General features: G+C 68.4%; 101 protein-coding genes, 1 tRNA gene, 1 other RNA gene and 3 pseudogenes (1 of these 106 running past the window's edge). 54 read left to right on the top strand and 52 right to left on the bottom strand.

Annotated features, from left to right (window positions below; genetic code table 11):
• The 6 genes from JDV09_RS10295 to JDV09_RS10270 all read right to left on the bottom strand — a co-directional run.
• On the bottom strand, positions 1-317 hold the 5' portion of the coding sequence (locus JDV09_RS10295; protein WP_221369015.1) for a DUF4126 domain-containing protein. The gene continues 277 nt to the left of window position 1, outside the view; 317 of the gene's 594 nt are visible here — the first part of the coding sequence; its start codon is at positions 315-317; its stop codon lies off the left edge, out of view.
• Between the two features lie 37 nt (positions 318-354).
• Positions 355-1,032, bottom strand: a complete 678-nt coding sequence (locus JDV09_RS10290) for a methyltransferase family protein (protein ID WP_221369014.1) — start codon at positions 1,030-1,032, stop codon at positions 355-357.
• 10 nt (positions 1,033-1,042) lie between these two features.
• Positions 1,043-2,677 (bottom strand): ABC transporter permease, encoded by a 1,635-nt coding sequence (locus tag JDV09_RS10285; protein WP_372452888.1) that lies wholly within the window; start codon positions 2,675-2,677, stop codon positions 1,043-1,045.
• Entirely contained in the window at positions 2,674-3,579 is a 906-nt protein-coding gene (locus tag JDV09_RS10280; RefSeq protein ID WP_221369013.1) for an ABC transporter ATP-binding protein, read from the bottom strand. Before JDV09_RS10280 ends, JDV09_RS10285 begins: the two co-directional genes overlap by 4 nt.
• The gene (locus tag JDV09_RS10275; protein WP_221369012.1) at positions 3,572-4,234 is read right to left on the bottom strand and encodes a TetR/AcrR family transcriptional regulator; all 663 of its coding nucleotides are present in this window, start codon (positions 4,232-4,234) and stop codon (positions 3,572-3,574) included. Before JDV09_RS10275 ends, JDV09_RS10280 begins: the two co-directional genes overlap by 8 nt.
• 66 nt (positions 4,235-4,300) lie before the next feature.
• On the bottom strand, positions 4,301-4,981 hold the full coding sequence (locus JDV09_RS10270; protein WP_221369011.1) for an O-methyltransferase: 681 nt from the start codon (positions 4,979-4,981) through the stop codon (positions 4,301-4,303).
• Between the two features lie 176 nt (positions 4,982-5,157).
• On the opposite strand from JDV09_RS10270, the gene sigE reads away from it, so the two are divergent.
• From sigE to tatB, 4 genes are all read left to right on the top strand, one after another.
• A complete protein-coding gene (gene sigE, locus JDV09_RS10265; protein WP_221369010.1) occupies positions 5,158-5,949 on the top strand; it encodes an RNA polymerase sigma factor SigE in 792 nt (263 codons plus the stop codon).
• 87 nt (positions 5,950-6,036) lie between these two features.
• On the top strand, positions 6,037-6,432 hold the full coding sequence (rseA, locus tag JDV09_RS10260) for an anti-sigma E factor RseA (RefSeq protein WP_221369009.1): 396 nt from the start codon (positions 6,037-6,039) through the stop codon (positions 6,430-6,432).
• A gap of 122 nt (positions 6,433-6,554) precedes the next feature.
• On the top strand, positions 6,555-8,042 hold the full coding sequence (htrA, locus tag JDV09_RS10255; protein WP_308124079.1) for a serine protease HtrA: 1,488 nt from the start codon (positions 6,555-6,557) through the stop codon (positions 8,040-8,042).
• Between the two features lie 2 nt (positions 8,043-8,044).
• Positions 8,045-8,464, top strand: coding sequence for a Sec-independent protein translocase protein TatB (gene tatB / locus JDV09_RS10250; protein WP_221369007.1), 420 nt, complete (start codon positions 8,045-8,047; stop codon positions 8,462-8,464).
• Between the two features lie 75 nt (positions 8,465-8,539).
• Here the strand turns inward: tatB and JDV09_RS10245 are convergent, their stop codons facing one another.
• The 4 genes from JDV09_RS10245 to JDV09_RS10230 form a co-directional block, all read right to left on the bottom strand.
• A complete protein-coding gene (locus JDV09_RS10245; RefSeq protein WP_221369006.1) occupies positions 8,540-9,667 on the bottom strand; it encodes an Mrp/NBP35 family ATP-binding protein in 1,128 nt (375 codons plus the stop codon).
• Between the two features lie 54 nt (positions 9,668-9,721).
• Entirely contained in the window at positions 9,722-11,065 is a 1,344-nt protein-coding gene (locus JDV09_RS10240) for a lytic transglycosylase domain-containing protein (RefSeq protein WP_221369005.1), read from the bottom strand.
• A gap of 150 nt (positions 11,066-11,215) precedes the next feature.
• The gene (locus JDV09_RS10235) at positions 11,216-11,755 is read right to left on the bottom strand and encodes a DUF1003 domain-containing protein (protein WP_221369004.1); all 540 of its coding nucleotides are present in this window, start codon (positions 11,753-11,755) and stop codon (positions 11,216-11,218) included.
• Positions 11,752-13,047 carry a magnesium transporter MgtE N-terminal domain-containing protein gene (locus JDV09_RS10230; RefSeq protein ID WP_221369003.1) on the bottom strand — a complete coding sequence of 432 codons (1,296 nt, stop codon included), beginning with the start codon at positions 13,045-13,047 and terminating at the stop codon, positions 11,752-11,754. Before JDV09_RS10230 ends, JDV09_RS10235 begins: the two co-directional genes overlap by 4 nt.
• Before the next feature lie 26 nt (positions 13,048-13,073).
• Between JDV09_RS10230 and JDV09_RS10225 the strand changes: the two genes are divergently transcribed.
• A complete protein-coding gene (locus JDV09_RS10225) occupies positions 13,074-14,030 on the top strand; it encodes an HpcH/HpaI aldolase/citrate lyase family protein (RefSeq protein WP_221369002.1) in 957 nt (318 codons plus the stop codon).
• 47 nt (positions 14,031-14,077) lie between these two features.
• Here the strand turns inward: JDV09_RS10225 and JDV09_RS10220 are convergent, their stop codons facing one another.
• A complete protein-coding gene (locus JDV09_RS10220; protein WP_221369001.1) occupies positions 14,078-14,764 on the bottom strand; it encodes a DUF4190 domain-containing protein in 687 nt (228 codons plus the stop codon).
• Positions 14,765-14,910: 146 nt separating this feature from the next.
• Between JDV09_RS10220 and JDV09_RS10215 the strand changes: the two genes are divergently transcribed.
• On the top strand, positions 14,911-15,435 hold the full coding sequence (locus JDV09_RS10215) for a general stress protein (protein WP_221369000.1): 525 nt from the start codon (positions 14,911-14,913) through the stop codon (positions 15,433-15,435).
• Positions 15,436-15,639: 204 nt separating this feature from the next.
• A complete protein-coding gene (locus JDV09_RS10210; RefSeq protein WP_221368999.1) occupies positions 15,640-16,221 on the top strand; it encodes a suppressor of fused domain protein in 582 nt (193 codons plus the stop codon).
• A 104-nt stretch (positions 16,222-16,325) separates the two neighbouring features.
• On the opposite strand, the gene corA is transcribed toward JDV09_RS10210, so the two are convergent.
• Positions 16,326-17,435 (bottom strand): magnesium/cobalt transporter CorA, encoded by a 1,110-nt coding sequence (corA, locus tag JDV09_RS10205; protein ID WP_221368998.1) that lies wholly within the window; start codon positions 17,433-17,435, stop codon positions 16,326-16,328.
• 158 nt (positions 17,436-17,593) lie between these two features.
• Between corA and JDV09_RS10200 the strand changes: the two genes are divergently transcribed.
• Positions 17,594-18,793: an NAD(P)-dependent malic enzyme gene (locus tag JDV09_RS10200; RefSeq protein WP_372452890.1), complete on the top strand. Its 1,200-nt coding sequence runs from the start codon at positions 17,594-17,596 to the stop codon at positions 18,791-18,793.
• Between the two features lie 35 nt (positions 18,794-18,828).
• A complete protein-coding gene (locus tag JDV09_RS10195) occupies positions 18,829-19,656 on the top strand; it encodes a glycine betaine ABC transporter substrate-binding protein (RefSeq protein WP_255605118.1) in 828 nt (275 codons plus the stop codon).
• Positions 19,657-19,768: 112 nt separating this feature from the next.
• On the opposite strand, the gene JDV09_RS10190 is transcribed toward JDV09_RS10195, so the two are convergent.
• Positions 19,769-20,599, bottom strand: a complete 831-nt coding sequence (locus tag JDV09_RS10190; RefSeq protein ID WP_221368996.1) for an SDR family NAD(P)-dependent oxidoreductase — start codon at positions 20,597-20,599, stop codon at positions 19,769-19,771.
• Between the two features lie 137 nt (positions 20,600-20,736).
• On the opposite strand from JDV09_RS10190, the gene JDV09_RS10185 reads away from it, so the two are divergent.
• The gene (locus tag JDV09_RS10185; protein ID WP_221368995.1) at positions 20,737-21,081 is read left to right on the top strand and encodes a DUF732 domain-containing protein; all 345 of its coding nucleotides are present in this window, start codon (positions 20,737-20,739) and stop codon (positions 21,079-21,081) included.
• Positions 21,082-21,242: 161 nt separating this feature from the next.
• Here the strand turns inward: JDV09_RS10185 and JDV09_RS10180 are convergent, their stop codons facing one another.
• Both JDV09_RS10180 and JDV09_RS10175 read right to left on the bottom strand, forming a co-directional pair.
• Entirely contained in the window at positions 21,243-24,950 is a 3,708-nt protein-coding gene (locus JDV09_RS10180; RefSeq protein ID WP_372452889.1) for a multifunctional oxoglutarate decarboxylase/oxoglutarate dehydrogenase thiamine pyrophosphate-binding subunit/dihydrolipoyllysine-residue succinyltransferase subunit, read from the bottom strand.
• 255 nt (positions 24,951-25,205) lie between these two features.
• A complete protein-coding gene (locus tag JDV09_RS10175) occupies positions 25,206-25,949 on the bottom strand; it encodes a hypothetical protein (protein WP_221368993.1) in 744 nt (247 codons plus the stop codon).
• A gap of 183 nt (positions 25,950-26,132) precedes the next feature.
• Between JDV09_RS10175 and JDV09_RS10170 the strand changes: the two genes are divergently transcribed.
• On the top strand, positions 26,133-27,365 hold the full coding sequence (locus tag JDV09_RS10170; protein WP_255605113.1) for a multidrug effflux MFS transporter: 1,233 nt from the start codon (positions 26,133-26,135) through the stop codon (positions 27,363-27,365).
• Between the two features lie 116 nt (positions 27,366-27,481).
• Entirely contained in the window at positions 27,482-29,326 is a 1,845-nt protein-coding gene (locus tag JDV09_RS10165; RefSeq protein ID WP_308124073.1) for an MFS transporter, read from the top strand.
• 7 nt (positions 29,327-29,333) lie between these two features.
• Here the strand turns inward: JDV09_RS10165 and JDV09_RS10160 are convergent, their stop codons facing one another.
• The 3 genes from JDV09_RS10160 to JDV09_RS10150 are packed head-to-tail and all read right to left on the bottom strand — an operon-like array spanning position 29,334 to position 34,760.
• The gene (locus JDV09_RS10160; protein ID WP_221368992.1) at positions 29,334-30,701 is read right to left on the bottom strand and encodes an FAD-binding oxidoreductase; all 1,368 of its coding nucleotides are present in this window, start codon (positions 30,699-30,701) and stop codon (positions 29,334-29,336) included.
• Positions 30,698-34,132 (bottom strand): TM0106 family RecB-like putative nuclease, encoded by a 3,435-nt coding sequence (locus JDV09_RS10155; protein ID WP_221368991.1) that lies wholly within the window; start codon positions 34,130-34,132, stop codon positions 30,698-30,700. The genes JDV09_RS10160 and JDV09_RS10155 overlap by 4 nt, the downstream gene beginning before the upstream one ends.
• A gap of 49 nt (positions 34,133-34,181) precedes the next feature.
• Positions 34,182-34,760, bottom strand: coding sequence for an LppP/LprE family lipoprotein (locus tag JDV09_RS10150; RefSeq protein ID WP_221368990.1), 579 nt, complete (start codon positions 34,758-34,760; stop codon positions 34,182-34,184).
• An 86-nt stretch (positions 34,761-34,846) separates the two neighbouring features.
• Between JDV09_RS10150 and JDV09_RS10145 the strand changes: the two genes are divergently transcribed.
• Together JDV09_RS10145 and JDV09_RS10140 are read left to right on the top strand one after the other, a co-directional pair.
• The gene (locus tag JDV09_RS10145; protein ID WP_221368989.1) at positions 34,847-36,538 is read left to right on the top strand and encodes a DEAD/DEAH box helicase; all 1,692 of its coding nucleotides are present in this window, start codon (positions 34,847-34,849) and stop codon (positions 36,536-36,538) included.
• The gene (locus JDV09_RS10140; RefSeq protein WP_308124072.1) at positions 36,535-37,698 is read left to right on the top strand and encodes an acyltransferase family protein; all 1,164 of its coding nucleotides are present in this window, start codon (positions 36,535-36,537) and stop codon (positions 37,696-37,698) included. Before JDV09_RS10145 ends, JDV09_RS10140 begins: the two co-directional genes overlap by 4 nt.
• 131 nt (positions 37,699-37,829) lie before the next feature.
• Here the strand turns inward: JDV09_RS10140 and JDV09_RS10135 are convergent, their stop codons facing one another.
• From JDV09_RS10135 to JDV09_RS10120, 4 genes are all read right to left on the bottom strand, one after another.
• The gene (locus tag JDV09_RS10135) at positions 37,830-38,417 is read right to left on the bottom strand and encodes a TetR/AcrR family transcriptional regulator (protein WP_221368988.1); all 588 of its coding nucleotides are present in this window, start codon (positions 38,415-38,417) and stop codon (positions 37,830-37,832) included.
• Positions 38,417-39,670 (bottom strand): cytochrome P450, encoded by a 1,254-nt coding sequence (locus JDV09_RS10130; RefSeq protein WP_221368987.1) that lies wholly within the window; start codon positions 39,668-39,670, stop codon positions 38,417-38,419. The genes JDV09_RS10135 and JDV09_RS10130 overlap by 1 nt, the downstream gene beginning before the upstream one ends.
• Before the next feature lie 119 nt (positions 39,671-39,789).
• Positions 39,790-40,473 carry a histidine phosphatase family protein gene (locus tag JDV09_RS10125; protein WP_221368986.1) on the bottom strand — a complete coding sequence of 228 codons (684 nt, stop codon included), beginning with the start codon at positions 40,471-40,473 and terminating at the stop codon, positions 39,790-39,792.
• A gap of 2 nt (positions 40,474-40,475) precedes the next feature.
• Positions 40,476-41,849, bottom strand: coding sequence for an FAD-binding oxidoreductase (locus JDV09_RS10120; RefSeq protein ID WP_304619766.1), 1,374 nt, complete (start codon positions 41,847-41,849; stop codon positions 40,476-40,478).
• A gap of 71 nt (positions 41,850-41,920) precedes the next feature.
• On the opposite strand from JDV09_RS10120, the gene JDV09_RS10115 reads away from it, so the two are divergent.
• On the top strand, positions 41,921-42,250 hold the full coding sequence (locus JDV09_RS10115; RefSeq protein WP_221368984.1) for a hypothetical protein: 330 nt from the start codon (positions 41,921-41,923) through the stop codon (positions 42,248-42,250).
• A 1-nt stretch (position 42,251) separates the two neighbouring features.
• Here the strand turns inward: JDV09_RS10115 and tap are convergent, their stop codons facing one another.
• Together tap and JDV09_RS10105 are read right to left on the bottom strand one after the other, a co-directional pair.
• Entirely contained in the window at positions 42,252-43,511 is a 1,260-nt protein-coding gene (gene tap / locus JDV09_RS10110) for a multidrug efflux MFS transporter Tap (RefSeq protein ID WP_221368983.1), read from the bottom strand.
• Positions 43,512-43,642: 131 nt separating this feature from the next.
• Positions 43,643-44,323 (bottom strand): sensor domain-containing protein, encoded by a 681-nt coding sequence (locus tag JDV09_RS10105; RefSeq protein WP_221368982.1) that lies wholly within the window; start codon positions 44,321-44,323, stop codon positions 43,643-43,645.
• A 125-nt stretch (positions 44,324-44,448) separates the two neighbouring features.
• Here JDV09_RS10105 and JDV09_RS10100 point away from each other — a divergent pair, with 125 nt between their 5' ends.
• Positions 44,449-45,312 carry a uracil-DNA glycosylase gene (locus JDV09_RS10100; protein ID WP_221368981.1) on the top strand — a complete coding sequence of 288 codons (864 nt, stop codon included), beginning with the start codon at positions 44,449-44,451 and terminating at the stop codon, positions 45,310-45,312.
• 79 nt (positions 45,313-45,391) lie between these two features.
• Complete coding sequence (locus tag JDV09_RS10095; RefSeq protein WP_221368980.1) at positions 45,392-46,450, top strand: LLM class flavin-dependent oxidoreductase; 1,059 nt, start codon at positions 45,392-45,394, stop codon at positions 46,448-46,450.
• Here JDV09_RS10095 and JDV09_RS10090 read toward each other — a convergent pair.
• From JDV09_RS10090 to JDV09_RS10080, 3 genes are read right to left on the bottom strand one after another with little or no spacing between them, the layout of a single operon-like run.
• Complete coding sequence (locus JDV09_RS10090) at positions 46,447-46,905, bottom strand: nitroreductase family deazaflavin-dependent oxidoreductase (RefSeq protein WP_221368979.1); 459 nt, start codon at positions 46,903-46,905, stop codon at positions 46,447-46,449. The genes JDV09_RS10095 and JDV09_RS10090 overlap by 4 nt on opposite strands.
• A gap of 3 nt (positions 46,906-46,908) precedes the next feature.
• The gene (locus JDV09_RS10085; protein ID WP_221368978.1) at positions 46,909-47,346 is read right to left on the bottom strand and encodes an HIT family protein; all 438 of its coding nucleotides are present in this window, start codon (positions 47,344-47,346) and stop codon (positions 46,909-46,911) included.
• 19 nt (positions 47,347-47,365) lie between these two features.
• The gene (locus JDV09_RS10080; protein ID WP_221368977.1) at positions 47,366-47,872 is read right to left on the bottom strand and encodes a DNA-deoxyinosine glycosylase; all 507 of its coding nucleotides are present in this window, start codon (positions 47,870-47,872) and stop codon (positions 47,366-47,368) included.
• 44 nt (positions 47,873-47,916) lie between these two features.
• On the opposite strand from JDV09_RS10080, the gene JDV09_RS10075 reads away from it, so the two are divergent.
• Positions 47,917-49,044, top strand: coding sequence for an adenylate/guanylate cyclase domain-containing protein (locus JDV09_RS10075; protein ID WP_221368976.1), 1,128 nt, complete (start codon positions 47,917-47,919; stop codon positions 49,042-49,044).
• A 93-nt stretch (positions 49,045-49,137) separates the two neighbouring features.
• Here JDV09_RS10075 and JDV09_RS10070 read toward each other — a convergent pair whose 3' ends face one another.
• Genes JDV09_RS10070 through JDV09_RS26710 form a run of 4 tightly spaced genes read right to left on the bottom strand, consistent with a single transcriptional unit; the run spans position 49,138 to position 51,488 of the window.
• Positions 49,138-49,527 carry a nitroreductase/quinone reductase family protein gene (locus tag JDV09_RS10070; protein ID WP_221368975.1) on the bottom strand — a complete coding sequence of 130 codons (390 nt, stop codon included), beginning with the start codon at positions 49,525-49,527 and terminating at the stop codon, positions 49,138-49,140.
• Between the two features lie 47 nt (positions 49,528-49,574).
• Entirely contained in the window at positions 49,575-50,753 is a 1,179-nt protein-coding gene (locus JDV09_RS10065; protein WP_221368974.1) for an acyl-CoA dehydrogenase family protein, read from the bottom strand.
• Between the two features lie 39 nt (positions 50,754-50,792).
• Positions 50,793-51,356 carry a TetR/AcrR family transcriptional regulator gene (locus JDV09_RS10060; RefSeq protein WP_221368973.1) on the bottom strand — a complete coding sequence of 188 codons (564 nt, stop codon included), beginning with the start codon at positions 51,354-51,356 and terminating at the stop codon, positions 50,793-50,795.
• A 9-nt stretch (positions 51,357-51,365) separates the two neighbouring features.
• On the bottom strand, positions 51,366-51,488 hold the full coding sequence (locus tag JDV09_RS26710; RefSeq protein WP_255605111.1) for a hypothetical protein: 123 nt from the start codon (positions 51,486-51,488) through the stop codon (positions 51,366-51,368).
• Between the two features lie 231 nt (positions 51,489-51,719).
• Between JDV09_RS26710 and JDV09_RS10055 the strand changes: the two genes are divergently transcribed.
• Together JDV09_RS10055 and JDV09_RS10050 are read left to right on the top strand one after the other, a co-directional pair.
• Positions 51,720-52,694 (top strand): esterase family protein, encoded by a 975-nt coding sequence (locus tag JDV09_RS10055; protein ID WP_221368972.1) that lies wholly within the window; start codon positions 51,720-51,722, stop codon positions 52,692-52,694.
• 113 nt (positions 52,695-52,807) lie between these two features.
• Complete coding sequence (locus tag JDV09_RS10050) at positions 52,808-55,999, top strand: ATP-binding protein (protein ID WP_221368971.1); 3,192 nt, start codon at positions 52,808-52,810, stop codon at positions 55,997-55,999.
• A gap of 40 nt (positions 56,000-56,039) precedes the next feature.
• Here the strand turns inward: JDV09_RS10050 and JDV09_RS10045 are convergent, their stop codons facing one another.
• The 3 genes from JDV09_RS10045 to hisN all read right to left on the bottom strand — a co-directional run bounded on the left by JDV09_RS10045 (position 56,040) and on the right by hisN (position 59,584).
• The gene (locus tag JDV09_RS10045) at positions 56,040-57,257 is read right to left on the bottom strand and encodes an acyl-CoA dehydrogenase family protein (protein WP_221368970.1); all 1,218 of its coding nucleotides are present in this window, start codon (positions 57,255-57,257) and stop codon (positions 56,040-56,042) included.
• Positions 57,258-57,278: 21 nt separating this feature from the next.
• Positions 57,279-58,664, bottom strand: coding sequence for an acyl-CoA dehydrogenase family protein (locus JDV09_RS10040; RefSeq protein ID WP_221368969.1), 1,386 nt, complete (start codon positions 58,662-58,664; stop codon positions 57,279-57,281).
• 128 nt (positions 58,665-58,792) lie between these two features.
• Entirely contained in the window at positions 58,793-59,584 is a 792-nt protein-coding gene (gene hisN, locus JDV09_RS10035; RefSeq protein ID WP_221368968.1) for a histidinol-phosphatase, read from the bottom strand.
• A gap of 23 nt (positions 59,585-59,607) precedes the next feature.
• Here hisN and JDV09_RS10030 point away from each other — a divergent pair, with 23 nt between their 5' ends.
• Positions 59,608-59,961, top strand: a complete 354-nt coding sequence (locus JDV09_RS10030) for a hypothetical protein (protein ID WP_221368967.1) — start codon at positions 59,608-59,610, stop codon at positions 59,959-59,961.
• A 212-nt stretch (positions 59,962-60,173) separates the two neighbouring features.
• On the opposite strand, the gene JDV09_RS10025 is transcribed toward JDV09_RS10030, so the two are convergent.
• Positions 60,174-61,553, bottom strand: a complete 1,380-nt coding sequence (locus JDV09_RS10025; protein WP_221368966.1) for an FAD-dependent oxidoreductase — start codon at positions 61,551-61,553, stop codon at positions 60,174-60,176.
• Positions 61,554-61,753: 200 nt separating this feature from the next.
• Between JDV09_RS10025 and prfB the strand changes: the two genes are divergently transcribed.
• From prfB to JDV09_RS09925, 20 genes and pseudogenes are all read left to right on the top strand, one after another.
• A complete protein-coding gene (prfB, locus tag JDV09_RS10020) occupies positions 61,754-62,869 on the top strand; it encodes a peptide chain release factor 2 (RefSeq protein WP_221368965.1) in 1,116 nt (371 codons plus the stop codon).
• Positions 62,859-63,818: a mechanosensitive ion channel family protein gene (locus JDV09_RS10015; RefSeq protein WP_221368964.1), complete on the top strand. Its 960-nt coding sequence runs from the start codon at positions 62,859-62,861 to the stop codon at positions 63,816-63,818. Before prfB ends, JDV09_RS10015 begins: the two co-directional genes overlap by 11 nt.
• Positions 63,815-64,336, top strand: coding sequence for an Rv3103c family proline-rich protein (locus JDV09_RS10010; protein WP_372452885.1), 522 nt, complete (start codon positions 63,815-63,817; stop codon positions 64,334-64,336). The genes JDV09_RS10015 and JDV09_RS10010 overlap by 4 nt, the downstream gene beginning before the upstream one ends.
• 44 nt (positions 64,337-64,380) lie before the next feature.
• On the top strand, positions 64,381-65,070 hold the full coding sequence (gene ftsE, locus JDV09_RS10005) for a cell division ATP-binding protein FtsE (RefSeq protein ID WP_221369043.1): 690 nt from the start codon (positions 64,381-64,383) through the stop codon (positions 65,068-65,070).
• Positions 65,071-65,964 (top strand): permease-like cell division protein FtsX, encoded by an 894-nt coding sequence (gene ftsX, locus JDV09_RS10000; protein ID WP_221368963.1) that lies wholly within the window; start codon positions 65,071-65,073, stop codon positions 65,962-65,964.
• Positions 65,965-65,966: 2 nt separating this feature from the next.
• Positions 65,967-66,470 (top strand): SsrA-binding protein SmpB, encoded by a 504-nt coding sequence (gene smpB, locus JDV09_RS09995; protein WP_221368962.1) that lies wholly within the window; start codon positions 65,967-65,969, stop codon positions 66,468-66,470.
• Positions 66,467-67,312: an EamA family transporter gene (locus JDV09_RS09990; protein ID WP_221369042.1), complete on the top strand. Its 846-nt coding sequence runs from the start codon at positions 66,467-66,469 to the stop codon at positions 67,310-67,312. The genes smpB and JDV09_RS09990 overlap by 4 nt, the downstream gene beginning before the upstream one ends.
• Positions 67,313-67,420: 108 nt before the next feature.
• A complete protein-coding gene (locus tag JDV09_RS09985; RefSeq protein ID WP_221368961.1) occupies positions 67,421-67,702 on the top strand; it encodes a hypothetical protein in 282 nt (93 codons plus the stop codon).
• Positions 67,703-67,766: 64 nt separating this feature from the next.
• Positions 67,767-68,618 (top strand): maleylpyruvate isomerase family mycothiol-dependent enzyme, encoded by an 852-nt coding sequence (locus tag JDV09_RS09980; RefSeq protein ID WP_308124071.1) that lies wholly within the window; start codon positions 67,767-67,769, stop codon positions 68,616-68,618.
• A 230-nt stretch (positions 68,619-68,848) separates the two neighbouring features.
• Positions 68,849-69,215, top strand: a transfer-messenger RNA (tmRNA) gene (ssrA, locus tag JDV09_RS09975).
• A 92-nt stretch (positions 69,216-69,307) separates the two neighbouring features.
• Positions 69,308-69,676 (top strand): annotated as a pseudogene (locus JDV09_RS09970) (fasciclin domain-containing protein); the annotation flags it as partial.
• Positions 69,677-69,902: 226 nt separating this feature from the next.
• Positions 69,903-71,663, top strand: coding sequence for a thiamine pyrophosphate-binding protein (locus tag JDV09_RS09965; protein WP_221368959.1), 1,761 nt, complete (start codon positions 69,903-69,905; stop codon positions 71,661-71,663).
• Positions 71,664-71,684: 21 nt separating this feature from the next.
• Positions 71,685-72,383 (top strand): SRPBCC family protein, encoded by a 699-nt coding sequence (locus JDV09_RS09960; RefSeq protein WP_372452884.1) that lies wholly within the window; start codon positions 71,685-71,687, stop codon positions 72,381-72,383.
• Between the two features lie 8 nt (positions 72,384-72,391).
• The gene (locus tag JDV09_RS09955; RefSeq protein ID WP_221368957.1) at positions 72,392-73,399 is read left to right on the top strand and encodes a 3-oxoacyl-ACP synthase III family protein; all 1,008 of its coding nucleotides are present in this window, start codon (positions 72,392-72,394) and stop codon (positions 73,397-73,399) included.
• Positions 73,396-74,451: a pyridoxal phosphate-dependent aminotransferase gene (locus tag JDV09_RS09950; protein WP_221368956.1), complete on the top strand. Its 1,056-nt coding sequence runs from the start codon at positions 73,396-73,398 to the stop codon at positions 74,449-74,451. The genes JDV09_RS09955 and JDV09_RS09950 overlap by 4 nt, the downstream gene beginning before the upstream one ends.
• Positions 74,448-75,785, top strand: coding sequence for a cytochrome P450 (locus JDV09_RS09945; protein ID WP_221368955.1), 1,338 nt, complete (start codon positions 74,448-74,450; stop codon positions 75,783-75,785). Before JDV09_RS09950 ends, JDV09_RS09945 begins: the two co-directional genes overlap by 4 nt.
• 4 nt (positions 75,786-75,789) lie before the next feature.
• Complete coding sequence (locus JDV09_RS09940) at positions 75,790-76,560, top strand: O-methyltransferase (RefSeq protein ID WP_221368954.1); 771 nt, start codon at positions 75,790-75,792, stop codon at positions 76,558-76,560.
• A gap of 15 nt (positions 76,561-76,575) precedes the next feature.
• Positions 76,576-78,729 carry an MMPL family transporter gene (locus tag JDV09_RS09935; RefSeq protein ID WP_221369041.1) on the top strand — a complete coding sequence of 718 codons (2,154 nt, stop codon included), beginning with the start codon at positions 76,576-76,578 and terminating at the stop codon, positions 78,727-78,729.
• A 105-nt stretch (positions 78,730-78,834) separates the two neighbouring features.
• Positions 78,835-79,740, top strand: coding sequence for a nitroreductase (locus JDV09_RS09930; protein ID WP_308124070.1), 906 nt, complete (start codon positions 78,835-78,837; stop codon positions 79,738-79,740).
• 403 nt (positions 79,741-80,143) lie between these two features.
• The gene (locus JDV09_RS09925; protein WP_221369039.1) at positions 80,144-80,863 is read left to right on the top strand and encodes a DUF4189 domain-containing protein; all 720 of its coding nucleotides are present in this window, start codon (positions 80,144-80,146) and stop codon (positions 80,861-80,863) included.
• Positions 80,864-81,462: 599 nt separating this feature from the next.
• Here JDV09_RS09925 and JDV09_RS09920 read toward each other — a convergent pair.
• The 5 genes from JDV09_RS09920 to JDV09_RS09905 all read right to left on the bottom strand — a co-directional run bounded on the left by JDV09_RS09920 (position 81,463) and on the right by JDV09_RS09905 (position 86,136).
• Positions 81,463-81,756, bottom strand: coding sequence for a hypothetical protein (locus tag JDV09_RS09920; protein WP_221368953.1), 294 nt, complete (start codon positions 81,754-81,756; stop codon positions 81,463-81,465).
• Positions 81,757-81,970: 214 nt separating this feature from the next.
• On the bottom strand, positions 81,971-82,267 hold the full coding sequence (locus JDV09_RS27625) for a CDGP domain-containing protein (protein WP_308124069.1): 297 nt from the start codon (positions 82,265-82,267) through the stop codon (positions 81,971-81,973).
• 159 nt (positions 82,268-82,426) lie between these two features.
• Positions 82,427-84,124 (bottom strand): thiamine pyrophosphate-dependent enzyme, encoded by a 1,698-nt coding sequence (locus tag JDV09_RS09915; RefSeq protein ID WP_221368952.1) that lies wholly within the window; start codon positions 84,122-84,124, stop codon positions 82,427-82,429.
• Between the two features lie 167 nt (positions 84,125-84,291).
• Positions 84,292-84,555, bottom strand: coding sequence for a hypothetical protein (locus tag JDV09_RS09910; RefSeq protein WP_221368951.1), 264 nt, complete (start codon positions 84,553-84,555; stop codon positions 84,292-84,294).
• 165 nt (positions 84,556-84,720) lie between these two features.
• Positions 84,721-86,136: a lyase family protein gene (locus JDV09_RS09905; protein WP_255605110.1), complete on the bottom strand. Its 1,416-nt coding sequence runs from the start codon at positions 86,134-86,136 to the stop codon at positions 84,721-84,723.
• A 196-nt stretch (positions 86,137-86,332) separates the two neighbouring features.
• On the opposite strand from JDV09_RS09905, the gene JDV09_RS09900 reads away from it, so the two are divergent.
• The gene (locus JDV09_RS09900) at positions 86,333-87,130 is read left to right on the top strand and encodes a class I SAM-dependent methyltransferase (RefSeq protein ID WP_372452883.1); all 798 of its coding nucleotides are present in this window, start codon (positions 86,333-86,335) and stop codon (positions 87,128-87,130) included.
• A gap of 104 nt (positions 87,131-87,234) precedes the next feature.
• Here JDV09_RS09900 and JDV09_RS09895 read toward each other — a convergent pair whose 3' ends face one another.
• A complete protein-coding gene (locus JDV09_RS09895) occupies positions 87,235-87,912 on the bottom strand; it encodes a TetR/AcrR family transcriptional regulator (RefSeq protein ID WP_221368950.1) in 678 nt (225 codons plus the stop codon).
• Between the two features lie 369 nt (positions 87,913-88,281).
• On the opposite strand from JDV09_RS09895, the gene JDV09_RS09890 reads away from it, so the two are divergent.
• The 3 genes from JDV09_RS09890 to JDV09_RS09880 all read left to right on the top strand — a co-directional run bounded on the left by JDV09_RS09890 (position 88,282) and on the right by JDV09_RS09880 (position 91,983).
• On the top strand, positions 88,282-89,295 hold the full coding sequence (locus JDV09_RS09890) for a medium chain dehydrogenase/reductase family protein (protein ID WP_221368949.1): 1,014 nt from the start codon (positions 88,282-88,284) through the stop codon (positions 89,293-89,295).
• A gap of 18 nt (positions 89,296-89,313) precedes the next feature.
• A complete protein-coding gene (locus tag JDV09_RS09885; protein WP_221368948.1) occupies positions 89,314-91,143 on the top strand; it encodes a glycoside hydrolase family 15 protein in 1,830 nt (609 codons plus the stop codon).
• Between the two features lie 279 nt (positions 91,144-91,422).
• On the top strand, positions 91,423-91,983 hold the full coding sequence (locus JDV09_RS09880) for an OsmC family protein (protein WP_221368947.1): 561 nt from the start codon (positions 91,423-91,425) through the stop codon (positions 91,981-91,983).
• Between the two features lie 184 nt (positions 91,984-92,167).
• On the opposite strand, the gene JDV09_RS09875 is transcribed toward JDV09_RS09880, so the two are convergent.
• From JDV09_RS09875 to JDV09_RS27160, 7 genes and pseudogenes are all read right to left on the bottom strand, one after another.
• Complete coding sequence (locus JDV09_RS09875) at positions 92,168-94,561, bottom strand: arylsulfatase (protein ID WP_372452882.1); 2,394 nt, start codon at positions 94,559-94,561, stop codon at positions 92,168-92,170.
• 195 nt (positions 94,562-94,756) lie between these two features.
• Positions 94,757-95,368, bottom strand: a pseudogene (locus JDV09_RS26705) (DUF1460 domain-containing protein); the annotation flags it as partial.
• Positions 95,369-95,497: 129 nt separating this feature from the next.
• Positions 95,498-96,400: pseudogene (locus JDV09_RS26700) on the bottom strand (lytic transglycosylase domain-containing protein); the annotation flags it as partial.
• 35 nt (positions 96,401-96,435) lie between these two features.
• On the bottom strand, positions 96,436-97,590 hold the full coding sequence (locus JDV09_RS09865) for an LLM class flavin-dependent oxidoreductase (RefSeq protein WP_221368944.1): 1,155 nt from the start codon (positions 97,588-97,590) through the stop codon (positions 96,436-96,438).
• Positions 97,591-97,615: 25 nt separating this feature from the next.
• The gene (locus JDV09_RS09860) at positions 97,616-99,136 is read right to left on the bottom strand and encodes an arylsulfatase (protein WP_221368943.1); all 1,521 of its coding nucleotides are present in this window, start codon (positions 99,134-99,136) and stop codon (positions 97,616-97,618) included.
• Positions 99,137-99,227: 91 nt separating this feature from the next.
• A complete protein-coding gene (locus JDV09_RS09855; protein WP_221368942.1) occupies positions 99,228-100,064 on the bottom strand; it encodes a class I SAM-dependent methyltransferase in 837 nt (278 codons plus the stop codon).
• Between the two features lie 116 nt (positions 100,065-100,180).
• A complete protein-coding gene (locus tag JDV09_RS27160; RefSeq protein WP_221368941.1) occupies positions 100,181-102,802 on the bottom strand; it encodes a helix-turn-helix transcriptional regulator in 2,622 nt (873 codons plus the stop codon).
• 323 nt (positions 102,803-103,125) lie between these two features.
• Here JDV09_RS27160 and JDV09_RS09845 point away from each other — a divergent pair, with 323 nt between their 5' ends.
• The 3 genes from JDV09_RS09845 (at position 103,126) to JDV09_RS09835 (ending at position 107,484) form a co-directional block, all read left to right on the top strand.
• Entirely contained in the window at positions 103,126-105,981 is a 2,856-nt protein-coding gene (locus tag JDV09_RS09845) for an MMPL/RND family transporter (protein WP_308124068.1), read from the top strand.
• A 75-nt stretch (positions 105,982-106,056) separates the two neighbouring features.
• A complete protein-coding gene (locus JDV09_RS09840) occupies positions 106,057-107,001 on the top strand; it encodes a DUF808 domain-containing protein (protein ID WP_221368939.1) in 945 nt (314 codons plus the stop codon).
• Between the two features lie 57 nt (positions 107,002-107,058).
• Positions 107,059-107,484 (top strand): hypothetical protein, encoded by a 426-nt coding sequence (locus JDV09_RS09835; RefSeq protein ID WP_372452881.1) that lies wholly within the window; start codon positions 107,059-107,061, stop codon positions 107,482-107,484.
• Positions 107,485-107,535: 51 nt separating this feature from the next.
• On the opposite strand, the gene JDV09_RS09830 is transcribed toward JDV09_RS09835, so the two are convergent.
• Genes JDV09_RS09830 through crcB (JDV09_RS09820) form a run of 3 tightly spaced genes read right to left on the bottom strand, consistent with a single transcriptional unit; the run spans position 107,536 to position 109,393 of the window.
• Entirely contained in the window at positions 107,536-108,582 is a 1,047-nt protein-coding gene (locus JDV09_RS09830) for a putative PII-like signaling protein (RefSeq protein ID WP_308124067.1), read from the bottom strand.
• Between the two features lie 50 nt (positions 108,583-108,632).
• Positions 108,633-109,001: a fluoride efflux transporter CrcB gene (gene crcB / locus JDV09_RS09825; RefSeq protein WP_221368938.1), complete on the bottom strand. Its 369-nt coding sequence runs from the start codon at positions 108,999-109,001 to the stop codon at positions 108,633-108,635.
• Positions 108,998-109,393, bottom strand: a complete 396-nt coding sequence (crcB, locus tag JDV09_RS09820; protein ID WP_221368937.1) for a fluoride efflux transporter CrcB — start codon at positions 109,391-109,393, stop codon at positions 108,998-109,000. The genes crcB (JDV09_RS09825) and crcB (JDV09_RS09820) overlap by 4 nt, the downstream gene beginning before the upstream one ends.
• Before the next feature lie 71 nt (positions 109,394-109,464).
• Between crcB (JDV09_RS09820) and pgm the strand changes: the two genes are divergently transcribed.
• From pgm to JDV09_RS09795, 5 genes are all read left to right on the top strand, one after another.
• The gene (pgm, locus tag JDV09_RS09815) at positions 109,465-111,132 is read left to right on the top strand and encodes a phosphoglucomutase (alpha-D-glucose-1,6-bisphosphate-dependent) (protein WP_221368936.1); all 1,668 of its coding nucleotides are present in this window, start codon (positions 109,465-109,467) and stop codon (positions 111,130-111,132) included.
• A 47-nt stretch (positions 111,133-111,179) separates the two neighbouring features.
• The gene (locus JDV09_RS09810; RefSeq protein ID WP_221368935.1) at positions 111,180-112,451 is read left to right on the top strand and encodes an MFS transporter; all 1,272 of its coding nucleotides are present in this window, start codon (positions 111,180-111,182) and stop codon (positions 112,449-112,451) included.
• 56 nt (positions 112,452-112,507) lie between these two features.
• Positions 112,508-112,580 (top strand) — tRNA-Ala (locus JDV09_RS09805).
• A gap of 269 nt (positions 112,581-112,849) precedes the next feature.
• On the top strand, positions 112,850-114,112 hold the full coding sequence (locus JDV09_RS09800) for an ATP-binding protein (RefSeq protein ID WP_221368934.1): 1,263 nt from the start codon (positions 112,850-112,852) through the stop codon (positions 114,110-114,112).
• 230 nt (positions 114,113-114,342) lie between these two features.
• Positions 114,343-114,603: a hypothetical protein gene (locus JDV09_RS09795; RefSeq protein ID WP_221368933.1), complete on the top strand. Its 261-nt coding sequence runs from the start codon at positions 114,343-114,345 to the stop codon at positions 114,601-114,603.
• Between the two features lie 114 nt (positions 114,604-114,717).
• On the opposite strand, the gene JDV09_RS09790 is transcribed toward JDV09_RS09795, so the two are convergent.
• Positions 114,718-114,915 (bottom strand): hypothetical protein, encoded by a 198-nt coding sequence (locus JDV09_RS09790; RefSeq protein ID WP_221368932.1) that lies wholly within the window; start codon positions 114,913-114,915, stop codon positions 114,718-114,720.
• 40 nt (positions 114,916-114,955) lie between these two features.
• Between JDV09_RS09790 and JDV09_RS09785 the strand changes: the two genes are divergently transcribed.
• Positions 114,956-115,237 carry a transposase gene (locus JDV09_RS09785; protein ID WP_221368931.1) on the top strand — a complete coding sequence of 94 codons (282 nt, stop codon included), beginning with the start codon at positions 114,956-114,958 and terminating at the stop codon, positions 115,235-115,237.
• The last annotated feature ends 106 nt before the right edge of the window (positions 115,238-115,343 follow it).

The raw sequence follows: 115,343 nt of genomic DNA, 5'->3' as shown, positions 1-115,343 counted from the left end.
GCGAAGGCACCCGGATCGGTGACCGCCGCCGTCTGCGCCGCGGTGCCGGAACCGAACACGATGCCGCCGGCGGTCGGGCGGACGAACGTCTGAATGGTGTCGTTGATGCTGTCGAGCGCGGGAATCTTGTCGGCGACGACCTCCACCACCAGCAGCGCCGCGACGATCGCCATCACCCAGCCGTTCTCCAGCCAAGCCCAGCCCGGCGGCAGGGTCACCAGATCGGTGAACCGGGCCAGCAGACCGAGGGCGAGCAGCGGGATATAGGCGTTGAGCCCGGCCGCCGTCGCCAGGCCGAGGCCCGTGAGCAGTTCCATCCCACCAGTATGCGGCGTTTGCGCCGCCGGCCGACCCTCACCACACCCCGGGTATGACGCGGTAGCGCACCCGATGCATGTACTCGCGGTACCCGGGCAGACCGGCGAGCATCGCCTTCTCCTCGTCGAGGATGCGCACCGCCAGTACCGGCGGGAACGTCAGCGCCACCACCAGCAGGCCCCACAACGAGCCGAGGGCCGGCGGGATGCCGACGGTGAGCACCAGCGATGCGGCGTACATGGGGTGGCGCACCACCCCGTACATGCCGGTCGACACCAGTGGTTGGTCGTCTTCGACGGTGATGCTGGCCCCCGCGTAGTTGTTCTGCACCACCACCAGCTGAGCCACCACCAGGCCGGTCCCGACCAGCATGTCGCCGGCCAACACCAGCCACACCGGCACCGCCGACCAGCCGAACCGCCAGTCCAGCGCGCTGATCACCAGCACCGCCAGGGTGGACGCGGCGGCCGCGCAGATGACGACCCGCTGCGCGGGGCGGGTTTCGGCGGTGGGGCCGACATTGAGCCTGCGCTGCAGCGCAGCGGGGCTGCGCACCGCGAGATACCCCGAGGGCACCAGTGTGCACACCACGAACACCGCGATGAACAGCCAACCCTGCCGGTAGTGCAGGGTGCCGGCAGGCAGGAACAGCGCGGCACCGAGCACCAGCAGGCCGATCGTCGCCGATGCGGCCATCTGCAGCCCGATCTTCACCGCGACCTCCTCAGGCCGCGTCGCGGCGCCGGTACAGCCACCCGGCCAGCAGGGCCAACGTGACCGCCACCGCCACCATCACGGCCATCGACCCGACGGGGACGTCGGTGGGCGCCGTGGTGCGCCCGACCGGGGACAGGTCGATCAGCCAGCGCGGCAGCCGCAGCAGGGCGCCGAGGTAGAGCGCCGTGATGACGAAGGTGACGGCCAGCCAGGCGATCCAGGTCTGTCGCACCGCGACGGCCAGCGCTGCGATACCGGCCAGCACCGCCAGCGCAGGCAGGTACGCCAGGGCGGCCAGCGTCAGCCGCGGCACGGTCGGCGGCTGCCCGAGGGTGACCCCGGCGCCCAGCCCGTTGCCCAGCCCGGCGAAGAACATCAGCACCGCCGCCCCGAGGACCGCGGCCGCCACCGCGGACAGCAGCCACCGCCACCGCGACACCGCACCGGCCAGCACCGCCTCGCCGAGCCCGGACTCCTCGTCGGCGTACACCCGCAGCACCGCCGACGTGACGAATGCGCACGCCGCGGCCGCGAGGAACTGCGTCATCGTGGTGAAGATGCCGTCGTTGCCCTGCGCCGAGAGCAGCCGGGCGATCAGCTCGTTGTCCGCGGCGGCGTCGCGCAGCGACGTGGTCATCGATCCGAATGCCAGACCCGACAGGAACAGGCCGGCCGACCAGCCGATCATGGATCCGCGCTGGAGCACCAGGTGCAGGTGCAGCACCCCCCGCACGGGGTGCGCGCCGGGCCGCTCGCCGGTCGACGCGATCGTGCCGTCGTCGTACTGCCTGCGCACCTCGAGCAGCCCGGCCAGCGCGATCAACGCGAGGGTCAGCAGGATCAGCAGGGCCAGCGGCCACCAACGCAGATCGACGAACGATCGCATCTGCTGGGCCCACGCGATGGGGGAGAACCAGCTCAGGATGCTGCCCGAGTTGTCGACCACATCGCCCACACCGCGAACCAGCGCGGCCAGCCCGAGCGCGGCCATCGCCGCACCGGTGGCCGCCCGCGCAACCCGCCACAGCTGTGCGGTCACCGCCGCGACCGCGCCGAACACCCCGGCCACCGCGGTCACGCCGAGGCACATCGCCGCGGTGTCGCGCACCGCGAACCCGCTCGCCGCCATCGCGATCGTCATCGCGACGGCGAGCGTGGTGTTGGCGATCCCGACCACGGTCAGGGCCGCGGTGGTACGGGCGTACCGGCCGACCGGAGCGGCCAGCACCAGTTCGGCGGCGCCGCCCTCCTCTTCGGCGCGGGTGTGGCGAATCACCGTGAGAATGGCGAGGATCGACGCGGCGACGATCAGCGTCAGCATCAGCTCGTTGGCCATCATCGCGCCGAGGTCGGTTTCGTCGCCGCCGAACATTGGGCCGCCGAGCATGATGCCCGCCGGAGTCCTGAGAAGGTCGACGCGGGCCTGGCGCTGCGCCTCGCCCGGGTAGGCGAGCCTGATCGCGTTGGGCGCATACACCATCGTCAGGGTCAGCGCCGCGACCCAGATCGACAACCGCACCCGGTCTCGGCGCAGCGCCAGGCGTACCAGGTCGGCGGTCCCGGTGAACGGCGATCCCGACGGTGCGGCCGCATGCCGCCCGCCCCGGGACGGGATGGTGGCCGCGGTGGCGGTGGCGTTCACCGGCCGGCCCCCTCATACTCGCTGAGGAACATGTCCTCCAGCGACGCCGGAGCCACCGTCAGCTCGTCGATGCCCAGGGCGGTCAGGTCGGACATCGCGCGATCCAGATCGTCGCGGTAGACCGAGAAGTGCACCCGCCCGTCTTCGGCCCGCAGATCGTGGACGTAGGGAGTGTGCGCCAGGTGCCCGCCGTCGCCGCGCACCCGCGCCGACACGGTGGTCGCCATCAGGTGGCGCATCTGCCGAAGCGTCCCGGATCGCACCGATCGGCCCGACCGGATGATCGTCACGCTGTCGCAGAGCTTTTCCACCTCGGCGAGGATGTGGCTGGACAGCAGCACGGCCGCACCCTGGCCGGCGACTTCGCGGACGCATTGCTGGAACCGCCTTTCCATCAACGGATCCAGGCCCGACGTCGGTTCGTCGAGGACGAACAGTTCGCTTCGGGTGCTGAACGCCGCGACGATGGCCACCTTCTGCCGGTTGCCCTTGGAGTAGGTGCGGGCTTTCTTGTACGGGTCGAGTTCGAAGCGCTCGATCAGCTCGTCGCGGCGTGCGGTGTCGAGGGCCTCGTCGCCGCGCAGCCGCGCCAGGAAGTCCATCGCCTGCATGCCGGTCAGGTTGGGCCAGAGCGTGACGTCGCCCGGCACGTAGGCGATCCGGCGGTGCAGGCGCACCGCGTCGCGCCAGGGATCACCGCCGAGCAGGCGGACGGTGCCGCTGTCGGCGCGCAGCAGTCCGAGCAACACCCGGATAGCGGTCGACTTGCCCGCGCCGTTGGGGCCGAGGAAGCCGGCGACCTCGCCTGCGGCGACGGTGAGGTCGAGCCCGTCGAGCGCCCTGGTGTGGCCGAAGGACTTCGACAGCCCGCGGATCTCGACGGCGGTGCCGTTGTCAGTCATCGTCAACCCTCTCTGCGGATGTGAAGGGAACTCCCTGCCTGCGCTTCTCGAGGAACGCGTCGTACATCGTCGAGTCGGCCATCAGGCCGTTGGTGTAGAGCTCCAGGGCGGGCAGCACCATCTCCTCGCCGTAGTCGTGCAGGACCGCGCGCAGGTTCGTCGGGTCGTCGTGCATCTGCAGGTACAGCAGGAAACCGCCGCCGCCCGCCATCGCCAGGAACCGGGCCCGGGCCCGTGGGTCGATGCTCGGTTTGATGGTGCCGGCCCGCACGCCGGCCTCGATGTACTGCTGGGTGTTGTCGATCATGGTGCGCCACAGCGTCTTCGCCAGCTCCCCACCGGTCTGCAGGCTGCGCACCAGGTAGGCCATCATCGGCGCGTAGTCCTCGATCTCGGCCATCTGCGCGAACCAGGTCGCGGTGTCCGAAGTCTGGATCGCCTCGGTCTTGGAGGCCAGGATGGTGGCGGCGATGTGTTCGTCGCACGCCTTGCGCAGGCCCTCCTTGGAGCCGAAATGGTGGATGACGAGTCCCGGGCTGACACCCGCCGCGGTCGCGATCGCGCGCACGCCCACCGCAAACCCGTCCCGGCCGAACAGGTCGATGGCCGCATCCCGGATCCGCGCCGCGGCGGTCAGATCCTGTGCTGAACGCATGTTCAATACACTAAACGGTGGTTTAGTCAGCGGTCAAGCACGTCCCGCGGAGATGGAGCCGGACAGCTAGTCGCGTGCGGCGGCGAGCAACCCGTCGCCGAGCGGGATCAGCACCGGGGTCAGTCGCTCGTCCTCGGCGATCAACCGCGCCGCCTCGCGTACCGCGCTCACCTCGGTGTCGTTGGCCGACGCGTCACCGGCCCGGCCGCCGAGTGCGGCCCGGTGCACGATGATGGCGCCGCCCGGGCGGAGCAGGCGCACCCCCTCGACGACGAACTGCGGCTGGTCGGCCGGGTCGGCGTCGATGAACACCAGGTCGTAGGACTCGTCGGCCAGTCGGGTGAGCACCTCCTGGGCGCGGCCGCTGATCAGCCGGGTGCGGCCCGGGCCCACGCCGGCCTCGGTGAACGCCTGCTTGGCGATGCGCTGGTGCTCGGGCTCCACGTCGATCGTCGTCAGCACGCCGTCCTCGCGCATACCCGAAAGCAGCCACAACCCGCTGACCCCGGCTCCGGTGCCCACCTCGACGACCGCGCGGGCGTTGGTCAGCTTGGCCAGAACGCACAGCAGCGCCCCGACCGCGGGCGTCACCGCGCCTGCGCCGATGTCGACCGCGCGCTCCCTGGCCGCGGCCACGATCGCGTCCTCGGAGATGGAATGTTCGGCGTGGGCGACGATCGCCTCGGCCTGACTCGCCCGCGGTGCCGGTTCGCGGGAGCCGGTCTCCGGCTCGTCGGTGCTGGCCATGCCCGCAGCGTAGAGCGAACCGGTCACCCCCGGGGTGCGACACGCCCGGCCCGAGCAGCGAGAATGGGGTCTTCGGGGCGAAGTTTCCGCTGGTGGGAAAAGGGGTAGAAATCTTTCTCAGGAAATGTTCAGTTTGCTCATATGCCCACCACACCACCACGGGAGACGGTGTTCGCATGACAGATGGCGCATCTGGCGATGGTCGGCGCTTCGGGAACACACCGGCACCTCGGCGTGTTGTCGATATCGAGCGGCCGGCCGATGAGCGCTGCCGTCACGACCTGGAGGATCCGACGACCACTGTGCCAGCCTCTCCCGTCTCTGCGCCTGTCTCGATGGCCCACCTCGAGCAGTACACCGATGCCGAATGGGTTGAGCCGGCCGATGAGCTGACCGGGACGGCCGTGTTCGACGCGACCGGCGACAAGACCACGATGCCCAGCTGGGACGAGCTGGTCCGTCAGCACGCCGACCGGGTCTACCGGCTCGCCTACCGCCTGTCCGGCAACCAGCACGACGCGGAGGACCTGACCCAGGAGACCTTCATCAGGGTGTTCCGCTCGGTGCAGAACTACCAGCCCGGCACCTTCGAGGGGTGGTTGCACCGCATCACCACCAACCTGTTCCTGGACATGGTCCGCCGCCGCGGCCGGATCCGCATGGAGGCGCTGCCCGAGGACTACGACCGGGTGCCCGCCGACGAGCCGAACCCCGAGCAGATCTACCACGACTCCCGGTTGGGGCCCGACCTGCAGGCCGCGCTCGACTCGCTGCCGCCGGAGTTCCGCGCCGCGGTCGTGCTGTGCGACATCGAGGGACTGTCCTACGAGGAGATCGGAGCCACGCTCGGCGTCAAACTCGGCACCGTGCGCAGCCGTATCCACCGTGGCCGGCAGGCGCTGCGTGATCACCTGGCACGGCACCCCGGCGGTGCGACCGGTCCGCGCGACATGGCCGCATCGGCCTGACCGTCTTGCGCCGGCGCACAGCCAGCCGCGCTACATTCGGAGAAGGCCACCGGTGTGACCTGACAGGGAGTCGAGAGGAGCTGGGCGATGTTCGAACCCGGGCACGCGTTCCGGCGCGCCTTCTCCTGGCTCCCATCGCAATTCGCCTCGCAGAGTGACGGCCCCGTCGGGCCTCGGCAGTTCGGGTCGACCGAGCACCTCTCCACCGAGGCGATCGCCGCGTTCGTCGACGGCGAGTTGCGCATGAGCGCCCACCTGCGGGCCGCCCATCATCTGTCGCTGTGCCAGGAGTGCGCGGTCGAGGTCGACGCCCAGCGTCAGGCCCGCGCGGCGTTGCGGGATTCCTGTCCGGTTGACATGCCGAGTTCTCTGCTTGGCCTGTTGTCGCAGATCCCGAACCGCGCGCCGGCCGATCCGCCAGATCCCGCCGCGACGGCGCAGTTAGCTGAAGAGGTCGAGCGCGTCCGCCGTAAGCGCCGGTAAGGTAGAGGTTTGAGCCGATCCTCCGGTGTGGGCCGGCGCTCGTCGGCGTCGCGCTGTGGGGTGTCGACGGGTTCGACGGGGTTCGACGGATGCCGAGTGATATCGAGAAGGGCGATGAACGGGTGACCAATCTGGACCAGTCCGGTCGGGAGCGGCTGGAGCCGCGCCCCGTGTCGCGTCCACCGGTTGATCCGGCGGCCCAGCGAACGTTCGGCAGGCCCTCCGGTGTGGACGGCTCCTTCCTGGGCGCCGACCAGCACCGCGACCAGGGCCGGTACGCGCCCAAGGACCTGGCGCCGGACCCGGTACTCGCCGAGGCGTTCGGTAGGCCCGCTGCGAGCGGTGACTCCCTGCAACGCCACCCCGCCGATGCCGGCGCGCTGGATCCGGACTCCGATGACGCGTTCGGTGACGCCGATGACCCATGGCGCAATCCGGGTGCGCCGGTCGGGCTGGGGACTCCGGCGCTCGCGCCGACGGCCGCCGCACCGTCGACCGCTCCGACCGGGAAGCTCGGCGTGCGCGACGTGCTCTTCGGCGGCAAGGTCTCCTACGTCGCGCTGGCGGTGCTGGCCATCGTCGCGCTGGTGATCGGGGTGGCCGGTGGCTGGGTCGGCCGTAAGACCGCCGAGGTCGTCGAGGCGTTCACCACGTCGAAGGTGACGCTGCAGACCAGCGACGTCCCCGCAGAGGACGGCGGGCAGTTCGCCAACGTCGCGTCCGCGGTGGCCGACTCGGTGGTGACCATCGAGGCCACCAGTGACACCGAGGGTTCGCAAGGGTCTGGCGTCGTCGTCGACGGCCGCGGCTACATCGTCACCAACAACCACGTGATCTCCGAGGCCGCCACCAACCCGAGCAAGTTCAAGATCGCGGTGGTGTTCAACGACGGCACCGATGTTCCGGCGAACCTGGTCGGTCGCGACCCGAAGACCGATCTCGCGGTGCTCAAGGTCGACAACGTCGACAATCTCGTCGTCGCCCGGCTCGGCGATTCGGAGAAGCTCCAGGTCGGCGAGTACGTGATCGCCGCCGGCGCGCCGTTGGGGCTGCGCAGCACGGTCACCCACGGCATCATCAGCGCCCTGCACCGGCCGGTGCCGCTGTCCGGGGACGGCTCCGACACCGACACCGTCATCGACGGCGTGCAGACCGACGCGTCGATCAACCACGGCAACTCCGGCGGCCCGCTGATCAACATGAACGCCGAAGTCATCGGGATCAACACCGCAGGCAAGTCGCTTTCCGACAGCGCCAGCGGTCTGGGGTTCGCGATCCCGGTCAACGAGGTCAAGCGCGTCGTGGAGAAGCTGATCGAGCAGGGCAAGATCGCCCACCCGACGTTAGGGCTGACGGCACGCTCGGTGAGCAACGATCTCGCCCAGGGCGCCCAGATCGCCAACGTGACGGCCGGCGGTCCCGCCGAGCGGGCCGGCATCCTGGAGAACGATGTCGTCATCAAGGTGGGCGACCGTACCGTCGCCGACGCCGACGAGTTCGTCGTCGCCGTGCGCCAGCTCGAGATCGGTCAGCCGGCCCCCATCGAGGTTGTCCGCGACGGCCGCACGGTCACCCTCACGGTGACCCCTGGTGCCGACAACAGCACGTAGCGATGTTCTCCAACGTCGGCTGGGGCGAGATGCTCGTCCTCGTGATCGCGGGTCTGGTCATCCTCGGGCCGGAGCGGCTGCCCGGTGCCATCCGGTGGACGGCGGGTGCGCTGCGGCAGGCCCGTGACTACGTCACCGGCGCGACGGCACAGCTGCGTGAGGATCTCGGCCCCGACTTCGACGACCTCCGCGAACCGCTCTCGGAGCTGCAGAAGCTGCGCGGCATGACCCCGCGCGCCGCGCTGACCAAGCATCTGCTCGACGGAGACGACTCCATCTTCACCGGCAGGTTCGATGCGGCGGACAAGCCGGTGTCGCCGGACGCGCCAAAGCCCGTCACGGCCGCGGATGCATCGAAGCCGGTGGCGCCAGCGCCGCCGGCGGAACCCGGCGCCACGAAGTTCGATACCGACGCCACCTGACCTTTCGCCGAAATCGCATTCCAGCAGCGAAAGACCGAGTGCGGGCCCGCCGGAATGCCATTTCGGCGGACAACGTCAGCGGCCGGCGGGGTCCAGCCCGAGCGACATGCCTGCCAGCCCACGCTTGCGGCTCGACAGCGCATCGGCGACCTTCTGCAGTTCCTTGCCGGCCGGCGAGTCCGGCGCGCTGAGCACCACCGGAGTTCCGGTGTCGCCCGCACCGACCAGCCCCGGATCGAGCGGAACCTGACCCAGCAGCGGCACCTCCGCGCCGACGGAGCGCGACAGGCTCTCGGCGACCTGGCGGCCACCGCCCTCGCCGAACATCTTGATCAGCGGCCCGTCGACCATGTTCTCCACCACGCCGGCGATGCGCTGGCGGGTCTGCAGCGCGATCGCCCCGGCCCGCTCGGCAACCTCGGCGGCCGCCAGCTGCGGGGTCGTCACCACCAGGATCTCCGCGCCCGGGATCAGCTGCGACACCGAGATCGCGATGTCCCCGGTGCCGGGCGGCAGGTCGAGCAGCAGCACGTCCAGATCACCCCAGTACACGTCGGCCAGGAACTGCTGCAACGCCCGGTGCAGCATCGGTCCGCGCCACACCACCGGGGTGTTGCCCTGGGTGAACATCGCGATCGAGATGACCCGGACGTCGTGGGCGATGGGCGGCAGGATCATCGAGTCGACCTGGGTGGGGCGATCGGTCGTGCCCATCATCCGGGGAACCGAGTGCCCGTAGATGTCGGCGTCGAGCAGCCCGACGGACAGTCCGCGCGCGGCCATCGCGGCGGCCAGGTTCACCGTGACGCTGGACTTGCCGACCCCGCCCTTGCCCGAGGCGACGGCGTACACCCGGGTCAGCGATCCGGGCTGGGCGAACGGGATGACCGGTTCGCGGGAATCGCCACGCAGCTGTTTGCGCAGTTCGGCGCGCTGCTCGTCGTCCATCACGTCGAGGCTCACCCGCACCGCGCCGGTGCCGGGCACGTCGCTGACGACCCGGCTCACCCGTTCGGAGATCTCGGTCTTCTTCGGGCAGGCGGCGGTGGTGAGGTAGACCTCGACGTGCACGGAGCCGTCGTGCCCTACGGTGACGTTCTTGACCATGCCGAGCTCGGTGATCGGACGCCGCAACTCGGGGTCGATCACCTTGGCCAACGCGGCGCGGACGGCCGATTCCAGGTCAGTCGCAGTGGGAGACATCGTCTGCGAGTCTATGCCGCCGACCGACCCAGGCCCGAATGCGGGCCGGTGACCTCAGCCGACCGGGCCCGGCGCAGGCCCGGGAGCGGGTGGCAGCCCGATGACCGGCGGTGCCACCGGGTCGGCAAGGAACGCCGGCCCGGGCGGCGGCGCAGCGGGAAGTAACGGCCCGGGCGGCGGCGCAGCGGGCAGTAGCGGCCCGGCCGCCGGGGCCGCGGGCAGACCCGGGAGGACCGGCCCCGGTGCCACGGCGGGCGGAGCGGCCGGCGGGAGATTGTCCTTGATGCAGAACACCGCGCAGTCGGGCCGCTGCTGTGGTGGCGGCTGCATCCACGGCGGCAGCCACGCCGGCGGCGGGGCCGGCTCGGGCGCCGCCAGAGGGGCGGGCGCGGGGCCGGGCAGCGGGCCCAGCGACTGGCCCGGCGCGAAGCCGGGGACGTTCGTGTTGAGCAGGCCGGCGACGTCGGTGCGCCCCATGGCCGGCAGCAGCGACAACGGATCATTGGCGGGCAGGCCGGTCGCGTTCAGCGGTAGACCCGGCCCGATTCCGCCGGGCTGGTTGAGGTGGGCGTTCGCGGCGGTGCCGCCGCCGCTGGCGAGCACCGGGACCGGCCCGGTGATCGGCGGCAGGTCGACGGGGACCACCCCGGTGGCGTAGGAGGCGGCCCAGCTGAGCACGTTGCGCGCGTAGGCCACCGAGTTGTTGTAGCGCAGGATGGCGGCCATCACGTCGGGCTGGTTGCGCAGGTTCAGCCCGCCGCTGCACAGGTAACGGGCCGCGGCCAGCGATGCGTCGAACAGGTTCTGGACGTCGGCCTTGCCGTCGCCGTCGCCGTCGGAGGCGTAGCGCGACCAGGTGCCGGGCAGGAACTGCATCGGGCCCAGCGCCCTGGCGTAGACCACCCGGTCGGCGGTGCGACTCTGCACGATCACCTCGTTGCCGGGCAGCGTGCCGTCCAGGGCGGGGCCGTAGATCGGCCGGACCGCGGTGCCGCGTGCGTCGGTCGCGCCGCCGTTGGCGTGCATCGATTCGACGCGCCCGATACCGGCCAGCAGGTTCCAGCTCACCCCGCAGCCGGGATAGGCGGTGGCCATCATGCTCTCGGCGTTGCGGTAGGCAGCCAGCGCCATCGACGGAATCCGCAGCGTTCCCGGAGCGTTGACGACCGCCGCCGGGGGCGGCCCGGAGATCGGGGAGCCGACGATGTGCAGCGCGGGCGGCGTCTTGGCGACCGCGACCACCGCCACGCCGGACGGGCCGTCGACCTCGGGTTCGACGGCGGCCAGCGGCAGCACCGCGGCGTCCTGGCCCGCGGCAAGGGTCGACGGGGCCGAGGCGCCGACGGCGCCGGCCAGCAGCAGCGGCGTGAGGACAGCGGCGACGCCGACGACCGGCATGCGGACGACCTGTCCCGCTCGACTCCGCGCTGCTCGGAGGGCCGAGCGTCCTCCCTTGTGCACTCAACCGTCCTCGGTGTCGGATCGCCTGTGAACCAAGTCACCATACCCATTGGGGCACGAGTGTGTAACGGCAATCGCACAGCCGTGTCAGCCGGACTTCTTGGTGCGCTTCTCGGCGGCGTCCGATTTGCCCGGTTCGTCGGGTCCGGTGGGCGGGTGCAAGTCGGTGATCAGGTCGCGGATCTCCTCGAGTTCGCGGCGGAGATAGTCGCGGGTGGCGACCTCGCCGACGGCCAGGCGCAGCGCCGCCAGCTCGCGCGCGAGGTATTCGGTGTCGGCCTTGGTCTGGGTGGCGCGTCGCCGGTCTTCCTCCAGCGCCACCCGGTCCCGGTTCTCCTGCCGGTTCTGGGCGAGCAGGATCAGCGGGGCGGCGTAGGCGGCCTGGGTGGAGAACGCGAGGTTCAACAGGATGAACGGGTAGGGATCCCATTGCCAGGCGAACGCGCCGAAGTTCAGCAGGATCCACAGGATCACGACGATGGTCTGGATCGCGAGGTAGCGGCCGGTGCCCAGGAAGCGCGCGATGCGTTCGCTGAACCGTCCGACGGCCTCGACGTCCAGCCGCGGGGCGATCGAGCGCGACACCCGTGGCGTGTCCAGCCGCTGACGGGCCGAGGACTCGCTCATGAGGCGCCTTCGGCAGTCACGATCACCGGTTCGGCCTCGCGTTCACGCCAGTCGTCGGGAAGCAGATGGTCGAGCACGTCATCGACCGACACAGCGCCGAGGAGGTGGTTTTCGTCGTCCACCACTGGTCCGCACACCAGGTTGTACGCCGCGAAGTAGCGGGTCAGTGCGCCCAGCGAATCCTCCGGCCGCAGACTCGGCAGGTCGCTGTCGAGGATCCCGCTGACCAGGGCGGCGGGCGGTTCACGCAACAGGCGCTGCAGATGCACGCAGCCCAGGTAGCGACCGGTGGGGGTTGCGGTCGGCGGGCGCACCACGAACACCAGCGTCGCCACCGCCGGAGTGAGATCCGGATCACGCACGCGCGCAAGGGCTTCCGCCACCGTGGTGTCCGGCGCTAGCACGATGGGCTCGGATGTCATCAGGCCGCCCGCGGTATTCGGCGAGTGGCTCAGCAGTCGCCGGACGTCCTCGGAATCCTCGGGATCCATCCGGCGCAGGAACTGTTCGGCATCCGCGGGCGTCATCGTTCCCAGCAGGTCGGCGGCGTCGTCGGGATCCATCGCCTCGAGCACGTCGGCCGCGCGCTCGGCCTTGAGCTGCTGCAGCACCGCGAGCTGTTCGTCCTCCGGCAGTTCCTGCAGCACGTCGGCGAGCCGCTCGTCGTCGAGTGCCTTGACCACCTCGTAGCGCCGTTTGGGGGGCAGCTCGCGGATCGCGTCGGCGACCTCGATGGGTCGCTGGCCCTGGAACTGCTCGAGCAGTTGGGCGACCCCCTGGTCGGGCATTGCCAGGCCCGACGGGGTGAGACCCTGCACGTGCTGCCAGTCGACGGTGTGGACGTTGCTGCGACGGCCCAGCCTGCGTTGCGGCCGCACCGCGACCTTGGTGACCATCCAGTCGCGGGTGCGGCTCTGTTCGATACCGAGATCGACGACGATCACGTCGATGCCGGCCAGTTGCGGCAGATCGGGGTCGTCGACGCGCACGCGGGTCTCGATCACCTGCCCGAGAACGAGGACCTCGCCGGGCCGCTGCGAGAAGCGGCGCAGTGACACGTTGCCGGTGGACAGCGTCACCGCTCCCGGCTCGATCGCGGTGACCCGCAGGATCGGGACGAAAATCCTTCTACGGGTGAGCAACTCGACGACCAGGCCGAGCACCCGGGGTTGTTGCCGCACGATCGTGATGCCGATGACGACGTCGCGCACACGACCGATCGACTCGCCGTCGGGGCCGAGCACCACCATTCCCGCGAGTCGGGCCGCGTAGACCCTGTTGACCGACGACATGGTTGTCAAGGGTAGAGAGTGTTGTTGTGGAAAACCGGTATCGACCCCGCCGCACGTGCCTGTCCGTGCCGGGCAGCAGCCCCAAGATGATCCAGAAGGCCAAGAGCCTGCCTGCCGACCAGGTATTCCTCGACCTGGAGGACGCCGTGGCCGCGGACGCGAAACCCGAGGCGCGGCTGCGGGTCGCCGGTGCGCTGACCGAGCCGGGGTGGGCCGGTCAGCTGCGCGGTGTGCGGGTCAACGACTGGACCACCCCCTGGACACACGCCGACGTCATCGAGGTGGTCGGCCGGGCCGGCGCGGTGCTGGACATCGTGGTGTTGCCCAAGGTCACCGACGTCTCGCACGTGCATGCCCTGGATCTGCTGCTGGGTCAACTGGAGGCAGCCCACGGGCTGCCGGTCGGCAGGATCGGGATCGAGGCGCAGATCGAGGACGCCAGCGGCCTGACCAATGTCGACGCGATCGCCGCGGCACCGCGGGTCCAGGCGCTGGTGCTCGGTCCCGCCGACCTGATGGCGAGCCTGAACATGCGCACCCTGGAGGTCGGTGAACAACCGCTGGGTTACCACGAGGGCGACGCGTATCACCATGTGCTGATGCGCATCCTGGTCGCCGCCCGGGCCAACGGCATCGCCGCGATCGACGGGCCGTACCTGAAGGTGCGCGACGTGGACGCCTTCCGCCGGGTTGCCGGGCGTTCGGCCGCACTCGGGTACGACGGCAAATGGGTACTGCACCCGGATCAGATCGCGGCGGGAAACGAGATCTTCAGCCCGCGCCAGGAGTCCTACGATCACGCCGAGCTGATCCTGGAGGCCTACGAGTGGCACACCTCGCGGGCGGGCGGGGCCAGGGGGGCGGTGATGCTCGGTGACGAGATGATCGACGAGGCCAGCCGCAAGATGGCGCTCGTGATCGCGGGCAAGGGCCGCGCGGCGGGCATGCAGCGCACCGGTGAGCGATTCCATCCGCCGGTCTGACCGGTGCGACGGGGTGCTGCCCGCCGGTCATGGCGTGCTATCGCTCGTCAGAAGCTGATGGCGTTGAACATCCACACCAGGTTGATCAGCAGGCTCACCCCACCGACGACGATGCCCGCCACCGCCAGACCGTGGCCACCCTGGCGGGTCTGCTTGATCTGGTTGAGCGCGATGATGCCGAGCACGATCCCGACGATCGACCCGAGCCCGCAGCACACGCCGACGATCGATGCCACCAGCGAGGCGATGGCCAGCTGGTTGGTCCCGGGCTGTGGCGGAGTGCCGTAGCCGTATTCGGTGCCGGGGTAGCCGCCCGCGGTGTACGGCGGTGGCGGGGGATAGGACGGTTCCCCGGGGCCGGGGTACGGCGGCGGCGCTCCCGCGTCGGGATAGGTCGGCGGGTACCCGGGGGGCGGCGGCGGGTAGCCCGGTGGGGGGAAGTCTCCCGAGGGGGGCACGTATCCCGCAGGCGGCGGGTAGTCCGATGCAGGCAAGTCTCCGGACGGGGGCGCGTACCCCGACGGCGGATAGGCCGGCGGGGGCTGGTATCCCGGCGGTGGTGGTGGCTGGCTGTAGGCCGGAATCGTCTCGTCCGACGACGGTGTTGGCGGTGTCGGCGACCCCTGGGAATCCTCGATCGGGGGCGGCTCGTATGCACCCGAGGAGGGCTCGGACCCACCGGCGGTGGAATCGGAAGACTCGATTCGGCCTGCGTCGTCGTCCGGATTTGTCATGCTGATCAACCTAGCCTAAGTGCAGGAAACCCGAGGTGGGCGCGAGCGGGGCACCATTGGCGTGTCTGCGGCGTTGACCCTGTGGACGAGAACGAATACATGCAGACGCGCACGTGGTCGCCACGTCATCGAAGGAGTTCAGACCCATGACCAGCCCGTTCCAGCCCGGACAGAAACCCGGTGTGGCACCTGGCGCAGCAGCGTCGGGGCGCGGCCGTGCGGCAGGCCTGCCCACGCCGCCCAAGGGGTGGCCGATCGGCTCTTATCCCACCTATGCCGAGGCGCAACGCGCCGTCGACTATCTGTCGGATCAGCAGTTCCCGGTCCAGCAGGTGACGATCGTCGGTGTCGATCTGATGCAGGTCGAACGGGTCACCGGACGGTTGACCTGGCCCAAGGTCCTCGGTGGCGGGGTGCTGACCGGCGCCTGGCTGGGCCTGTTCATCGGCCTGATCCTGGGCTTCTTCGGCAATCCATGGAGCGCGTTGATCACCGGCCTGATCGCCGGTGTGTTCTTCGGCTTGATCACCTCGGCGGTCCCCTACGCGATGGCGCGCGGCACAAGAGATTTCAGCTCGACCATGCAGTTGGTGGCCGGGCGCTACGACGTGCTGTGCGACCCCCAGGGCGCCGAGCAGGGCCGGGATCTGCTGGCGCGCTTGACGATCTGATTTCCGGCGGCTGGGGGCACCTCCCGTCCGCGAGCGAGCGTGTCTGAACGCGCCACGCCGGTCGCAGTCGCGCTTACGCGCACCCTCACGGCCGGCGAACGCGCGCTGCTGCGCGGATGTGCGGATGTTGCGCAGGTCGTCGCCGGGCATCTACGGTGTGGCCTCGATGGGTGAGATCGTTCTGGACCGGGTGACCGGCGACCGGTGAGCGACGACGTTCTGGATCGGGTTCGGGCACATCTGCGCGAGCACTTCGCGGTGGAGCCCGACGAGGCCGCCATAACGTTCCTCGGCGCCGAGCGCATCGGCATCATGCGGTTCTTCGTATCGGAAGATGTTGCTGCGCAATATATTTCGGTGGGCTGTTCACGGCATCCGATAGTCGATCCGGCCGAGTTGCTCTCCGATCCGGTGCGCGGTCCGCGCGCCGAGGTCGTCGTCGCGCTGCGCGGCCCGCCGCCGAAGGGGCTGGCGCGGTCGATCGCGGTGGTCGCCGCGGCGCCCACGGTCGAGGGGTTGGTGCTGGAACCGGGTGCGCTGGTCGACCTCGAGACGCCGTTGTGGCAGGGGGCGCCGTTCACCGCGTTCCTGCTGGGCGACAGCGATATCGGCGACGTGGTGTTGCCCGAACCGATGTCGCCGGTGGTGCTGCTCTCGGCGGTGCCGATCACCGCGACGGAGGCGGCCTGGGTGCGGCTGAAGGGGGCGGACGCGATGCGCGAGGCGTGGCTGCAGGACGGGGTGGACACCACCGACCCACGGCGGCGGGCCGCCGATCCGGCGTGAGCGGCGGGCCGCCAATCCGGCGTGAGCGGCGGGCCGCCAGTCCGACCCACGGCGGCGGGCCGCCAATCCGGCGTGAGCGGCGGGCCGCCAATCCGGCGTGAGCCCTACAGCCAGTGGTTGCGCCGGAACGTGCGGTACAGCAGGAAGCACACGGCTGCCATCACGGTGAGCACCGCCGGGTAACCGAAGGTCCAGTGCAGTTCGGGCATGTTGTCGAAGTTCATGCCGTAGATGCCGGCCATCGCGGTGGGTACCGCCGCGATCGCCACCCAGGCGGAGATCTTGCGCATGTCCACGTTCTGCTGCATGGCGACCTTGCCGAGTGCGGCCTGCACGAGCGAGCTGAGCAGTTCGTCGAAGCTGGCGATCCGCTCGGAGGCCTTGATGGTGTGGTCGAGGACGTCGCGCAGGTATCGACGGATCTCGACGTTGATCAGGTCGTGGTGGTCGGTGCCGATGCGTTGCAGGTCGATGGTCAGCGGGCTCACCGCGCGACGGAGTTCGACGACCTCGCGTTTGAGCAGGTAGATGCACTCGATTTCGGTCTGGGCCAGCGGGGAGAAGATGTCCTCCTCCATCGCGTCGATGTCGGTCTCGATCAGGTCGGTGACGTCGAGGTAGGTGTCCACCACGTGGTCGGCGATCGCGTGCATCACCGAATAGGGACCGAGTTTGAGCGACGCGGGCGACTCCTCGAGGCGCCGCCGGACGCCGGCCAGGCCACCGTGGTCACCGTGGCGGACGGTGACAACGAAGTCGGCCCCGACGAAAAGCATGATCTCGCCGGTCTCGACGATCTGCCGGGCGTTGGCGATCGATTCGTGGTCGACGTACTTCACCGTCTTGAGCACCAGGAACAGCGTCTTGTCGTAGCGCTCGAGCTTGGGCCGCTGGTGGGCGTGCACGGCGTCCTCGACGGCGAGTTCGTGCAGGCCGAACACCTCGGCGACGGCCTGCATCTGGTGTTCGTCGGGCTCGTGCAGGCCGATCCAGACGAACGCGTCACGGCCCTCGGTCTCGATGTCGTGGACCTTCCTCAGCGCCGCGGAGTGCGTGTACTTGCCCGGCAACCGGTTGCCGTCGCAGTAGACGGCGCAGTCGACCATCGCCTGGGAGACCGGGACGTGGATCCGGCGGGCATCGTGTTCGTACTGGGTCTTGGAGCGTGCACCTTGACGCAGCAGCGATGGTGGCAGGGCGCGAAACGATGGCATGCACCGAACCTCCCTCCGGCACGAGATTCCGCATCGGCTTGCCCGTGACCGGGTTGCAGTGATCGTACGCGGCACAGGCCGATCAGACTGCTCACAGAGGGGGAACCTGTTCCGGTGAGGTCGTCCCGTCGGTTACCCTGACGCCCGTGACGGACAGTGTGGTTTCCTCTTCCCGCGAGCCCTCGGCGACGGCTCGCACACCCCAGGTCGTGATCGAGGACAGCGAGATCTTCGAGGCCCATGAGGGCGGCAAGCTCTCGGTCGAACTGAAAGCGCCGCTGGACACCCAGCGCGCGTTGTCGATCGCCTACACCCCCGGTGTGGCGCAGGTCAGCCGCGCGATCGCGTTCGATGCGACGTTGGCCAAGCGCTACACGTGGGCCAATCGGCTGGTCGCGGTGGTCAGTGACGGCAGCGCGGTACTCGGCCTCGGCGATATCGGCGCGGCCGCGTCGCTACCGGTGATGGAGGGCAAGAGCGCGCTCTTCAAATCCTTCGGCGGGCTGGACTCCATCCCGATCGTGCTCGACACCAACGACCCCGACGAGATCGTCGAGACGCTGATCCGGCTGCGCCCGACGTTCGGTGCGGTCAACCTCGAGGACATCTCAGCACCGCGATGCTTCGAGATCGAGCGCCGCGTCATCGAGGCGCTGGACTGCCCGGTCATGCACGACGACCAGCACGGCACCGCGATCGTCGTGCTCGCGGCGCTGCACGGCGCGTGCGCCGCGCTCAAGCGCGACATGCGCGCGCTGCGGGTGGCGATCTCCGGCGCCGGCTCCGCTGGCGTGGCGTGCGCGAACATGCTGTTGGCCGCGGGCGTCACCGACATCACCGTGCTGGACTCGAAGGGCATCGTGCACACCGGTCGCACCGACCTCAACCCGTTCAAGGCGGAGCTGGCCGTGCGCACCAACCCGAGTGGGCGTACCGGCGGGATCGCCGAGGCGGTCGACGGTGCCGACATGTTCCTCGGCCTGTCGGCGGGCGTGGTGCCCGAGGAGATCATCGCGACGATGGCGCCCGGCGGCATCGTGTTCGCGCTGTCGAACCCCGACCCGGAGATCCATCCCGACGCGGCCCGCAAATACGCCGCGGTGGTGGCCACCGGCCGCAGCGACTTCCCGAACCAGATCAACAACGTGTTGGCGTTCCCCGGGGTGTTCCGCGGCGCCCTGGACGCCGGCGCCCGTCGCATCACCGAGAAGATGAAGGTGGCCGCGGCGGAAGCGATCTTCGGCGTGGTGGGTGACGACCTTGCGGTCGACCACATCGTGCCCAGTGCGCTGGATTCGCGGGTGGGTCCAGCGGTGGCGGCCGCCGTGGCCGCGGCGTCCGAGGACCAGGTCGACTGATCCGTACGCCCGCTCGCAACGGTCTGCCGCTGCTGTTGGCCGTCCTGGCGGTGGTTGTGCTCGCGGCGGGGTGTGGGGGGCAGCCGCCACCGCCGTCGATCCCGATCGGTGCGGCAGACGACCCGCAGGACCAGTTGGTGGCACAGCTGTATGCGGCAGCGCTGCGCTTCTACGGCAATCCGGCACACGTGCAGACTGCCGAGAACCCGTTGGGGCAGCTAGATTCTGGGGAGATCCGGGTGGCGCCGGGCCTGACCGGACGGTTGCTGCACCGGCTCGACCCCGACTCGCCGGCTCGCTCGGACGTGCAGGTCTACCGATCCCTGCTCGCCGCGCTGCCCGAGGGCGTCGCCGCTGGCGACTACACCATCTCCGCCGACGACAAGCCGGCGTTGGCGGTGACCGAGCGTACCGCCGACGAGTGGGGTGACCGCGACATCTCGGCGGTGTTGCGCGCCTGCGCGGATGTATCGGTGGGCGCCGTCGCCGGTGCGCCGGGTCCCGCGTCGGTGGGGACCTGCACGCTTCCCGAGGCCAGGCAGTTCCCCGACGATGACGCGCTGTTCGACGCGCTGCGCGTCGGCCGGATCGACGCGGCGTGGACGACCACCGCGTCGCCCGACATGCCGGGCGAGGTGGTGGTGCTGTCGGACAAGACGGCGCTGGTGCGGGCCGAGAATCTGGTGCCGCTGTATCGCCGCAACGAGCTGAACGAGTCCCAGGTGCTCGCGCTCAACGAGATCGCCGGTGTGCTGGACACCGGCTCACTGGCCGATATGCGCCGCCAGGTCGCCGAGGGCGCCGACCCCGGCGTGGTGGCCGGGCAGTGGCTGGAGGCCCACCCGCTCGGTGTCGGCAACTGATCTGTCGGCAACTGATCTGTCGGCCACTGATCTTTCGGCGAGCGAGCGCGTCTGCGCGTCGACACGCCGGTTCGGGCGTCCTTTCGCGCGCGCTCGGCGCCGGTGAGCGCGCTCAGTTCTTCGTGGGCGACATCTTCGCGACGAACTTCGGGAACAAGCTCTGGTAGCCGGCACCGGCCGCGCGGATGACGATCTCGATCATCTTGGCGTCGTTGCCGACCAGGATGCGCGCCTTGTTCTTGCGGACGCCGTCGAGGATGATCTGCGCGGCCTTCTCCGGGGTGGTGCTGGCGAGCTTCTTGTCGAATGTCGCCGCGAGTTCTTCGGCGTCCAGTCCCTCGGCGGCGGTGCCGTTTCGGGCGATCGCCGTCTTCACCCCGCCAGGATGCACGCAGCTGACCCTGACCGGGTGGCCGGCCAACGCCATCTCCTGGCGCAGCGCCTCGGTGAACCCGCGGACCGCGAACTTCGCGGAGTTGTAGGCGGCCTGGCCGGGCACCGAGAACAGCCCGAACACGCTGGACACGTTGACGACGTGGCCGTCGCCGGAGGCGATCAGGTGGGGGAGAAACGCCTTGGTGCCGTTGACGACACCCCAGAAGTCGACATCCATGACGCGTTCGATGTCCTTGAACTGCGTGACCTCGATGTCGCCGGTGAACGCGATGCCGGCGTTGTTGTAGACCTGGTTGACCTTCCCGAAGTGGTCGGCCACCTCGTCGGCGTAGGCCAGGAACGTCTCCCGCTCGGTGACGTTGAGCCGGTCGGACTTCACCGGCACGCCGATCGCCTTCAGGCGTTCTTCGGTGACCGCCAGGCCCTCGGTATCGACGTCGCTGATCGCGACGCTGGCGCCGGAGCGGCCGAGTTCGATCGCGAGCGCCTGACCGATGCCCGAGCCGGCGCCGGTCACGACGGCCACCTTTCCGGCGAAGCCCTGCATATCCACTCCCTCGTGATGTTCTACGCGCGTCGAGTAGGTGTGAGGCTACCCGGTACCCGCGGTCCCGAGTACGACGGGTGCGCGTCGCCGGGACGGGGCTGAGTAATGACGGCGGGCCGGCCGGCGAAAATCAGGGCATGAAGATCCGCTACCCGGCCGTGGCCGTGGCCGTCGCCTTCGCGGCGATGTTGTCCGCCGCGCCGGCGCAGGCCGACCCGAGCACCGACGCCTTCCTGTCGGCGCTGGAGCATTACCGCATCGACGGGGTCGACCCGGCCACCGCGGTGCGGGTGGGAGAATCGGTGTGCCCGATGCTCGCCGAACCCGGGCAGGACGTCGCCGACGTCGCCGCCGACGTCGCCGAGACGCTGGGCCGTCCGCTCGGACCGGCGACCATGTTCACCGGCCTGGCCATCCAGATGTTCTGCCCGCGGGCCGTCACCGCGCTCACCGACGGCCGGCCGTTCTCGTTCTTCGGCTGACGAGGGTCCGACAGCGCGCGTTCGACGCCCGCGACGGCGCGGGAAATGCCGGCGTCTTCGGCGCGCCGACGTGCAGACCCGCGCGCTCGCGGAACGAAGCCGCCGCCGGGCTCGCGGAATGAAGCCGCCGCCGGGCTCGCGGAACGAAGCCGCCGCCGGGCTCAGCCGAATGCGGTGTCGATGAGCTCCTGCTGTTCGACGGCGTGCACCTTCGACGACCCCGACGACGGAGCCGACATCGCGCGCCGGGAGATGCGCCGGATCCCGGCCATCCGGTCCGGCATCAGCTCGGGCAGCGTCAGGCCCAGCGTGGGCCACGCCCCCTGGTTGGCCGGCTCCTCCTGCACCCAGAACTTCTCGGTGGCATTCGGGTAGCGGTCCAGGGTCTCGGCGAGCCGCCGCCTCGGCAGCGGCGCGAGCTGCTCGAGCCGCACGATCGCAACGTCGTCCCGCTTGTCCTTGGCCTTGCGCGCGGCCAGCTCGTAGTAGAGCTTGCCGCTGGTCAGCAGGATGCGTGTGACCTTCGACCGGTCGCCGTCGCCCTCGGCGTAGGTCGGCTCCTCGAGCACCGACCGGAACTTCATCTCGGTGAAGTCCTTCAGATCGGACACCGCGGCCTTGTTGCGCAGCATCGACTTCGGCGTGAACACGATCAGCGGCCGGTGGATCCCGTCGAGGCCGTGCCGGCGCAGCAGATGGAAGTAGTTCGCCGGCGTCGACGGCATCGCGATCGTCATCGATCCCTCGGCCCACAGCAGCAGGAACCGCTCGATGCGGCCCGAGGTGTGGTCGGGACCCTGGCCCTCGTGGCCGTGCGGCAGCAGCAGCACCACGTCGGAGAGCTGGCCCCACTTGGCCTCACCGGAGCTGATGAACTCGTCGATGATCGACTGCGCACCGTTGACGAAGTCGCCGAACTGCGCCTCCCACAGCACCAGCGCGTTCGGGTTGCCCACCGAGTACCCGTACTCGAAGCCCACCGCCGCGAACTCCGACAGCGCCGAGTCGTACACCATCAACTTGCCGCCGGTCGGGTTGCCGTCCGAGTCGACGGTCAGCAGGTCCAGCGGGGTGAACTCCTTGCCGGTCTTGCGGTCGATGATCACCGAGTGCCGCTGGGTGAACGTGCCGCGCCGGACGTCCTGGCCGGTCATCCGGATCGTCTTGCCCTCGGAAAGGAACGAGCCGAGCGCCAGCAGCTCGGCGAACGCCCAGTCCACCTTGCCCTCGTAGGCCATCTCCCGGCGCTTGTCCAGTACCGGCTTCACGCGCGGATGCACGTTGAACTCCGCGTCGTAGGCCAGGTGGGCGTCGCCGATGCGGTGCAGCAGCGACTTCTCCACCGCGGTGGCCGTCCCCCTCGGGACCATCTGGTCGGACTCCACCGATTCGCTCGGCGCCGCCGCGTGCTTCTCGAGCTCACGCACCTCGTTGAAGACCCGCTCCAGCTGCCCCTGGTAGTCGCGCAGCGCGTCCTCGGCTTCCTTCATCGAGATGTCGCCGCGGCCGATCAGCGCCTCGGTGTAGGTCTTGCGTACGCCGCGCTTGGTGTCGATGACGTCGTACATGTTCGGCTGTGTCATCGACGGGTCGTCGCCCTCGTTGTGGCCGCGCCTGCGGTAGCACAACATGTCGATGACGACGTCCTTCTTGAACTTCTGCCGGAAGTCGACGGCCAGCTTGGCTACCCACACGCAGGCCTCGGGGTCGTCGCCGTTGACGTGGAAGATCGGCGCGCCGATCATCTTCGCGACGTCGGTGCAGTACTCCGAGGAGCGCGAGTCGAACGGCGACGTGGTGAAGCCGATCTGGTTGTTGACGATGATGTGAATGGTGCCGCCGGTGCGGTACCCCCGCAGCAGCGCCAGGTTCAGCGTCTCGGCGACCACACCCTGCCCGGCGAACGCGGCGTCACCGTGCAGCATCATCGGCACGACCGTGAAGCCGTCCGGGCCGTTGCCCTTGTCGAGGATGTCCTGCTTGGCGCGGACCAGTCCCTCCAGCACCGGGTCGACGGCTTCGAGGTGGCTGGGGTTGGCCACCAGCGACACCTGGATGTCGTTGTCGCCGAACATCTGCAGATAGTTGCCGGTGGCGCCGAGGTGGTACTTGACGTCGCCGGAGCCGTGCGCCTGCGACGGGTTCAGGTTGCCCTCGAACTCGGTGAAGATCTGGCTGTACGGCTTGCCGACGATGTTGGCCAGCACGTTGAGCCGGCCGCGGTGCGGCATGCCGATGACGACCTCGTCGAGGCCGTGCTCGGCGCACTGGTCGATCGCGGCGTCCATCATCGGGATGACGGTCTCGGCGCCTTCCAGCGAGAAGCGCTTCTGCCCGACGTACTTGGTCTGCAGGAAGGTCTCGAACGCCTCGGCGGCGTTGAGCTTGCTCAGGATGTACTTCTGCTCTGCGACGGTCGGCTTCTCGTGCTTGACCTCGATGCGCTCCTCGAGCCACTTCTGCTGCTCGGGTTCCAGGATGTGGGTGTACTCCACGCCGACGTGCCGGCAGTAGGCGTCGCGCAGCAGCCCGAGCACGTCGCGCAGCTTCTTGTGGTCCTTGCCGGCGAATCCGTTGACCTTGAACTCGCGGTCCAGGTCCCACAGCGTCAGCCCGTGGGTGTTGACGTCGAGGTCCGGGTGGCTGCGGAAGCGGGTCTTGTCCAGCCGCAGCGGATCGATGTCGGCCATCAGGTGCCCGCGGTTGCGGTAGGCGGCGATCAGCTCGATGACCCGGGCGCTCTTGTCCTCGGTGGGATCGGGGTTGTCGATGCGCCAGCGCACCGGCTCGTACGGGATGCCCAGCTCGCGGAAGATCTCGTCGTAGAAGTCGTCGTCGAGCAACAGCTGGTGGATGGTGCGCAGGAAATCGCCGGACTCCGCGCCCTGGATGATGCGATGGTCGTAGGTCGACGTCAGCGTCATCAGCTTGCCGACGCCGACCTCGTTGATCCGCTCGTCGCTGGCACCCTGGAACTCGGCCGGGTACTCCATCGCGCCGGCCCCGACGATCGCGCCCTGGCCCTGCATCAGCCGCGGCACCGAGTGGACGGTGCCGATCGTGCCGGGGTTGGTCAGCGAGATCGTCACGCCGGCGAAGTCCTCGGCGGTCAGCTTGCCGTCGCGGGCGCGGCGCACGATGTCCTCGTAGGCCGCGATGAACTGGCCGAAACTCTGCGTCTCGCAATTCTTGATCGCGGCGACGACCAGTGCCCGCTTGCCGTCCTTGCCCGGCAGGTCGATCGCCAGGCCGAGATTCGTGTGGGCGGGGGTGATGGCGGTCGGCTTGCCGTCGATCTCGGCGAAGTGCCGGTTCATGTTGGGGAACTTCTTGACCGCCTGCACGATCGCGTAGCCCAGCAGGTGGGTGAACGAGATCTTGCCGCCCCGGGTGCGCTTGAGGTGGTTGTTGATGACGATCCGGTTGTCGATCATCGCCTTGGCCGGGATGGCGCGCACGCTGGTGGCGGTCGGCACCTCCAGCGAGGCGGACATGTTCTTCACGACGGCCGCCGCGGCGCCGCGCAGCACCTGGGTTTCGTCGTCGTCGGCGGGCGCGGGCGCGGCCGCCTTCGGCTTGGCCGGGGCGGCCTTGGGCTCGGCCTTGTCGGCAGCCTTGGGCTCGGCCTTGGCGGCGGGTTTCTCAGATTTCACCTGCGGGCCACCGTCCTGTGGCCCCGACTTGGGTTGGGCGACACCGTTGCTGCCGGCGGCCTCGGGGGCCGGCGCGGACGGAGCGCTCGCAGCGGGCGTGGATTTCCCGTTGCCACTCGGGGCGGCTTCGGTGGTGGGCTCGGGGGAGTAGTCGACGAGAAACTCGTGCCAGCTGGCGTCAACCGACGAGGGATCCTCGCGGAACTTGCGGTACATCTCCTCGACCAACCACTCGTTCTGACCGAATGGTGATGGTGAACTCACGGCCGTTCTTCGCCTCAATTCTTCGCTTCGGGCCAGTGCCCCCGGCAGCCGGCCGCCCCATTTCGAACCCGGTGTGCGGTCTTCCCGAGTTTCCGCCGTATAAAGGCTAGCGCTTCTACCATCGGGGGGACCACGCAACGTGGTGATGGTCGCCGCGTCATCGCCCAGCGGTGTGGTGGGTGGCGACGAGCGGGCGACGCGCTGCGGTCAAGGGCGCGGCGGGGGCAGCAGATGCAGCGTGGCGGGCCACCGGGGCGGCGGATTGCCGAACGCGCTGTGGGCGTTGGCGATGATCTTCTTGGCCATCAGCCGGTTTCCCACCCCGCCGACGGCCGCGCCGATACCGACCGGCAGCATCTTGCCGAACGCGATCGCGCCGCGCTTGAGTGTGTAGCGCTTGACGAAGTAACGGACCAGTCGGGTGTTCAGCTGGGACAGCGCGGGCAACGGCAGCGTCGCCGCGCCGTCGGACAGCCACGCACCGCTGGTCCGGCCGGGCCCCAGCAGGTCGGAGACGGCCCGCCTGCCGTCCTCGCCGACGAGCACCGCGAGCACCAGTGCGCGGCGCCGCTCGCGGTGCTCGGCGGGGATGCCGTGCACCTCGGCGACGGCCAGCACGTACACCGCGGTCGCCTCCAGGAACACCACCGTCTCGCCGGCGATCGCCGACATCGCCACCAGCGTGCCGACGCCCGGGAACGCGGCGGCCGATCCGACGGCGGCACCGCTGGCCATCACCGCGGCCATGTAACGGGCGTCGAGTTTCTTGACGATGTCGGCGGGGGCGGCACCCGGGTCGGCGTCGCGCAACTGCTGGACGTAGGCCTTGACCGCGGGCCCCTGCACCCGGGCGCCGCGCTCGACGATCTGGGACAGCACCTTGGCCGCGGCGCCGGGATCCTCATCGGCGACCGCCGGCGACTGGCTCTTGGCGCGTGACCGGGCACTCATGGTCGGCCCTCCTCGGGTGAGCCTGTCGGACCGTCTCTCGGCGCGATGTGTCCAGGCTAACGCCTGTCAAACGAATGGGGACGGGTGCGCGGTGCCCGCAGGTGATCGCCGTCACGGTCTGGTCCGGCGGGAAGAAACTATTGGGAAGCGACGCTAACCATATCCGTGGCATCATCCCCGGCAATGGACGTCAGGCAGCCGAGCAGGACCAAGATGATCGTGGTGCTGGGCCTGTTGGTGGCCCTGGGGCCGCTGACCATCGACATGTATCTGCCGGCGTTGCCCAAGATCGCCGACGAGCTGTCGCTGACCTCCTCGGTGGCGCAGCTGACCCTGACCGGAACGCTGGCGGGCCTGGCCCTCGGCCAACTCGTCATCGGACCGCTGTCCGACTCGCTGGGCCGCCGCAAACCGCTGATCGCCGGGATCCTGCTGCACATGGCCGCCTCGTTGCTGTGCTTGTTCGCGCCGAACATCCTCATGCTGGGCATCGCGCGTGGACTGCAGGGGGTGGGCGCCGCCGCGGCGATGGTGGTGGCGGTCGCCGTCGTCGGTGACCTGTTCGCCGGTTCCGCCGCCGCGACGGTGATGTCGCGGCTGATGCTGGTGCTGGGCGTGGCGCCGGTGGTGGCGCCCTCGCTGGGCGCGGCGGTGCTGCTGCGCGCGTCCTGGCACTGGGTGTTCGCCGCCCTGGTGGTCGTGGCCGGCGCGCTGCTGGTGATGGCCGTCGTGGCGTTGCCCGAGACCCTGCCGGTCGATCACCGGCGCCCGCTGAAGGTGCGCGGCATCATCTCGACCTACCTCGAGCTGCTTCGCGACCTGCGGTTCGTCACGCTGGTGGTGGTGGCCGCGCTGGGCATGTCGGGGCTGTTCGCCTACATCTCGGGCGCCTCGTTCGTGCTGCAGGGCCGCTACGGGCTGGGCCAGGGGGCGTTCGCGCTGGTGTTCGGCGCCGGTGCGATCGCGCTGATCGGAGCCACCCAGTTCAACGTCGTTCTGCTACGCAGGTTCTCGCCGCAGCAGATCATGGTGTGGGCGCTGTTCGCCGCGTCCGCCGCCGGCGCGGTGTTCGTCGCGCTGACGGTCGCCCACGTCGGCGGACTGGTCGGGTTCGTCGTGCCGGTGTGGGCGATCCTGGCCGCAATGGGCCTGGTGATCCCCAACGCGCCCGCCGTAGCCCTGACCCGTCATCCCGACGCTGCGGGCACCGCGGCGGCACTGCTCGGTGCGGCGCAGTTCGGGGTGGGGGCGGCCGTCGCCCCGCTGGTCGGGGTGCTCGGCAACGACGAGTTTGCGATGGCGACGGTCATGTCGGTCGGCGTCGTCGTCGCGCTCGGCGCGCTGCTGGTCACCGGTGTGCACAAGAACGCACCGGCGCCCGCCGTCGCTGGTGAGGCCGTCGCCGAAGCCGCCTGACCCGCCGGGGCCGGCCGGTGAACTTGTCCGGATACCCGTCGATACGTAGCGTCGGGAACCGACGTCATCGTGCGCTCTGCACACCGACCCTTAGCCGAAAACCACGCCGAATCCCTGTGCCCAATCCTGTTGAACACCAGACCGTGACCCCGCAGGCCGGGTCCGCCACCCCGCAGAACCCCTGGCATGCACTGTGGGCGCTGCTGGTCGGCTTCTTCATGATCGTGGTCGACGCAACTATCGTCGCCGTCGCCAATCCGGCGATCATGACCAAGCTGGGCGCGGACTACGACGCGGTGATCTGGGTGACCAGCGCCTACCTGCTGGCCTACGCCGTGCCGCTGCTGGTCTCCGGCAGGCTGGGGGACCGCTACGGCCCCAAGAACGTCTACCTGCTCGGGCTCACGGTCTTCACCGCGGCGTCGCTGTGGTGCGGCCTGTCGGGCACCATCGGCATGCTGGTGGCGGCCCGGGTGGTGCAGGGCGTGGGTGCCGCGCTTCTCACACCGCAGACGCTGTCGGTGATCACCCGGATCTTTCCGCCCCACCATCGCGGTGTCGCGATGAGCGTGTGGGGCGCCACCGCCGGGGTGGCCACCCTGTTCGGTCCGCTCGCCGGCGGGGTACTGGTCGATCACCTGGGCTGGCAGTGGATCTTCTTCGTCAACGTGCCCGTCGGCATCGCCGGCCTGGCCCTTGCGGTCTGGCTGGTGCCGGTGCTGCCCACCCAGACCCACCGGTTCGATCTGCCCGGCGTCGTGCTGTCGGGCGTCGGGATGTTCCTGATCGTCTTCGCGCTGCAGGAGGGGCAGTCCTACCACTGGGCACTGTGGATCTGGGCAACCATCGCGATCGGTCTGGTCATCATGGCGGCGTTCGTCTACTGGCAGTCGGTCAACACCGGTGAACCGCTGATCCCGTTGCAGATCTTCGGTGATCGTGACTTCTCGCTGTCCAACCTCGGCGTGGCGACCATCGGCTTCGTCGTCACGTCGATGATCCTGCCGCTGATGTTCTATGCGCAGGTGGTGTGCGGGCTGACGCCGACGCGGGCCGCGCTGCTGACCGCCCCGATGGCGGTCGCCACCGGGGTGCTGGCGCCGGTGGTGGGCCGGATCGTCGACCGTGCACACCCCAGGCCGGTGATCGGCTTCGGCTTCTCGGTGATGGCGATAGGCCTGACCTGGCTGTCGATCGAGATGGCCCCGACCACACCGATCTGGCGACTGGTCCTCCCGCTGACCGCGATGGGTGTCGGTATGGCCTTCATCTGGTCGCCGCTGGCCGCCACCGCCACCCGCAATCTGCCGCCACAGCTGGCCGGCGCCGGGTCCGGCGTGTACAACAGCACCCGCCAGGTCGGCTCGGTGCTGGGCAGCGCGGGCATGGCGGCGTTCATGTCGTCGCGGCTGTCGGCCGAGATACCCGGTGCCGACGCCGCCGCGCCGCGCTCGGAGGGTTCGGTCGTGCAGCTGCCGGAGTTCCTACACGCACCGTTCGCCGCGGCGATGTCGCAGTCGATGCTGTTGCCCGCGTTCGTGGCGCTGTTCGGGGTGATCGCCGCGCTGTTCCTGATCGGGTTCGGCGGGTCTCGGCGGATACCCGACCCGGCCGTCGCGCGGCCCGCCGCCCACGACGACGGATACCCCGGCCATGCCGACGAGGACGGCGGGTTCTTCGACGACGACGACTACGTCGAGTACATCGTGCACCGGGATGACGACGTCGCCGACCCGGCCACCGAACCCCTGGCCGGTCGTCCGGCGGCTCCGCCGGCGCCGCAGCCCGATCCCCAGGAGTGGCGCGACATCCTCGACCAACTGCTCGCCACGCCCGAACCGGTCGACCACCACAACGGTGTTCGCCCCGCCGACGCTCACGACGGTCACCCGTTCGTCGGCGAGGGCGGGTACCACCGTGGCGAGGATCCCGACACCTACGGCAGGCACTCGCGCGGATAACCGTTCGCTAGTCGAACAGCACGGCCGGGTTCAGATAGCCGGTGGGATCGAACGCGGACTTCACCACCCGCATCGCGGCGATGTCGGCCTGGCTGCGGGCCATCGACACGTAGTGGCGTTTGCGGCTCCCGACGCCGTGTTCGGAGCTGACGTTGCCGCCCATGCCCGCGATCAAGTCCATCATCGCCGTGTACAGCCCCTGCTCCGCGGCGCCGGTCAGCGCGCAGCGCACGATGTTGAGGTGCAGATTTCCCTCCCCGATGTGCCCGAACAGCACCGGCAGGGCCTCGGGTGCGTGCTCGGCCACCAGCTCGGTCGACGCGTCGGCGAACCCGGAGACCGCCGAAAGCGGCAGTGACACATCGAACTTCAGCGGTGGGCCGTACACGCCGAGGACCTCGGCGACGGCCTCGCGGACCTGCCAGAGCCGTTGTTGCGCGGTGGCGTCCACGCCGACGGCCGGCTCGCCGGCCAGCTCCGCGTCGGCCAGCGCGTCGGCGAGGCGTTCGGTGAGGTCGTCACCCGTCTGGTCTCCGGCCAGCTCGATGAGCAGCTGCCAGGCGCCGTCCACGGGTGCGGCGACGCCGACGTGCTCGGCGGTCAGGGCGCTGGCCCGGGCGTCGATCAGCTCGAGCGCGGCGATGCCCTCGATGTCGCGGAACACCCGGCCGGTGGCGACCAGCGCGTCGAGGTCGGCGAAACCGCAGATCGCGGTGACGCGGGTGCGGGGCGCCGGGTACAGGCGCAGGTCCAGCCCGGTGATCACGCCGAGAGTGCCCTCGGCGCCGACGAACAGTGCGGTGAGGTCGTAGCCGGTGTTGTCGCTGCGGACCTCGCTGTGCCGGTGCACCACCGACCCGTCGGGCAGCACGACGTCGAGTCCGATCACCTGCTCGCCCATGTTGCCGTAGCAGACCGTGCGCAGGCCCCCGGCGTTGGTGGAGGCCATGCCGCCGACGGTGGCCGAATCCCGGGCGGCCAGGTCGACACCGAACACCAGCCCGGCCGCGCCGGCGGCGCGCTGCACCTCGGCCAGCGTCACCCCGGCGCCGACGTGCACCCGGCGCTCGGCCACGTCCACGTCGCCGATGTCACGCAGCCGCTCGGTGGACAGCAGCACGTCGTCGTTCTCCGGGACGGTGCCCGCGACCAGGGAGGTGCGGCCGCCCTGCACGGTGACGCGCACGCCGGCCGCCCGGCACGCCCGCAGCACGTCGGAGACCTCGGCGCTCGACCCCGGCCGCACCAGCGTGCTGGCGCGGCCCCGATAGCGGCCGGTGTGGTCGACACTGCGGCCGGCCAGCACGTCGGGATCGGTGCTGACATGGCGGGATCCGACGATCGCCGACAGTCGTGCGGTTAGCGGTTCGGTCACCGGTCGGGTGTACCACACCCGCTCAGCGCCAGGAACGCCCCCAACTCCACCAACCGCTCCGGGGTGGTCGGCAGGTATTCGGTCAGCGCCGTGGAACGCACGATCAGCGCGAGGTACTTGGCCCGGCTCACCGCGACGTTGAGCCGGTTCCGGTTGAGCAGGAACGCGACTCCGCGGGGGACGTCATCGACGGAGGACGCCGTCATCGAGACGAACACCACCGGCGCCTGCTGGCCCTGGAACTTGTCGACGGTGCCCGCACGGACCCCGTTCAGGCCCGCCGCGTCGAGCCGGCGACGGACCAGCACGACCTGGCTGTTGTAGGGCGTGACCACCAGGACGTCGGCCTGGCGCAGCGGACGGGTGCCGTTCTCATCGGTCCACGCGGTGCCCAGCAGGCGCCGGATCTCGTCGACGATCGCCCCGGCTTCCTCGGGGCTCTCGGTCGCGTTGCCGCTGTGGGGCACCGGCATCGTCCGCAGCCCGGGTGCGATGCCGTCGAGTCGGCGCGCCGCGGCGATCTCGTCGGCCGAACGCAGCCGGTTGTCGTAGGACAGCCGTGACACCGCGTGGCACACGGCGGGATGCATGCGGTAGGACCGGTCGAGGAAGTACCCGCGTTCGGGCGGCAGGGTGTGCTGCCCCTCGACCAGCCAGCCGAGTGCCGAACGGTCGACCGGTTCGGGATGGGTGCCCTGGCTGACCTGGGGGAGCTGCTGGGGGTCGCCGAGCAGCAGCAGGTTACGGGCCGCCCGCGACACCGCGATGGTGTTGGCGAGGCTGAACTGACCGGCCTCCTCGACGACCAGCAGGTCCAGGCTGCGTTCGCCGATCTTGTTGGCGTTGGCGAAGTCCCACGCCGTGCCGCCGACCACGCAACCGCCGTCTCGGGCGAGGAAGCCGGCGTAGTCGTGGCGACCCAGTTCGGTCCAGCCGGTGTTGACGGTCTGTAGTTTCTTGCCGACCCGGTCGCCGCCGACGCCGGCGGCCATCACGTCGCCGAACAGGTTCTCGACCACCGCGTGCGACTGTGCCACCACGCCGACCCGCCAGCCGTGTGCGTTGACCAGTGTCGCGATCACCCGTGCGGCGGTGAACGTCTTCCCGGTGCCCGGCGGTCCGTGCACGGCCAGGTAGGAATCCTGCAGGCCGAGCAGTGCCGCGGTGATGTCATCGGCGGGGATTCCGCTGCGGGGCAGTGGTTTTCCGCTGTGGGTGCGGGGCGGGCGGCGCAACAACAGGTCCGTCATCGCATCGTCGGGCAGCGCGGGCAGACCGTCGGCGTAATCGGCTGCGGCGGCGGCGATCGCTTCGCGCAGTTGCCCGGTGCCGAAGGGCGGGCCCGGGGTCAGCGCGAACGGTGTCCGGGAGAACGTGTCGGCGTCCTTGGGTTGCCGCTCGGCGATCACGACCTCGGTGGGCACGTCGGGGTCGTCGCAGCCGATGACTTTCACCTTGCCGAACCCGCGGCGGTCCGGGTCCTCGGCCAGGCCGGCCGGCGACGGGGGATCGTAGAGCGCGTACATGTCCTCGGTCAGCTCGCCGGCGGCGATCTCGCCGAACAACCGAAGGTGCCGTTGCGGTTTGCGGGCCCGCGGTGGCAGGTGCCAGTCGGTGACGATGTCGTGGTCCTCGACGATGAACACGCCGGCGCTGTCGGCCCATTCCTCGACCGGGTTGTTGACCCGGTCGAAGTGGCCCCACCAGAACGGCTTGTCTTCGCGCTGGTGAAAGCCCTTGGCTGCGGCCACCATCGCCACCGCGGTCTGCTCGGGCGTGCGCTCGGCCACACCGTCGCCGGCGAACTTCAGCAGCCTGCGTTCCACGGCGTCGACCTCGGCGGCGGCTTGCGGGTCCGGGCCGGCCGCCACCTGCGGGCCGCGGGGCGGCACGCCCGACTCGATGGCGCGCGCCACCAGCCAGTCGCGCAGCCGGCGCGTCGAGCGGCAGTCGTAGCGGTTGTACTCCTCGATCTCCTTGAGCACCGTCGCCGCCTCGTCGGTGCGGCCGGCGTCACGCAGGTCGCAGTAGCGGGCGTACTCGGTGATCGATGCGGTCGCCGTGGTGACCTCGCCGGTGCGCAACTCGTTGCCCATGTAGAGCGGTTCGAGGCTCTTGATGCTGTAGTTCTCGGTGCCGACCCGGATGCTCTTGCGCACCAACGGGTAGAGGTCGACGAGCACGCCTTCGCGGAGCAGCGCGTCGACCTCCCGCTCGCCCTCGCCGTAGCGGCCGGCCAGCCGCAGCAGTGCGCTCTTCTCGTAGGCCGCATAGTGGTAGATGTGCATGTGGGGGTGGCGGCGGCGGCGCTTGCCCACCATCGACAGGAAGTCGCGCAGCGCCTGCCGTTCGTCGGGCCGGTCGTGCGCCCAGAACGGATGGAACTCGTCGGTGGTGGTGAGCACACCCCACAGGTATTCCAGACCCCACTCCCGGCCGTCGGCCGTCCACAGCGGGTCGCCCTCGAAGTCGAAGAACAGATCGCCCTTGTCCGCGTCGGGCAGCACCATCAACGGCTGCGGATCGACGACCCGGTAGGGCGGCTTGCCGTCGACCGGCCCGGCCACCTGCAGCCGGGCCTGCTCGGTCAGCGCCGATACGGTCCTGGCCGCCAGCTCGGGCACCGGGCCGCGGTGGTTGGCGAGCTCGTGCACGGTGGTGATGCCCGCGTCGATCAGCCGGGCGCGCTGGCTGACCCGCATGCCCGCCACCAGCAGCAGGTCGTCGCCGGCCCGGACCTCGGCCTCGCATTCGGCGCACTGCAGGCAGGCCCGCACGCTGTCGTCCTCCCAGGCCACCGGCGTGCCGGCGGCCAGGTGGCGGTCGAGCAGCCGTCGCAGCGCGTCGCGGCGGGGGCGGTAGACGGGCAGCAGTTCGTCGATCGGGTAGCTGACGGCGGTGGAGTCGCCGAGCACCAGGTCGACCGCCGGCGCCACCGGTACGCCGGCGCGGGTCAGCGTCTCGGCGTAGGCAGCCAGCTGCAGCAGTGCCTCGACCTTGACCGAGCGAGCCAGCTTGGTGTCGCGCAACCGGTAGCGCGGCCCGTCGTCGGACTGCTCGAGCACCAGGAAGTCGGCGAACCCAGCGAACCGCCCGTCGAACATCGCGGCCTGGTAGATGACGGGTGCCCGCCGCTCGATCGCCCGTAGCGTCTGGTCCGCCGCCGCGGTCAGGCCGGCGACGGTGTAGTCCGGCCTGCCGATGACGGTGACGTCGGCGTCGGCGCGCAGTGCGTCGAGGTGCCGCCGTTCGTGCGCGTCGCCGAGGTCGGCGGTGCGGGCCAGCAGTTCGTCGTCACTGCGGATCGCGGGCCCCCGGCCGAGCCGGGCGTCGAAGGAGCGCAGCAGCGCATACTCGCAGCGCGCCGCCGCCGCGAGGTCGGAGGCGCTGTAGACGACGCGGTCCCCACCCGCATCGCTGGCCACGAACACGCAGTCACTGTAGGCGAGCGCCCCGACACCTCGGCGCGGGCGCGGGCGCTCAGCCCGGCGTGTTGCCGATCAGCTCCACAGCGCTGCCGTTCCAGCGGAACTTCACCACGCTGTCCAGGCCGGGTACGCCGCCGGAGTACTTCAGTGCCACCGTGTCCCCGGTGGTCTCCGAAGACTCCAGCCCGTTGAAGCCGTAGGTGTCGGGCACGCCGGTCGGGATGAACTTGCCCAGGTGGAACAGCAGTGCCCGGGTGTTGGGATTCTCCGAGTTCGTGTTGGCCCTGACGATCACCGCCGACAACTGGGCGCACTCGTTGTAGTTGCCGGCCAGCGGTTCGGCCCGCCAGCCCTGGTCGCTGCGCGGGTCACGGGGCAGCTCGGAGATGGCCCGGACGACCTCGGGTGCGGCCAGGTTCACCGCGCACGGATCGCCGGCGGTGCCGGTGCCCGGTGCGCCCGAGGCCACGGTCGGCGGAGGCTGCGCGGCGGCGGTCGGCGGGGGCCCCGGCGTCTCGGACACCGCCGTCGGCCCCGGTGTCTTGGACACCGTGGAGTCGCCGGAACCGCACCCCGCGACGGTCAGCACGATGGCACCTGCCGCGACGCCGATGACCGCCGCCCACTTCACACCTGGGCACCGTACCGGACCGTGACGGGTGCCCCGCCAGGCGCGCGGCGGGGAATCGCCCCGACTGGCACTAGAATCACCACTCGATGACGTCCTCGAACGAGGCGACCGGCAGCGCTGACCTGACCGGCGACCTGACCTTTGCCGACCTGCAGATACACCCGGCGGTGCTGCAGGCCGTCGGCGATGTCGGATACGAGTCGCCCTCGCCCATCCAGGCGGCGACCATTCCGGCCATGCTCGCGGGCTCCGACGTGGTCGGGCTGGCCCAGACCGGAACGGGCAAGACGGCGGCCTTCGCCATCCCGATCCTGTCGAAGATCGACACCGCGAGCCGCAACACGCAGGCCCTCGTGCTGGCGCCGACCCGTGAGCTCGCGCTGCAGGTCGCGGAGGCGTTCAGCCGCTACGGCGCCCACCTGGACGTGCACGTTCTACCCGTCTACGGTGGCAGCTCCTATGGTCCCCAGCTGGCCGGTCTGCGGCGCGGGGCCCAGGTGGTCGTCGGCACCCCGGGCCGGGTGATCGACCACCTGGAGAAGGGCAGCCTCGACCTGTCCCGTCTGGACTACCTGGTACTCGACGAAGCCGACGAGATGCTGCAGATGGGCTTCGCCGAGGACGTCGAGCGCATCCTGTCCGACACCCCGGAGTACAAGCAGGTCGCGTTGTTCTCGGCGACGATGCCGCCCGGCATCCGCAAGATCACCACGAAGTACCTGCACGATCCGGTCGAGGTGACGGTCAAGGCCAAGACGCAGACCGCCGAGAACATCACCCAGCGCTACGTGCAGGTGGCCGGTCCGCGCAAGATGGACGCGCTGACGCGGCTGCTGGAGGTCGAGCCCTTCGAGGCGATGATCGTCTTCGTCCGGACCAAGCAGGCCACCGAGGAGGTCGCCGAGAAGCTCCGCGCGCGGGGATTCTCCGCGGCCGCGATCAACGGTGACATCCCACAGGCCGTGCGCGAACGCACCATCGGTGCGCTGAAGGACGGATCGATCGACATCCTGATCGCGACCGACGTGGCGGCGCGCGGCCTGGACGTCGAGCGCATCTCCCATGTGCTGAACTACGACATCCCGCACGACCCGGAGTCCTACGTGCACCGCATCGGGCGTACCGGCCGCGCCGGACGGTCGGGCACCGCGCTGCTGTTCGTGACCCCGCGGGAACGCCATCTGCTCAACTCGATCGAACGGGTCACCCGGCAGAAGCTCGTCGAGTCGGAGCTGCCGTCGGTCGACGACGTCAACGAGAAGCGGGTGGCCAAGTTCCGTGACTCGATCACCTCGGCTCTCTCGTCGCCGGGAATCGATCTGTTCCGCAGGCTGATCGAGGGCTACGAGCGCGACCACGACGTGCCGATGGCCGACATCGCCGCGGCGCTGGCGCTGCAGAGCCGCGACGGCGAAGAGTTCCTGATGACCGAGCCTCCGCCCGACACCCGGCGGGAGCGCAAGGAGCGTCCGGCGCGTGAGGACCGGCCGCCCCGTGAGCGGCGTGGTGACCTTGCGACGTACCGGATCTCGGTGGGTAAGCGGCACAAGGTGGCACCCGGCGCGATCGTGGGCGCCATCGCCAACGAGGGTGGCCTGCACCGCAGCGACTTCGGCCACATCTCGATCAGGCTGGATTACTCCCTGGTCGAACTGCCTGCGGACCTGTCCGGGAAGACGCTGAAAGCGCTGGAGCACACCAGGATCCAGGGGCAGCTGATCAACCTGCAACCCGACCGCGGGCCCAAGCCGCACCGGGGTAAGACCAAGTCGAAGTGAGCCTGTCCGCCAGATCCGACGACGTCGACGACGTCGGAGGTCTGGAATCGGTCACCACCACGCGGCGGGTCGCCTCGCTGACCGGCATCCGCGCGGTCGCCGCGCTGCTGGTGGTGCTGACCCACGCGGCATACACCACCGGCAGGTACCCGCAGGGCTATGCCGGGCTGGTGTTCTCCCGGATGGAGATCGGCGTGCCGATCTTCTTCGTGCTGTCCGGGTACCTGCTGTTCGCGCCGTGGGTGAATGCCGCCGCGACGGCTGGCCCCGCGCCGTCGGTGCGCCGCTACACCTGGCACCGGGTGCGCCGGATCATGCCGGCCTACGTCGTCACGGTGCTGGCGGCCTATCTCGTGTACCACTTCCGCACCGCGGGCCCGAACCCGGGCCACAGCTGGGAGGGGCTGCTCCGCAACCTGACGCTGACCCAGATCTACACCGATGACTACCTGTATTCGTTTCTGCACCAGGGTCTTACGCAGATGTGGAGCCTCGCGGTCGAGGTCGCGTTCTACGTCGCGCTGCCCGTGCTGGCCTACCTGCTGTTGGTCGTGCTGTGCCGGCGGCGCTGGCAGCCGCGGCTGTTGTTGGCGGGGTTGATGGCGGTCGCGCTGGTTTCACCGGCCTGGCTGATTCTGGTCCATACGGTGGACTGGTTACCCGACGGCGCCCGGCTGTGGCTGCCCGGTTATCTGGCGTGGTTCGTCGGCGGCATGATGCTCGCCGCGCTGCGACCGCTGGGCGTCAACGCCTACGCGCTGGTGTGCCTGCCGCTGGCGGTTGTCTGCTATCTCATCGTGTCGACGCCGATCGGCGGGGAGCCCACCACATCACCGGCCGAGTTGCGCGATGCGCTGGTGAAGTCCGCGTTCTATGCGGTGATCGCGACGTTGGTGGTGGCGCCGCTGGCGCTGGTGGGTCGCGGCGGCGGGCAGAACGGCCTGTACGCCCGGCTGCTGGCCAGCCGGCCGATGGTGTTCCTGGGGGAGATCTCCTACGAGATCTTCCTGATCCACCTGGTCACCATGGAGGTGGTGATGGTGGAGTTCCTGCACTACCCGATCTACACCGGCTCGGTGTGGCTGCTGTTCGCCGGGACCCTCGTCGTGACCGTGCCGCTGGCCTGGGTGCTGCACCGGTTCACCCGCGTGCGGGTCTGAGCGGCCGCCACGCGCGGAACCGCTCGCGGTGCTTGGCGAGGCCCGGCGTGGAAAGGTGAAGTTGTCTTCACACTCGACAACCGGTGTGAAGATATCTTCACGCCGGTGTGGCAGGTCCCGGGTGTGCCGGCCTACTGGGTGGCCTGGCGCGACGGGCTGGGCAACACGACGGGCACCATGAACTCCTCGAGCATCGACCGTTCGTCGTCGTCGTCATGGCCGGGGAACAGCATCAGCGAGGTCATCACCCGGACCAGCCAGCGCGCGCGGTGCGCGATCGTCTCGGGCTCGTCGGGGCCCAGTGAGATCACGAACGCCTCGGTCAGCGCCTTGATCACTTCCGACTGCTCGGCCATCTCGGCCCCGATCGGCCGCTGCGTGGTGGCGAACCACGATGCCAGCGCCGGGCTTTGGCGTACGTTGCGCAGCGAGGCGAGCATGCCCTCGATGAGCCGTTCCCGGGGGTCGGTCAGCGACGTGATCTGATCGGTCATCTCCTGGTAGAGCCGGTAGGACTCGCGGTGCACGTACGCGGTGTAGAGCGCTTCCCGGTTCTCGAAGTAGCGGTACAGCGTGGCCCTCGAACAGCCTGCGGCCGAGGCGATCTCGTGCATGCCGACGGTGGCGGCATCCTTCTTCGTGAACAGCTCGCCGGCGGCGTCCAGGATGCGGTCGGCGGCCACCTCGGTGCGGCGGGACGCCAGCCAGTCGCCGGCCATCAGCCGGTCACCCGGAACGGGACGGACAACGGCCTGCGCACGTAACTCCCGCCGGCCCAGGTGATTCCGGACTCGTCGACCTCGAAATCAGGTATCCGGGCCAGCAGTTCCTCCAGCGCCACCCGGGACTGCATCCGGGCTGCGGCCGCGCCGAGGCAGTGGTGTGCTCCGTGGCTGAAGGTCAGGATGTTGCGTGGCCTGCGGGTGACGTCGAGCTCGCCGGCGTCGGGGCCGTACTGGCGCTCGTCGCGGTTGGCCGAGCCGTACAGGAACATCGCCCGCCGTCCCTGCGGGATGGTGACGTCACCGATCGTCACGTCGCGTGTCACGGTGCGGCCCAGCATCTGCACCGGCGAGGTGAGCCGCAACAGCTCGTCTACCGCGTCGGGGATCAGGCCGGGGTTCTCGGCCAGCAGCCGGCGCTGGTCGGGACGCCGATGCAGCAACTGCACCGAGCCGCCGAGCATGCCGGTGGTGGTGTCGTTGCCGCCGGTGACCATCGTGAACGTGAAGGCCAGGATGGACAGCACCCCGGCGATGTCGCCGTCGGCCCCGACACCGGCGGCGACCAGATGCGACACGGTGTCGTCTTCCGGCTCGACGCGGCGGCGCTCGATCAGCGCGGTGAAGTAGGCCATCATCCCGCCCAGCGCATCGCCCAGCGTCTCGAGAGCGCCGCCGACACCGCCCTGGGCCGTGTTGGCGGCCACGATCGCGTCGGTCCAGCCGTCGAACTGGCCGCGGTCCTCCTCGGGCACCCCGAGATAGTGCGCCACCACCATCGACGGCAGCGGTTTGAACAGTTCGGCGACGATGTCGCCGCCGCCCCGGGCGCGCAGCGCCTCCAGGCGGGTCACCACGAACTCCCGCACCTTGGGTTCGACGGCCTCGACCTGACGTGGGGTGAATCCCCGCGAGACCAGCTTGCGGAACTCGGTGTGTGCCGGCGGGTCCTGCATGACCATCGGCGGGTTGTCGGCCAGGCCGATCAGATCCAGTTCGCCGTAGTTGACGGTGAGGCCCTGCGCCGAGGAGAACGTCTCGTGGTCGCGGGCGGCCGCCCAGATGTCGGCGTGGCGGGACAGCACGTAGTAGTCCCCTGGCTCGTCACTGTCCGGCCGATCCTCGGGGACGACGTGGTGGACCGGATCGTGATCACGCAGGGCGCGGTACATCGGCCACGGATCGGACCAGGTGGATGCGTCGGCCAGCTCGAACCGGGCCGGCGAATTCTGAGACAGAATCGCAGTCATGTCTTATGAATACGACAGGTCACCCTAGCGCGTCAATAGATTGGGCAGGATTGTGACTCCCCGACCGGGAACGGTTCAACGCCCACTGTGTGCCGTTACCGGCCCGAGCGACTGACTCGTCAGCGGAACGTCATCATCGATCGGCCGTCGGCCGTCGTCTTCTCGAGATGGCCGTGTTCGTTCACCGAGATGACCGATGCGCCCTGCCTGCCCACGATCAGTTTGGTGATCGATGCGTTGATCATGGTGCGGGAGAGCCGGATCCAGCTGGGGCCGTCCAGTCCCCACAGTCCGGCCAGCACCTGGGTGATCGTCCCGGACGACGACGCCACCACCACGGTCTGGCCCCGGCCGGCGCGCGGCAGCACCGACGCCAGCGCTGCGGCGCACCGATCCCGATACTGGGCATACGTCTCGCCGCCGGCGGCGGGTGCACCGCCGGCCACCCACTCGGCCAGCGCGTCGTCGACGTCGCGCTGGAGGTCCTGGCCCGACATCGACACCGCGCGCCCGTCGCGGCCGAGGATTGCGTCCATGTCGTATTCGTCCCAGTGCGAGTGGCCGGCGGCGGACAGGCCGTCGCCGGCCGCCGGCAGGATCAGGTCGAGCGTCTGTCGTTGCCGCACGAGGTCACCCGACTCCGCCCAGTCCAGCGACCCGATTCGCCCCGCCAGTGCACTGCCGGTGCATTCCGCCTGTGCGCGACCGAGTTCGGTCAGCCCGCCCATCTCGGGCGACAGGGCGCCCGCGCCATAGGCGGTCGCGCGCGCCTGGCCGTGGCGCACCAGATAGACGACGCCCACGGCTAGATCGCGGCTCCGGGGTTGAGGATCCCGTCCGGGTCGAGCGCCTGCTTGATCCGCCGGTTGAGCTCCATCGCCTCCGGTCCGAGTTGCCCGGCCAGCCAGGGCCGCTTGAGGCGACCGACACCGTGCTCGCCGGTGATCGTGCCGCCCAGGCTGACGGCCAGGTCCATGATCTCGCCGAACGCGGTCTGGGCGCGCTGCTCCATCGCGGCGTCGGCGGGATCGAACACGATCAGCGGGTGGGTGTTGCCGTCGCCGGCATGCGCGATCACCGAGATGGTCAGGTCGTGGTTGGCGGCGATCTTGGCGACCCCGCTGACGAGCTCGGCCAGCGCGGGCAGCGGCACCCCGACGTCCTCGAGCAGCAGCGAGCCCTTGGCCTCGACCGCCGGGATCGCGAAGCGCCGGGCGGCGACGAACGCCTCGCCCTCGTCGGGGTCCGACGTCGAGAACACCTCCGTGGCACCGTGTTCGGCGAACACCCCCGCCATGAACTCGGCATCCTGCGCGCCGGCCGGGCCGCGGTCGTCGCTGGCGGCGACCATCATCGCGGCGGCACCACGGTCCAGGCCCATCCGCAACTTGTCCTCGACGGCGTTGATCGCCACCGCGTCCATGAACTCCAGCATCGACGGCCGGATCTTGCCGGTGATGGCGACGACGGCGCCCGCCGCCGACTCCACCGAGTCGAACGTGGCCACCACGGTGCACGCCGGGTGCTGGGCCGGCAGCAGCTTGAGCGTGACCTCGGTGACCACGCCCAGGGTGCCCTCGCTGCCGACGAACAGCTTGGTCAGCGGGAGCCCGGCGACGTCCTTGAGCCGTGGCCCGCCCAGCCGGACCGCGGTGCCGTCGGCCAGCACCACCTGCAGGCCCAGCACATAGTCGGTGGTGACGCCGTACTTCACGCAACACAGCCCGCCGGCGTTGGTGGCGATGTTGCCTCCGATGCTGCAGATCTCGAACGACGACGGGTCCGGCGGGTACCACAGCCCGTACTCGGCGACGGCCTTCTTCACCTCGGCGTTGAGCAGGCCGGGCTGGGCGACCGCGGTGCGGGTGACCGGGTCGACGGTGATGTCGCGCATCTTCTCGGTGGACAGCACGATTCCGCCGTCGAGCGCGGTGGCGCCGCCGGACAGCCCGGTCCCCATTCCGCGCGGGACGACCGCGACACGGTGCTCGGTGGCCCAGCGCAGCACGGCCTGCACCTCTTCGGTGCGGCGCGGCCGGACCACCGCCAGCGGGGTGCCCGCGTGTGGATCGGCGGCGCGATCGTGCCGGTAGGACCCGAGGATGTCGGGATCGGTGACGACGGCGCCCTCGGGGAGGGTGGCGATCAGTTGCGGCAACGCTGACTGCACAGCCGTCAGTCTAGGGCGCGCGAAGGATGGTTGACCGCGGCGATGTGATGTTACCGACGTGTTACGGCTATTGTCGTCGCATGCGAGACAGCGTCGTCTTCGCCCAGGTGAAGTCGTTACAGCAGAGAAGAGAATCCGCCGACCTGTCGGCCAGCGCACTGGAGATCCACGTGCGTGCCGTCGTCGACAGTGCGAGGTCGCCGTACCCGGCGTTCGTGGCCGACGCCCGCCTGGACGCGATCGCGCCGGGCCCGGTCACCACGATGGCCGCGCTGGAGCTGTGCCTGGTCGGCCTGTGGTACCGCGCCTCCGGCGGCTACGTGATCGCCGACCTCGATCTGGTCGAGCGGATCTCGGAGCCCACCGGGCGGCGCTGGCTACGCGCGGTCGTCACGTACCTCCGGGGTTGACTCAGCCCGATCTGACGTCGGCCGGTCCGGTCTCGTCCAGCTCGCGCAGCGCGGGCAGGAACAGCGCCAGCACGCCCAGCGCCAGCATCGGTAGCGACAACGCCAGAAACGTCGCGTGCAGACCCGTCGCGTCGGCGAGCGGACCGGCCAGGATCAGGCCCAGCGGCCCGGCTGCATATGCCAGCGACCCCATCACCCCGACCACCCGGCCGCGCAGGTGCTGGGGCGCGCGGGTCTGCATCACGTAGTTGTAGATCGGCGCGATCGGCCCGTAGACGAACCCGACGACCGCGCACAGCACCAGGATGATCGGCAGCGGCGGCAGAAAAGCGATGACCGTCATCGCCACGCCCAGCGTCAGCACCGCGATCAGCATGACCGCACGCTTGCTGAGGTACTTCGACATCACCGCGTAGCCCAGTGCGCCGACCAGGCCGCCGATGCTCAGCGCCATCAGCACCCAGCCGAGCTGCGCCGGCTCGTCGCGGTCGGTGAAGTACTTCGGGAACAGCACGCTCTCCATCGGCATGTACAGGCCGGTGGCCGCCAGGTCGATGAACGCCAGCGTGCGCAGCACCCTGTTGTTCCAGACGAACCGCAGACCCTCGACGATGCCGGCCCACACCCCGGCGGAGAGCGCGGTCGGGTCCGGTCTGCCGGCCCCTTCCAGACGCAGCACGCCGATCGCGAGGATCGACAGGCAGAACGCCCCCGCCGTCACCCACATCGTGTTCACGCCGCCGAGCGTGGCGATCAGCAGGCCGCCGATTCCGGGCCCGACGATGTAGGCCAGATTGAACACCGCCTCGTAGACCGAGTTGGCGTGGTCGAGCGTCCAGCCGGCGCGGGTCGCCGCCTCGGGCAGCATCGTCTCGCGCGCCGTCATCCCCGCCGGGTCGAACAACGCCCCCAGCGCCGCCAGCCCGGCCAGCACCGCCACGTTGATCACCTCGGCGCCGAAGACCAGGGCCAGCACCGGCACCGTCGCGACCGACACCGCCGACAGCGCATCGGAGATCATCGACACCCGCCGGCGGCCCAGGAAATCCACCGCGGCACCGGCGATCAGCGTGGCGGCCAGCAGCGGAAGGGTGCCCGCCATCGCCACGATGGAGGCGTCGAGCGCGGAGCCGGTGCGCTGCAGCACCAGCCAGGGGAAGGCGACGATGGAGATGCCGTTGCCGGAACCCGCCATCAGTGCGGCGAACAGGATCAACAGCAGCGGGCCACGCCTGCTGCGAGGCGCACGGTCTGGCGTCATGGGTATCGCGGCGAATGTAGCAGCGCGCGGGCGGCCGCGACGGGCGAATTTTCCGATGGCGGTAGCCAGGGCCGCCCGGAGCGGGCGCTATCGCGGGAAAGCCCTGCCCGGCAACCGGTTCTGCGGAGCCGCTACCACTGAGCCGACACCGTGTCGGCGATCTGCTGTGCGATCCGCAGTGCCGAGTCGCCGGGTGCGGCGCTGCAGGTGTTGACGTCGACGATGATGTTGTTGCGTTGCACCAGTGCGCGTCCGCAGCCCCAGCCCGGTGCGGCGGCGTCCTGCTGCATCGCCGTGGTGCTCAGCGTGTCGTCGGTGCGGGTGATCGGTCCGGCCGACCACTGCGATCCGCTCTGCGTGTGGGTGTACTCATGGCAGGCCGGCCACTGCCCGGCCGACGCGTCGAAGAACTCCTGTGCCTTCTCCAGGTACGGGAACAGCACCACCGCCTGCTTCACGTAGTGGGTGAAATCGTCTCCGTCGTTGAGGCTCTGGTCGTGCTCGGCCCGGAAGCCGCTGTCGGCGTAGACCTGCATCTCGGCTGCGCCGTCGATCGCCAGGCACTCCGGCGGCGCCATGATGGCGCTGTTGTCCGACATCGAGGTCTGGGACTCCACGACGGTCATCACCGGCGTTCCCATCGCCGCGGCGATCTGTTCGGGTGTCTGGAGCAATCCGGACAACTCACGCTCCACCAGGGGTCGCGGGATCATCGTCCGGGTCGGTGTGGGCGACTCGGCATTGCTGATCGTGGTGCCGCATCCGGTCACCAGCACGCAGATGCCGGCAATGGCAGCCGTCGACAGTCGCATGTGTTACCTCAATCATCCGGCCAACGAAAAGCCTGGAGATCCATCGTGCGGCAGTGACATCGGTGGATGGCTGAGGGAGACGGTGTTTCGTGATAACGATGAACCGTGCTTCTTGGTAACAAATGATGCGCCGTTCGGGCGACGGCCGCGGCGCCGCAGCCGGCCTGCCGCACCCGGGTACCGGTGACCTTTTCGACTCGCCGGTGCGGCCGGGTTCGGGATGGCCGGGCGACCCGGCGTCGGCCCGCACCGCCGCCGCGGCCGGCCCCGCCGACGTGGTCCGGCTCGCGGCGGGCAGCACGACGGTGCACCGGCTCGATGCGCGGGTGTCGGTGTGCCGCGCCTGCCCGCGCCTGGTGCAGTGGCGTGAAGGCGTCGCCGTCGACAAGCGCAAGGCCTACGCCGACCAGCCCTACTGGGGCAGGCCCGCCCCCGGATTCGGGTCGGCCCGGCCGGCGATCTGGGTTCTCGGGCTGGCACCGGCCGCGCACGGGGCCAACCGCACCGGACGGGTCTTCACCGGCGACCGGTCCGGCGACTTCCTGTTCGGCTCGCTGTACCGGAGCGGCCTGGCCAACCAGCCGGCCTGCACCGACAGTGCCGACGGCCTGCAGCTCTCCGACGTGCGGGTGGTGGCCGCGGTGCGGTGCGCCCCACCGGCCAACGCGCCGCTGCCCGCCGAGCGGGAGACGTGCGCGCCGTGGCTGGACGCCGAGTGGCGGCTGACCGGCGCCTCGGTGGGGGTGATCGTCGCACTGGGCGGATTCGCCTGGCAGTCGGCGCTGGCGCTGATCCGTCGGGCCGGGGGTTCGGTGCCGACCCCGGCACTCCGGTTCGGCCACGGCGCCATCGCGCGATTGGAACTGCCGGACCGGGCGGTGGCGCTGCTGGGGTGCTACCACCCGAGCCAGCAGAACACTTTCACCGGCCGGCTGACCGCCGCGATGATGGACGACCTCTTCGCCACCGCCCAGGCGATTTCGGCGTGAATATCGCCGCCCGCCACCGCAGAGAATCACACCGAAATCGCCGGGAACAGGGGCACGGTCGAGTGGCGTTGTTCCGGTGATGCGGCTGTCCGTCCTCGATCTCGTCCCCGTGCGTTCCGACCAGAACACATCGCAGGCGCTGGCCGCCACCACGCGGCTGGCGCAGGCCGCCGACCGGTTGGGCTACACCCGCTACTGGGTCGCCGAGCACCACAACATGCCCTCCGTGGCGGCGACCAGCCCGCCGGTGCTGATCGCCCATCTGGCCGCGCACACGTCGGCGCTGCGGCTGGGGTCGGGCGGGGTGATGCTGCCCAACCACGCCCCGCTGGCCGTCGCCGAGCAGTTCGCCCTGCTGGAGGCCGCCCATCCCGGACGCATCGACCTCGGCCTCGGGCGGGCGCCGGGATCCGACCCGGTCACGTCGCTGGCGCTGCGTGGCGCGGCGGGGCGCGACGACCGCGACGTCGAGGCGTTCCCGTCCTACCTCGACGACGTGATGGCGCTGATGAGCAGCGCCGGGGTCCGGGTGCCGCTGCCCCGCGACCTGATGCGGGAGAACTACGTCCTCAAGGCCACCCCGGCCGCGGTGACCGAGCCGAAGATGTGGCTGCTCGGTTCGTCGATGTACTCCGCGCACCTGGCCGCCGCCAAGGGGCTGCCCTACGTGTTCGCCCACCACTTCTCGGGACAGGGCACCGACGAGGCGCTGCAGACCTACCGTCGGGAGTTCCGGCCCACGGGGCTGCCCGGCTTGCCGAGCGAGCCGCTGACCTTCCTGACCGTCAACGCGGCGGTGGCCGACACCGGCGAGGAGGCCGAACGCCTGATCCTGCCGAACCTGCAGATGATGGCCAAGCTGCGCACCGGGCAGCCGCTCGGACCACTTGATCTGGTCGAGGACGCCGAGCATCGCCACCTCAACCCCCGCGAGCTGGCCGTGGTGGACGCCGGACGGCGCCAGGCCGTGGTCGGCTCGCCGGCCGAGGCGGCCGATCGGCTGCGGGCGCTGGCCGAGCGGTTCGGGGTCGATGAGGTGATGATCCACCCGGTGGCCTCGGCGCACCGCGGTGTCGATCCGGCCACGGCGCCGGCCCGCGAGGCGACGCTGGAGCTGCTGGCCAAGGAACTGTTCTAGGACTTCGGCGTGAGCCTGACCACCGGGATCGGCCGCGACGTGCGCTTCTGATAGCCCTCGTACACATGGTGGTTGTGTTCGTTGACGTTGCGCCACAGCTCGGGATAGCGCGGATCGCCGGGAAGCACCGGCGCCGCGGTGACGGCGTATCGCTTCGTGCCGACGTTGATCTCGACGTCGGGGCGGGCCTTGAGGTTGTGATACCAGCCCGGGGCCCTGGGGTTGCCGCCCTTGGACGCGACGACCAGGTAGTCGTCGCCGTCACGGAAGTAGGACAGCGATGTCGTCCGCGGCTGCCCGGTCTTGGCCCCGACGGTGTGCAGCAGCAGCGCAGGCGCGATCCCGGGGACCGGGATGCGGTGCCCGATGCGCCCGTTGGTCCCCTTGTAGAGCTTGTTGTGCAGCACCAGTAGGGGAGAGCCGATGTTCCGCTCGACCCATCGTGTGATGTCCATCCGTCAATCCTGCTCGGCGGCATCGGCGCGCGCCAGTGCCTCGCGCAGTATCCGTCCGGTCTCCGCCCGATCCGGATCACGGCGCAGCAGCATGCCTTTCGCGAACGCGAGTTTGTCGCCGTCTCTCCGCGGCACCACGTGCAGGTGCACGTGGAAGACGGTCTGGAATGCGGCCCTGCCGTCGTTGATCGCGATGTTGCTGCCGTCGGCGTGGAGCCCCGACGCGCGTGCCGCGTTGGCGATTCGCTGCCCGATCGCGGTCATCCCGGCCAGCGTGCCGGCCGGGGTGTCGGTCAGGTCGACGGTGTGGCGCTTCGGGATCACCAGGGTGTGGCCGCGGGTGAACGGCCTGATGTCGAGGATGGCGAGGAATTCGTCGTCCTCGTGGATCCGGATGGCCGGGGCATCCCCGGCGACGATGTCACAGAACACGCAAGACATCCCGCCACGGTAGCCGCGCCTAGGAAACGGGTGGCTGACCGGTCACCTCGCGCCACGCCGCCAGCTTGTCCTCGAACCGCATGGTGTGCGCCGGGCTGGTCGACGGGAGTCGGGTGAAGGCCGGCGCGTGCTCGACCCGGACCAGCCGCCGGTAGTTCGTCTGCGCGGCCGAGCCGTTGAAGTACACCTTGGCGATGGTCGGGTGAGCGGTGAACAGGGCACCGAAATCGTTGGCCACCATGCTGTCCGGCTCGACGGCGGCATCGAGGCTGCCGATTCTGCGACACGACCGCAACACGTCCCAGACCGCGACGCCGGCACCGGTCAGCGCCGCGACGCGGGCGTCGTACGGGCCGGTGGGGTCGAACCCGAACAACTCGCCGGTGATCCGCCAGAAGGCATTGCGGCCGAACGCGTAGTACTGCTGCGCGGCCAGTGACGCGACGCCCGGCATGTTGCCCAGGATCAGGATCTGCGCGCCGGGAGCGATCAGCGGCGGGAAGCTGTGCAGGGTCGGCGGTGACACAGCTCCCGACTATCGCAGGCGAGTCGGCGGTATACGTTGGCCAGGTGGACGAAGACGTCGATCCCGAGGCATCGGGACTGCTCGACGGACTCGAGGGGAAGGCCCGGGCCGAACGCGCCGAACTGATCCCGTGGCTGATCGAGCGGGGTGTCGACATCGATCAGATCCGTGGCAGTTCGGCGCCGATGCTGTTGGCATCGCGGCGGGTGATCGGTGACGACGGTGTCTACGTCTCGGCGCGCGAGGCCGCCGAGAGGGCCGGGGTCGATCTCGACTTGTTCGAACGGATACAGCGAGCCATGGGGCTGCCCCGGATCGAGGATCCCGACGCCGCCGTGCTCCTGCGCGCCGACGCCGACGCTGCCGGGTTCACCAGGGACTTCCTCGCCGCCGGCATCGACGCCGACGAACTGGTACAGATCACCCGGCTGCTCGAAGACGGGCTGTCGCGGGCCGCCGAGGCGATGCGTTCTGCGGCGCTCGCCGCGGTGATCCGGCCGGGCGCAACGGAATTGGAGATTGCGAAGGCCTCCGAAGCCCTGGTGGCCGGCCTGGCTCCGCGGCTGGGGCCGATGATCGAGCAGGTGCTGCTGCTGCAACTGCGCCACGCGATCGAGACCGAGGCCGTCAACGCGACCGAGCGGGCCGAGGGGCAGCACCTTCCCGGTGCCCGCCTCGTGACGGTCGGGTTCGCCGATCTGGTCGGGTTCACCAGCCTCGGTGAGGCGGTGCCGCCGGAGCACCTCGAGCGGCTGTCGCAGCGGCTGGCCGACCTGACCCGCGAGGTCGCGGTGGCGCCGGTGCGGTTCATCAAGACGATCGGCGACGAGGTGATGCTGGTCAGCCCTGAACCCGCCCCGCTGCTGGACGCGGTGCTGCGACTGGTGGAGGCCACCGACGAGGACGAGGACTTTTTGCGGTTGCGCGCCGGTGTCGCGACCGGGTTGGCGGTGAGCCGGGCCGGCGACTGGTTCGGCAGCCCGGTCAACCTGGCGGCCCGGGTGACCGGGACCGCGCGCCCGGGTTCGGCCCTGGCCGCGGAGACGACCCTGGAGGCGATCGGGGAGGACAAGCGGTTCGTCTGGTCGTTCGCGGGGGCGCGCCATCTCAAGGGCATCAAGTCGGATGTCAAGCTGTTCCGGGCCCGGCGCGCCGGTACTTCGGGTTCCTAGCGGGCAGGCGTTTCGGTGTGCCGAACCCCATGTTCGACGGGGGACCTCGCTGGCGGCATGCCGGGTCGGGCCCCGGCACCCGGCGATGGAGCCTCAGTCGGTGAGGTCGACGCGCACCGTGAGCAGATTGGTGCCGAATGTGCGCACACCCATGCTGTTGAACTGGGGCAGCGTGCGCAGACGGGCGGCGGCGTCGTCATCGGGCAGGAGGTGAGCGGTGCCGCGGTGCCACCGGCCCTTGATCCGTACCCGCACCGCCGGGTCGGCCATGATGTTGCGCACGTACTGGGATTTCTCGCCGAACTCGGAGACGAACCAGAACTCGTCGCCCACCCGGCGGCCACCCAGTGGAGTCCGGCGCGGTTCCCCGGACTTGCGGCCGGTGGTCTCCAGCAGCGTCTGGAAGGGCATGCGGCCCATCACCTGGTTGCCGACGTTCTTCTGGAAGAACTTGGTGACGCGATCGCGGGTGGTGTCGGTCATGGGCGGTCTCCCTGGTTGCGTGCGCGGTTGCGGTCGGATCCGGGCCCTCACACCATGGCGGTGCGGGGGATCGGTACCCCCATTGTCAGCGCGCCGGCAAGTTCGCGGCTGGTGTCGTAGTCGAACACGACGTGACCGGAGATCACGTCGACGTCGCGCTTGATGCGCTGCAACGGGTTGTCCAGGAAATGAGCGCCGGCACCGGAGGCGGAGAGCAGGTCGCCGATCACCGACCGCGACTCCCGCACGATGTGGGCGGCGGCCAACCGGGCCTGGCCGCGCACCGGCCGTGGCACCGCGTCGCCGCCGGCGACGATGTCCCCGATCTCGCCGACGGTGTCGGCGAGCAGTCCGCGCAGCGCGCGCAGTCGGATCAGGGCCTGGCCGAGGTGCGCCGAGGCGACCGGTTTGTCCTTCTGCAGGACGCCCTCGTAGGCCAGGAAGCGCTGCGAGAGCCTTTCGGCGTAGAGATCTGCGACGCGTTCGGCCGAACCGAGCGCGGGCATGGCGGCCAGCAGCGCCAGTGCGGGCACCATCGGCCAGCGATAGGTGTCCGAGTCGTGCAACGCCGCGCCGGGGGCCGAACCGGTGTAGATGTCGGCCACCGCGACCAACCGGTGACGCGGGACGAACACGTCGTCGATCATGACGTCATTGGATCCGGTCGCACACATGCCGTCGGTGTGCCAGACGTCCTCGACGCGCACGGCCTCGATCGGCAGCAGCGCCAGCGCGGGATAGATGGTCGCGGGATCGTCGGGGTCGCGCTGACACAGCACGCCCACCATCACCCAGTTGCCGTCCATCACCCCCGTTGCCCACGACCACCGTCCGGTCACCCGGATGCCGCCCTCGCAGTTGACCCCTCGACCGGTCGGGGCCAGCGGTGCGGGCGCGAGGAAGGGGGAGGCCGTGAACGCCTCGTTCTGGGCCTGCTCGTCGAACAGCGCCAGCATCCAGTTGTGCAGCGCATAGAAGCCGAGGGTCCACGCGCTGGACGCGCAGCCGTGGGCCATCTGCCGCACCGGGTCGAGGATCTCGGGAAACGCCGCCTGCCTGCCGCCGTAGCGGGCCGGCACGAGCAGGTTGATGAACTCCGAGGTGATCGGATCGGCCAGGGTGGCCGCGGGAAGCCGGCGCAGTCGCTCGGCCTCGCCGGCGCGTTCGGCGAGGCGATCGACGAATTCGGGGCTGATGGCGGGGCTCGCCGTCGAGACCGTGGTCATGATCGGGAAGTTACCCTACCTTTTAGTATGGAGGTCCGATCATGGCTTGAACATGACATCCAGAAACCGGTCCTTCTGGGCGGCCAGGGCCCGGTCCGGTGGGCCCGGGAACAGATGCAGAAAGCCGATGCCGGCGGCGAAGGTGGCATTGGCGCGCACGTCGGCCTCCTCGGCGTCGAAGCCGGCGTCGGTGAAGGCCGTGCGCACCGCGGCGAGAATCAGCTGATCGGCGGCCCGCACGCTCGCCGCGACCTCGGGGTCGGTGCGTGCCCATTCGCGCATCGCGCGCTCCAGCGTCCACTGGCGTTCACCCAGCAGCGAGGCCATCATCCGGCTCAGACGATCCCGCGGGGCGAGGTGCCCGAGGTCGCCGAACTGGCTCCGGTCTCGGTCGCGCAGTTCTCCCCAGGCCTGCATCACGGCTGCCCGGTAGCCGGCCATGTCCTTGAAATGCCAGTAGAAGCTGCCCTTGGTGACCCCGAGCCGGCTGCACAGCCGGTCGACCTTGAGAGCCTGCAGACCCTCATCGGCCAAGATCGCGAAGCCCGCCTGAATCCAGTCGTCTATCGACAACCTGCCGGAATTCGTCGGGCCCTGCGCCATCCACGGAGCCTACTGAACCTGCGGACAGCGATTTCGTTCTACGGGACCGATCGAGGCGGCGATGAGCGGTCTCACCAGCGCGAAGCGGTCGAAAGCAACCGGGTGGCCGATATCGATCTGCAGCGGCGTCAAATTTGCATTCTCTCGAAAATGCCCCGAACGGCGTGGTCTGACTTTCTCTCATGGTGGCCACATGTTTTACTGCACACGCGACAACTGAACTTTCTCGGCACCCTCCGTCGCCAATTGGCAGATTCGGAGTGGTCAGACGGCGCGGTGGAAACATCGCCGGGCCCCTGAAGCGGCCGGGATCGCAGACCAGAGCCGCTACAAGCGGTACCGGAAGATGGATGGATTGACGGTATGAAGCTTCTTGACAGGATTCGTGGGCCCTGGGCACGCCGACTCGGCGTCGCCGCCTTCGCCGCGGCCCTGCTGCCCGGCCTCGTCGGCCTCACGGGCGGATCGGCGACGGCGGGGGCGTTCTCGCGGCCCGGTCTGCCGGTGGAGTACCTGATGGTGCCCTCACCGTCGATGGGACGCGACATCAAGATCCAGTTCCAGAGTGGTGGACCGGGCTCGCCCGGGCTGTACCTGCTCGACGGACTGCGTGCGCAGGACGACTTCAACGGATGGGACATCAACACCCAGGCGTTCGAGTGGTATCTCGACTCGGGTCTCTCGGTCGTCATGCCGGTCGGTGGCCAGTCCAGCTTCTATGCGAACTGGTACAAGCCGGCCTGCGGTAAGAGCGGCTGCCTCACCTACAACTGGGAGACCTTCCTGACCCAGGAACTGCCCGGCTGGCTGGCGGCCAACCGCGACGTCAAGCCGACCGGTATGGCGGCTGTCGGTCTGTCGATGGCGGGTGGCTCGTCCCTCGTGCTGGCCGCGCACCATCCCGCCCAGTTCGTCTACGCCGGTTCGATGTCGGGCTTCCTGAACCCGTCCGAGGGCTGGTGGCCGTTCCTCATCAACCTCTCGATGGGTGACGCCGGCGGATACAAGTCCGACGACATGTGGGGCCCGGCCGAGACCGATCCGGCCTGGAAGTACAACGACCCGATGGTGCAGATCCCGCAGCTGGTCGCCAACAACACCCGTATCTGGGTGTACTGCGGCAACGGCCAGCCCAACGAGCTGGGTGGTGGCGACCTGCCCGCCACGTTCCTGGAGGGCCTGACCATCCGCACCAACGAGACCTTCCGCGACAACTACATCGCCGCGGGTGGCAACAACGGTGTGTTCAACTTCCCCGACAACGGCACGCACAACTGGGCGTACTGGGGCCGGGAGCTGCAGGCCATGAAGCCGGACCTGCAGGCGCACCTGCTCTGACCCGAGCTCACGAGGGAAGCCCCCGACCGAAGCGGTCGGGGGCTTCTTCGTCTTCGGGTTTTCCCCTGCTCCGTGGGTCATCATGGGTAGAGGTGCTGCCGGGGAGGCGGGGGATGGCTGGGCAAGTCGGCGACGGCGCTCGGTGCGCGGCGTGCGGTAACGATCTGCGGGTCAGGTCGCGCTTCTGTGATGTGTGCGGCGCGCCGGTCGCCGCTCCTTCCGCCCTCGGCGAGCACAAGTACGTCACCGTCCTGTTCGCCGACGTGGTCGGCTCCATGAAGCTTGCCGCGGTACTGGACACCGAGCGACTCCAGGAAATCATGAACGAGCTGTTCAACAGGTCGGCAGCGGTCGTGCAGCGCTTCCAGGGAACCATGGACAAGTTCACCGGAGACGGCCTGATGGCGTTGTTCGGAGCGCCGCTGGCCTTGGAAGACCACGCGTTGCGCGGATGCATCGCCGCGCTGGAGATCCAGCGGGTGGCCGGACAGCTGGCGCGCGAGGTGGCGGACCGCGACGGGATCGACCTGAGGGTTCGGGTGGGGCTGAATTCGGGCGAGGTGATCGTCGGTGAAATCGGTACCGGCCCGGGCCGTTACACCGCGGTCGGGCATGCCGTCGGGATGGCGCAGCGAATGGAGGCCGGGGCGCCCGCAGGAGGGGTGCTCTGCTCGCTGACCACCTCGCGGCTGGTCGGCCCGGCCGCCCGGATGGGCCCGATCGAACGCGTCGGGGTGAAGGGCTCGGACGAGCCGGTGTCGGCGCGGCCGCTGATCGCCATCGACGCAGAGCAGATGGTGATCGGACGGAACGAGGGTCAGATGTTCGGCCGGGAAGCCGAATTGCGCCGACTGCACCAGCTGATGCACTCCGGGGCGGCATCTGCCGTCGGCGTGGTGGGTCCACCGGGAGTGGGGAAGACCAGGCTCGTCGACGAGTTCGCCCGCCAGGCGGCGCAGCGTGGTGACGAGGTCGTCCTCGCCCGCTGCGACGCGCAGGCGATGCACGTCGCATTCCGGGCGCTGGCACGCGTCCTGCGGGCCATGTTCGCGGTCATGGACCTCGCCGATGCGGAGGCTCGGGCACGCGTGGGATCTACCTGTGCCGGCGGGGAAATCGAGCCCATCGATGTGCAGATCCTCCTGGAAGCGATGGGTATCGCGGAGGCCGGCGCACCGCCGGTGCAGGTCGGCGCCGACGGTTGGCGGCGCCGGCTGGTCAACGCCATGACGCGGATGGTTCGGGCACGGCAGGTGCGAACGGTCTTCGTTGTCGAAGACGCCCACTGGGTGGACGCCGCCAGCGATGTGGTGTTGGCCGACTTCGCCGCCGGTATCGGCGACACCCCGTCGGGCTTCATCGCGACGTACCGGCCCGAATTCGTTGGTGCACTGCAGCAGAACGCCGCGCAGGCGATCATCCTCCGCCCGTTGCCCGACGAACACGCGATCGAAGTGGTGCAGCACCTGATCGGCGGAGATCCGTCGTTGCACGGCCTGTCGACCAGGGTGGCCTCCGTTGCCGGTGGCAACCCGTTCTTCATCGAGGAGTTCATTCGCGACTTGGCGGACCGTGGGGTGCTGATCGGAGCCCGCGGGGACTATCGATTGGTCGGCGATCCCCACGATATCGGCGTGCCCGACACGGTGCAGGCGGTGTTGGCGGCTCGCATCGACCGACTGCCGGTGTCGACCAAGTCGGTCCTCAACGCGGCATCGGTGATCGGGCAACGCTTCGATGCCGACATACTCGAACTCCTGTTGCCGGCGGGCTCGTCGACACAGCTCGCCGAATTGGTCGCCACCGAGATGATCGACCAGACGGAATTCGCTCCACGGCAACGGTATTGCTTCCGCCATCCGCTGGTCCGGACGGTGGCCTACGAATCGCAGCTGACCGTCAAACGCAGCGAGGCTCATCGGCGCCTGGCTGCGGCGATCGAGCGGCGCAGCGGATCGGCACAGGACGAGAACGCCGCGTTGATCGCGGCCCACCTCGAGGCCGCGGGCGACTTCGCCGAGTCCTGCAGATGGCATCTGCGGGCGGCGGACTGGCTGCGTCCACGCGACCTGCTTGCTGCACGCGCCCAATGGGCGAGCGCGCAGCGCGTTGCGGATCAACTGCCCGACGATGTCGAGGGTGTCACCGCCCTGCGCATCGCACCACGCACGATGCTGTTGTCGACAGAGCTCTTCTCGGGAACCGACGCCGACAACGATCGCAGGTTCGACGAGCTTCGGGCACTTTGTGCCCGGGTGACAGACGCACGGTCGCTGGCGATCGCGATGGCCGGGCGGATCGTTGCGTTCACCGTTAACGACGGTCGGTTGCCGGAGGCGGTGATCCTGGCAGCCGAACTCGAGGAGCTCATCGGAAAGCTCCAGAACATACCCGTCGAGGAACTCGAGATTCTGTACACCGCGATAGCGTTCACACATCTGGTGAACGGCGAACTCGAGGACGCGCTGCGTATCGTCGACCAGAGCCTGGAGTTGCCGCTGTCCGTTTTGACGCTGGATCGGGTTGTCATACATGCGTTGCGCGGGACATGCGAACTATGTCTGGGGCATCACGACGCCGGGATCTCTGCGCTGCGTACTGCGGCATCGCTGGCGCGCGAACTGCCACCGGTCACTGCCGCAACGGCGCTGACGTACTGGGCCATGACTTTCGCGATGGGGCTGGTGTCGGCGGTCGAGGTGCTCGCGGATATGCGGGAAGCGCTTGTGCGCGCGGAGTCGTTCGGTGATCGATTCGGTATCATCGCAGCACGATTCGCATATGGGTCGGCCCTGTTCCGGCTGGCTCCCGGTGCGCGTGGCGAGGCTGTCGACCTATTGCGACAGGTGGACTCCGAGTCAAGAAGGTATCAGGCCCAGACCTATAACCTCCCCTTCGTCGAAGCAGACCTTGCGCTGGAGGCGGCACGGGTGGGTGGCCCTGGCGAGCCGATCGACGAACTGCGTCAGCGCGTGGACGGGTACCTGCGTGACGGTCCGCTCATCCTGCTGGCCCGGCCGGCAGAGGCGCTGGCGGAGATCCTGATCGGTCGGGGTGCGGGGGACGACATCGCCGAAGCCCGCCGTCTTCTCGAGGGCTGGGGACAGCGCCGGCGCAGGCCGCCGGCGCTCGACCTGTGGTGGATCAGGGTTCGAGCGCTGCTGGCCGAGGCGGATGGGGACATGGATCGATATGCCGCTCTCGCAAGCGATTACCTTTCGGCCTGCCGGACCTTCCGCGCTGAGCCCCGGCTGGCCGAGGCGGAACGGATGGTCGCCCGGTCGTCGGTCGGCCCAGGCCGGTGACCTCGGGGCGGTGCCCGCGGCGGCGGGTTGCGTCCCGCCGCTACTTCAGCTCGGCCGACGACAGACCGAGCAGCCGCCTCGCGACGACGAGCTGCTGGATCTGCTGGGTGCCCTCGAAGATGTCCAGGATCTTGCTGTCGCGGGCCCACTTCTCCAGCAGTGTCTGCTCGGAATAGCCTGTCGTGCCGGCTATTTCGACGGCCTTCAGGGTGATGTCGCTGGCCACCCTGGCGGCTTTGGCCTTGCCCATCGAGGCTTCCTTGGAGTTGGGGATCTTGTTGTCGGCCTGCCAGGCGGAACGCACCGTCAGCAGATAGCCGGCCTCCCACTCGGACTCCATCCGCAGGAACTCCGCTGCGGCGGCGTTCTGCGCGTGAGCGGGTTTGTCGTAGGAGATCTCCACACCGGCGTCGGTGAGAATCCTGCGCAGGTCCTCCAGCGCGGCCCGGGCCACGCCGACGGCCATCGCGGCCACGATGGGGCGGGTGTTGTCGAAGGTCTCCATGACCCCCGCAAAGCCCTTCTCCACGTGGATCTCCGGATCGCCCAACAGGTTGTCCTTCGGGATGCGCGCGTTGTCGAACCGGATCACCGCGGTGTCGGAAGCCTTGATGCCGAGCTTGTGCTCGAGGCGCTCTACAGTCACCCCGGGGTGCTCACGCGGCACGATGAACGATTTGATGGCCGCGCGGCCCTTGGACTTGTCCAGCGTCGCCCACACCACGATGTGGCTGGCGCGCGATCCGGCGGTGACGAAGATCTTCTCGCCGTCGATCACATACTCGTCGCCGTCGAGCGTCGCCGTTGTCGACACCGCCGCGGAGTCCGAGCCGAAGCCGGGCTCGGTGATCGCCATCGCGGCCCAGACGTCGCGGCCCAGTCGCTCGAGTTGTTCGGGGGTCGCCACCGACGAGATCGCCGCATTGCCCAGACCCTGACGCGGCACCGACAGCAGCAGCGCCACATCGCCCCAGCTGATCTCCAGCGCGTTCAGCAGCGCGGACATGTTGGCGCCGTTGACGTTTGCCTTCTTGCCGTCGTCGGCGGTGTCGACAAACGCATCGGCACCGGCGAACGAGATGGTCTTGGCCTCGGAGATGCCCTCGAACAGGTCGGCCAGCGTGTCCAGCTCGACGGGGTAGGCATGCTCCTTGAGGTCGTACTTGCGCGAGATCGGCCGGATCATCTCGGCGGCGCCCTGGTGGCCCTTCTCGATGACCGCCCGGAGCTTCTTGGGCATTTCCAGATTGATTGCCATGTCAGACCTCCTGAGCCTGGGTTAGAGAACCACGACGCCCTCGGCCACGCCGATGGCCCGCAGATCGCGGTACCAGCGTTCGACCGGGTGTTCCTTGGTGAAGCCGTGGCCGCCGAGCAGCTGGACGCCGTCCAGGCCGATCTGCATGCCCTTGTCCGTCCCGAGCTTCTTGGCCAGCGCCGCCTCGCGGGCGAACGACAGGCCCTGCTCGGCGCGGGCGGCGCCGCGCCAGGTGATGAGGCGCAGCCCATCGAGTTCGATCGCGATGTTGGCGCACATGAACGCGACCGACTGCCGGTGCGCGATCGGTTCGCCGAACGCATGCCGTTCCTTGACGTAGGGGATCACGTAGTCGAGTACGGCGTGCGACGTGCCGACCGCCAGTGCCGCCCAGCCCAGCCGCGACAGCGCGATCGCCTGGCTGAAGTCGGCGTCGGTGGCCTGCTCCTCGCCGAGCCGCGCCGACAGCGGGACGGTCACCTTGTCGAGTTCGACGCGGCCGAGCGCGGCGGCGCGGATCCCCATGCTGGGATCGGCCTTGACGGTCAGCCCCTCGGTGGCGGCTTCGACGATGAACAGCGCGGGTTTGCCTTTGAGCTGAGCGCCGATGATGAACACCTCGGCGCGGGCCGCGGCAGGAACCAGGGACTTGACGCCGTCGAGCCGGTAGCCGCTCGGGGTGCGTACGGCGGTGGTCTTCAGCGCGGTCGGGTCGAACAGCGGCTGCGGTTCGGCGATGGCCACACAGGCCTGCGGCACGTGCTCGCCGGCGAACTCGGTGAGATAGGTGGCCTGCTGATCGGCGCTGCCCCAATGGGTCAGGGCCGAGGCAACACCGCCGGGCGCCAGGATGGGCAGGGCAAGTCCCATGTCGCCGTACGCCAGTGCCTCGGCGACCAGCGCGTTGGTGACCGTCGAGCGGTGTTCGGCGATGCCGTCGAAGTCCTCGGGAACGTTGATCGCCGTGATGCCGAGTTCGGCGGCGCGGGAGACGAGATCCGGCGGGTACGCGGCGGCGTCGTCGGCGTCGTGGGCGGCCGGCCGGAGGATCTCCTCGGCGAATTCGGTGACGGTCTCGACGATCATCTTCTGGTCGTCGTCAGGGGTGAGGTCGAAGTAGTCCGAGCCCTTTCCCGGCCGCTGGGGTGCAAGCCGTGTCGCCGGCTTGCCCAGGCCCTGGACCCGCCTGAACTGGCGCGTTGAGGCGCCGACGGCGGAGAACGCAGTCTTGACCCCGTAGCGCAGGCTGCGGTTGAGCGGGTCGCGCAGGTTGTACCTGTCCAGGAATTCCTGGCCCACGATGGGGGTGATCAGGGCCAACCCGATGTCGGTCGCCGAACGCTTGTGCTTCTGCATGCCGATGGCGCTTTCGCGGCCGCTCCGCTTGGACGGGAGGGTGTTCGTCATTGTCAGCTGCCCTCTGGTGGATTCCGAGTAGCGCAGACGCGCAACTGACTCCAGAGTAAGGTACCAGAACTGACTTTTGAGTAAGGTAGCCGCATGTGTAACGCAGCTCACACCTTGGCAGGCGCGGTTCAGCCTCCGAGGCGCCGCAGCACCGCGTCGTGCAGCAACCCGTTGGTGGCCACCGCGCTGCCGCCGTGCGGACCCGGCCGACCCGCGAAATCGGTGAACGCGCCACCGGCCTCGCGCACCAGGATGTCGAGCGGGGCGAGGTCCCACAGTTTGACCTCCGGTTCGACGGCGATGTCCACGGCGCCCTCGGCGACGAGGCAGTACGACCAGAAGTCCCCGTAGCCGCGGACCCGCCACACGGCGTCCGTCAAGTCGACGAAGCGCGCTCGGCCGCCGTCCCAGCCGGTCGTCAGGTCGGAGAACGACAGGCTCGCCGAGTCCAGGTCGCCGACCCCGGACACCGAGATCTGCCGGGTTCTCCCGCCGAACGAGGTGAACGCGCCCAGGCCCGCCCCGGCCCACCACCGGCGACCCAGGGCAGGCGCGCTCACCACCCCGACCACCGGCTCGCCGTCGACCAGGAGCGCGATCAGCGTGGACCACACGGGCACCCCGCGCACGAAGTTCTTGGTGCCGTCGATCGGGTCGATCACCCAGTGCCTGCCGCGGAAGTCGGTGGTGCCGCCGAACTCCTCCCCGAACACCCCGTCGTCGGGCCGTTGTCCGGCCAGCCGCTCCCGCAGCAGCGTCTCCGCGTCCAGGTCGGCATCGGTGGCCGGGGTCATGTCCGGCTTGGTCTGTATCCGCAGGTCCACGGCGCCGAACCGCTGCATCGTCAGAGCATCGGCCGCCCCGGCCAACTCCAGGGCGAGTTCCAGATGCAGGTTCACGTCATTCACCGGGGTGCTCATAGCTGCCGTCCTACCATGTCGGGGTGGGCGAACTCTTGATCATGTTCCTGATCATCGGCGCCATCGCGGTGCTTGCCGCGCCGTGGATCATGCGCCGGCGCGGCGCCGGAAGCGACTGGGTGCACGGGACGCTGCTGGTCACCGGTGTCAGCCCACGGCCCGACGGGGTCACCGGCGAGCAGTTCGTCACGATCACCGGCATCATCAACGGGCCCACGGTCAACGAGTACGTGGTGTACGCGAGGCTGGTCCGCGACGTGGACGACTGGCCGTCGATGGGCGGGTTGATGGATGTCATGTATGCGCCGGGCAACCCGGAGAAGTGGGGCTTCGTGCACCACGCCGACCCGCAACCGCCGCAGTCCGGCGGGATCTGACTCATCGGCGGGGTCTGTTGGCCGACTCCGTCAGCGGGGTCTGATGGCCGACTCCGTCAGCGGAATCTGATGGCCGACTCCGTCAGCGGACTCTGATGGCCGACTCCGTCAGCGGACTCTGATGGCCGACTCCGTCAGCGGACTCTGATGGCCGACTCCGTCAGCGGACTCTGATGGCCGACTCCGTCAGCGGAATCTGATGGCCGACTCCGTCAGCCGTGGCCGATCCGGAGCATGTCCGCCACGCTCGTCAGCTTCACCCGCGGTCGGCCCGATCCCTCGCCCGCCGAGCGCTCGTGCTCGTCGATCACCTTCCATTGCTCGTTGGTGACCAGATCGGGCTGCCGCTCCAGCAGCCAGCGCTGCACCTGGTCGAGATGCTCGGGGTCGAACTCGGCCAGTTCGGCGGTCTGCAGGTCGGCCAGCAGCGTGTTCACCGTGTCCTGGGAATCCTTCTTGTTACTGCCGATCACGCCGGTCGGCCCGCGCTTGATCCAGCCGACGACGTACTCGTTGCGGCTGCCCTCGACCCGGCCGTCGACGTGCGGGATGGTGCCGGACTGTGAGTCGAAGGGCAGTCCCGGTGTCGGCATGCCGCGATAGCCGACCGCTCGGACCACCAGTTGCGCGGTGACCTCCTGACGTTCACCGGAGTCCTTGGCCGTGACCCGGCCGTCGGCACTGCTGACGAGTTCGTTGCGGCCCAGCACGATCGACTCGACCCGTCCGTCGCCCCTGAGCTCGATCGGCGAGGTGCGGAACCGGAACACGATGCGGCGCTTGGTGCCCCGCGCACCTCGTTCGGCGTAGCCGCGCAGCACCTTGATGTTGTTGCGAACGGTCTTGCCGGCAGCCTCGAGATCCTCGTCGGTGATGTCGGCCAGGTCGGCAGGGTCGACGATGACGTCGACGTCGCCGAGCGCGTCGAGGTCGCCGAGTTCGCGCAGTTCCAGCGTCGTGAACGGGGCCTGCAGCGGTCCGCGCCGGCCGATGATCAGCACTTCCTCCACGCCGCGGGCGCGCAGCGAGGTGAGCGCCTGATCGGCGATGTCGGTCTCGGCCAGCGCCGCGGGGTCGCTGACCAGGATGCGGGCCACGTCCAGGGCGACGTTGCCGTTGCCGACCACGACGGCCCGTCCGCCCGTCAGGTCGGGTGCCATCGACTGGAAGTAGGGATGGCCGTTGTACCAGCCCACGAAGTCCACGGCGGCCACGCTGCCGGGCAGGTCCTCGCCCGGGATGCTCAGGGCGCGATCGGATTGGGCCCCGATCGCGTACACCACGGCGTCGTACTGCTCGGCCAACTCGGCGGGCTGCACATGCTCGCCGACCTGGACGTTGCCGAAGAACCGGAACCGCGGATCCAGCGCCGTCTTCTCGAACTGGGCGCTGATCGACTTGATCTTCGGGTGGTCGGGTGCGACGCCCGACCTGACCAGACCCCACGGGGTCGGCAACATCTCGAGCATGTCGACACGGACGTCACGCTCCGGGCCCGAACCCGAAGCGGACTTCAACAGCGCCGCCGCGGCGAAGTAACCGGAGGGTCCTGAGCCGACGACGGCTACGTAGTACGGGCGTAGTGGGGCCATATCGGGCTGCCTTCTGTCGCTGTCCGGCCGCGTGCAAGGGGCTGTCGCGACGCGCGTCCGGACGAGGTTGCCACCCGATGCTAGAACGCACCGGACGCGCCCCGGCGGCATTCCGGGATGGGCGCGCAGAAATCCCTCGTACGCGGCGGTGCGGGCAGCTCCGACACCGGTGGTCGGCGGGGTGAGTACCCTGATCTCCCGTGGATCCCGACCGCCAAGCCGACATCGCCGCCCTCGACTCCACGCTCACCACGGTGGAGCGTGTGCTCGACGTCGAGGGCCTTCGCGGTCGCATCGAGAAGCTCGAGAACGAGGCCTCCGACCCCAACCTGTGGGACGACCAGACCCGCGCGCAGAAGGTCACCAGCGAGCTGTCGCACACCCAGGGCGAGCTGCGTCGCGTCGAGGAGCTGCGGCAACGGGTCGAGGACCTGCCGGTGCTCTACGAGCTGGCCGCCGAAGAGGACGGCGCCGGTGGCTCCGAAGCCCAGGCCGAAGCCGATGCCGAGCTGAAGAAGCTGCGTGAGGACATCGAGGCGATGGAGGTCCGCACGCTGCTGTCGGGCGAGTACGACGAGCGCGAGGCGCTGGTCAACATCCGCTCCGGGGCCGGCGGCGTGGACGCCGCGGACTGGGCTGAGATGCTGATGCGGATGTACATCCGCTGGGCCGAGCAGCACAAGTATCCGGTCGAGGTGTTCGACACGTCCTACGCCGAAGAGGCGGGCATCAAGAGCGCGACGTTCGCGGTGCACGCCCCGTTCGCCTACGGCACCCTGTCGGTCGAGCAGGGCACCCACCGGCTGGTCCGGATCAGCCCGTTCGACAACCAGGGCCGTAGGCAGACGTCGTTCGCCGAGGTCGAGGTGCTGCCGGTGACCGAGACCACCGACCACATCGAGATCCCGGAATCCGACGTGCGGGTGGACGTCTACCGGTCTTCCGGGCCGGGCGGTCAGTCGGTGAACACCACCGACTCGGCGGTGCGGCTCACCCACATCCCCACCGGGATCGTGGTGACCTGTCAGAACGAGAAGTCGCAGCTGCAGAACAAGGTGTCGGCGATGCGCGTGCTGCAGGCGAAGTTGTTGGAACGCAAGCGCATCGAGGAGCGCGCCGAGATGGACGCGCTGAAGGGCGACGGCGGCAGCTCGTGGGGTAACCAGATGCGCTCGTACGTGCTGCACCCGTACCAGATGGTCAAGGACCTGCGCACCGAGTACGAGGTCGGCAACCCCGCCGCGGTGCTCGACGGCGACATCGACGGCTTCCTGGAGGCCGGAATCCGGTGGCGCAACCGACGCGATGACGACTGACATTCCGCTCGCGTTCGAGCTGGCCGAGCGCTGGCACGGGTTCTGGCAGGGCGACACCGGCGTCTGGATTCTCGTGCGCGGCGTACCGATCGCGTTGCTGCTGATCGGTGGCCTGTTGGCCGCGCGGCTCATCAGCTGGATCGCCCAACGCATCACGCGGCGCATCGACGCCCAGTACCAGGAGAGCGACCAGCTGGTCCGCAGCGAGAGCGCCAAACACCGCCAGGCGGTCGCCTCGGTGATCTCGTGGGTGTCGGTGGCGCTGCTGTTCGTCATGGTCGGCGTGCAGATCACCGACATCCTGGCGATCCCGATCAGCTCGCTGGTGGCCCCGGCCGCCGTCCTGGGCGCCGCGCTGGGCTTCGGCGCCCAGAAGCTGGTGCAGGACCTGCTGGCCGGATTCTTCATCATCACCGAACGCCAGTACGGCTTCGGCGACCTGGTGCAGGTCAACATGGTCGGCGCACCGGACTCCGCGGAGGGCACCGTGGAGGAGGTCACGCTACGGGTCACCAAACTTCGTACCAGCGAAGGCGAGGTGTGGACCGTTCCCAACGGCAACATCGTTCGGTCGCTGAACATGTCCAAGGACTGGGCCCGTGCGGTCGTCGACATCCCGGTGCCCGCCACCGCCGACCTCACCGAGGTCAACGAGGTGCTGCATGCGGTGGGCGAGCGGGCGATGGACGACGACGAGCTGCGGGCGCTGCTGCTGGACACCCCGCAGTTGATGGGTGTGGAGAGCATCGAGCTCGACACGGTCAACCTGCGCATGGTCGCGCGCACCCTGCCCGGCAAGCAGTTCGAAGTCGGCCGCAGGCTGCGGATCCTGGTCATCGCAGCGCTTGCCACCGCCGGAATCGCCACCAAGGGTGAGACGCCGACGGTCAGCAACTACAGCGCCGACGACACGCGCGGCGCACCAGCCCGGCCGGAGCCCAAGTCGTGAAACTGCCCGCGATCCTGAAGAACCGGCCGCAAACCCGCCAGGCCGGCCGCCGCTCGTCGGCTCGCCACCTGGGCCGGCTCCGGCTGTCGACGCTCGGTCTGGTGATCGCGTTCGTTGCGCTGTTCTGGGTCTACGAGAACTACTCGGCGCCGCTGCAGGCGCCGGCACCGGCCGAGCAGGTCGTTCCGCCCGGATACATACCCGATCCCGACTACACCTGGGTGCCGCGCACCAACGTGCGTACCCGCGAGTTACAGCCCACGACCACGACGACCACCACGACCACGGTCACCACGACGACCTCGCCGACGAGTCCGGCCGAGAGCACATCGCCGGACGGCACACCGATGCCGGCGGGGCCGCAGGAGTCGACCCCGGCGGGGCCGAGCACCACGGTGATCGACCCGGACGGGTCGGGTCCGCTGAACCCGCAGACGTTCACCCAGTCCCCGCCCGCGACATCGACACCGTCCACACCGGCCGGCTCTGCGCCGCCGACCACGCTGGCGCCGCGGTAGCTGCGCCGGGTCTTTCCCACGCCCCGCTACACTGGCGTGCCGTGATGATCACCCTCGACCACGTGTCCAAGCAGTACAAGTCGTCGGCCCGTCCGGCGCTGGACAACGTCTCCGTCAAGATCGACAAGGGTGAGTTCGTTTTCCTCATCGGTCCGTCCGGGTCGGGCAAGTCGACGTTCATGCGGCTGCTGCTCGCCGAGGAGCATCCGTCCTCGGGTGACATCCGGGTGTCCAAGTTCCACGTCAACAAGCTGTCCGGGCGTCACATCCCGGGTCTGCGGCAGGTGATCGGGTGCGTCTTCCAGGATTTCCGGCTGCTGCAGCAGAAGACCGTGTTCGAGAACGTCGCCTTCGCCCTCGAGGTCATCGGCAAGCGCGCCGACACCATCAACCGGGTGGTGCCCGACGTGCTGGAGATGGTCGGGCTGTCCGGTAAGGCCAACCGGCTACCCGCCGAACTGTCCGGTGGCGAGCAGCAGCGGGTCGCGATCGCGCGGGCGTTCGTCAACCGGCCGCTGGTGCTGCTGGCCGACGAACCGACCGGCAACCTCGATCCGGAGACCAGCAAAGACATCATGGACCTGCTGGAGCGGATCAACCGCACCGGCACCACGGTGGTGATGGCCACCCACGACCACCACATCGTCGACTCGATGCGCCAGCGGGTCGTCGAACTCGAACTCGGCCGGCTGATTCGTGACGAACAGCGCGGCGTCTACGGAATGGATCGCTAAGTGCGCTTCGGCTTTCTCGTCAACGAGGTCCTGACCGGGCTCCGTCGCAACGTGACCATGACGGTCGCGATGATCCTGACCACCGCGATCTCCATCGGGCTGTTCGGCGGAGGTCTGCTGGTGGTGCGGCTGGCCGACCAGTCCCGCGCGATCTATCTCGACCGGGTGGAGAGCCAGGTCTTCCTGACCGACGACGTGTCCGCCAACGACCCGACCTGCGACGCCGACCCGTGCAAGGCGCTGCGGTCGGAGATCGAGGCCCGCGACGACGTGAAGTCGGTGCGCTTCCTCAACCGCGAGGACGCCTACGACGACGCGATCGCGAAGTTCCCGCAGTACAGGGACGTCGCCGGGAAGGAGGCGTTCCCGGCGTCGTTCGTGGTCAAGCTCGAGGACCCCGAGCAGCACAAGGACTTCGACGAGGCCATGATCGGGCAGCCCGGCGTGCTCAACGTGCTCAACCAGAAGGACCTGATCGACCGGCTGTTCGCCGTGCTCGACGGCATCAGCAACGCCGCCTTCGCGATAGCCCTCGTGCAGGCGATCGGCGCCGTGTTGTTGATCGCCAACATGGTTCAGGTCGCGGCCTACACCCGAAGAACCGAGATCGGGATCATGCGGTCGGTGGGTGCGACCCGCTGGTACACCCAGCTGCCGTTCCTGGTGGAGGCGATGCTGGCGGCATTGATCGGTGTGGTCATCGCGATCATCGGCCTGATCGCGGTGCGTGCACTGTTCCTGGAGAAGGCGCTCGACCAGTTCTATCAGGCCAACCTGATCGCCAAGATCGACTACGCGGACGTGTTGTACACCGCGCCGTGGATGCTGTTCCTGGGGCTGGCGATGTCGGGCGTCACCGCCTACGTCACGCTTCGGTTGTACGTGCGGCGGTAGCGGTGTCGAAGAAGTCCAAGAAGCCCGGCGCCAAGGACACCAACAACCAGGTCGTCGCCACCAACCGCAAGGCGCGTCACAACTATTCGATCCTGGAGACCTACGAGGCCGGCGTCGCGTTGATGGGCACCGAGGTCAAGAGCCTGCGGGAGGGTCAGGCGTCGCTGGCCGACGCGTTCGCCACCGTCGACGACGGCGAGATCTGGCTGCGCAATCTGCACATCCCCGAATATCACCACGGCAGCTGGACCAACCATGCCCCGCGGCGCAACCGGAAGCTGCTGATGCACCGGCGTGAGATCGACACCCTGGTCGGCAAGATCCGCGACGGCAACCTCACCCTGGTGCCGCTGTCGCTGTATTTCACCGGGGGGCGGGTGAAGGTGGAGCTGGCGCTCGCGCGAGGCAAACAGGCCCACGACAAGCGTCAGGACATGGCCCGCCGAGACGCTGCGCGTGAGGTGACCAGGGAGCTGGGGCGGCGGGTCAAGGGCATGACCTCCTGATCGGGGTCGTCACCGCCCTGGTGGCGGCGCTGGGCTACGGCATCAGCGACTTCGTGGGCGGTATCGCCTCGCGCCGGGTCGCGGCGCTGCGGGTGGTGATCGTCTCCTACCCCGTGGCGCTGCTGCTGCTGACCGCACTCGCCATCCCGCTGGGTGGGCAGTGGAGCACGGCGTCGGTGCTGTTGGGGCTGCTCTCCGGTATCGGTCAGGCGTTCGGCGTGTGGTGGTTCTACGCCGCATTGGGCTCCGGACCGATCTCGGTGGTGTCGCCGCTGACCGCGGTGCTGGTCGCCGGCGTGCCGGTTGCCGTGGGATTGGCGCTTGGAGAACGACCAGGGCTTCTGGCCGGAGTCGGGGTGGCGCTGGCCTTGGTGGCGGTGGTGCTGGTGAGCCGTGAGGCGACCGACGAGGACGTCACCCCGCACCGGTTCACGGTGAAGGTGGCGTGGCTGACCGTCGGGGCCGGTGTCGCGTTCGGGGCGAACTTCGTGGTGCTGCACCAGGTGCCCGTCGAGGCGAAGCTCTGGCCGCTGGTCCTGGGCCGCGCCGTCGCCGCGGTGATCGTGCTCATCGCCGCCGCAGTCACGGCGAACGCGGTGCTGGAGCGCGGCGTCCCGCTGCGGCTCGCGCTGGTCGCGGGCGTGCTCGACACGGTGGCCAATGTCGCGACGCTGCTGGCCCTGCAGTCGTCGATGTTGTCGCTGGCAGGCGTCCTCATCGCGTTGTACCCGGCGGCCACGGTGCTGCTGGCGATCGTGGTGCTGCGGGAACGGGTGACCCGATGGCAGGCGATCGGCATGGTTCTTGCGCTCGCTGCTGTCGCGATGATCGCCGCTGGTTAGCCAACGTCTCCTTGCAGAGCCTTCCGGGTCGGTGTGCACGTGACCCGGCCGCAGCGAGGGGGTGACACCACGGGATATCGATTTCGTGCGGCCCTTCTCATCACAGTCTTGGTGCTGGTGGTGCTCAACGCGGCCGTGCTGGGCGACTCCGAGTTCGCCCGGCAGGTGTCGGCGGTGCTTCAGGCGTGCACCAGCATCGGCGCCATCGGGTACGGCCTGCTGGTGGCGGGCCGCGTCAACGGCGCTTCGCGGATGTGGCGACTGCTGGCCGTCGCTGCCGTGGCCGGTTTCGCGGCCGGCGAGTTGACCTGGTGGGCGGCCGGGGACACCGCGGCGCCGATCGGCGACAGCGGCGCCGACCGGGTCGGCGGGCCGGTGCTTTCGGGGTAGGGAGGGTGCGGGAATCCGGGCGGATTCGGCGGTGGCACCGGTCGAGCGCGGTATGTTTCGCGTCGTGAACAGTCCGTCGCGCCCCGTCACCGTCCTGACGAAGTCCGATGTCCTGGACGGCCTCTTCGCCGTCTGGGATGACATCGAGACGTTGCTCGGTGACCTCCCGGACAGCCAGTGGACGACCGCCACGTCGCTGCCGGGTTGGAACGTGCAGGATGTGGTGTCGCACATGATCGGCACCGAGTCGTTCCTCGAGCAGTTGCCCAGTCCCGAGTCCGACATCGATGTGTCGACCCTCGAACACGTGCGCAACCCCATCGGAGTGATGAACGAGCAGTGGGTCCGTGGGCTGCGCCACTACAGTCCGGCCGAGATGCTGGACCGGTTCCGTTCGATCACCGAGCGGCGCCGGGCGGCCCTGACCGCGATGAGCGACGACGAGTGGATGCAGGTCACGGCGACCCCGGCCGGTCCGGACAGCTACGCGCGGTTCATGCGGGTGCGGGTGTTCGACTGCTGGATGCACGAGCACGACATCCGCGAGGCCGTCGGTGCGCCGCTGCCGGCTGCGGAGCTGGACAGCCCGGGCACGCAACTCGCGCTGGACGAGATGACCGCGAGTATGGGGTTCGTCGTCGGCAAGCGGGCCGGGGCCCCGGAGGGTGCGCGGGTTGTCCTCGAGCTGACCGGTCCGCTGGCCAGGACCATCAACGTCGAGGTGGCGGGCCGCGCGAAGGTGGTCGAGAGCTTCGGGGACGCGGAGCCGACGACGACGATCACGGTCGACGGGCTGCTGTTCACCCGGCTTGCCGGTGGGCGCACGACAGCCGCCGAGCACCCCGACGAGATCGCCTACGGCGGTGATGCCGCGGTCGGCCGCCGGATCGTCGAGCACCTCGACTACGTGATCTGAGCCGGATCCCTTCGCCGAGCGTGCGGCTCGCCGAGCGTGCGGCGAGTGTGCGGCCACCGACCGTGCGGCTCGCCGAGCGTGAACTCATTGCGGTTTTCGGCGCGACTTTTCGCTGCGAGTTCACACTCGGCAGCAGGCCGGCCGGGCCCGCCGGGACTATAAATCGGTTTGGCGGTGTTGATAGGGCCGGTATTATTGAGTGTCCTGCCGAAGGTCGGCGGGGTGTGCGAGGGGCTGAACGGTTTCGACTTCGCGCATCGAATCAAGGGAAGCGTGCCGGTGCAGGCAAGAGACCACCGTAAGCGTCGTTGCAACCAATTAAGCGCCGATTCCAATCAGCGCGACTACGCTCTCGCTGCCTAAGCGAAGCTAGTCCGTCAGGCCGGGAACGCCCTCGCCCCGGACCCTGGCGTCATCTAGAGGGATCAACCGATGAGTTCGGTCGCGGGGCTCATCGGGACACCAACAGCGACTGGGATCGTCATCCTGACTTGTTCGCGTGATCAGGAGATCCGAGTAGAGGCACAGCGGACTGCGCACGGAGAAGCCTCGAGGGAATGCCGTAGGACCCGGGTTCGATTCCCGGCAGCTCCACAATTAAATAGGCAGGTCAGGGCGTATTTCCGCCCTGACCTGCTTTCTTTGTGGGCACGTTTTGCGCATGCCTTGTCACCAGGTCGTCCGTCTCACTGCTGACCGCGTTCACCGCGGCGGTGTCAGGGAAGTTGAACTCGACTGTCATCTGGTAGACACGCCCAGCGGCGGCCAGTTCACTGTGTTCACACCGATCGATGACGCGTTTGCCAAGCTCCCGTCGGTGACGATCGACTCGTTGAAGACCGATTCGGCCGGTCTTACCGACGTCCTCACCTACCGTGTGGGACCAGGTCGGGTGAACCCGCGGAACGTAGACGGCGTGCACAAGACGTTGCAGGGCGCGGATCTGACCGTCACGGGGTTCTGCAACAACCTGAGGGTGAGATAACGCGGCGGTGGTGTGCGGCAGCTTTCAGACGGCCAATGCCACCGTCTATCTGATCGACACGGTTCTCCTACCCCGCCGTCCATGTGGGGCCTCGACTGGTCTTTCCCTGGAACGGCGATCCGGCACCATCAGCGCAATCGCCGCCGCGACCGTGGGTTTGTCAGCGACCCGGACGTGCGGTCTTCACCGCCATCGCGCCGTCTCGGTGAATTGCCACCAAGTGCGACCCATCCGAGCCGACCGCGGCACCGAATGGCTTCCAGAAGGAGCCAAGGGCGCCGACGTTAAGGGCAAGGACTATGACGATCGTCTCACGGGCCTCCGCAACCACGGCCGACGGCACCGAGCGAGGCTGCGGTCGGGTTCAGCAGGCAATCCGGCCGCGGACAGCGGGCAGCCGGGTGGTCGACTACGTCGTCGAGTACTTGACGGCCGCGGGCGTCGGCCACGTCTTCGGTGTGCATGGCGCGAATATCGAGGATCTCTACGATGCGGCATTCTATTGCCAGGACATCACGGCGGTGCTGGCCAAGCACGAGTTCTCCGCGGCGACGATGGCCGACGGCTACAGCCGCGCCACCGCGGGCCTGGGCGTGGTGGCGGCCACTTCCGGTGGCGGGGCGCTGAACCTGGTCGCCGGACTGGGTGAGTCCTACGCCAGTCACGTTCCGGTGCTCGCGCTGGTCGGACAGTCGCCGACCGCACTGGATGGCCGCGGCGCCTTTCAGGACACGAGCGGCCGCAACGGCTCGCTCAACGCGGAGGCCGTGTTCTCGGCCGTTTCGGTGTACTGCCGGCGGATCGTCAATCCGGACCACATCCTGACCGCGTTGCCGGAGGCGGTTTCAGCGGCCCGTGATGGCGGTCCCGCGGTGCTGCTGCTGCCCAAGGATGTTCAGCAAGCCACAGTTCAGACCAGCGGCGCGTTGACCGTGGACGGACAACGGCCCGGTCCCGAAGATCCGCATCCGATCTTGCGGGCGCTACACCGTGCCTCGGGGCCGGTGACCATCATCGCCGGTGAGCAGGTGGCCCGTGATGATGCCCGCGAGGAGCTCGGGAAACTGCGCGCGGCGCTGCACGCACGGGTCGCGACGGTGCCCGACGCCAAGGACGTCAGCCAATTGGCCGTGGGGGCGTCAGGGTCGCTCGGCGTGACCGGCGTGATGGGTCATCCTGGGGTCGCCGACGCGATCCGCAGCGGTGCGGTGTGCCTGCTGGTTGGCACCCGCTTGTCAGTCACCGCCCGCGCTGGTCTGGACGCGGCACTGCGCGAGACTTGCACCCTGTCGATCGGCTCCTCCCCGCCGTATCTCCCGTGTATCCACGTGAACACCGACGACCTTCGGGCGTCATTGGCTGAACTGACCCGCAGGCTCACGGACCACTCGCCGCAGGGACTGGGCGCCGTCGACTCGACCCTCCGCACCGAGTTGAGGCCGCCTGTCCACCGTGGACCGGGCATCCGGTACCGCGACGCGATCACCACGCTCGATGCGGTGCTGCCCGACGATTCAGACATTGTCGTCGACGCGGGCAATGCCGGTGCGGCGGCGATCCACCATCTGCCCGCCCGGCGCGCAGGCCGGTTCGTGGTGGCGCTCGGGATGGGGGGCATGGGCTACAGCTTCGGAGCCGGCATCGGCATGGCGTTTGCTCGGCGCCGTCGCACTGTCATCGTCGCCGGCGACGGGTCGTTCTTCATGCACGGCCTCGAGCTGCACACCGCCATCCAATACCGGCTGCCGGTCACGCTGGTGTTGTTCAACAACAACGCCCACGCCATGTGCGTGACCCGCGAAAAGCTTTTCTACGACGGCATCTACAGCTACAACCGGTTCGCGCCCAGCAATCTCGGCTCCGGGCTGGCCGCGATGTTCCCCGGCTTGCCCGCAGTCGACGTCACCGACATCGACGTGCTGGCACCAGCTTTGCGCGGAGCGCTGGGAGTCGACGGACCGTCGGTGGTCAGCATCGAGTGCTCGGCCGACGAAATCCCACCGTTCACGCCATTTCTCGATCAGCAACCGGCTAATCACTCTGCATCGCAACCCATTTAACTCATTACCAGGAGGATTCCAGTGTCGCTTCCCGCGCTTGAGGATATCGTCGCTCATCGGCTCGGCCGAGACGGCATGACCGGCCCGGTCGAGGGCATGGCCGGCCCGGTCGAGGGCCTGATCCGCATCGAGAACTCACCGCGGGAGAAGGCGACGCCGATCATCCTGGAGATGATGCGGTCGGTGTACCCGCACGACGAGGTCTTCGGCCGGTACTGCACGGTAAACGACTACGTCGACTGCCCTCCCGACGAGCTCTACGAGTACCTTGCCGACACCCGCAGCCTGGAGGAGTGGACCTACAGTCTGCGTGGCTTCACCCGCACCGAGGAGCCTGGGCTGTGGTTGGCCTACGACCGGCTGGGCTCAGAGACCGAAATCTACACCCGCACAGTGGCCCAGCCCGAGGCGCGCACCGTCGACTATCACTGCGCCTGGGACCAGGGCAAGCACCTGTGGATGATCTATCTGATGCGCGTGATCGACGCGAAACTGGTCCTCGACAAGCCCGGGTCGGTGGTGTTGTGGACCAACTGTCACCACCCCTTCTACGACAACAACCCGTACCCGGAAACCGCACCGCCCAAGCGCCCGGTGTGGGTGGGTGACTTCTGGGACATGTTCGGCGCCGGCCACCGCCTGGAGCTGTTGAACCTCAAAGCAATCGCCGAATACCGGCACCGCAACGGGCTGCCCGTCAAGCCCGATTGGATGAGATGAGCACTGCCATGACTGTCAGCCTGATCGACGTCTCCACCTATCTGCCCGGGGAGCCGGTGCCCGCGGACTACTACGCGCAATTCGCCGAATCTGACGAGCTGCGGGACAACTTGATGTTCCGCGCCCCGAGATACCGCCACCACGTCGCCGCGGGCGAGACGGCAATCGACATGGTCGAGCGCGCCGCCGCCGGTCTGGTGGACCGTCACGGCCATGACGCCCTCGCCGATGTCGATGTGCTGATCACCCACACCCAGATGCCCGACATGCCGTTCTACGGCGGCGGTGGCGGGATGGCCCACCGGCTGGGTATCAAACCCAGTTGGGTCATCGACCTGCACAACGGTGGCTGCGCGGCATTCGTGCTCGGCTTGAAGATGGCAGCCACACTGCTCGAAAGTGGGCAGGGCCGCTCTGCGTTGATCGCGGTGGCGCAAAACGCTGCGGGGCAAATCTTCACCCAACCCACAGTGCGTCGGAAGGCTCAAGCGGCGGTGCCTGGCGACGGGGCCGCGGTGGGGCTGGTGACTGTATCGGATGAGTCGCCGATCCTCGACGTGGAATGTCGCAACTACGGCGAGTACGCGGGGGACATGACCATCAGCATGGACCCGCCGCGCAAGTGGTGGCAGCCCGGGCCCGGCGAGGGCTACATCGGCTTCACCGAAAGCAAGATCACCAAGGTGCTGGCCCGCGGGAACCGTCAGGTGCCCGAAGTCGCCTATGCGGTGTGTGACCGAATCGGGCTGAAACCCAAGGATATCGACATGTTGGTCACCAACCAGCCCAACAGGGTGTTTCTGCGGAACTGGCGTGAGGCCCTGGAGCTGCCAGAGGAGAAGCATCATGACACCTTCGACGTGTGCGGCAATCTGTTCGCCGCCGGAATTCCGGTCAACCTCGACCGCGCGATCACCGACGGCCTGGTCGGCAAGGGCGACGTCGTGATGATGGCGGCCTTTGCCCACGCCGGTGACTTCGCCGGTGCCGCCGCGGTGCAGTGGGGCGGCCGATGACCGTCGCGATACCGTTCGGTCGGGCAGATGGCGCTTCGCCGCCGTGGCTTCCGGATGCCGAAGATCCCATGGCTCTGGCATTGAACGAGAACCCCTTTCCACCGTTGCCCGCAGTCCGCGCTGCCATAGTGCGGGCCGTCGACTCAGTCAACCGCTACCCGGAATTTCTGCCGGAGCAGTTCCGTCGGCTCATCGGCGAGCATCTCGGTGTTGCGGAGGAGCAGATCATCGTCGGCGCTGGGGCTACCGGCGTCGTCATGCATGTGCTACGGGCGCTGACCCGTCCCGGTGACCGGATCGTCATGGCCACACCGACTTTTGACGGCTATCCGGTCTTTGCGCAGATGGCTCGACTGCAGCCCGTGACGGTGCCGTTGACCGAGCATGGCCACCACGACCTCGATGCCATGGCCGACGCCGCCACCGAAGCCCAGGTCGTGGTGGTGTGCCGGCCGCATAATCCGACCGGCACGGTTGAATCGGCGGACGACGTGGAAGGCTTCCTGCGGCGGGTTGCGCATAGCGCCGTGGTGCTACTCGACGAGGCCTACATCGAATTCGTGTCACCGCGCTACCGGATCGATACCAACGCGCTGTTGCGATGCTTCCCGAATGTCGTTGTGGTCCGCACCTTCTCGAAGGCATACGGGCTGGCCGGCATGCGGATCGGGTACGGCATCTGCTCGCCAGACATGGCCCGCACGCTGTGGTCGATGCAGTTGCCCTTCGGCGCCACACTCACCAGCCTGGCCGCGGTGGCGGCGTCCTTCGACGCCGAAGCGCAACTGCGTCACCGAATCGGGCGGATCACGGCCGAACGTGACTATCTGCGCTCACGGCTGCGGGACATGGGCATCTGGAGTACCGACACCCACGCCAACTTCGTCTACCTCCCAGCCGGAAACCAACTCTGGACAGAGGTGTTCGACGGCACCAGACCACGAGTGCGTACCTATCCCGACGGCAGCGTGCGGATCACCGCCGGCACCCGGCAATCCACGCAGACTGTGCTGGCGGCGATCGCTGTGGCACAGAGCCCGGATGCGCGATGACACGCACATCGACGGCGGTGGACCGGCCACGGTTCCGGCTCGCACACAAGATCGCTGCCTGGTACGACGCCGAGGCCTACTTTCGGCGACGGGCCCAGAACGGCAAGGCATTTACGATGCCGATCCCGGGCCTCGGCGATGTATTGTTCGCAGCGAAACCCGCCCACATCCGCGAGTTCCTGAAGATCCCGGCCTCCGCGTTCACACCACCGATGCCCAACCCGATCGAGCCGGTCGTCGGCCCCGGATCGATCATCCTTCTCGATGGCGCACGCCACAAGGATGAGCGTGCGAGATTTCTGCCCGCGCTGCACGGTGAGCGGATTCGGCGCTACACCGGGTTGATGACCCGAGCCGCATTGGATGAGATCGCGAAATGGCAGCCGGGAACCCCGATCGACGCGCGGGACGCGGCGCAGTCGATCACCTTGCACATCATTGTTCAAGCGGTGTTCGGGATCGATGACAAGAACCTGCGCGATCGCTACGTCGCCGTCGTCAAAGCGATGATGCGCGAGTACGTCGCTCCACTCATGTTCTTCCCCGCGTTGCGTCGCGCCCCGCTTGGACTAGGGCCCTGGCAACGCTTTTCTGCCCGTCGCGGCGAGCTGGATGCCCTTCTGTCCCAGCAGATTGCGCGGCGCCGAAACTGCGGTGTCGGCGGCTACGACGATGTGCTGAGCGTCTTGATGTCCGACCACGACGGCGCCAAGCTCAGCGACGACAACGTGCGCCAGCAGCTGCGCACGTTGCTCGTCTCCGGTCACGAGACGTCGGCGACCACGCTGGCGTGGGCGTTGTTCCACGTGCACGCCGACGAAGAGGTGAGACAAAACCTGCTCGACGAACTCGCCGACAACCCCGGAGCGGAGCAGCTGCCGAAGCTGCCCTATCTCGGCGCCGTCATCGCCGAAACACTGCGGATGCACCCGACCGTGTCGATAGTCGTGCGTCAGCTCAAGCGGGGTGTCACCACGTGGCATGCCGTACGGTCCCCGGGAGACGTGATCGGGATTGCGCTGCCTGCCCTGCATGCGGATCCGCAGATCTGGCCGGATCCAGGCAGGTTTGATCCCGAGCGCTTCCTGACGCGCAGGCCCTCGCCGGCGGAGTACTCACCGTTCGGATACGGGCACCGACGCTGTCCGGGATCGTCGTTCGCCGCTCTCGAGTTGGCGATTGCGTTGGGGACGATCCTGACCAACGTCGAGCTTCGCCTTCCGGACGGAAAGCGGCGACCCAAGTTGCCAAGATCGATCCCGCGGGGGGTGGCCGCGGTCCCCAGTCGGCCGATCATGCTCGATGTCGTGCGAAATCTTCGAGGAGGTTCGTGAATCCATGAAGCTGAAGCAGCGTGTTCCACTGCTCCGATGGTCGTTTTGGCGAATGGCCGTGTCGATGAAGAACATCACGACCACCGGGCAGGTGGGCGATGGTCGAGAAGCCGCCTTGGTTGAGTACGTCCTGGCCAATGCCCGCAAGGGCGAGGTCGGCAGCGTGCTCGACACCATCGACCGGTTCGCGTATGACGAGTCGTTTCTGATCAACGTCGGCGACAGAAAGGGTGAACTGCTCGACGCCGCGGTGCGGCGGGCGAACCCGAAACTCGCGCTGGAGTTGGGCACCTACTGCGGCTACGGTGCACTGCGTATCGCAGCGGCCGCGCCGACCGCCCGAGTGTATTCGGTCGAACTGGCCGCGGCGAACGCCGGCAACGCCAGGCGGATCTGGGAGCACGCGGGTGTCGCGGACCGGATCACCTGCGTGGTGGGCACTGTCGGCGACGGCGGGAAGACGCTGGACACGCTCGCCGCCGAGCAGGGCTTCGGATCCGGGTGCATCGACCTGCTCTTTCTCGATCACGACAAGAACGCCTACCTGAGCGATCTACACAGCGTGCTGTCGCGCGGGTGGCTGCGCAAAGGAACGATCGTCGTTGCCGACAATGTCAAGGTCCCGGGAGCCCCGGAATACCGGGCCTACATGCGCCAGCAGCAAGGACGCGCCTGGCGGACCGTCGAGCACAACACCCGCGGCGAGTACGGAACGATCATCCCCGACCTGGTGCTCGAGTCGGTGTACCTCGGCGAGGCGGTTGGCGGCGAATAGATGACAGCTCCGCCGATGCTCGCAGCAGGAACCGAGACCGACCACCCACCGGCGCACGACGGCAGGTTCTGGGATAGCATCGCCGTCGCGGTGACCGCGCCCCGGTCATGGTTGATCGCTCTCGCCGTCGCGTTGCTCGGCGGCGTCGTCATCGGTCTGGCGGGCACCAACGAGGCCGGCACCCGGTCACCGGAATTCCTGCCGCCCAGCAGCGAATCGGCGCGCGCCGACGCCGCTGCGAGGCAATTCCCCGGCGGCGACCGGACGGCGGCGATCCTCGTCGTCACCCGCTCCGACGGCGGGGTACTCACCCCTGCCGATCTCGCCGTCGTGACACAGGCACGAAACCGGATGCTGACAACTGTCGGCACGCCCGGCACCCCGGCGCCGATGGTGACATCCGACGACGGCCGCGCCGCACTCGCGCCGGTGCCGCTGAGTGCTGATCTCTCGGGCTTTGTGCTCAATGATGCAGTGAAGGCGGTGCGCAACGCCGCGGGCGACGGATTGGGGGCCCCGCTTGTCGCCCATGTCACGGGTGGCCCGGCATTCGGTGCCGACATCGCCGATTCGTTCAGTGGGGCCAACATCAAGCTGCTGGTCGTCACCGCGCTGGTTGTCGCGGTCCTCCTGCTGGTCACGTACCGCTCGCCGGTGCTGTGGCTCGTACCGCTGGCCGTGATCGGTGTAGCCGAGCAGGTGGCCGCCGCGGTGGGAACCGCAGTCGCCGGCATCACCGGGCTGACATTCGACGGGTCGACGTCCGGCATCACCAGCGTGCTGGTGTTCGGCGCGGGCACCAACTATGCGCTGCTGCTGATCTCCCGCTACCGCGAAGAGTTGCGGCGCAACGCCGATCACCGAAAGGCTCTGCGCCGCGCAGTGCGCATGGCGGGACCCGCCATCCTCGCGAGCAATGCGACCGTGGTGCTGGCCTTGCTCACGCTGATCCTCGCCGTGGTTCCCAGCACCCGCAGTCTCGGTGCGCTGGCAGCATGCGGGTTGGTGGTCGCAGCCTTGTTCGTGCTCGTCATGCTTCCGCCATTGCTCGCGTTGTCAGGGCCTCGGCTGTTCTGGCCGTTCGTGCCGCGACCCGGTAGCGCCGACACCGTCGATACCGGGCTGTGGCATCGGATCGCCGAACGGGTGGCACAACGGCCGGGGCTGATCGGCGGGGTCTCTGTTCTCGTCCTGGCCCTGCTGGCGACGGGGCTGTTGGGCACCACCATCGGGCTGTCGCAGACCGAGCAGTTCCGCGTGAAAGCCGACTCGGTAACCGGATTCGATACGCTCGCGACACATTTTCCAGGTGGGTTGGCCGACCCAACCGTGGTCATCGCCGACACCAGCGGGACAAGCGCCGTGCAACAGGCGATCGACACGACGTCCGGGGTGGTTTCGGCGACCCCGACCGCCCAGTCGGCCGCCGGGAAGAGCAGTTGGTCGGTCGTGATCGACGCCGCACCGGCGTCAGATCGCGCATTCCAGATCGTTGCGGCGCTGCGTGATTCGGTCCACACTGCCGATCCGGCTGCGCTGGTGGGCGGATCGGACGCCAAGGCGCTCGACATTCGCGACGCCGCGACACGGGATCGGCTGGTGGTGATCCCGGCGATCCTCGCGGTGGTCCTCATGGTTCTCTGCGTCCTGTTGCGGGCCGTCGTCGCGTCACTCGTGCTGACGGCGGCGACCGTGCTGTCCGCGCTCGCCGCACTGGGGTTGGGCGGGTGGTCGAGTATCCACGTCTTCGGTTTCCCCGGACTGGATAACAGCACCCCGCTGTTCGCGCTGCTGTTCCTGATTGCTCTGGGCGTCGACTACACCATCTTCTTGGTGACACGGGCCCGCGAAGAGACTGCCGAACACGGCACACGCCACGGAATGGTGCGGGCGGTGTCCGCGACGGGCGGTGTGATCACGAGTGCCGGCATCGTGTTGGCCGCGGTGTTCTGTGTGCTCGGCGTCCTTCCGCTGATGGTGCTGACGCAGGTGGGGGTAATCGTGGGCCTCGGTATCCTGCTTGACACATTCGTGGTCCGCACGCTGGTCATTCCGGCGCTGTTCGCGCTGATCGGCCCGAAGATTTGGTGGCCGTCCGGCACGGACGACCGCGCACCGCAATCGCCGCACGGGCCGGCGGCAGCGATCGGGGGAAGGCACCGCCGGTGAGGAGTCATGCGGTTGATTGCCGGCCGTCGAGACGTCGTTGTGGTGTAGCGGCGATCCGGAGTCGTGATATCCGTCTGAGGGTGTGGGGTGTCGCAAGCGACGTCGGTGACACTGGTGATGATCACCTGGAGAGAATCCGGCGCTGTGCGGGAGGTGAGACGATTGGGAGCTTTTCCCGATACAGCCACGCTTGAGAAGGCGTTGAACATGGCTGCGCAAGCGCCGTCCGCCCAGAACTCGCAGCCGTGGCATTGGCGGATCAGCAGGGAGGGTGTGCATCTCTACGCTGACCGCAGCCGCCAACTCGGCGAGGCCGACTTTGACCGTCGTGACGTCCTGCTCAGCTGCGGCGCCGTGCTGGACCATTGCGTCGTGGTATTGGCGGCCCACGGTTGGCACACCCGCCTCCGGCGCTTCCCCGACGCCTCCGACCACGACCACCTGGCCTTCATAGAAATCATCGAAGCGCCGGCCACCGAACCCAGCAGGGAGCTGGCCGTAGCAATCCCACGCCGCCGTGCCGACCGTCGCCGCTACGGTGCGGGTCCGATTCCGTCCGGCACGCTGGAACTGCTCCATATCCGTGCCGCCCGACACCAGGTCACGTTGGGTGTAGTCCCCGCCATGCGATGGGCCCGCCGAGACGACGACGGTGTGACCCTGCGATACGGCGGGGCGGCCGGCAGCGCAGACCCCGCGCACGGGGGCGACGGCGTGCTGCTGGTGCTCGGAACCGACATCGATGCCGACTTGAAGCGGCTGCGCGCGGGCGAGACCATGAGCCGGCTCCTGTTGACAGCCACCGCGTTGGGGCTGGTCAGTTGCCCGCTGACCGATCCGCTGAAGCGGACCCGCGACCGTCTGGCACTCGCATGCGAGGTGTTCGACGGCAACGGGTATCCCCAAGCGCTGATCCGGTTGGGTCAAGCATCAGCCGATAGCGACCCGCTGCCTTTGGTCAAGCGATTGTCGCTCGCCGAGACGACGAGCTGGGACAGGGGCATCCGTTAGGTTCGCGACATAATCGCCAGACAGCGGTCCGCGGAGAGTGATTGCCGCTGACTGATGGTGCTTGGGCCGGTACCGAGCAACGCCGGATCACCTACCCGGAAAAGACGCCACCGCCTTCGAACGTCATGCCCGAAAGCCGCCGAAGCCTGCGGGGCCCGCGGCAACTGGCGAGATGAGCGCGCCGTCCGCCCTTGCCTGGCGGGTAGGAAACCCTTGCTTTCTGGCGCCGGTTTCTGGCTTCCCGGCGATTCCCCGGCTGCCTGCGGCGCACGAATATTGCTGCAGCGGGAAACGAACCGGAGAACGGCCGAAAGCTCGGCATACACACATACAGACCCGCGCAGAACGGCCAAACGACCAACACGCGCCCCGCCCGGGCAGCGACAACCTCACAGGAGTGATCATGACAACGAATTCCAAGAGCCGTGCGGGCTGGCAACGCCGGACCTCGGCCGCCCTCTTGCTGGCCGCGGGTACGGCCGCCGTCGGCTTACTCGCGCCCGCCCCGGCGCAGGCTGCTGATCAGTACATTGCGTTGGCGCTCGGATATGTCAACGAGAATCCGCCCGTCACGATGGCAGGCGGCTCGTCGATCAGCGGCAACAAAGACCAGGCCGCCCAGGGGGCGCTGACCAACTGTTCCAGCAACGGCGCCAGTCACTGCGTGACCGTGGTCATCGCCACCAATGAGTGCGCGGCGGCCGCGTCCAATGACTACGGCGAAGAGGTCGGGGCATCGGGCGCGACCATTGCCGCCGCCTCCAGCAGTGCGTTGGCCAAACTGCAGAACCAGACGGGTGCGAAAGTGATCGTGTCGGGCTGCTCGAACGGGAACACGCCGCCTCCGCCGCCGAACGAGCCGCCGCCCCCGCCGGCTCCGAAGCTGGGTCCGACGGTGTCGTTCGAGACGGTGGTGGGTGGCCTGGTCGCTCACATCACCGATCGCAGTGGAGTGTCATCGCAGTGCACGTACACGGCGGACAACTTCAACCGTGCATTCGCCTTGCCGGCGAACTCCACGTACGACCTGCGGATCGTCCCGGCAATTCCGCAGTTCAAGAATTGGAACGTCACCATCGCGTGTGACAACGGAACCAGCACGTCGACGACGACGTACTTCTGAGTCCGCCCGTCCTGAGAGCCCGAACCGCCCGGACCGTGACGTTACGGTCCGGGCGGTATCGGGTGTGTCCACCCGGCTGATGGCCAACCTCCGCCTCCGTCGGTACAAGGACGGCGGCGCGACACCTGGGTGCGCCAAGATCGATGGATCCGGGGTCTGCCGGCCCCGACGGACGACTTCGAAGACTGCGACGACGCACAAGATGTGTACGGCCCCGTGGAATCAGCTTCAGCAGACGCGAAGCGCTGGACTGCGACCACGCGAAGCAACTCACCCGCGAATAGTCGCACACCCCGGCGCATTTCCGAGACCCCATCCGCTGCGATACGGGAGTTCACCCGAAAACCGTGGAGGACGAGGACGACTTCTGACAACGAGCGTGCGCCGGGACGTTTGAGACCTGGCGCGAGATGTCGGTGTCAGTCGCTACGCCACGCGATGGTGTGAACGCCCGCACCCCGCACATTTCCACCAGATCTGTCGGGTGTATTGCTCGGAGACGGCGTGTGCTCCGACGAGTTTCATCGGAGCGCCGCAGTGCAGGCAGGTGCGGGTCGAGGCGTCCGCAAAAGGGGTGGGCATTCCCATTCCTGCCGCACTCAGTCCTTTTTGTCGCCCTGTTTGTTCAGCGTCTCGTGCACGCTGTGCACGGTACTGCGCAGGAACTCGTTTGTCGTCGTAGTGATCTGATCGGCCAGGTCCAAGACGGCGTCGAGGATCTTCTTGCGCCGTTCCGGATCGACAACGTTGGGTAGCGTCTCATCGAGGGTGTTGGCGAACTTGCGCACGGCCTCCATCACGCTTTTCTGCCTGTCTTCGACCGTGTCGAGCACCTGTTCGGACAAGTCGGTCGCTTGTTCCGCCACGGTCTTCTTCTCAGCGCTCTCCGCCATCGTCGCTCCTCAAGGATTGAATGCATGAAACGAGCCTGGCTGGCTCAGCACCAGAATGCGCTCCGATCCCGGCGTTCTGTAGGGCCGATGGTCCCTGCTTCGCCCGATGAGCGGTCCGGTGGTGTTGCGGCCCAACCCGCTCGTCGACGTCATCGACGGAACTGCCTCAACCGGATATCAGATGTCCTCGACTACGGCCGACGGTCGTCGCCGCTCACGGCGGATACACCGTGTAGCAGCTCCAGCCGCCGATTCCGAACACATATACGGCCGTACAACGCTGGAAACTGCCGTCTGGCGCTGGAGGACCATCGCATTGGTAACCGCCGTTGCCCCACACCACTGCGCCGCCGCAGGGCTGCAGAGGGGGAGGGGGTGTCTTGCCTGCAACTTGGGCGATTCCGCCGCCCAACAGACCGACGAGAAGCAAGGGCAGCAACACGGATATCACCCCAGCGACAAGCGCCGCTGGGCCGAGCAGGAATCGCTTTACGTAGATGGATCTCGTCATCGAAATCCCCTTGCCCAAATTAGGTCTCTATGGTGCCCAAGCGAGATCACCAGACGATAGGGGCTTTGGACCTCAGAGAGTGCGGCAAACCCATACGGCAGCCACTTCCAGGACGCGCCCGCCGGCCAGGTCGCCCGACGTCTGATCGCGGGCGGTGCGTCACGGATCGATGATCACGTCCAGCAGGAAGGTCCGTCCCGCGGCAACCGTGTCCAAACCGCGCTGCAGCGCCGGGACCAGCGCGTCGGCTTTCGCCACCTGCTCGCCGGCGCCGCCGTAGGCCTCGGCGACCTTCACGTAGTCGGGCGTTGGTGCGATGGTGTTGCCGACGAAGTTGTTGTCCCGCACCGCGTCGCTGTCCGGGTAGTACCTGAGGACATTCCAGGTTTGCGACGCGTACTGGCCGTTGTTGCACAGCACGATCAGCAGCGGCACCCCGTACTCCTGGGCGAAGCCGAGCGCGGCCGGGACGGGGTTGTAGTGCCACGCCCCGTCACCGAGGATCACGGTCACCGTCTGCTGAGGGCGGGCCAGCTTGACGCCGAGGGCGGTGCCCAGGCTCGTCCCGAGGGCCCCGGCCCAGCCCCGATACTGCGTGAAGGGTTTGCGTTGGTAGAGGAACTGCAGCATCTGCGGCACCTGCGCGACGATCTCGTCGACACAGATCGCGTCGTCGGGCAGGACATCGTGCAGCCGGCCGAACAGTTCGGCAGCCGGGACGAAGTCGGTGGCCTCAGCCGAAGCCCGCCGTGCCTCCTCGATTCCCTGCGCGCGGACGCTGCGGGAATGGCGGGTCCAACGCTCGGTGGCCGCCGGCCGCGGGGTGGGTCGCTGCGCGAGGCCGGCGGCCAGCGCCTCGAGGTTGAGTGCCAGGTCCCCCGGGATCGTGTGCGTCGTCGGATAGCCCCAGTACGCGGCGCGGGGGCGCATCGGGTCTGCATCGGCGTGAATGACGGTGCAGCCGGGCCGCAACGTCGGCTGCGGCGGGTGCCACGGCGCGTTGCAGCCGGCCAGCAGGATCGCATCGGCCTCGCCCAGCACCGGCTCGACCGGTCCCGCGCCGTACAGCGGGTGCGCCCGAGGGAAGTTGTGGTAGGCGGGCATCATGAACTCGAAAACCGGCGCGGACAGTGCTTCGGCGATGCGCACCAGCGCGTCGCGTTCGGCGTCGGTTCGCCCGCCGTGCTCGGTGATGATGATCGGGGCGGTGGCACCGGCCAGGATCGCGGCGACCTCGTCGATCCGGTTCGGGGTGGCGACGACCGGTGCGGGCGGAACCCACGCCGGGATGGCGTCATAGCCCTCACCGACCAGGAGATCGAACGGCATCTCCAGCAGCGTCGGGCCCAGCGGAACCGACTGCGCGACATGGCAGGCGCGACGCAGTTCGTGAACCAGCTCGGAGGGCGTTCGGGCCCGTTTGGTCCATTTGACGACAGTTTCGGCGTTGCGGGCCGGGCCGACCAGGTCAACCAGCAGTGACGGCCACTCCGGGCCGGGATCGGCGGCCGGATCCTCGCCGTAACTCAGGGTGTCGGGGGACAGAACGGTCATCGGCGTGCGTTCCTGCAGCGCGGTGTGCAGGCCCATGGCGCCGTTCTGCACTCCGAGCGAGGAAGGCAGGAAGACGATCTGGCTGCGGCCGGAGGCCTTGTAGTACCCGGAGGCCAGGCTGAGCGCCAGCAGTTCGTGACGGCATCGGAAGTAGCGCATTCTCATCTGGTCTGCCCGCCGGGCGAGCACTTCCCAGATCGGCGCCATGACCGCGATGGGGGAGGCGAAAATGCAGTCCGTCCCGTGGGATTCCAACTGTTCCAGAAGGACTTCTGCGCCGTTCTTGACTCCGTTAGCCGGCATGATCTGCTCCGTCCCGATCGACAGTCCGCCGCTTCAGCCAGTGTGGTTCGATCCTAGCGGGGAGTGGGCGCGGACTGGCGAGGTCGCGCGCACCTCGGTGGGGCGGCCGGGTCCGCGTTCGCGGCCCCGGCTCCACCACGTGTGGCTCACCTTCAGAATTCGCGGCTCTATCTGATGAAGAGGAACCGCGAGCCCTCATCGGACTGCGATGTCGAGGTGTCCGAGCCGGCCTTGTCGGCGTTGTCGGAACCCCCGCGCGCCGCATCGGTCGACCCCGACGTGGGCCGCGGGATCTTCGTCGACCTGTCGGAGGTCGAGGTGTCCGAACCGGCGGTGCTGGGCTCTGCAGTCGCTGTCGCCGCGCCGGTGATGCCGAGGCCGGTCAGAGCGGCGCCGAAGGCGAGGACTTTCCAGGGGCTGGGTCGTGTCATGTTGTGCTCCTTGTCATCTGGGCCGCGGACTTCGCGGATGAGTCCAGACTCCGGGGGCGACGTGACAGCTCGATGGAACGAAGATGAGTGCTCTCTCATCGGCCCGTCGACGTCGGCACTTCGCGGGTGGCGGCAGCTGAGTCGGCCACAGCGTTCGCGAATGCGTCAACCGGACATGTCACCATCCTGGGCATCGGCCAATGCCGCCAAGACCGCCGGCGCTTCGGCGACAGCAGGTGCGGCATGCCATAGGCGAACGGCCTCGGCCACGACCCCTTCTGCTTCACCGAGGTAGTCGGCGGCGCGGATCGGGGCAGGCGCCTTGTCGGCCACGCCGTGTTCGATGAGCACCTGCGGCAGGGTTTCCTGAAGGATTCGATGCTCAGATCGGGCGCGTTGCGCGGCCTCGTAGACCAGGTCGTGGGCGGTTTCTCGGCCCAATGCCGTTGCAAGGTGAATCATTTGGGCCTCAGCCATGATCAGGCCGCCGTCGAGTTCGAGGTTTTCGCTCATGCGCTCGGCGTCGACCCGCAGACCCTCCACGATGACTTGCGCCTCGATGAGCGCACTGCCGGCGATCACGCCGAGTTGCGGGATGACCTGCCATTCGATCTGCCATTCGCCGGCAGCACGTTCATGACCCGCCTCCTGGATGCGCGCCAGCGACGACGCGAGTGCGCCCGCCGTGCCCGAGAGGCCGATGATGAGTTCCGAGGAGATGGGATTGACCTTTTGCGGCATCGTCGACGATGCGCCGCGATGGCTGTTGAAGGGCTCGAACACCTCGCCGATCTCGGTGCGAGACAGGTCGACGATGTTACGGGCAAGCCTGGCGCAGGTGGCGGTGATGGTCACGCACAGCCAGCCGTACTCGGCCAACCCATCGCGAGCGACGTGCCACGGCACGTCGGTCCGGTGCAATCCGAGCTGCCGGGCCATCCGTTCGCGTAGCTGCGCCGACTGTGGGCCGTAGGCAGCCGAGGTACCTCCGGCGCCGAACATCGATACCAATGCGACGCGTGGAATCGCCTGATTCAGCCGCTCGCGATGGCGCGCGAACTGGGCAAGAAGAGAAGCCAGAGTCGCGCCCAGCGTCGTGGGGACAGCCTGCTGGGCGTGGGTGCGGGCCGGCATCACGGTTCTGGCGTTGGCTTCGCACTGTCGGGCGAGTGCCTCGCCCAGACAGCCGAGCCGGGTATCCAGCTCGTACAGCGATCGCTGCATCTGCAATGCCAGCCCGGTGTCCATGATGTCCTGCGTGGTCGCGCCGTAGTGCACCCGCCCATTGGGCCCCTCGGGCAGTGAGCGGGAAATCTGGCGAACCAGGCCGAGGATGGGGTAGCCGACGTTCTTGGCCGACGCCCAGAGCTCGTCGCGATCGATGTTGTCCAGCCGGGCAGCGGCGCTGATCGCTGCCGCGTCCGCCGGGTCGATGATCCCGACCTCCGACTGGGCGAGCGCCAGCGCTCGTTCGGCGGCCAGCCAACTTTGCAGGCACGCGTCGGGACCGAACAACTCCAGTTGGACGGGGTCGCCGGCGAGTTGGGTCAGCAGCGAAAACGCAGGCTCCATGTCGATCATGCTCCTTCAGGGTGTACCAGCGGGTCGTAGAGGTCGTGCGCATGAATCCGTATTCGGGGTAGAGCGAGCCCGGGCAAGTCGACAGTCTGATCGGACTCTAGACGTCTGGGCTGGCCGGTATCCGGCTTTGGGACGCGACGACGGCCAACCCGGCACACTCGCCCGTCGCATCGACCGATCGGGGCTAGGTTGTGAAGTGGATCTCCTCGATGACGGGATGGAGTTCGTGGTTCAGGAAAGGCTGAGCGGCATGGTGATCGACTACAACCAGGGGCATATCGCCGAGCAGTATCAAGAGGCGAAGACGCAGGCCTGGCGGGAACGCATCGAGACCTACTCCTTCATGAAGCAGATCGGCGACATCACCGGCAAGAAGGTGCTGGACGTCGCATGCGGCGAAGGGCATTTCACCCGTTTGCTGTGTCGCGCCGGTGCCGCGCAGGTGGTTGGACTCGACATCTCCGAACGCATGATCGACCTGGCCCGCGAACAGGAATCCCAGGAGCCGTTGGGCATCGAATACATCGTCGCGGATGCCCGTTCGATCGTCGCGCAACAGGATTACGACATCGTCGTCTGCGCCTGGCTGCTGGTGTACGCCCAAGACCGTGCAGAGCTCGCCCAGATGTGCCGGGGGTTGGCGTGCCGGGTCAAGCCGGGTGGCCGGTTCGTCACGGTGAACACCAATCCGGGCGTGTACTCCTTCCGGCCCGACTACCGCAAGTACGGATTCGAGGTAGAGCTGGCCGACGACGTCGTCGACGGCGCACCGATCGACATCACGCTCAACCTCCCCGATTCCTCGCTGGAGGTCAGGAACTACTACCTGCCGATCGAGGCCTACGCCTCGGCCTTCCGCGGGGCCGGTTTCCACGACTTCGCCGTGCACATACCCGATCTGGAGCCCGCCCCCGACGCGGGCGACGAGGGCGACTACTGGGACTACCTACTCGACAACCCGTTCCTGGTCATCATGGACTGCGTCAGAGACTGACGCGCGCCGCCGTTTCGAGGAGCCGCGAAAGGGTGCGTCTTCGCCTCGTGGATGTTCACGTTCACCGTCACGGTTCGAGGATGCGCAACCAGACTTCGTCTGGTCTAGCTTCTTTCTTTCGTCGGGCGCCCCACTGCTGCGCTTCCGTCGCCGTTCAGCCCCAGCCGCCTGTGGACGACCTCGCGGGCCAGGTCGAGGACGGCCGGGTCGTCGTGCAGCACGAACTTGGTGTCGGCGGCCAGCAGGACCGCGTGCAACTCGAAGGCGAGGCGGTCGGGGTCCTCGTCGGCGGGAAGCTCGTGCTGCTCGAGCGCGGTGACCGCGAAGGACCGGAGCAGCGCGACGAAATCGGACTGGATGGCGGCCACCCGGTCCCTGACCGGCCCTGGGCGGGTGCCCATCTCGAGCGCTGTCGCAGCGAAGAAGCAGCCACCGGGAAAGACGTAGCGCTGCACGTAGCTGAAGAACGCCTCGCACACCGCCGCCAGCTGGGCCAGGCCGGGGGGAGCCGCGAGCGCGGGCTCGACGACCTCTGCGGTCAGGATCCGCTCGGCCTCGTCCACGGTGGCGAGCTGGAGTTCCTGCTTGGAGCCGAAGTGCGCGTAGAGGCCGCTCTTGCTGATGCCGGTCGCGGCGGCCAGGTTCCCGATCGACAGCCCCTCCAACCCGTCGACCGTCGCCAGCGATGCGGCTTCGCGCAGGATTGCGCCGCGGGTTCGTTCGCCGTCGGCGCGCGGGCGCCGTGGTGCGGAGCTGCGCTGATTCATTGCGGGGCCGGCCATATCGACAAAATAGCACGACCGGTCGTACATTCAGATGTGCTCGACCGAATCGTGCCACACCGAGCGGTGGCACCGACTCGTGCGCGGCTGGAACCTGCGACACGCTTCGGTGAAAACGGGCGTCAAACGAGGACTTCAGACCCTTACGCGATTGCCGCGCATGCGCTCACGCTAACGGGGTTGGCCCGCCCATGAGCGGGCTCCAGGAGGCAAAAAGATGCCTGTCTCCGGCGCCGTTGGGAACAACGGTCCATCGGGTGGCTACCCGGCGGTCGCCACCGGCAGCAGTGAAGGGCTGCCCCGTCTCAACGAGATGCTTACCCGCCTTCGCACACATCTGCGCGCGCATGCGAAACAGGAGGTTCTGTCATGAAGCGTGTTGTCATCGATCGTTTCGGCGGTCCCGAGGTCGTCAGCGTTGTCGACGAGGCCGAGCCGCTGCCTCGCCAGGGTGAAGTCCGCGTCAGGGTTCTGGCCTCCGGCGTGTCGCTCAGCGACGCGCAGATGCGCGCCGGCACGTATCTCGGCGGCCCGAAGCCGCCGTTCACCCCGGGCTACGAATTGATCGGCGTGGTCGATCAATTGGGGCCTGGCTGTGCGCGGCTGCACGAGGGCGATCGCGTGGGTGTGCTCACGCAGTGGGGCGCCAACGCCGAGCTTGTCTGTGTCCCTGAGAAGAACGCGGTCCCGGTGCCCGAGGATCTGGATCCGGCCGAGGTCGTGAGCCTGGTCTTCACCTATATGACGGCCTACCAAATGCTTCACCGTGCGGCTGGAGCAAAGGCGGGGGAGACGTTGCTCGTCCACGGTGCGGCCGGCCGGGTAGGGACCGCAGTCCTCGAACTCGCTGCAGTGATGGGAGTTCACACGTACGGGACGGCGTCGGCCCACGACAGAGCCGCCGTCGAGCGGCTCGGCGCGGTGGCCATCGACTACCAGCACGAAGACTTCCTGGAGAAGGTCAGAGAGCTGAGTCGTGACGGTGTGGATATCGTGCTCGACCCGTTCGGTGGCACGCTGTCGCTTCGCTCCTTCCGGGCGTTGCGGTCCGGCGGAAGGCTGGTCATCTACGGCCGCCAGAAGACGTTGGTGCAGGGTCGCAAGAATTGGCCGGGGGTATTCGAGTGGTACATGGGAACCGCCGCTGTCGCATTGTGGGGCGTGGTGTCGCCCAGCCGGCGGGTGCTCGCCTATCGAATCCAGAAGTTGCGTATCCACCACCAGGATTGGTTCGAAGAGGATTTCCGCGCCCTGCTGGAGTTGCTCCGTCGTGCAGCGATTCATCCGGTCGTGGCCGAGCGCCTGCCGCTGGCCGAGGCTCGCAAGGCCCACGAGTTGCTCGACAGCATGGCGGCCACAGGGAAACTCGTGCTTGTGTCCTGAGACTGGGAAGAGGTCCTCATGGCTCAGGATGCCGCGCCGGCGACTCGGGTGCGCTACCCGCCGATCTCCGAGCACGGTCTGATCGGAGATCTGCACACGGCGGCGCTGGTGGCCACGGACGGCACCATCGATTGGTACTGCTGCCCGCGGTTCGACTCACCCAGCGTCTTTGCGGCGATTCTCGACGCGGACCGCGGCGGCTACTTTCGGATCTCGCCCGACTGCGACGACTGGAGTTCCAAACAGCTCTACCTGCCCGATACCAACGTGCTCATCACGCGCTTTCTGACGCCTGACGGGGTCGCGGAGGTTCAGGATTTCATGCCGGCCGCACAAACCAGCCGGCCTGCGAACCGCCCCCGCATGATCCGTCGGCTGCTCGCCATACGTGGGCAGCTGCGCTTCCAGGTCGACGTCGCCCCCCGCTTCGACTTCGCCCGCGTCCGGCACGAGGTGGGACTCAACCAGAATGGGGCTCTGTTCATCTCCCTGAAGCTGCGGCTCAGCCTCTCGGCGCCGTGCCCGCTGAATATCGTCAATGACGGCGACATCAACGCACACATCACGGTTCGCGCGGGGGAAGCCGTCACCTTCGTGCTGGAACAGGTGGCGCCCGGCGACGTCCCGGCGCCGTACTGCGATGCCGACATCGCTGCGGAATTCGAGACCACCGTCGCGTTCTGGCGAGGCTGGCTGCAGCGTTCGCGCTACAGCGGGCGCTGGCGCGAGATGGTGCACCGCTCGGCGCTCACGCTGAAGCTACTGACCTACGCGCCCACCGGCGCCATTGTGGCGGCACCCACCACGAGTCTGCCGGAGTGTCTGGGCGGCACCCGGAACTGGGACTACCGATACACCTGGATCCGAGACTCCGCTTTCACCCTTTACGCGCTTCTCACCCTGGGATTCGCCGACGAGGCCGCCGCGTTCCTGCATTGGCTGGAGGGCCGGTTCCGGCATTCCGGCCGCGACTCGGCGCCGTTGCAGATCATGTACGGGATCGACGGGCGCGAAAATCTGCCCGAGGAGCAGCTGCTGCACTTGGAGGGCTACCGGGGCTCGGCGCCGGTTCGTGTCGGCAACGCGGCGGCGAACCAGTTGCAGCTCGACGTCTATGGCGAGCTCATGGACTCCGTCTACTTGTGCAACAAGTACGGGCTGCCCATCTACCACGACGGGTGGGTAGAGCTCACGCGCAGTCTTGAATGGCTGATCGAACATTGGGACGGACCCGACGAAGGGATCTGGGAATCTCGTGGCGGGCGAAGGAATTACACGTACTCCCGGCTGATGAGCTGGGTTGCGGTCGAACGCGCGATTCGCGTTGCGCATCAGCGCGGACTGCCGGCGGACATCACACGGTGGAGCGCGGTACGGGACCGTATCTATCACCAGATCATGGGCCGTGGCTGGAACCCCGAGCGCAGGGCGTTCGTCCAGCACTACGACAGCGACGTGCTCGATGCTTCGTTGTTGTTGATGCCGCTGTGCAAGTTCATCGCCCCCACCGACCCTCGCTGGATCTCCACACTGGACGCCATCTCTGCCGAACTCGTCTCAGACAGCCTCGTGTACCGCTACAACGTGCGGTCGTCGCCCGACGGGCTGGCCGGTGGTGAGGCGACCTTTTCGATGTGTTCCTTCTGGTGGGTCGAGGCGCTGGCCCGCGCCGGGCGGCTCGACGAAGCGCGGTTGGCGTTCGAAAAGATGCTCACGTATGCAAACCATGTGGGGCTGTATTCGGAGGAGATCGGGCCGACCGGCGAGCAGCTCGGCAACTTTCCGCAGGCATTCACCCACCTCGCCTTGATCAGCGCCGCCTACAACCTGGACCGCCGGCTCGGGTGAGCGCATAGCTCTTGCGGCACATCACCACGCGTGCAGCATGGTCGGGCCGGATCACGGCCGCCCCCACTCAGCGTCCCAGCGCGCAGGATTGCGCTGCGGGTCCGTTCGCCGTCGGCGCGCGGGCGCCGCGTGGCGGAGCTGCGCGGATCGACCGGGCCTCTGGGCATGTTGACAAATTAGCACGATCGGTCGTACTTTCTAATTAGTACGACCGATCGTGCTAATTCCGGGGTGACGACGGGCCACGGCCCATCACCAACAAACCACAAGGAGCTCACCATGCACGCAATCAGCACTGTCAACGGCGTCGACGTCGACCGCCTCGCCGGCACGATCGACGCCGTGACCGCGAATCCCGCGCTGGCGCGGTTCCAGTTCCGGGCCCAGAACCACTGGGTCGACGGCGCCTACAGCCGCTCGACGATCAAGGACTTCTACGGCGTGGGCCAGGAAGACACCACCCGCACCGAGCCGTTCACCGTGGACACCGATGAGCCGCCGGTCCTGCTCGGCGAGAACCGGGCGCCCACCACCGTCGAATACGTCCTGCACGCGCTCGCGGCGTGCGTGACCGGCACGATCGCCTATCACGCCGCCGCCCGCGGCATCGTCGTCGACGGCATGGAAACCACGATCGAGGGCGATGTGGATCTGCACGGCTTCCTCGGCCTGGACGGCAGTGTCCGACCCGGCTTCGAGCGGATTCGGGTGACGATCAAGGCGATCGGCGACTTCGACGACGATCAACTCGCCGAACTCGCCGGCCTCACGAGCTACTCGCCGGTCCGCGACATCGTCACCAACCCCGTCCCGGTCGCCATCGACCTGGTCCGCGGCTGAGCGGTCGGCAGGCTTGTCCGCGTCGGGGACTGCCGGTTCAGCCGGCTGGGGTCGGAGCGGGGTGTCTTCGCTGACGGGCGGACGGTCACCCGAGGAAACTCCGACCCCGGGCCGGCGCAGACCATGGCCGGCAAGCTCCACCCGGAACCGGCGCGAAGCCTGACGGCGAAGGTGTCCGGGCGGCTCAGTCGACGGCGAGCGCGGCGGCCATCTCCTTCTCCAGGTCGCGGTAGCCTGCCTCCTCGACCGCGACCTCGACGAAATCGATGGTGCCGCCGGTGAACCTGCCCTGCGTCTCGGGCGTGTACTCCTTGGCGACGGCGTCGGCGCTGTCGCGGCCGACGCACAGGCCGTCGCCACACAGCGTGAACTTGCCGGTCTGTGTCCGCATCGGGCCTTCGGCGACGACCTTGTCGTTGACGTACACCTTCGTCGTGCCGTGCGACTCTCCGTACTTGCCGGCCGACTCCCGGGTGAACTCCATTCCCAGCGTGTATTTGCCCGGCTTGAGTTCCTCTTTGGAGATGAAGCTCTGCTCCGGCGGAATGCCCAGGAAGTTGTACACGTAGTACAGCTTCTTGTCCTTGATGAACAGGGAATGACCGCCGAAGCGGGAGCCGTGGGCGAAGATGACGCCCGAGCAATCCTCGCCGACCTCGACGTCGGCCAGGATCTTGTACGACCGGCCCCGAATGTTGGCGGCCACGCCTTCGGGCACCGCGGTCGTGTCCGGGTAGTAGACGTACCGGTCCCGAGGCGGCTCGGTGGACGGCCGTTCGATACCGGCGACAACCACAGCGGGTTGATCGTTGAGGGGAAGCACTAGGTTTCTCTTGGCCTCGTCCATCCATAGTTGCTTCAGGTGCTCGAGCTTCTCCGGATGCTTCTCGGCCAAATCGGTCGACTCCGAACGGTCTTCGGCGACGTGGTAGAGCTCCCACCGGTCCTGATCGAAGTGCCCCTTGCCGGTGAGTGGCGCGTGGACGGCGGCGGCATGCCAGCCGTCTTCCCACATGCCCCGGGTGCCCATCATCTCGTAGTACTGATGCTTCCTCAGGGTCGGACCGTCGGGGTCGGCGTCGAAGCTGTACTGCATCGAGACGCCGTTCATCGGGTACTGCCTCACGCCGCGATAGGTGTCGGGCATCTCCAACCCGCACACGTCGAGGATCGTCGCTGCGACATCGGTGGCGTGGTGGTACTGGTGCCGGATCTCCCCCCGCGCCTTCATGCCTTTGGGCCAGGAGACGATCATCGGATCGCAGGTGCCGCCGGAATACTCCGAGTAGCGCTTGAACATCTTGAACGGAGTCGAGAAGGCGGCTGCCCAGCCGGTGGGCATGTGGTTGTAGCAGTCCGGCCCACCGAGCTTGTCGATCATCGTCAAGTTCTCTTCGAGATCATCGGGGAACCCGTTGAAGAATTTGTTCTCGTTGACCGAGCCGTTCGGCGAACCTTCCCCCGACGTGCCGTTGTCGGCGGCGTAGAGCACCAGCGTGTTGTCCAGCTGGCCGGACTTCTCCAGGTAGTCGATCAGCCGCCCGATCTGCGCATCGGTGTACTCGGAGAAGCCCGCCCACACCTCGGCCATGCGGCAGAAGAGCCTCTTCTGGTCATCGCTCAACGAGTCCCACGGCAGGACGAGGTCGCCCTCGTTCGCCTGGTCGTCCGGCATCGGATTGAAGGGAGTGAGTTTGGTCCCCTCGGGTAGGACGCCCTTTTCGATCATGCGGGCCAGGCACCACTCGCGGTAGGCGTCGTAGCCGTCGTCGAACTTGCCCTTGTACTTGTCGATGTACTCCTGGGGTGCCTGGTGCGGTGCGTGGTTGGCACCGGGGCAGAACCACATGTACCAGGGCTTGGAGGGGTTGCTCGCCTTGTTGTCGCGGATCATCCGGATCGCCTGGTCGGTCAGGTCTTTCGACAGGTGGTACCCGTCCTCGGGCAGGTACGGCTGATCGATGAAGCGGTTGTCCTCGACCAGGTCCGGGTACCACTGGTTGGTCTCACCGCCCAGGAACCCGTAGAACCGGTCGAACCCCTTCTGCAACGGCCACGTGCCCTTGTATCCGCCCGGCGCGTTGTCCTGCTCGGGCACGTTGTGGTTCTTGCCCACCCAGAACGTGCTCCACCCGGCATCCTGCAAGACGTGCGAGATGGTGGCGCACTGATCGGGAATGCGGGCGTGGTAGCCGGGGAAGCCGTTGGAACCCTCGACGATCTCGGCGAAGCCGTTGACGTGGTGGTTGCGGCCGGTCAGGCATGCCGACCGGGTGGGCGCGCACAGCGCGGTGGTGTGCCACTGGGTGTAGATCAGGCCGTTGTCGGCGAGCTTCTGCGCCCACGGCATGTTGATCCGGCCCCCGTACGGCGACCACGCCGCCAGCCCGGTGTCGTCGTAGAGGATGAACAGGACGTTCGGGGCGTCGGCGGGTGCAACCGGGGGCCCGTAGGGGCCCCAGTCGGGGACCGAGTCCCGAACGTCGAGCTCGATCTTCCCCTTGAAGACCTCTGCGGTGTACTGCTCGGCGTAGCTCTCGTTCTCGTTGTCGGACATCGCACCTCCCGTAGTAGTCATGCCGACCTCACTGTCGATACCTCCCCATTGGTACTTGTCGATACTTTCGCATCTTGGCGACCCGGACAATAGGGCGATTGTGCGCATTCCTTGGGAATGGCCGCACAAATTCCTTGCCGAATACTGGAATTCGGTCTCACGGAGCCGTGAAGCATGCCGGTGGGTGTCGCGGTGGCTGGACGGCGCGGAAAGCGTTTACGCGACGGGTCGCAGCACCACCACGCCGGGGACCGTCTGCAGATAGGCCCGCAGCGGGCTGTCGACCACCGCGTTGTTCGCGCTGAGCGACGAGGCGTTGCGCAGCACCGGTTCGTCGGGTCCGGCGACGAAGATCCCGACGTGGGTGACGTCGAGTCCGCCGTCATCGGCGTATGCACCGATGTAGTCACCGGTGCGCAACTGGTCGAGCACGCCGTCGTCGACGTACCGGCTCGGGATGTACGAGACGGTCCGCGGCACAACCGGCAGCCCGGGCAGATACACCCCGCCGGAGTCCTTCGCGTTCAGGTCCTTCGGGACCTGAATCGCGTTGGCGCTCAGGCTCGCCGTGATATCGGTCGCGACGGCCGGTGTCGCCGCGGCCCAATCGGTGAAGAAATGTTTTCTCGTCTGGAATCCGACCTCGCCGTCCTTGTAGCGCACCGAGATCAAGGCGTCGATGAACTCGTCGCGGTTCCCGGCGCGTTTGAGCGCTTCGACGTAGTCGGCGTAGGTGAAACAGTCCACCTTCGCCAGCTCCACGACGAGTTGTTCGGGCACGGTGGCCGAGCCGATCAGAGTGTTTGCGCCGTAAGGGGTTCCGAGGAACTGCCCGGACAGCACGTCGGACAGCTGCGACGGGGCCGCATCGGACGCGTCGCGCCGGACGGCCAACAGCCGCTCCAGAATCTGGGCGCTCTGGTCGGAGATCCGGACCTCGAACGGTGCCGACGCGGACGACGCCAGGTAGTCCGTGACCGGGATCCGTGTGGCCTGCGAGTAACCGATCGGCAGCAGCACGTCACCGGCCGTGGTCTTGTAGTACACATCCCAGCGGTGATATCCGGCGAACGCCATCGGGTGCTCGGCGATCACCGCGGCGTAGTCGTGCACCGCCTGCACGTACTTTTCCGAGTTGTTGTACCGGTACAGGGCGTGGTCGCGGTCGTCGACGAAGCCGTTGGCGGCGAGGTAGCGGCCGGCGGCCATGATGCTGTCGCGGGGCGAGAGGATGTCGCCGCCCTCGCCGTAGGCGGCGAAGGTCGACGGCATGAATTGCATCGGCCCCTGCGCGCCGGCGGTGCTCACCCCGGCGACCCGTCCGAAGGCGGTCTCGATGAGGTTGATCGCCGCCAGATAGTTCCACGCGACGCCGGACGCCGACTCGGACTCCCGGTAGTAGCCCATCAGCTCGTCGGCCGGCGCGGGTGCGACGATGCGCCACGCCGGCACGGTGTCCTTGGGCGGCGTCATCGACCCGAGTTGTCGACGCGCGTCGACGTTGCGGTCGTAGACGTCGAGAAGCGACGCCGGGATGCGCGGCCGCACGACCGGGTCCCACTCGGGGTGATGTCCGATGGCGCGGTAGGCCGCCTGCTGGCGATGCGCGGCCGCGGCCAGCACGTCCTCCGGCGCCGCCGGGTCGCGTAGGGCGCCCTCGTCGTGGACCAGGTCGTCGGCGAGCTGTGCGGGGTCCGTCGCCAATTCTCGGGATCGGCCGGCGGGCGTGGACGACGGCGGGGGCGCCGCGGCAGCCGTCGGTGTCTCTGCCGATGTCGCCGTTTCGGGTGGGGTCGATCCCGCGCATCCCCCGGCCAGCACGGCGACTGCAGCCAGGAGCAGCGCCGCCACCGTTCGCATTGCCGCAAGGCTCGAGGCGCCCCGTTTGGGCATCGTCACCCCTGCCTGGCCTGACGTTCGGCGGCGTGGTCCTCGATCGCCTTGCCGATCGCGCGCGCGGCCTGCTCGACGAACGCGGTGCCGCGTTCGGCCACCCAGTCGCTCGACGCGACCGGGCCGGCCAGCTGGCCGGTGAAGTGCGGGATGACGTAGTGCGCGAACAGTTCGTAGCTGTGCAGTTTCGCCGCCGGCGGGGCCCAGTCGTGGTCGAAGAGCAGGAACGCCCCGAAACCGCCGTCGCTGGCCTCGATCAGCTCCTCGATCTTGGCGATCGCGTCGTCGGGGGTGCCGATCACCGCGAACCCGGACTGGCGGTTGTTGGCCAGGATTTCTTCGGTGGTGTCGCCCTGCACCGGACCGGCGGGCAGGATGTGGCTGAAGTACCTGGAGAACTCGGCGATTCCGTACTCGACATCCCTTTCCGCCTGCTCCCGGGTCTCGGCGAGGTGCATCGGCCCGACCAGCCGCCACTTCGAGCGGTCCGCGACGTGGCCGTGCAACGTCGCCACCTCTTCCCAGGTGCTCCAGTGCTGGGCCAGCAGGTCCATGCCCTGCTTGGCGGTCGCCGCGATCGACAGCATGCCGATGCCGTGCCTGCCGGCGCCGCGGGGGCCGGTGGGGGAGAAGGACGCGGCGACGGCCACGTCGAAACACGGGTCGCTGTAGGGCTTGAGTTGCAGGCGGGCGTCGCGCAGGGTGAACCCGTCGGTCGACATGGTCACGGTCTCGCCGCGCAGCAGCCGCATGATGGCGTCCAGGCACTGTTCCATGCGCGGCCGCTGCTCGTCGGCCGGGATGCCGAGCATGTGCGCATCCGAGGTGAGCTGACCCGGCCCGCAGCCGAGCATCACCCGGCCCCGGGTGAGGTGGTCGAGCAGCACCATACGGTCGGCCAGCATCAGCGGGTGGTGGTAGGGCAGTGAGCTCACCCCGGTGCCCAGCTTGATGTGTTTGGTCCGCTCGGCGGCGATGCCGATGAACACCTCGGGGGAGGCGATGATCTCGAACCCGGCCGAGTGGTGCTCACCGACCCACGCCTCGTGGAACCCGAGGCGGTCCATCGCGATGATCAGGTCGAGGTCACGCTCGAGGGCCAGCGTCGGGCTCTGCCCGACGGGGTGAAACGGGGCCATGAAGTTGCCGAAGCGCATCAGCCCATTCTGGCGGCCCGACCCGCTAGTCGTGACCGCGATTCATGAACTGCTCGATGATGTTCGACATGTCGAAGGATTTGCCGCCCTGTACCGGCGGGCACTCCAGCAGCGACTGGATGTGGTCCTTCATCAGCTTGCTCATCGGCTGGATCAGCCACGACACCTTCTGCATCAGGTGGCCGTAGGAGTCCCTGTTGTCGTAGGTCTCGAACGGGTCCATCCGGATGTTGAACACCAGCGGCGCGGTCCGCGGAACCACGTTGGCGTAATAGTCCTCCTTGGTCGAGAAGTGGAACTTCCACGGCCCCATCCGGACGGCCATCAGCTTGCTCTCGTAGTAATGGAAAATGTGGTTGCGCGCCGACGCCGACTCCGCGCCCGTCCAATAGGGCAGGTTGTCGACGCCGTCGAGGATCTGGGCCTTCGACTCCCTGACCCGCGCCGCCACGTCGTCGACGCCCGCCGCCCCGGCCAGGCTGGTGAACATGTCCTGATGGCACTGGATGCCGTTGAGGATCTGCCCCGGCTCGATGTGGCCCGGCCAGCGCAGCAGCGAGACCACCCGAACGCCACCCTCGTAGGCCGTCATCTTCTCGCCCCGCCAGGGTGTGGTGGCACCGTGCGGCCAGCTCGAGTGCTCGGGGCCGTTGTCGGTCGAGTACCAGACGATGGTGTCGTCGGCCAGCCCCTGCTCGTCGAGGAAGTCCAGCACGGTGCCGATGTCGTGGTCGTGCTGCATCATTCCGGAGCCGTGCAGATCGGCCTCCGACGTGTACCGCTCGGCCGCGTACCGCCAGTCGTCGCCCAGCCTGGTGTACAGGTGCATCCGAGAGGTGTTCAGCCAGACGAAGAACGGTTTGTCGTCCTGCTGTGCCCGCTTCATGAAGTCGATGGCCAGCGGGACGACCTCCGCGCCGTCGACATCGTGCATCCGTTCCTGGTGCAGCGGGCCGGTGTCCTCGATGCGCTGCCTGCCCACCCGGCCGAACCGGGGGTCCTCGGTGGGGTCGTCCTCATCGGTCGCCCACGAATGGATGACGCCGCGCGCCCCGAACATCTTCTCGTACTCTTCCAGGCTGCCGGCGTAGGCCTCGGCGAACGCCTGGTAGTCGCGTTGCTGGTCCTCCTCCGAGACGTTGAGGTGGTAGAGGTTGCCGAAGAACTCGTCGAACCCGTGGTTGGTGGGCAGGTGCTCGTTGCGATCACCGAGATGACTCTTGCCGAAGTGCCCCGTCGCATACCCCTGGTCCTTGAGAACTTCAGCCAGACAAGGTGATTCGGTCTGCAGGCCGAGGGGGTCGCCCGGCTGGCCCACCGTGGTCATCCCCGACCGGATGGGGTACTGACCGGTGATGAAGGCGGCCCGGCCGGCGGTGCACGACGGCTGGGCATAGTGGTCGGTGAACCGGACGCCGTCGCGGCCGATGCGGTCGATGTTGGGGGTGGTGTAGCCCATCGTGCCCATGCCATAGGCGCTGACATTCTGCCAGCCGATGTCGTCGCCCCAGATGACGAGGATGTTGGGACGCTTGCTGTCTGGCATGGCTGCCGCCTTCCCGAACGGGTACCGGTATCTGCCGGGAAACACTATCCGACAGCGTGTTCCGATGGCCCGGAAACGGCGGGCGGCCCCGTCACCGCACGGTGGCCGTCACCATCAGGTACTCCGCCGGATAGGAGGTGCGGCCCGGCTCGGTGGACTCGTTCCACTTCTCCAGGAACGTCAGGAAGTCGCCGTCCAGCGCGGCGACGCGCTCGGGGTCGCTCTCGTTGAAGCGGTAGGCCGCGATCGTCGGGCCGTAGTTGCGCTTCCAGTACTCGCGGAACTCCAGCGGGCTCGCACAACGATCCATCACGACCGTCTCCCGGTGCATCGTCAGGTCGGAGACCCTGTCGCCGAACAGTTCCCGCACATGGTCCTCGTCGCCCCACAGCGGCGGCGGGCTGGCTCCCGGCGGCGGCGGGGGTGCGTAGGGCTTCATCGTCGCGAACAGGTTGCCGACGAAGCCGCTCGGGGTCCAGTTGATCAGCCCGATCGTGGCGCCGGGCCGGGCCACCCGCAGGATCTCGTCGGCACACGCCTGATGTCGTGGCGCGAACATCACCCCGACACACGACATGACGACATCGAAGCTGTCGTCGGGGAACGGCATCGCCTCGGCGTCGGCCTCGGCCCAGTCCAGCTGCACTCCGTGCTGCGCGGCCCTCGCCCGGCCCGCCTCGAACAACTCGGGTGTCAGGTCGCCGGCCGTCACAGCGGCCCCGGCGGCGGCGGCCGGAATGGCGGCGTTGCCGGAACCGGCCGCGACATCGAGCACCCGCTGCCCGGCCCGCACGCCGCAGGCCTCGACGAGCCGGGCCCCCAGCCCGGGGATCAGGTCCGCAGCGACGGCGGGGTAGTCACCCGACGCCCACAGCGCCCGGTGCTTGGTCTTGAGCTGGCGGTCGGCGTCCTGCGCTGTGCTGCTCATCAGACGTACTCCTCGAGTCGAGTTCTCCTGGGCGCGGGCCGGCAGCCCGGCATGGTTCCATCATCGACCCGATGGACGCGGGTGCACATGGGTATCGGCTACCCAATTTCGACGGGTCAGGGCAGGATGCCGAGCTCGCGGGCCCGGCGGACCGCGTCCCGGCGCTTCGTGACGCCCAGCTTGGTGAGGATCGCCGACACGTGGTGGTCGACCGTCTTGACCGACAGGTAGAGCCGCTCGGCGAGTTCGGCGTTGGTCAGGCCGTCGCCGAGTAGCCGCAACACCTCGACCTGACGCGCGGTCAGGCCCGCCGGGTTGGCCCGGGTGCTGGCCCGGCGCGGTCCGGGCACCGCCGCCGCGCCGGCCGCGCGAAGGTCGAAGCGCACCTTGGCCGCGACCGCGTCGGCGCCGAGGCGGTCGAGCACGTCCAGCGCGCGACGGGCCAGGGCCGGGTCACCGGAGTCGACGAGCGCCAGCGCCGCATCGTACGGCGCCGAAAGTTGATGGAAGGCCTCGGCGGCGGCTTCGTGACGGCCGTCGGCGGCCTGTGCGTAAGGTTCGGTCGCCGCCAGCACCGGAACGGCAGAATCGATGCGGTGCAACCACATCGACAACTCGCCACGTGCCCACTCCAAACCCGTGACCGGGGCGGTGTCGAGCATGGTGCGGCACTCCGGTAGGCGCGGATCCGGAATCCCCGACAGCCACGAACGTTCCGCGATGGCCGCGGCCACCGGCAGCAGCCGGACCAGCTCGCCGTAGCGGCGGGCGAGCTGCCAGGCGTCGTCGATCCCGCCCCCGTCGTCGCCGTGGCGGCGCAACGCGACCAGGCCGCGGATCAGCAGCGGCCAGGTCCGGGCCAGCGGGGCGCTGGGGCTGTCGAGCACCGCCTCGGCGTCGGACAGCGCGGCGTCCCAGTCGCCCACCAACAGATTGAGCCTGCTGCGCGAGCCCTGCTGCACCACCCGGCAGATCGGCAGGTCGTGCTCGACCATCAGCGGGATGCTGACGTCCAGCAGGTCGGCGGCGGCACCGAGTCGGCGCTGTTCGACGTCGAAATAGGTCAGGTTGGTGTAGCCGGTGGAGTACGTCTCGTCGATGTGCCGGGGGCCGGTGGCCAGCAGGGCCAGCAGGTCATCACGCACCGAGGCGTCGCCGGCCAGGATGTCGCAGAAGTACCCGATCAGCGTGGTCCGGACCGTCAGCGCGGGATCGGCTGCGGTATCGGCGATTTCGCGGGCCCGGCGCAGCAGCTGCGTTGCGTGGCCGAGGTCGCTGGACTGCACCGCGAGAAACGCCTGCATCGCCAGGCCGTGCCCGAGGCGGCTGATCCGCGACGGGTCCTGGCGGGCGGCATCGTCATCGAGAACGCCGTCGAGAACGTCATCGAGAACCGAGATGGACGCGGCCGCGTGCTCGTCGGCGGTGGAGCGGTTGCCGTTGTACCACTGATACACCGACAGGGCGTGGTGGTTGGCGCTGACGCCGATGGGCGCCCTCATGTCGCGCCGGATCCGCAGGGCCCGCTGGCAGGCGTCGATGGCGTCGGACAGGCGGTCGGTGAGGTAGTACTCGCTCGCCAGCTGTTCGAGGAGTTCGCACTCGGTGGCCGCCGAGAGCGCACCGCCGCGGTCCAGCGCGATCTGGAAGAACTCGCAGGCCTGGGTGTGGGCGCCGGAACGTGCCGCCGTGAGGGCCGCCTCGGTGGCCGCGGACGCGATCAGCTCGCGGTCGCCGGCGCCCAGCGCGTGATGGGTCAGCACCGCGGGATCGGGGTTCGGTAAGGCGCGGTGGGCGTCGATGAACCGGCGGTGCAGGCCGCTCTCGGCTCCCGGCGGCAGGACGCTGGCCAGCGCGCGCCGGCACAGGTCGTGGCGGAACGCGACACCGCGGCTGTCGCGCCTGATCAGCTTGGCCTCGTCGAGCGCGCGCAGCGCGGGCAACGTGACGCCCAGCCCGGCGAGCAGATGGTCGCCGATGGCGCCGGGTGCGCAGGTGAGCAGGTTCAGCGCATCCCAGGCGGCCACGTCCAGGCCGGCGGTGCGGGCCAGGATCGCGTCGCGGACGGTGGTCGGCAGCGCGGAGCGGTCCGAGCCGTCGTGGTCGAGCATCTCGCAGACGAAGAATGCGTTCCCGCCGGTGACGCGGTGCAGCCAGTGCGGGTCGACGGCGCGGTCACCGGCCAACGCGGCGATCTCCTCGACGCTCAGCGGTGGGACCACCAGCGACCGGGCGTGCGGCGAGCGGGCGATGTCGCCGAGCAGCACGCGCAGCGGATGCGTCGCGCTGACCTCGTCGTCGCGCATGATCCCGACGATCATCAGGCTGCTCTGCGCCGCCCGCCGCAGCAGGAACCGGAACAGGTCGATGGTGCCCTGGTCGGCCCAGTGCAGATCGTCGAGAACCAGCACCGTGGGGTCTTCGCGCAGCTCCTCGAACACCGCGACGAAGATGTCGTACGGTTGGCTGCTCGCGGCGAGGCGTTCCCTGGTGGTGGCGCTGAGCATGGGGGCGAGATCGTGCAGGGGGCCCAGCGGCCGCGGTGTCGACAGCGGATCGCAGGCACCCCACAGCACCCGGGTGTGCTCCGGCAACCCGGCGACGAAACCCTCGACGAAGGTGGTCTTGCCGGCGCCCGACTCGCCGCACACCATCACCGCACTTCCGCGTCCCCCGCGGGCTGCGGCTTCCCGGGCCGCGAGCAGGTCGAGCTCATGCTCGCGCTCCGTGAGCGTCACGCGCCGATCGTATCGCAAAAGAGCCCGCCCACCAGCGAAAACAGCGTCCCTGTACGGAGGGCCCGGCCAACCGTGAGCGCGGTGCCCCGGGACCGGAACCGGTCCCGGAACCGGTCCCCCGTCGCGGGTGACCGGGTCGCGGGCCGGCGTGGCGCCGCCACGTCGTCAAACGCGCTCAACGCACCGTCGGAGGCGTGATTGACACAAATGGTTTGACGGGCTACATGTATGACACGTGACACCCGATGTGTCACGTGCGGGCCCGTCGGCGGGCCGACGCAGGTCCTGGATCGGGGGGCGGTGGCGATGGCGGTGACTCTCCGGTGAGCACGACGACCGGCGAGCGGTCCCGCATCGCCAGGACGATCCGGGTGCTGGCGGTGCCCATCATCCTCGGCTGGGTGCTGCTGACGGTGGTGACCAACTCCGCGGTGCCGCCGCTGGAAGAGGTCGGCCAACAGCGCACGGTGGGCCTGAGCGCACGGGACGCGCCGTCGATGGTGTCGATGAAGCGCATCGGCAGCAATTTCCAGGAGTTCGACTCCGACAGCAGCGCGATGGTGGTCCTCGAGGGTGATCAACCCCTCGGCGACGACGCCCACCGCTACTACGACCAGCTGATCGGCCGGCTGGAGGCCGACACGGCCCACGTTCAGCACGTCGCCGACTTCTGGGGCGACCCGTTGACCGCCTCCGGGGCCCAGAGCACCGACGGCAAAGCGGCCTATGTGCAGGTGTACCTGCACGGCAATCAGGGCGAGTCGCTGGCCAACGAGTCGGTCGCGGCGGTGCGCGACATCGTCGACCAGACGAAGGCGCCGCCCGGGGTGCGGGCCTACCTCACCGGGGGTGCGCCACTGGTCGCCGATCAACACCATGCCGGCGACAAGAGCATCTTCCGCGTCACGCTGATCACGATCGGCGTGATCGCGTTGATGCTGCTGCTCGTCTACCGCTCGATCGCCACCATGGTGCTGATCCTGTTGATGGTGTTCCTCGAGTTGGGCGCGGCGCGGGGGATCGTCGCGGCCCTGGCGCACTTCGAGATCATCGGCCTGTCCACGTTCGCGGTGAACTTGTTGACGCTCATGGTGATCGCGGCGGGTACCGACTACGCGATCTTCGCGATCGGCCGCTATCAAGAGGCCCGGGGCGCCGGCGAGGACCGCGAGACCGCGTATTACACGATGTTCCACGGCACCGCGCACGTCATCCTGGGGTCGGGGCTGACGATCGCGGGCGCCATGCTCTGCCTGAGCTTCACCCGGCTGCCGTACTTCCAGACCATGGGTGTGCCGTGCGCCGTCGGCACCTTCGTTGCGGTCGTCGCCGCGATCACGCTGGGACCCGCGGTGGTGGTGGTCGGCAGCCGATTCGGGCGGTTCGAGCCCAAACGCCAGATCAGCTCTCGCGGTTGGCGGCGCGTCGGCACCACCGTGGTGCGCTGGCCGGGCCCGGTGCTGGCCGCCACGATTGCGCTGGCCCTCGTCGGGCTGGTCACCCTGCCCGGATACCGAACCAACTATGACTCACGCATCTACCTGCCCCAGGACATCCCGGCCAACGTCGGCTACGCGGTGGCCGACCGGCATTTCGGCACGGCCCGGATGAACCCCGAGCTACTGATGATCGAAAGCGACCACGATCTGCGCAACTCCGCGGACTTCCTGGTCATCGACAAGATTGCCAAGTCGATCTTCCGGGTGCCCGGAGTGGCCCGGGTGCAGACGATCACCCGGCCCGACGGCAAGCCGATCAAGCACACGACCATCCCGTTCCAGATGAGCATGCGGGGCACCACCAACCAGCTCAACGAGAAATATCAGCAGGACCGAATGGCCGACCTGCTGGTGCAGGCCGACGAGATGCAGACCACCATCGACACGATGGAGAAGATGTCGAGCATCACCCAGCAGATGGCCGACACCACCCACCAGATGGTCGAAAAGACCAAGAACATGACCCTCGACGTGATCGAATTACGGGACCACATAGCCGATTTCGACGATTTCTTCCGGCCGATCCGCAACTACTTCTACTGGGAACCGCACTGTTTCGACATTCCCGTCTGCTGGGCGCTGCGATCGGTGTTCGACACCCTCGACGGCATGAACGCCATGACCGACGATCTGCAGGAGCTGGTGCCCGATCTCGAGCGTCTCGATGAGTTGATGCCGCAGCTGGTGGCGCTGCTGCCCAGTCAGATCGAGACCATGCGGACCATGAAGGCGATGATGCTGACGATGTATCAGAGCCAGAAGGGCATGCAGGACCAGATGGCCGCGCAACAGGAGAACTCGCACGCGATGGGCGACGCGTTCGACGATGCGCGCAACGACGACTCGTTCTACCTGCCCCCCGAGGTCTTCGACAACGAGGACTTCAAGCGTGGCATCGAGAACTTCATCTCGCCGGACGGAAAGTCGGTGCGGTTCATCATCAGCCACGAGGGCGATCCCGCGACGGTCGAAGGCATCTCGCATGTGGAGCCGATCAAGACCGCGGCCAAGGAGGCGGTCAAGGGAACCCCGCTGGAGGGCTCTTCCATTTACCTGGCCGGTACCGCCGCGACATACAAGGACATGCGGGACGGATCGCACTACGACCTGCTGATCGCCGGAATCGCGGCGGTGACGTTGATCTTCTGCATCATGCTGATCATCACTCGCAGCGTGGTCGCCGCCGCGGTGATCGTCGGCACCGTGCTGCTCTCGCTGGGTGCGTCGCTCGGCCTGTCGGTGCTGCTGTGGCAGCACCTGATCGGGCTACAGCTGCACTGGATGGTGCTACCGATGTCGGTCATCCTGTTGCTGGCGGTCGGATCCGACTACAACCTGCTGCTGGTATCCCGCTTCAAGGAGGAGTTGCCGGGCGGCCTCAAGACCGGCATCATCCGGTCGATGGCAGGCACCGGTTCGGTGGTCACCTCCGCGGGCCTGGTCTTCGCGTTCACGATGGCCTCGTTCTCGTTCAGCGATCTGAAGGTCATGGCGCAGGCCGGCACCACCATCGCCCTGGGGCTGTTGTTCGACACGTTGATCGTGCGGTCGTTCATGACACCAGCCATCGCCGCGCTGCTGGGGCGCTGGTTCTGGTGGCCACAGACGGTGCAGAGCCACGCGTCGAAGATGAGACTGCAGGCGATCCTGGGCGAGGCACCCGCCGCCTCGGGGAGGTGAGGCGGCGCGCGGCTTCGCGGCTCGCGCCCGGGTACCCTTCGAAGCCATGACCGGCGATGCGATCACGATGACGCGATGAGCGCAGGCCTGTTCGCGCTGCTCGACGACGTCGCGGCGTTGGCGCGGCTGGCCGCGGCCTCGGTGGACGACATCGGTGCGGCCGCGGGCCGGGCGACCGCGAAGGCCGCCGGGGTGGTCATCGACGACACCGCGGTGACCCCGCAATATGTGCACGGCATCGCCGCCGAGCGCGAACTGCCGATCATCAAGCGCATCGCGATCGGCTCGTTGCGCAACAAGATCGTCTTCATCCTGCCGGCAATCATGCTGCTCAGTCAGTTCGCGCCGTGGCTGCTGACCCCGATCCTGATGCTCGGCGCGACCTACCTGTGTTACGAGGGCGCCGAGAAGGTGTTCGGCAAGTTCCTGCATCACGAACCCCACGCCGCGCCGGCCGCCACTGTCGGGCCGGATGCCGAGCGCTTCATGGTGACCGGCGCGATCCGCACGGACTTCATCCTGTCGGCCGAGATCATGGTGATCGCCCTCAACGAGGTGGCCGACCAGTCGTTCTTCCCGCGGCTGATCATCCTGATCGTGGTGGCGATCGTCATCACCATCGCCGTCTACGGCGTGGTGGCCGGCATCGTGAAGATGGACGATGTCGGGTTGCGGCTCACCCAGCGGTCATCGGCGTTCGTCCAGAAGATCGGGCGGGGGCTGGTCGCCGGGATGCCCAAACTGCTCAGCGCCCTGTCGGTGGTGGGCACCGTGGCGATGTTGTGGGTGGGCGGGCACATCCTGCTCGTCGGCACCGACGAGCTCGGGTGGCACTGGCCGTATGGCCTCGTTCACCACGGCGAGGAGTACGTGCACCACGTCGCCGGCGTCGGTGGTGTGCTGGCGTGGCTGGTCAACACCGCCGCGTCCGCGGTCGTCGGCCTGATTGTCGGCACCGTGGTGGTCGCGATCGTGCAGGTGCTGCCGTTCGGCCGCAAGGACAAACACACCGACGCGTGACCGTCCGGTCGGGGTTGCGCGAACCGGCCGAAACCGCGCCGACGTAGGCTGCTGGCCGTGCACGCTGCCGTCGCTGTCGCGGTCGCCGCGACGTTCGTCTGGCTGGGGATGGTGCTGGCCATTTCGTTCGTCGAGGCGCCGCTGAAGTTCCGCGCCCCCGGTGTGACGTTGCAGATCGGTCTCGGCATCGGCCGGCTGGTGTTCCGTGCGCTCAACGCGTGTGAGGTGGCCCTGGCCGCGGCCGTGCTGATCGGGGTGTGGGCGGGTCGGGCGCCCGTCGCCGCAGTCGTCGCCGCGGTGGTCGCCGCCGCGATGCTGGTCCTGCAACTGGTGGCGGTCCGCCCCTCGTTGAGCCGGCGTTCGGACCGGGTGCTGGCCGGCGCGGAGGGCCCGCGCTCGCACGCCCATTTCGTTTACGTCGGATTCGAGTTCGTCAAGGTGCTCGCACTGATCATCGGGGGTATCGCCCTGCTCTCGGCCTGACGGTGGATGAAACCGGGTTCGTCCGAGCGGGTGAGGCGCACGGCCGGCGCGTCAGCGCAGCCGCAGGTCGCCGACATTGTTCCCGCGGTTGAGCGCCAGCATTGCGGGCACCACCTCACAGGTCACCAACCCGTCGGAGCCGGTCAGCTCGTCGACGATCGCGAAGCTCGCCGCGATGTTCTCGGGGGTGTCGATGATCACGGTGCTCACCGGCACGTGCCGCGCCAGTTGCAGAAACCGGTCGCCGTGTGGGCGCTGTCCGCCGTGGAACCCCCAGATCGCCCGCAGCACGGTCGCGCCGCTGGCGTGGTCGGAGTCCATCAGCCGAGTGACCAGCGCCCGGTGCACGGGCCGCCCGTCGTGGCGGGAGTCCTCGTCGGTGCGCACCGTCATCTTCAGGTAGGCGCCCGTCAGGCTGTGCGGGTCGGCGATGAATCGTCCCTCGTTCTTGCACAGCAGGATCCGCTCGATGGCGAACAGCGGGTCGCGCAGCATGGTGCGCAGCTGCGCGACGGCCGCCTCCACCTGCTCGGCCGAGCCGATGCCGACCAGCATCAGCGGGACATCGACGTTGCGGCTGAGGAACCGCGCCCGGCGCCGGTCGCCCGATACCGTTCCGTCGACACCGAGAAACACCTCGGCAGATGCGAAACCCAGGCGGTGCAGCAGATCGCAGACGGCGGCGTAGCCGGGTGCCCCGCCCACCCGCTGCCTGCGGCCCAGGTAGAGCGACATCCGCACGCTGTCCCCGAGCTGGCCTGCGGTCACCGCGGGCACCAGTCGGCCGCGCTCGAGGGTGATCATCCCGCGGCCGGTCAGCGCGGCGACCTCGTCGGCGAGTGGCAGTATCCTGCCCGGGGTGTCGACCGCGGTGATCGTCACCGATGGGTCTTCGGACAGGCTCAGCGACCGGTCGCTGCGCTCGACGTGCGCGGGCCCGAAGCTGGCGATGCCGCGCAGCATGATGCTGGTGGCCACGCCGCGCTTGTCGAACAGGCCCAGCATCTCCTCGGCGAGAAACTGACCGTTCAGGCGTTCCCGCTCGGCGAAATAGGCTGTCAGGGTGAGGATTTCGCCGCCGGTGTCGGTTTCGCTCACAGGAGTCTGATCGTTCGCTCGGCTCACAGGAGTCTGATTGTTCGCTCGGCTCACAGGAGCCCCGCGATCGACTGGCCGAGCACCGCCGCGGCGATCCCCAGCGCCAGGCTGACGACGATGTTGGCCAGCGCCGGCCAGAGCTGGCGTTCCTCGCTCAACCGGTGGGTCTCCAGCATCCAGGTGGAGAACGTCGTGTAGGCGCCGACGAACGACGTACCGGCCAGAAGCGCCAGGTGCGGATTCAGCACCAGCCCCGCGACGAATCCCAGCAGCAGCGCGCCGGTGACGTTGACCACCATGGTGCCCAACGGGAAGCGCTGGGCCGTGCGCCGCGACACGGCCCTGTCCACCGTGAAACGCAGCAGCGAGCCCAGACCGCCGCACACCAGCACGCCCAGCCAGCTCAGCGCCGCGGTCATCGGCGCACCCGCACCTGGCGCACCATCGCTGTGGCGAGGTAGACCGCGGCCAGGCCGAGCAGCAGGCTGGCGCCGATGTAGCCGGCGGCCAGACCGTAGTGCCCGTGCTCGATCATCGCCAGGGTCTCGACCTGCATGGTGGAGAACGTGGTCAGCCCGCCGCACAGCCCGGTGCCCAGGAATGGTCGCCGGTAGCTGGACAGCGGAAGCCGTTCCAGCAGGCGGGTGACGAACATGCCGAGCAGGAACGCGCCGACGATGTTGACGGTGAACGTGGGCCACGGCCAGTGGCCCGGGTCCGGTGCGGCGAGTTCCTCGAATCCGACCCGCAGCGCGGTGCCCAGCGCTCCACCGGCGAAAACCGCGGCCAGTTCTCGCCGGTCTTGGGCCATGACGGAGAGTATGCCGAATGCAACACCTTCCGGTGTTCTGTGCGCGGGCCGGACGTAGCAGAATCGACGCCATGGCGGCAAATCCCCGAGCCGGTCAGCCGGCGAAACCCGAAGACCTCATCGATGTAGCGGCGGTGGTGACGGCCTACTACACCGCCGTGCCCGACCCGGACAACGTCGACCAGCAGGTGGCGTTCGGCACGTCCGGGCACCGCGGCTCCAGCCTGGACACGGCGTTCAACGAGGCGCACATCCTGGCCACCACGCAGGCCATCGTCGAGTACCGGGCCGCGCAGGGCACCACGGGTCCGCTGTTCATCGGTCGCGACACCCACGCGCTCTCGGAGCCGGCCTGGGTGTCGGCTCTGGAGGTGCTGGCGGCCAACGACGTCGTTGCGATGATCGATTCGGCGGATCGCTACACCCCGACCCCGGCGGTGAGCCACGCGATCCTGGCGTTCAATCGGGGACTCTTGTCCTCCTCGGGTGGCGGGGACCGTGCCCTCGCGGACGGGATCGTCGTCACCCCGTCGCACAACCCACCCCGCGACGGCGGGTTCAAGTACAACCCACCCAACGGCGGGCCCGCCGACACCGACGCCACCTCCGTCATCGCCAAACGGGCCAACGAGATCCTGCGCGATGACCTCAGGGCGGTCAAGCGGATTCCGCTGGCGCGGGCGCTGGGCACCGCGCAGCGCCATGACTACCTGGACGAGTACGTGGCCGACCTGCCCAACGTCGTCGACATCCACGCGATCCGGGCGCAGGGCATCCGGATCGGCGCCGACCCGCTCGGCGGCGCCAGCGTCGACTACTGGGCCGCGATCGCCGAACGGCACAGCCTCGAGCTGACCGTGGTCAACCCGCTGGTCGATGCGACGTGGCGATTCATGACGCTCGACACCGACGGCAAGATCCGGATGGACTGCAGCTCGCCCAACGCGATGGCTGGGCTACTTGAAAAAGTGAACGGCGACCCTGGGGCCTACCAGATCGCCACCGGCAACGACGCCGACGCCGATCGGCACGGCATCGTCACCCCCGACGGCGGTCTGCTCAACCCAAACCACTACCTCGCGGTGGCGATCGACTACCTGTTCGCCAACCGTCCCGACTGGGCAGCCGGCACCGCGGTCGGTAAGACGGCCGTCAGCTCGTCGATCATCGACCGGGTGGTGGCCGGGCTCGGCCGCAAGCTCGTCGAGGTGCCGGTCGGTTTCAAGTGGTTCGTCGACGGGCTGATCGGCGGCACCATCGGCTTCGGCGGCGAGGAGAGTGCCGGCGCGTCGTTCCTGCGCCGCGACGGCTCGGTGTGGACCACCGACAAGGACGGCATCATCCTTTCGCTGCTGGCCTCGGAGATCCTCGCGGTGACCGGGTCGACGCCGTCGCAGCGTTACGCCGAGCTCGCCGAGAAGTACGGTGCGCCAACCTATGCGCGCATCGACGCGCCGGCCAACCGCGACCAGAAGGCGCGGCTGGCCAAGCTCTCGCCCGAGCAGGTCTCCGCTACCGAACTGGCCGGCGAGCCGATCACCGCCAAGTTGACCGCAGCGCCGGGCAACGGTGCGCCGCTGGGCGGGCTGAAGGTCACCACCGAGAACGCCTGGTTCGCCGCGCGGCCGTCGGGTACCGAGGACGTCTACAAGATCTACGCCGAGTCGTTCCGTGGTCCCGAACATCTCGCCGAGGTGCAGGACGCGGCGCGTGAAGTGGTGACAAAGGTGATTTCTTGAGGCCGGTCATTTCGTGAGGCCGGTCATCTCGTGAGGCCGGTCATCTCGTGAGTTCGCCCGCAGAGGGCGACTGTTCGACACCGCCGGGCGCCAAACAGTCGCTGCCGCGAGAGGTGTGGCTGCTGGTCGCCGCCAACGTCGTGGTGGCGCTCGGCTACGGCGTGGTGGCCCCGGTGCTGCCGCAGTTCGCCCGCCACTTCGGGGTCAGCATCAGCGCGGCGACGTTCGTCATCACCGCTTTCGCGGTCATGCGGCTCGTCGGTGCGCCGGGGGCCGGCCTGCTGGTGCAGCGGTTGGGGGAGCGGCGGGTCTACATCAGCGGGTTGTTGATCGTGGCGCTGTCGACGGGGGCGTGCGCGTTCGCGCAGAGTTACTGGCAGCTGTTGTTGTTCCGCTCGCTCGGCGGCCTGGGGTCGGCGATGTTCACGGTGTCGTCGCTGGGCTTGATGATCCGGATCTCGCCGCCGGATGCCCGCGGACGGGTGGCGGGGCTGTTCTCGTCGGGATTCCTGTTCGGCTCGGTGGCCGGCCCGGTGCTGGGCAGCCTGACGGCGGGCTTCGGGCTCTCGGCGCCGTTCGTCATCTACGGCGCCGCACTGCTGGTCGCCGCCACGGTGGTGTTCGTCAGCCTGCGCCATTCCACCGTGGTGGCGCCCGACGATCAGCCCGGCGATTCGGTGTCGGTGCGCACGGTGCTGCGACATCGGGCCTACCGGGCCGCACTGTTCTCCAACTTCGCCACCGGGTGGGCGGCCTTCGGTCTGCGCATCGCGCTGGTGCCGCTGTTCGTCGTCGAGGTGCTCGGCCGCGGGGCCGGCGTCGCCGGGTTTGCGCTCGCGGCGTTCGCGGTGGGCAACATCTCGGTCGTCATCCCCAGCGGCCATCTGTCCGACCGGGTCGGGCGCCGCAAGCTGCTGATCTTCGGGCTGACGGCGGCCGCGGCCGCGACCGCGGTGGTCGGGCTGACGACGTCGCTGCCGATGTTCCTGGTGGCCGCCTATGTGGCGGGCGCATCCACCGGTGTCTTCGTCGCGCCCCAGCAGGCGGCGGTGGCCGACGTCGTCGGCAACAAGTCGCGCGGTGGGACCGCGGTCGCGACGTTCCAGATGATGGCCGACTTCGGGTCGATCGTCGGATCGCTGGCGGTGGGACAGATCGCCCAGCGGGCCTCGTTCGGGTCGGCGTTCCTGGTCAGCGGGGTGATCCTGGCGCTCGCCGCGGTGGGCTGGATGTTCGCCCCGGAGACCCGGCAGCGCACGTTCGCGGAGCATACGGAGGCCCGTCCGTTGGGCCCAGAGGCCGGTGGTGAAGTGCCGTGACCAGCGATTTTGGGACGGCAACCACTCGTGGTGTAGCTTCGATGAGCACAACTTCAGGGGCTATGGCGCAGTTGGTAGCGCACCACACTGGCAGTGTGGGGGTCAGGGGTTCGAATCCCCTTAGCTCCACTTTCTTGAACGCATCTCTGACCATGCGCTATTGCTGCTATTGGCATTTGCTGCATGAAGCCAGCAGATCGAATTTTGACGGCTGAAGAGGCGTTCGTTCATCGCCACATTCAGGTGTGGGGACACGACTCGTGCGTGGTGGAGGGGCGACGTATCGAAGCCAAGGGGCGTTCCGGATGTCGAAATGGGCGAATCTGCTGTGTCGAAAACAGCGATTAGTATGTGTCGAAAACGGCGAGTCACAGATGTCGGAAACGTAGACTGATGCGATGTTCGACTATCGCGCTCGCGTCGTCGACGCGGAGCTAACCGAGCGGCTGGCCTCGATCGGGGCGGTCCTCATCGATGGGCCGAAGGGTTGCGGCAAGACAGAAACAGCTCTCCAGCGGGCGAGGAGTTCAGTCCGCTTTGACACCGATCCGAATGCGCGGGCGCTCCTCGGGCTAAACCCGGACGAATTGTTCGACCAGGAGACGCCAATCCTTTTCGATGAGTGGCAGCGCGCGCCTGAGATATGGGACCAGGTACGGCGGCATGTCGATGATCTGCGCCGCCGTGGCATGTACATCCTCACCGGATCCGCGACTCCGAGGTATGAGCGTGAATTGCACTCTGGTGCGGGTCGGATAGGCACGCTCCGGATGCGGCCGATGAGCCTGTTCGAATCTGGCCATTCCACGGGTGAGGTTTCGCTGGCAGCTCTGCTGCGCGGCGAAAGCCAGAAGGCGAAGCGAACCGCGATGACGGTCCCAGGCCTTATGGAGCGGATCGTCATCGGCGGATGGCCGGTGTTGCTCGATCATTCCGAGCGCAGTGCGCGCAGATGGCTTGCCGACTACCTTGCGCAGATCGTCGACGTAGACATCCCTGATCTCGGTACCGGCAAGCGCAGTCCGGACCGACTTCGCCGTGCACTCGCATCGCTGGGTAGATCCGTCGGAACAGCGATCAAAGTCACCACACTGGGCGCAGACATCGCCGGTGACGATCACAGGGCCCCCGCAAAGGAGACGGTGAACTCCTATCTCGATGCGCTTGACCGTCTCAAGCTGACCGAGAACTCTCCGGCGTGGAAGCCACACATGCGTTCGCGCACCGAACTGCGTGAGGCGCCCGTCCGCTACTTCGTCGATCCGTCGCTGGGCACCGCCGCACTCAAGGTCGGATCGCGGGATCTGCTCGCGGATCTAGAGGCAGCCGGGTTCCACTTCGAGGCGATGGCAGTCCGTGACCTTCGCATCTATGCGCAACCCCTCGGGGGCGCGGTCTACTCATGGCGTGAGTCTCATGGCCGAAAGGAGGTCGACGCGATCGTCGACACATCCGACGGTTGGGCCGCATTCGAGGTGAAACTGACCGGCGATCAGGATGTCATCGACGGGGCGGCGAACGCGCTGCTGGACTTCGCGGACAACGTGGATGACTCAAAGCACGGCAGGCCCTCCGCGCTCGTCGTCGTGACTGCGACCGGTGGTGGCGGAAGACGGGCCGACGGCGTTCACGTCGTGCCGGTTTCGGCACTAGGGCCGTAGCCGGCGAGGAGTGGCCCACGCCCGCGCTTCCTACCGCCAGAGCTGCACGGATTTGGTGTTGGCGCCGTCAACAAGTCTCGCGAGTCCCCAGGTAAATTCGCGTTCTCTGACGTCTTCTCAGGTTGAGCCTCTTCTGCATTTGCAGGGCCCAACAGGCTTTTCAGGCATCCCGGCCACAGGGTTCGAATCCCCTTAGCTCCACGATGAAAACGGTTTGAACAGTGCAAACAATGACCAAACAATCTTCACATTGCGCGTCATCACACGCTAGTCATCACCGCAGCATCTACCGCTCCTACATCAACAACGACATCGCCCCCACCACCGGGACCATCCCTCTGACCGATCCATCCCGCGACGACGTCGCCGGATGGATCGCCGTCGGCAAGTCCGGCAAGACCATCGCCAACAAGCACAGCTTCCTGGCCGGCTGCATCGTCGGCGCGCTGTCCTTCGGGACGAAGATCGGGTCTGACCGGGCGGTGACGTGAGCGTCCTGGTCGTCGTGGTGCCACCCCAGCTGCCGCAGCCACTCAACGCCGGCGCGGCCACTGCAACCACTGCTGCGTGGATGATCCCCCCAGATTTCCCAATGCGCCAGGATGCTATCCCTTCTCGGGGCGGTGTTGTGTGTTGGCGAGTTGGCTGAATCTCTGTGGTGAAACGTCGAGCAAGGTCGCGATGTCGCGTACAGGAACGCCGTAGGTGGTGAGCCAGAGCGCGTACTCGTGTGCCTTCTCCGTTGCTCGGCGGTCCAACTCCTGGGCGCGGGCGCGGTCCTCGCGGATCTCGCGGGCTGACATTCCCCCGAGACCGTGGAGGCATCAGCTATAAGGAGTAGCGATGTCAGAGAAACGGAAGAAGTACGACCGGGAGTTCCGTGAGGGGGCTGTGCGGATCGTGCGTGAGACGGGTAAGTCGATCGCCGCGGTGGCACGCGACCTGGGGATGCATGAGGGCACGCTGGGCAACTGGGTGGCCCAGGACCGCGAGGCCCGGGAGGGTCGTGGGGAGCTATCCAAGGATGATCTTGAGGAGCTCAAACGCCTGCGCAGCGAGAACGCCGAGCTACGCATGGAGCGTGATGTCCTCAAGCGATCAGTGGTCCTGTGGTTATCCGGCTAATCGGCTATCAGCTATGCCGTCAGTGCTGGGTTTCTCAGTTTCGTTGGGACCGGATTTTTCGGAGTTCTTCTTCGTGGCGGCGTGCTTTGGCGGCGACAGCCTCTAG

The sequence above is a fragment of the Mycolicibacterium xanthum genome, assembly GCF_019710635.1.
Taxonomy (GTDB): Bacteria; Actinomycetota; Actinomycetes; order Mycobacteriales; family Mycobacteriaceae; genus Mycobacterium; species Mycobacterium xanthum.
Note: the sequence above shows the minus strand (reverse complement) of the source record. Positions and strands in the feature narration are given on the sequence as shown.

What these genes read in the sequence shown, in the direction of transcription:
- tap (WP_221368983.1), bottom strand. Translation starts at nt 43,511, where the DNA reads ATGACGCCAGACCGTGCGCCTCGCAGCAGGCGTGGCCCGCTGCTGTTG.
- hisN (WP_221368968.1), bottom strand. Translation starts at nt 59,584, where the DNA reads ATGAGCACCCCGGTGAATGACGTGAACCTGCATCTGGAACTCGCCCTG.
- crcB (WP_221368938.1), bottom strand. Translation starts at nt 109,001, where the DNA reads ATGACCGCGGCGCTGAGCTGGCTGGGCGTGCTGGTGTGCGGCGGTCTG.
- JDV09_RS10095 (WP_221368980.1), top strand. Translation starts at nt 45,392, where the DNA reads ATGCGGCTGTCCGTCCTCGATCTCGTCCCCGTGCGTTCCGACCAGAAC.
- JDV09_RS27625 (WP_308124069.1), bottom strand. Translation starts at nt 82,267, where the DNA reads ATGACGAGATCCATCTACGTAAAGCGATTCCTGCTCGGCCCAGCGGCG.
- JDV09_RS09880 (WP_221368947.1), top strand. Translation starts at nt 91,423, where the DNA reads ATGCACGCAATCAGCACTGTCAACGGCGTCGACGTCGACCGCCTCGCC.
- JDV09_RS10060 (WP_221368973.1), bottom strand. Translation starts at nt 51,356, where the DNA reads ATGGCGCAGGGCCCGACGAATTCCGGCAGGTTGTCGATAGACGACTGG.
- JDV09_RS10045 (WP_221368970.1), bottom strand. Translation starts at nt 57,257, where the DNA reads ATGGCAATCAATCTGGAAATGCCCAAGAAGCTCCGGGCGGTCATCGAG.
- JDV09_RS10275 (WP_221369012.1), bottom strand. Translation starts at nt 4,234, where the DNA reads ATGCGTTCAGCACAGGATCTGACCGCCGCGGCGCGGATCCGGGATGCG.
- JDV09_RS10230 (WP_221369003.1), bottom strand. Translation starts at nt 13,047, where the DNA reads ATGTCGTCGGTCAACAGGGTCTACGCGGCCCGACTCGCGGGAATGGTG.
- JDV09_RS09875 (WP_372452882.1), bottom strand. Translation starts at nt 94,561, where the DNA reads ATGACTACTACGGGAGGTGCGATGTCCGACAACGAGAACGAGAGCTAC.
- JDV09_RS10090 (WP_221368979.1), bottom strand. Translation starts at nt 46,905, where the DNA reads ATGGACATCACACGATGGGTCGAGCGGAACATCGGCTCTCCCCTACTG.
- JDV09_RS10175 (WP_221368993.1), bottom strand. Translation starts at nt 25,949, where the DNA reads ATGAGTGCCCGGTCACGCGCCAAGAGCCAGTCGCCGGCGGTCGCCGAT.
- JDV09_RS10025 (WP_221368966.1), bottom strand. Translation starts at nt 61,553, where the DNA reads ATGGCCCCACTACGCCCGTACTACGTAGCCGTCGTCGGCTCAGGACCC.
- JDV09_RS10135 (WP_221368988.1), bottom strand. Translation starts at nt 38,417, where the DNA reads ATGGCCGGCGACTGGCTGGCGTCCCGCCGCACCGAGGTGGCCGCCGAC.
- tatB (WP_221369007.1), top strand. Translation starts at nt 8,045, where the DNA reads ATGTTCTCCAACGTCGGCTGGGGCGAGATGCTCGTCCTCGTGATCGCG.
- JDV09_RS09950 (WP_221368956.1), top strand. Translation starts at nt 73,396, where the DNA reads ATGACCGTCGCGATACCGTTCGGTCGGGCAGATGGCGCTTCGCCGCCG.
- JDV09_RS09855 (WP_221368942.1), bottom strand. Translation starts at nt 100,064, where the DNA reads ATGAGCAGCACAGCGCAGGACGCCGACCGCCAGCTCAAGACCAAGCAC.
- JDV09_RS10085 (WP_221368978.1), bottom strand. Translation starts at nt 47,346, where the DNA reads ATGTCTTGCGTGTTCTGTGACATCGTCGCCGGGGATGCCCCGGCCATC.
- JDV09_RS09840 (WP_221368939.1), top strand. Translation starts at nt 106,057, where the DNA reads ATGAGCGCAGGCCTGTTCGCGCTGCTCGACGACGTCGCGGCGTTGGCG.
- JDV09_RS10215 (WP_221369000.1), top strand. Translation starts at nt 14,911, where the DNA reads ATGACCAGCCCGTTCCAGCCCGGACAGAAACCCGGTGTGGCACCTGGC.
- JDV09_RS10130 (WP_221368987.1), bottom strand. Translation starts at nt 39,670, where the DNA reads ATGACTGCGATTCTGTCTCAGAATTCGCCGGCCCGGTTCGAGCTGGCC.
- JDV09_RS09890 (WP_221368949.1), top strand. Translation starts at nt 88,282, where the DNA reads ATGAAGCGTGTTGTCATCGATCGTTTCGGCGGTCCCGAGGTCGTCAGC.
- JDV09_RS10065 (WP_221368974.1), bottom strand. Translation starts at nt 50,753, where the DNA reads ATGACCACGGTCTCGACGGCGAGCCCCGCCATCAGCCCCGAATTCGTC.
- JDV09_RS10240 (WP_221369005.1), bottom strand. Translation starts at nt 11,065, where the DNA reads ATGCCGGTCGTCGGCGTCGCCGCTGTCCTCACGCCGCTGCTGCTGGCC.
- JDV09_RS09800 (WP_221368934.1), top strand. Translation starts at nt 112,850, where the DNA reads ATGTTCGACTATCGCGCTCGCGTCGTCGACGCGGAGCTAACCGAGCGG.
- JDV09_RS09860 (WP_221368943.1), bottom strand. Translation starts at nt 99,136, where the DNA reads ATGCCAGACAGCAAGCGTCCCAACATCCTCGTCATCTGGGGCGACGAC.
- JDV09_RS10050 (WP_221368971.1), top strand. Translation starts at nt 52,808, where the DNA reads ATGGCTGGGCAAGTCGGCGACGGCGCTCGGTGCGCGGCGTGCGGTAAC.
- JDV09_RS10070 (WP_221368975.1), bottom strand. Translation starts at nt 49,527, where the DNA reads ATGACCGACACCACCCGCGATCGCGTCACCAAGTTCTTCCAGAAGAAC.
- JDV09_RS09910 (WP_221368951.1), bottom strand. Translation starts at nt 84,555, where the DNA reads ATGACACGACCCAGCCCCTGGAAAGTCCTCGCCTTCGGCGCCGCTCTG.
- crcB (WP_221368937.1), bottom strand. Translation starts at nt 109,393, where the DNA reads ATGGCCCAAGACCGGCGAGAACTGGCCGCGGTTTTCGCCGGTGGAGCG.
- JDV09_RS10190 (WP_221368996.1), bottom strand. Translation starts at nt 20,599, where the DNA reads ATGCAGGGCTTCGCCGGAAAGGTGGCCGTCGTGACCGGCGCCGGCTCG.
- JDV09_RS10220 (WP_221369001.1), bottom strand. Translation starts at nt 14,764, where the DNA reads ATGACAAATCCGGACGACGACGCAGGCCGAATCGAGTCTTCCGATTCC.
- JDV09_RS09905 (WP_255605110.1), bottom strand. Translation starts at nt 86,136, where the DNA reads ATGATCGACATGGAGCCTGCGTTTTCGCTGCTGACCCAACTCGCCGGC.
- JDV09_RS09945 (WP_221368955.1), top strand. Translation starts at nt 74,448, where the DNA reads ATGACACGCACATCGACGGCGGTGGACCGGCCACGGTTCCGGCTCGCA.
- corA (WP_221368998.1), bottom strand. Translation starts at nt 17,435, where the DNA reads ATGCCATCGTTTCGCGCCCTGCCACCATCGCTGCTGCGTCAAGGTGCA.
- JDV09_RS09795 (WP_221368933.1), top strand. Translation starts at nt 114,343, where the DNA reads ATGACCAAACAATCTTCACATTGCGCGTCATCACACGCTAGTCATCAC.
- JDV09_RS10180 (WP_372452889.1), bottom strand. Translation starts at nt 24,950, where the DNA reads ATGTACCGCAAGTTCCGCGAGGATCCCTCGTCGGTTGACGCCAGCTGG.
- JDV09_RS09965 (WP_221368959.1), top strand. Translation starts at nt 69,903, where the DNA reads ATGACGATCGTCTCACGGGCCTCCGCAACCACGGCCGACGGCACCGAG.
- JDV09_RS09925 (WP_221369039.1), top strand. Translation starts at nt 80,144, where the DNA reads ATGACAACGAATTCCAAGAGCCGTGCGGGCTGGCAACGCCGGACCTCG.
- sigE (WP_221369010.1), top strand. Translation starts at nt 5,158, where the DNA reads ATGACAGATGGCGCATCTGGCGATGGTCGGCGCTTCGGGAACACACCG.
- rseA (WP_221369009.1), top strand. Translation starts at nt 6,037, where the DNA reads ATGTTCGAACCCGGGCACGCGTTCCGGCGCGCCTTCTCCTGGCTCCCA.
- JDV09_RS10100 (WP_221368981.1), top strand. Translation starts at nt 44,449, where the DNA reads ATGCGCCGTTCGGGCGACGGCCGCGGCGCCGCAGCCGGCCTGCCGCAC.
- pgm (WP_221368936.1), top strand. Translation starts at nt 109,465, where the DNA reads ATGGCGGCAAATCCCCGAGCCGGTCAGCCGGCGAAACCCGAAGACCTC.
- JDV09_RS09935 (WP_221369041.1), top strand. Translation starts at nt 76,576, where the DNA reads ATGCTCGCAGCAGGAACCGAGACCGACCACCCACCGGCGCACGACGGC.
- JDV09_RS10105 (WP_221368982.1), bottom strand. Translation starts at nt 44,323, where the DNA reads ATGCGACTGTCGACGGCTGCCATTGCCGGCATCTGCGTGCTGGTGACC.
- JDV09_RS09790 (WP_221368932.1), bottom strand. Translation starts at nt 114,915, where the DNA reads ATGTCAGCCCGCGAGATCCGCGAGGACCGCGCCCGCGCCCAGGAGTTG.
- JDV09_RS10280 (WP_221369013.1), bottom strand. Translation starts at nt 3,579, where the DNA reads ATGACTGACAACGGCACCGCCGTCGAGATCCGCGGGCTGTCGAAGTCC.
- JDV09_RS10235 (WP_221369004.1), bottom strand. Translation starts at nt 11,755, where the DNA reads ATGAGCGAGTCCTCGGCCCGTCAGCGGCTGGACACGCCACGGGTGTCG.
- JDV09_RS10040 (WP_221368969.1), bottom strand. Translation starts at nt 58,664, where the DNA reads ATGACGAACACCCTCCCGTCCAAGCGGAGCGGCCGCGAAAGCGCCATC.
- JDV09_RS09915 (WP_221368952.1), bottom strand. Translation starts at nt 84,124, where the DNA reads ATGCCGGCTAACGGAGTCAAGAACGGCGCAGAAGTCCTTCTGGAACAG.
- JDV09_RS10145 (WP_221368989.1), top strand. Translation starts at nt 34,847, where the DNA reads ATGACGTCCTCGAACGAGGCGACCGGCAGCGCTGACCTGACCGGCGAC.
- JDV09_RS09895 (WP_221368950.1), bottom strand. Translation starts at nt 87,912, where the DNA reads ATGGCCGGCCCCGCAATGAATCAGCGCAGCTCCGCACCACGGCGCCCG.
- JDV09_RS10245 (WP_221369006.1), bottom strand. Translation starts at nt 9,667, where the DNA reads ATGTCTCCCACTGCGACTGACCTGGAATCGGCCGTCCGCGCCGCGTTG.
- JDV09_RS10270 (WP_221369011.1), bottom strand. Translation starts at nt 4,981, where the DNA reads ATGGCCAGCACCGACGAGCCGGAGACCGGCTCCCGCGAACCGGCACCG.
- JDV09_RS10055 (WP_221368972.1), top strand. Translation starts at nt 51,720, where the DNA reads ATGAAGCTTCTTGACAGGATTCGTGGGCCCTGGGCACGCCGACTCGGC.
- JDV09_RS09885 (WP_221368948.1), top strand. Translation starts at nt 89,314, where the DNA reads ATGGCTCAGGATGCCGCGCCGGCGACTCGGGTGCGCTACCCGCCGATC.
- JDV09_RS10185 (WP_221368995.1), top strand. Translation starts at nt 20,737, where the DNA reads ATGAAGATCCGCTACCCGGCCGTGGCCGTGGCCGTCGCCTTCGCGGCG.
- JDV09_RS10015 (WP_221368964.1), top strand. Translation starts at nt 62,859, where the DNA reads ATGACGACTGACATTCCGCTCGCGTTCGAGCTGGCCGAGCGCTGGCAC.
- JDV09_RS09940 (WP_221368954.1), top strand. Translation starts at nt 75,790, where the DNA reads ATGAAGCTGAAGCAGCGTGTTCCACTGCTCCGATGGTCGTTTTGGCGA.
- JDV09_RS09785 (WP_221368931.1), top strand. Translation starts at nt 114,956, where the DNA reads ATGTCAGAGAAACGGAAGAAGTACGACCGGGAGTTCCGTGAGGGGGCT.
- JDV09_RS09865 (WP_221368944.1), bottom strand. Translation starts at nt 97,590, where the DNA reads ATGCGCTTCGGCAACTTCATGGCCCCGTTTCACCCCGTCGGGCAGAGC.
- ftsE (WP_221369043.1), top strand. Translation starts at nt 64,381, where the DNA reads ATGATCACCCTCGACCACGTGTCCAAGCAGTACAAGTCGTCGGCCCGT.
- JDV09_RS09955 (WP_221368957.1), top strand. Translation starts at nt 72,392, where the DNA reads ATGACTGTCAGCCTGATCGACGTCTCCACCTATCTGCCCGGGGAGCCG.
- JDV09_RS10115 (WP_221368984.1), top strand. Translation starts at nt 41,921, where the DNA reads ATGCGAGACAGCGTCGTCTTCGCCCAGGTGAAGTCGTTACAGCAGAGA.
- JDV09_RS09920 (WP_221368953.1), bottom strand. Translation starts at nt 81,756, where the DNA reads ATGGCGGAGAGCGCTGAGAAGAAGACCGTGGCGGAACAAGCGACCGAC.
- JDV09_RS10170 (WP_255605113.1), top strand. Translation starts at nt 26,133, where the DNA reads ATGGACGTCAGGCAGCCGAGCAGGACCAAGATGATCGTGGTGCTGGGC.